The 115,343-nt window shown below is 40.3% G+C and carries 102 protein-coding genes, 3 tRNA genes and 1 rRNA gene (1 of these 106 running past the window's edge); 41 read left to right on the top strand and 65 right to left on the bottom strand.

Annotated elements, in window-relative coordinates; genetic code table 11:
• Both DCO56_RS28105 and DCO56_RS28100 read right to left on the bottom strand, forming a co-directional pair.
• On the bottom strand, window positions 1-636 hold the beginning of the coding sequence (locus DCO56_RS28105; RefSeq protein WP_108636989.1) for a hemolysin family protein. 657 nt of this gene lie to the left of the window's left edge; 636 of the gene's 1,293 nt are visible here — the first part of the coding sequence; the start codon lies at window positions 634-636; its stop codon lies beyond the left edge, outside the window.
• Between the two features lie 149 nt (window positions 637-785).
• A complete protein-coding gene (locus DCO56_RS28100; RefSeq protein WP_108636988.1) occupies window positions 786-2,132 on the bottom strand; it encodes a Gfo/Idh/MocA family protein in 1,347 nt (448 codons plus the stop codon).
• A gap of 231 nt (window positions 2,133-2,363) precedes the next feature.
• Between DCO56_RS28100 and DCO56_RS28095 the strand changes: the two genes are divergently transcribed.
• Together DCO56_RS28095 and DCO56_RS28090 are read left to right on the top strand one after the other, a co-directional pair.
• Window positions 2,364-3,470 (top strand): phosphotransferase enzyme family protein, encoded by a 1,107-nt coding sequence (locus DCO56_RS28095; protein WP_108636987.1) that lies wholly within the window; start codon window positions 2,364-2,366, stop codon window positions 3,468-3,470.
• A 73-nt stretch (window positions 3,471-3,543) separates the two neighbouring features.
• Window positions 3,544-4,191: a carbohydrate-binding family 9-like protein gene (locus DCO56_RS28090; RefSeq protein WP_108636986.1), complete on the top strand. Its 648-nt coding sequence runs from the start codon at window positions 3,544-3,546 to the stop codon at window positions 4,189-4,191.
• 25 nt (window positions 4,192-4,216) lie between these two features.
• On the opposite strand, the gene DCO56_RS28085 is transcribed toward DCO56_RS28090, so the two are convergent.
• Window positions 4,217-4,555 carry a DUF2853 family protein gene (locus DCO56_RS28085; protein ID WP_108636985.1) on the bottom strand — a complete coding sequence of 113 codons (339 nt, stop codon included), beginning with the start codon at window positions 4,553-4,555 and terminating at the stop codon, window positions 4,217-4,219.
• Between the two features lie 228 nt (window positions 4,556-4,783).
• On the opposite strand from DCO56_RS28085, the gene DCO56_RS28080 reads away from it, so the two are divergent.
• The 8 genes from DCO56_RS28080 (at window position 4,784) to DCO56_RS28045 (ending at window position 13,175) form a co-directional block, all read left to right on the top strand.
• Window positions 4,784-5,032 carry a type B 50S ribosomal protein L31 gene (locus tag DCO56_RS28080; RefSeq protein ID WP_077437478.1) on the top strand — a complete coding sequence of 83 codons (249 nt, stop codon included), beginning with the start codon at window positions 4,784-4,786 and terminating at the stop codon, window positions 5,030-5,032.
• 78 nt (window positions 5,033-5,110) lie between these two features.
• Window positions 5,111-6,277 (top strand): putative sugar nucleotidyl transferase, encoded by a 1,167-nt coding sequence (locus tag DCO56_RS28075; protein ID WP_181390701.1) that lies wholly within the window; start codon window positions 5,111-5,113, stop codon window positions 6,275-6,277.
• 12 nt (window positions 6,278-6,289) lie between these two features.
• Complete coding sequence (gene tpiA, locus DCO56_RS28070) at window positions 6,290-7,057, top strand: triose-phosphate isomerase (protein WP_108636983.1); 768 nt, start codon at window positions 6,290-6,292, stop codon at window positions 7,055-7,057.
• Between the two features lie 9 nt (window positions 7,058-7,066).
• Window positions 7,067-7,906 (top strand): 50S ribosomal protein L11 methyltransferase, encoded by an 840-nt coding sequence (gene prmA / locus DCO56_RS28065; RefSeq protein WP_108636982.1) that lies wholly within the window; start codon window positions 7,067-7,069, stop codon window positions 7,904-7,906.
• 7 nt (window positions 7,907-7,913) lie between these two features.
• A complete protein-coding gene (locus tag DCO56_RS28060; RefSeq protein WP_108636981.1) occupies window positions 7,914-9,284 on the top strand; it encodes a Mur ligase domain-containing protein in 1,371 nt (456 codons plus the stop codon).
• Window positions 9,285-9,349: 65 nt separating this feature from the next.
• The gene (locus tag DCO56_RS28055) at window positions 9,350-9,679 is read left to right on the top strand and encodes a helix-turn-helix domain-containing protein (protein ID WP_070566095.1); all 330 of its coding nucleotides are present in this window, start codon (window positions 9,350-9,352) and stop codon (window positions 9,677-9,679) included.
• A gap of 135 nt (window positions 9,680-9,814) precedes the next feature.
• Window positions 9,815-11,590 carry a peptide MFS transporter gene (locus DCO56_RS28050; protein ID WP_108636980.1) on the top strand — a complete coding sequence of 592 codons (1,776 nt, stop codon included), beginning with the start codon at window positions 9,815-9,817 and terminating at the stop codon, window positions 11,588-11,590.
• Window positions 11,591-11,645: 55 nt separating this feature from the next.
• Window positions 11,646-13,175 carry a peptide MFS transporter gene (locus tag DCO56_RS28045; protein ID WP_108636979.1) on the top strand — a complete coding sequence of 510 codons (1,530 nt, stop codon included), beginning with the start codon at window positions 11,646-11,648 and terminating at the stop codon, window positions 13,173-13,175.
• Between the two features lie 462 nt (window positions 13,176-13,637).
• Here the strand turns inward: DCO56_RS28045 and DCO56_RS28040 are convergent, their stop codons facing one another.
• On the bottom strand, window positions 13,638-14,633 hold the full coding sequence (locus DCO56_RS28040; RefSeq protein ID WP_108636978.1) for an acyl-ACP desaturase: 996 nt from the start codon (window positions 14,631-14,633) through the stop codon (window positions 13,638-13,640).
• A 209-nt stretch (window positions 14,634-14,842) separates the two neighbouring features.
• Between DCO56_RS28040 and DCO56_RS28035 the strand changes: the two genes are divergently transcribed.
• Both DCO56_RS28035 and DCO56_RS28030 read left to right on the top strand, forming a co-directional pair.
• Window positions 14,843-16,078: a cysteine desulfurase gene (locus DCO56_RS28035; RefSeq protein ID WP_181390700.1), complete on the top strand. Its 1,236-nt coding sequence runs from the start codon at window positions 14,843-14,845 to the stop codon at window positions 16,076-16,078.
• An 11-nt stretch (window positions 16,079-16,089) separates the two neighbouring features.
• Window positions 16,090-16,509: a SufE family protein gene (locus DCO56_RS28030; protein ID WP_108636977.1), complete on the top strand. Its 420-nt coding sequence runs from the start codon at window positions 16,090-16,092 to the stop codon at window positions 16,507-16,509.
• A gap of 83 nt (window positions 16,510-16,592) precedes the next feature.
• Here DCO56_RS28030 and DCO56_RS28025 read toward each other — a convergent pair whose 3' ends face one another.
• The 5 genes from DCO56_RS28025 to DCO56_RS28000 form a co-directional block, all read right to left on the bottom strand.
• Window positions 16,593-17,414 (bottom strand): VOC family protein, encoded by an 822-nt coding sequence (locus DCO56_RS28025; protein WP_108636976.1) that lies wholly within the window; start codon window positions 17,412-17,414, stop codon window positions 16,593-16,595.
• Window positions 17,415-17,441: 27 nt separating this feature from the next.
• Window positions 17,442-18,371 (bottom strand): DUF1801 domain-containing protein, encoded by a 930-nt coding sequence (locus tag DCO56_RS29670; protein WP_219929469.1) that lies wholly within the window; start codon window positions 18,369-18,371, stop codon window positions 17,442-17,444.
• A gap of 4 nt (window positions 18,372-18,375) precedes the next feature.
• On the bottom strand, window positions 18,376-18,810 hold the full coding sequence (locus DCO56_RS28010; RefSeq protein ID WP_108636975.1) for a DUF1801 domain-containing protein: 435 nt from the start codon (window positions 18,808-18,810) through the stop codon (window positions 18,376-18,378).
• A gap of 14 nt (window positions 18,811-18,824) precedes the next feature.
• Window positions 18,825-19,271: an SRPBCC domain-containing protein gene (locus tag DCO56_RS28005; RefSeq protein WP_108636974.1), complete on the bottom strand. Its 447-nt coding sequence runs from the start codon at window positions 19,269-19,271 to the stop codon at window positions 18,825-18,827.
• A 112-nt stretch (window positions 19,272-19,383) separates the two neighbouring features.
• On the bottom strand, window positions 19,384-19,623 hold the full coding sequence (locus DCO56_RS28000; protein ID WP_108636973.1) for a CDGSH iron-sulfur domain-containing protein: 240 nt from the start codon (window positions 19,621-19,623) through the stop codon (window positions 19,384-19,386).
• A 239-nt stretch (window positions 19,624-19,862) separates the two neighbouring features.
• Between DCO56_RS28000 and DCO56_RS27995 the strand changes: the two genes are divergently transcribed.
• Window positions 19,863-21,764, top strand: coding sequence for an alpha-L-fucosidase (locus DCO56_RS27995; RefSeq protein ID WP_108636972.1), 1,902 nt, complete (start codon window positions 19,863-19,865; stop codon window positions 21,762-21,764).
• A 361-nt stretch (window positions 21,765-22,125) separates the two neighbouring features.
• On the opposite strand, the gene DCO56_RS27990 is transcribed toward DCO56_RS27995, so the two are convergent.
• Window positions 22,126-22,198 (bottom strand) — tRNA-Lys (locus DCO56_RS27990).
• 279 nt (window positions 22,199-22,477) lie between these two features.
• Complete coding sequence (locus DCO56_RS27985; protein ID WP_108636971.1) at window positions 22,478-23,431, bottom strand: acetyl-CoA carboxylase carboxyltransferase subunit alpha; 954 nt, start codon at window positions 23,429-23,431, stop codon at window positions 22,478-22,480.
• Window positions 23,432-23,591: 160 nt separating this feature from the next.
• On the opposite strand from DCO56_RS27985, the gene DCO56_RS27980 reads away from it, so the two are divergent.
• The 3 genes from DCO56_RS27980 (at window position 23,592) to chrA (ending at window position 27,897) form a co-directional block, all read left to right on the top strand.
• A complete protein-coding gene (locus tag DCO56_RS27980) occupies window positions 23,592-25,781 on the top strand; it encodes a glucoamylase family protein (protein WP_108636970.1) in 2,190 nt (729 codons plus the stop codon).
• Between the two features lie 96 nt (window positions 25,782-25,877).
• Window positions 25,878-26,399 (top strand): OmpA family protein, encoded by a 522-nt coding sequence (locus DCO56_RS27975; protein WP_108637006.1) that lies wholly within the window; start codon window positions 25,878-25,880, stop codon window positions 26,397-26,399.
• A gap of 166 nt (window positions 26,400-26,565) precedes the next feature.
• Window positions 26,566-27,897 (top strand): chromate efflux transporter, encoded by a 1,332-nt coding sequence (chrA, locus tag DCO56_RS27970; RefSeq protein ID WP_108636969.1) that lies wholly within the window; start codon window positions 26,566-26,568, stop codon window positions 27,895-27,897.
• Window positions 27,898-27,931: 34 nt separating this feature from the next.
• On the opposite strand, the gene DCO56_RS27965 is transcribed toward chrA, so the two are convergent.
• From DCO56_RS27965 to DCO56_RS27955, 3 genes are all read right to left on the bottom strand, one after another.
• Window positions 27,932-28,016, bottom strand: a tRNA-Leu gene (locus tag DCO56_RS27965).
• 5 nt (window positions 28,017-28,021) lie between these two features.
• Window positions 28,022-28,094: transfer RNA gene (locus tag DCO56_RS27960), tRNA-Gly, on the bottom strand.
• 112 nt (window positions 28,095-28,206) lie between these two features.
• Window positions 28,207-28,695 carry a regulatory protein RecX gene (locus DCO56_RS27955; RefSeq protein ID WP_108636968.1) on the bottom strand — a complete coding sequence of 163 codons (489 nt, stop codon included), beginning with the start codon at window positions 28,693-28,695 and terminating at the stop codon, window positions 28,207-28,209.
• Window positions 28,696-28,769: 74 nt separating this feature from the next.
• Between DCO56_RS27955 and DCO56_RS27950 the strand changes: the two genes are divergently transcribed.
• Both DCO56_RS27950 and DCO56_RS27945 read left to right on the top strand, forming a co-directional pair.
• Window positions 28,770-31,211, top strand: a complete 2,442-nt coding sequence (locus tag DCO56_RS27950) for a bifunctional UDP-N-acetylmuramoyl-tripeptide:D-alanyl-D-alanine ligase/alanine racemase (protein WP_108636967.1) — start codon at window positions 28,770-28,772, stop codon at window positions 31,209-31,211.
• Between the two features lie 48 nt (window positions 31,212-31,259).
• The gene (locus DCO56_RS27945; protein ID WP_108636966.1) at window positions 31,260-31,862 is read left to right on the top strand and encodes a DUF502 domain-containing protein; all 603 of its coding nucleotides are present in this window, start codon (window positions 31,260-31,262) and stop codon (window positions 31,860-31,862) included.
• A gap of 84 nt (window positions 31,863-31,946) precedes the next feature.
• Here DCO56_RS27945 and DCO56_RS27940 read toward each other — a convergent pair whose 3' ends face one another.
• Window positions 31,947-32,846, bottom strand: coding sequence for a pirin family protein (locus DCO56_RS27940; protein ID WP_108636965.1), 900 nt, complete (start codon window positions 32,844-32,846; stop codon window positions 31,947-31,949).
• A gap of 45 nt (window positions 32,847-32,891) precedes the next feature.
• Here DCO56_RS27940 and DCO56_RS27935 point away from each other — a divergent pair, with 45 nt between their 5' ends.
• Entirely contained in the window at window positions 32,892-33,491 is a 600-nt protein-coding gene (locus DCO56_RS27935; RefSeq protein ID WP_108636964.1) for a hypothetical protein, read from the top strand.
• Here the strand turns inward: DCO56_RS27935 and DCO56_RS27930 are convergent.
• Complete coding sequence (locus DCO56_RS27930; RefSeq protein WP_108636963.1) at window positions 33,488-34,270, bottom strand: Cof-type HAD-IIB family hydrolase; 783 nt, start codon at window positions 34,268-34,270, stop codon at window positions 33,488-33,490. The genes DCO56_RS27935 and DCO56_RS27930 overlap by 4 nt on opposite strands.
• A gap of 431 nt (window positions 34,271-34,701) precedes the next feature.
• On the opposite strand from DCO56_RS27930, the gene dnaE reads away from it, so the two are divergent.
• Together dnaE and trxA are read left to right on the top strand one after the other, a co-directional pair.
• A complete protein-coding gene (gene dnaE, locus DCO56_RS27925) occupies window positions 34,702-39,120 on the top strand; it encodes a DNA polymerase III subunit alpha (RefSeq protein ID WP_108636962.1) in 4,419 nt (1,472 codons plus the stop codon).
• Window positions 39,121-39,244: 124 nt separating this feature from the next.
• On the top strand, window positions 39,245-39,565 hold the full coding sequence (gene trxA, locus DCO56_RS27920) for a thioredoxin (RefSeq protein WP_104385830.1): 321 nt from the start codon (window positions 39,245-39,247) through the stop codon (window positions 39,563-39,565).
• A gap of 568 nt (window positions 39,566-40,133) precedes the next feature.
• Here the strand turns inward: trxA and rplI are convergent.
• The 7 genes from rplI to DCO56_RS27885 form a co-directional block, all read right to left on the bottom strand.
• The gene (rplI, locus tag DCO56_RS27915; RefSeq protein WP_104385829.1) at window positions 40,134-40,577 is read right to left on the bottom strand and encodes a 50S ribosomal protein L9; all 444 of its coding nucleotides are present in this window, start codon (window positions 40,575-40,577) and stop codon (window positions 40,134-40,136) included.
• Between the two features lie 15 nt (window positions 40,578-40,592).
• A complete protein-coding gene (gene rpsR, locus DCO56_RS27910) occupies window positions 40,593-40,856 on the bottom strand; it encodes a 30S ribosomal protein S18 (protein ID WP_028071347.1) in 264 nt (87 codons plus the stop codon).
• The gene (gene rpsF, locus DCO56_RS27905; protein WP_104385828.1) at window positions 40,856-41,224 is read right to left on the bottom strand and encodes a 30S ribosomal protein S6; all 369 of its coding nucleotides are present in this window, start codon (window positions 41,222-41,224) and stop codon (window positions 40,856-40,858) included. Before rpsF ends, rpsR begins: the two co-directional genes overlap by 1 nt.
• A 146-nt stretch (window positions 41,225-41,370) precedes the next feature.
• Window positions 41,371-42,249: a 4-hydroxy-tetrahydrodipicolinate synthase gene (gene dapA, locus DCO56_RS27900; protein ID WP_108636961.1), complete on the bottom strand. Its 879-nt coding sequence runs from the start codon at window positions 42,247-42,249 to the stop codon at window positions 41,371-41,373.
• Window positions 42,250-42,286: 37 nt separating this feature from the next.
• On the bottom strand, window positions 42,287-44,311 hold the full coding sequence (gene ligA / locus DCO56_RS27895; protein ID WP_108636960.1) for an NAD-dependent DNA ligase LigA: 2,025 nt from the start codon (window positions 44,309-44,311) through the stop codon (window positions 42,287-42,289).
• Between the two features lie 119 nt (window positions 44,312-44,430).
• Window positions 44,431-45,462: a glycosyltransferase family 2 protein gene (locus tag DCO56_RS27890; protein WP_108636959.1), complete on the bottom strand. Its 1,032-nt coding sequence runs from the start codon at window positions 45,460-45,462 to the stop codon at window positions 44,431-44,433.
• The gene (locus DCO56_RS27885) at window positions 45,459-46,325 is read right to left on the bottom strand and encodes a lysophospholipid acyltransferase family protein (RefSeq protein WP_108636958.1); all 867 of its coding nucleotides are present in this window, start codon (window positions 46,323-46,325) and stop codon (window positions 45,459-45,461) included. The genes DCO56_RS27890 and DCO56_RS27885 overlap by 4 nt, the downstream gene beginning before the upstream one ends.
• 88 nt (window positions 46,326-46,413) lie before the next feature.
• Between DCO56_RS27885 and DCO56_RS27880 the strand changes: the two genes are divergently transcribed.
• Both DCO56_RS27880 and DCO56_RS27875 read left to right on the top strand, forming a co-directional pair.
• Window positions 46,414-47,025, top strand: coding sequence for a WbqC family protein (locus DCO56_RS27880; RefSeq protein WP_108636957.1), 612 nt, complete (start codon window positions 46,414-46,416; stop codon window positions 47,023-47,025).
• A 66-nt stretch (window positions 47,026-47,091) separates the two neighbouring features.
• Window positions 47,092-47,778, top strand: coding sequence for a hypothetical protein (locus DCO56_RS27875; RefSeq protein ID WP_108636956.1), 687 nt, complete (start codon window positions 47,092-47,094; stop codon window positions 47,776-47,778).
• A 5-nt stretch (window positions 47,779-47,783) separates the two neighbouring features.
• Here DCO56_RS27875 and DCO56_RS27870 read toward each other — a convergent pair whose 3' ends face one another.
• The gene (locus tag DCO56_RS27870; RefSeq protein ID WP_108636955.1) at window positions 47,784-48,785 is read right to left on the bottom strand and encodes a YihY/virulence factor BrkB family protein; all 1,002 of its coding nucleotides are present in this window, start codon (window positions 48,783-48,785) and stop codon (window positions 47,784-47,786) included.
• A 35-nt stretch (window positions 48,786-48,820) separates the two neighbouring features.
• Window positions 48,821-50,587 (bottom strand): AMP-dependent synthetase/ligase, encoded by a 1,767-nt coding sequence (locus DCO56_RS27865; protein ID WP_108636954.1) that lies wholly within the window; start codon window positions 50,585-50,587, stop codon window positions 48,821-48,823.
• A gap of 168 nt (window positions 50,588-50,755) precedes the next feature.
• Between DCO56_RS27865 and DCO56_RS27860 the strand changes: the two genes are divergently transcribed.
• Window positions 50,756-51,256 (top strand): hypothetical protein, encoded by a 501-nt coding sequence (locus DCO56_RS27860; protein WP_108636953.1) that lies wholly within the window; start codon window positions 50,756-50,758, stop codon window positions 51,254-51,256.
• Between the two features lie 96 nt (window positions 51,257-51,352).
• Here DCO56_RS27860 and DCO56_RS27855 read toward each other — a convergent pair whose 3' ends face one another.
• Window positions 51,353-53,098 carry a M61 family metallopeptidase gene (locus DCO56_RS27855; protein ID WP_108636952.1) on the bottom strand — a complete coding sequence of 582 codons (1,746 nt, stop codon included), beginning with the start codon at window positions 53,096-53,098 and terminating at the stop codon, window positions 51,353-51,355.
• A gap of 258 nt (window positions 53,099-53,356) precedes the next feature.
• Between DCO56_RS27855 and DCO56_RS27850 the strand changes: the two genes are divergently transcribed.
• Both DCO56_RS27850 and DCO56_RS27845 read left to right on the top strand, forming a co-directional pair.
• The gene (locus tag DCO56_RS27850; RefSeq protein WP_108636951.1) at window positions 53,357-54,223 is read left to right on the top strand and encodes an N-acetylglucosamine kinase; all 867 of its coding nucleotides are present in this window, start codon (window positions 53,357-53,359) and stop codon (window positions 54,221-54,223) included.
• A gap of 12 nt (window positions 54,224-54,235) precedes the next feature.
• The gene (locus tag DCO56_RS27845; protein ID WP_108636950.1) at window positions 54,236-54,760 is read left to right on the top strand and encodes a glutathione peroxidase; all 525 of its coding nucleotides are present in this window, start codon (window positions 54,236-54,238) and stop codon (window positions 54,758-54,760) included.
• Between the two features lie 150 nt (window positions 54,761-54,910).
• On the opposite strand, the gene DCO56_RS27840 is transcribed toward DCO56_RS27845, so the two are convergent.
• Together DCO56_RS27840 and DCO56_RS27835 are read right to left on the bottom strand one after the other, a co-directional pair.
• Window positions 54,911-56,008, bottom strand: coding sequence for a serine hydrolase domain-containing protein (locus DCO56_RS27840; RefSeq protein ID WP_245935930.1), 1,098 nt, complete (start codon window positions 56,006-56,008; stop codon window positions 54,911-54,913).
• A gap of 75 nt (window positions 56,009-56,083) precedes the next feature.
• Entirely contained in the window at window positions 56,084-56,965 is an 882-nt protein-coding gene (locus DCO56_RS27835; RefSeq protein ID WP_108636948.1) for a LysR family transcriptional regulator, read from the bottom strand.
• Window positions 56,966-57,161: 196 nt separating this feature from the next.
• Here DCO56_RS27835 and DCO56_RS27830 point away from each other — a divergent pair, with 196 nt between their 5' ends.
• Window positions 57,162-57,875 (top strand): class I SAM-dependent methyltransferase, encoded by a 714-nt coding sequence (locus tag DCO56_RS27830; RefSeq protein WP_108636947.1) that lies wholly within the window; start codon window positions 57,162-57,164, stop codon window positions 57,873-57,875.
• Between the two features lie 112 nt (window positions 57,876-57,987).
• Here DCO56_RS27830 and DCO56_RS27825 read toward each other — a convergent pair whose 3' ends face one another.
• The 5 genes from DCO56_RS27825 to DCO56_RS27805 form a co-directional block, all read right to left on the bottom strand.
• Complete coding sequence (locus tag DCO56_RS27825) at window positions 57,988-58,971, bottom strand: ISAon1 family transposase (protein WP_245935752.1); 984 nt, start codon at window positions 58,969-58,971, stop codon at window positions 57,988-57,990.
• On the bottom strand, window positions 58,964-59,341 hold the full coding sequence (locus DCO56_RS27820) for an ISAon1 family transposase N-terminal region protein (protein ID WP_245935753.1): 378 nt from the start codon (window positions 59,339-59,341) through the stop codon (window positions 58,964-58,966). Before DCO56_RS27820 ends, DCO56_RS27825 begins: the two co-directional genes overlap by 8 nt.
• Window positions 59,342-59,709: 368 nt before the next feature.
• Entirely contained in the window at window positions 59,710-60,165 is a 456-nt protein-coding gene (locus DCO56_RS27815; RefSeq protein ID WP_108636946.1) for an NUDIX domain-containing protein, read from the bottom strand.
• A gap of 36 nt (window positions 60,166-60,201) precedes the next feature.
• Entirely contained in the window at window positions 60,202-60,948 is a 747-nt protein-coding gene (locus DCO56_RS27810) for a hypothetical protein (RefSeq protein WP_108636945.1), read from the bottom strand.
• Between the two features lie 52 nt (window positions 60,949-61,000).
• Window positions 61,001-62,191, bottom strand: coding sequence for a DEAD/DEAH box helicase (locus tag DCO56_RS27805; protein WP_108636944.1), 1,191 nt, complete (start codon window positions 62,189-62,191; stop codon window positions 61,001-61,003).
• A gap of 194 nt (window positions 62,192-62,385) precedes the next feature.
• Between DCO56_RS27805 and DCO56_RS27800 the strand changes: the two genes are divergently transcribed.
• Window positions 62,386-64,803, top strand: coding sequence for an alpha-ketoacid dehydrogenase subunit alpha/beta (locus tag DCO56_RS27800; RefSeq protein ID WP_108636943.1), 2,418 nt, complete (start codon window positions 62,386-62,388; stop codon window positions 64,801-64,803).
• A 117-nt stretch (window positions 64,804-64,920) separates the two neighbouring features.
• Here DCO56_RS27800 and DCO56_RS27795 read toward each other — a convergent pair whose 3' ends face one another.
• The 5 genes from DCO56_RS27795 to DCO56_RS27775 all read right to left on the bottom strand — a co-directional run bounded on the left by DCO56_RS27795 (window position 64,921) and on the right by DCO56_RS27775 (window position 70,381).
• Window positions 64,921-65,775, bottom strand: a complete 855-nt coding sequence (locus DCO56_RS27795) for an ROK family protein (RefSeq protein ID WP_108636942.1) — start codon at window positions 65,773-65,775, stop codon at window positions 64,921-64,923.
• Window positions 65,762-66,868, bottom strand: coding sequence for a chorismate synthase (gene aroC, locus DCO56_RS27790; RefSeq protein ID WP_108636941.1), 1,107 nt, complete (start codon window positions 66,866-66,868; stop codon window positions 65,762-65,764). The genes DCO56_RS27795 and aroC overlap by 14 nt, the downstream gene beginning before the upstream one ends.
• A 207-nt stretch (window positions 66,869-67,075) precedes the next feature.
• Window positions 67,076-68,326 carry a 3-phosphoshikimate 1-carboxyvinyltransferase gene (gene aroA / locus DCO56_RS27785; protein WP_108636940.1) on the bottom strand — a complete coding sequence of 417 codons (1,251 nt, stop codon included), beginning with the start codon at window positions 68,324-68,326 and terminating at the stop codon, window positions 67,076-67,078.
• Window positions 68,326-69,438, bottom strand: a complete 1,113-nt coding sequence (locus DCO56_RS27780) for a chorismate mutase (protein WP_108636939.1) — start codon at window positions 69,436-69,438, stop codon at window positions 68,326-68,328. The genes aroA and DCO56_RS27780 overlap by 1 nt, the downstream gene beginning before the upstream one ends.
• Before the next feature lie 118 nt (window positions 69,439-69,556).
• The gene (locus DCO56_RS27775) at window positions 69,557-70,381 is read right to left on the bottom strand and encodes a prephenate dehydratase (RefSeq protein WP_108636938.1); all 825 of its coding nucleotides are present in this window, start codon (window positions 70,379-70,381) and stop codon (window positions 69,557-69,559) included.
• A 544-nt stretch (window positions 70,382-70,925) separates the two neighbouring features.
• Here DCO56_RS27775 and DCO56_RS27770 point away from each other — a divergent pair.
• The 4 genes from DCO56_RS27770 to DCO56_RS27755 all read left to right on the top strand — a co-directional run bounded on the left by DCO56_RS27770 (window position 70,926) and on the right by DCO56_RS27755 (window position 73,755).
• On the top strand, window positions 70,926-71,402 hold the full coding sequence (locus tag DCO56_RS27770; protein WP_108637005.1) for a thermonuclease family protein: 477 nt from the start codon (window positions 70,926-70,928) through the stop codon (window positions 71,400-71,402).
• A gap of 90 nt (window positions 71,403-71,492) precedes the next feature.
• Window positions 71,493-72,290 (top strand): EamA family transporter, encoded by a 798-nt coding sequence (locus DCO56_RS27765; RefSeq protein ID WP_483881778.1) that lies wholly within the window; start codon window positions 71,493-71,495, stop codon window positions 72,288-72,290.
• The gene (locus tag DCO56_RS27760) at window positions 72,287-72,904 is read left to right on the top strand and encodes an IMPACT family protein (RefSeq protein WP_108636936.1); all 618 of its coding nucleotides are present in this window, start codon (window positions 72,287-72,289) and stop codon (window positions 72,902-72,904) included. Before DCO56_RS27765 ends, DCO56_RS27760 begins: the two co-directional genes overlap by 4 nt.
• On the top strand, window positions 72,901-73,755 hold the full coding sequence (locus DCO56_RS27755) for a nucleoside phosphorylase (RefSeq protein ID WP_108636935.1): 855 nt from the start codon (window positions 72,901-72,903) through the stop codon (window positions 73,753-73,755). Before DCO56_RS27760 ends, DCO56_RS27755 begins: the two co-directional genes overlap by 4 nt.
• Before the next feature lie 28 nt (window positions 73,756-73,783).
• On the opposite strand, the gene rodA is transcribed toward DCO56_RS27755, so the two are convergent.
• From rodA to DCO56_RS27700, 11 genes are all read right to left on the bottom strand, one after another.
• Window positions 73,784-75,049: a rod shape-determining protein RodA gene (gene rodA, locus DCO56_RS27750; protein ID WP_108636934.1), complete on the bottom strand. Its 1,266-nt coding sequence runs from the start codon at window positions 75,047-75,049 to the stop codon at window positions 73,784-73,786.
• Window positions 75,042-77,024, bottom strand: coding sequence for a penicillin-binding protein 2 (mrdA, locus tag DCO56_RS27745; RefSeq protein ID WP_108636933.1), 1,983 nt, complete (start codon window positions 77,022-77,024; stop codon window positions 75,042-75,044). The genes rodA and mrdA overlap by 8 nt, the downstream gene beginning before the upstream one ends.
• A 27-nt stretch (window positions 77,025-77,051) precedes the next feature.
• Window positions 77,052-77,570 (bottom strand): rod shape-determining protein MreD, encoded by a 519-nt coding sequence (locus DCO56_RS27740; protein ID WP_108636932.1) that lies wholly within the window; start codon window positions 77,568-77,570, stop codon window positions 77,052-77,054.
• Complete coding sequence (mreC, locus tag DCO56_RS27735; RefSeq protein WP_108636931.1) at window positions 77,563-78,405, bottom strand: rod shape-determining protein MreC; 843 nt, start codon at window positions 78,403-78,405, stop codon at window positions 77,563-77,565. Before mreC ends, DCO56_RS27740 begins: the two co-directional genes overlap by 8 nt.
• A gap of 92 nt (window positions 78,406-78,497) precedes the next feature.
• Complete coding sequence (locus tag DCO56_RS27730; protein WP_028071379.1) at window positions 78,498-79,520, bottom strand: rod shape-determining protein; 1,023 nt, start codon at window positions 79,518-79,520, stop codon at window positions 78,498-78,500.
• Between the two features lie 452 nt (window positions 79,521-79,972).
• Window positions 79,973-81,280 (bottom strand): NAD(P)/FAD-dependent oxidoreductase, encoded by a 1,308-nt coding sequence (locus DCO56_RS27725; RefSeq protein WP_108636930.1) that lies wholly within the window; start codon window positions 81,278-81,280, stop codon window positions 79,973-79,975.
• A gap of 252 nt (window positions 81,281-81,532) precedes the next feature.
• Window positions 81,533-81,865 carry a 2Fe-2S iron-sulfur cluster-binding protein gene (locus tag DCO56_RS27720; protein WP_108636929.1) on the bottom strand — a complete coding sequence of 111 codons (333 nt, stop codon included), beginning with the start codon at window positions 81,863-81,865 and terminating at the stop codon, window positions 81,533-81,535.
• Between the two features lie 2 nt (window positions 81,866-81,867).
• Window positions 81,868-82,872 carry an NAD(P)/FAD-dependent oxidoreductase gene (locus DCO56_RS27715; RefSeq protein ID WP_108636928.1) on the bottom strand — a complete coding sequence of 335 codons (1,005 nt, stop codon included), beginning with the start codon at window positions 82,870-82,872 and terminating at the stop codon, window positions 81,868-81,870.
• A 5-nt stretch (window positions 82,873-82,877) separates the two neighbouring features.
• Window positions 82,878-83,312 carry a MarR family winged helix-turn-helix transcriptional regulator gene (locus tag DCO56_RS27710; RefSeq protein WP_108636927.1) on the bottom strand — a complete coding sequence of 145 codons (435 nt, stop codon included), beginning with the start codon at window positions 83,310-83,312 and terminating at the stop codon, window positions 82,878-82,880.
• A 115-nt stretch (window positions 83,313-83,427) separates the two neighbouring features.
• On the bottom strand, window positions 83,428-86,415 hold the full coding sequence (secDF, locus tag DCO56_RS27705; protein ID WP_108636926.1) for a protein translocase subunit SecDF: 2,988 nt from the start codon (window positions 86,413-86,415) through the stop codon (window positions 83,428-83,430).
• Between the two features lie 258 nt (window positions 86,416-86,673).
• Window positions 86,674-87,150, bottom strand: coding sequence for a hypothetical protein (locus DCO56_RS27700; protein WP_108636925.1), 477 nt, complete (start codon window positions 87,148-87,150; stop codon window positions 86,674-86,676).
• 223 nt (window positions 87,151-87,373) lie between these two features.
• On the opposite strand from DCO56_RS27700, the gene guaB reads away from it, so the two are divergent.
• The 4 genes from guaB to murA all read left to right on the top strand — a co-directional run bounded on the left by guaB (window position 87,374) and on the right by murA (window position 93,722).
• A complete protein-coding gene (gene guaB, locus DCO56_RS27695) occupies window positions 87,374-88,849 on the top strand; it encodes an IMP dehydrogenase (protein WP_108636924.1) in 1,476 nt (491 codons plus the stop codon).
• A gap of 141 nt (window positions 88,850-88,990) precedes the next feature.
• Complete coding sequence (locus tag DCO56_RS27690; protein WP_108636923.1) at window positions 88,991-91,270, top strand: ATP-dependent helicase; 2,280 nt, start codon at window positions 88,991-88,993, stop codon at window positions 91,268-91,270.
• Between the two features lie 52 nt (window positions 91,271-91,322).
• Window positions 91,323-92,126 carry a DUF4290 domain-containing protein gene (locus DCO56_RS27685; protein WP_108636922.1) on the top strand — a complete coding sequence of 268 codons (804 nt, stop codon included), beginning with the start codon at window positions 91,323-91,325 and terminating at the stop codon, window positions 92,124-92,126.
• A 270-nt stretch (window positions 92,127-92,396) separates the two neighbouring features.
• A complete protein-coding gene (gene murA / locus DCO56_RS27680; protein WP_108636921.1) occupies window positions 92,397-93,722 on the top strand; it encodes a UDP-N-acetylglucosamine 1-carboxyvinyltransferase in 1,326 nt (441 codons plus the stop codon).
• A gap of 97 nt (window positions 93,723-93,819) precedes the next feature.
• Here the strand turns inward: murA and DCO56_RS27675 are convergent, their stop codons facing one another.
• A complete protein-coding gene (locus DCO56_RS27675; protein WP_104385787.1) occupies window positions 93,820-94,224 on the bottom strand; it encodes a DUF5606 family protein in 405 nt (134 codons plus the stop codon).
• Window positions 94,225-94,250: 26 nt separating this feature from the next.
• Window positions 94,251-94,709 (bottom strand): peptidylprolyl isomerase, encoded by a 459-nt coding sequence (locus tag DCO56_RS27670; protein ID WP_108636920.1) that lies wholly within the window; start codon window positions 94,707-94,709, stop codon window positions 94,251-94,253.
• A gap of 165 nt (window positions 94,710-94,874) precedes the next feature.
• Here DCO56_RS27670 and radC point away from each other — a divergent pair, with 165 nt between their 5' ends.
• Window positions 94,875-95,573 carry a RadC family protein gene (radC, locus tag DCO56_RS27665; RefSeq protein WP_181390698.1) on the top strand — a complete coding sequence of 233 codons (699 nt, stop codon included), beginning with the start codon at window positions 94,875-94,877 and terminating at the stop codon, window positions 95,571-95,573.
• Window positions 95,574-95,589: 16 nt separating this feature from the next.
• Window positions 95,590-96,339 (top strand): class I SAM-dependent methyltransferase, encoded by a 750-nt coding sequence (locus DCO56_RS27660; RefSeq protein ID WP_108636919.1) that lies wholly within the window; start codon window positions 95,590-95,592, stop codon window positions 96,337-96,339.
• Window positions 96,340-96,341: 2 nt separating this feature from the next.
• Here the strand turns inward: DCO56_RS27660 and DCO56_RS27655 are convergent, their stop codons facing one another.
• The 3 genes from DCO56_RS27655 to DCO56_RS27645 all read right to left on the bottom strand — a co-directional run bounded on the left by DCO56_RS27655 (window position 96,342) and on the right by DCO56_RS27645 (window position 99,460).
• A complete protein-coding gene (locus DCO56_RS27655) occupies window positions 96,342-97,886 on the bottom strand; it encodes an MFS transporter (protein ID WP_108636918.1) in 1,545 nt (514 codons plus the stop codon).
• 2 nt (window positions 97,887-97,888) lie between these two features.
• Window positions 97,889-98,950 carry an HlyD family secretion protein gene (locus DCO56_RS27650; RefSeq protein ID WP_108636917.1) on the bottom strand — a complete coding sequence of 354 codons (1,062 nt, stop codon included), beginning with the start codon at window positions 98,948-98,950 and terminating at the stop codon, window positions 97,889-97,891.
• A gap of 63 nt (window positions 98,951-99,013) precedes the next feature.
• Window positions 99,014-99,460, bottom strand: a complete 447-nt coding sequence (locus DCO56_RS27645; RefSeq protein ID WP_108636916.1) for a MarR family winged helix-turn-helix transcriptional regulator — start codon at window positions 99,458-99,460, stop codon at window positions 99,014-99,016.
• A 133-nt stretch (window positions 99,461-99,593) separates the two neighbouring features.
• On the opposite strand from DCO56_RS27645, the gene DCO56_RS27640 reads away from it, so the two are divergent.
• Complete coding sequence (locus tag DCO56_RS27640) at window positions 99,594-100,052, top strand: hypothetical protein (RefSeq protein ID WP_108636915.1); 459 nt, start codon at window positions 99,594-99,596, stop codon at window positions 100,050-100,052.
• A gap of 38 nt (window positions 100,053-100,090) precedes the next feature.
• On the opposite strand, the gene DCO56_RS27635 is transcribed toward DCO56_RS27640, so the two are convergent.
• The 4 genes from DCO56_RS27635 to DCO56_RS27620 form a co-directional block, all read right to left on the bottom strand.
• The gene (locus DCO56_RS27635; protein ID WP_108636914.1) at window positions 100,091-103,405 is read right to left on the bottom strand and encodes a DEAD/DEAH box helicase; all 3,315 of its coding nucleotides are present in this window, start codon (window positions 103,403-103,405) and stop codon (window positions 100,091-100,093) included.
• A gap of 11 nt (window positions 103,406-103,416) precedes the next feature.
• Window positions 103,417-105,486 carry a TonB-dependent receptor gene (locus DCO56_RS27630; RefSeq protein ID WP_108636913.1) on the bottom strand — a complete coding sequence of 690 codons (2,070 nt, stop codon included), beginning with the start codon at window positions 105,484-105,486 and terminating at the stop codon, window positions 103,417-103,419.
• 18 nt (window positions 105,487-105,504) lie between these two features.
• Window positions 105,505-106,314 carry a hypothetical protein gene (locus DCO56_RS27625; protein ID WP_108636912.1) on the bottom strand — a complete coding sequence of 270 codons (810 nt, stop codon included), beginning with the start codon at window positions 106,312-106,314 and terminating at the stop codon, window positions 105,505-105,507.
• 109 nt (window positions 106,315-106,423) lie between these two features.
• Window positions 106,424-107,734, bottom strand: coding sequence for a BamA/TamA family outer membrane protein (locus tag DCO56_RS27620; protein WP_108636911.1), 1,311 nt, complete (start codon window positions 107,732-107,734; stop codon window positions 106,424-106,426).
• Window positions 107,735-107,986: 252 nt separating this feature from the next.
• On the opposite strand from DCO56_RS27620, the gene DCO56_RS27615 reads away from it, so the two are divergent.
• The gene (locus DCO56_RS27615; protein ID WP_181390697.1) at window positions 107,987-109,867 is read left to right on the top strand and encodes a M1 family metallopeptidase; all 1,881 of its coding nucleotides are present in this window, start codon (window positions 107,987-107,989) and stop codon (window positions 109,865-109,867) included.
• 159 nt (window positions 109,868-110,026) lie between these two features.
• On the opposite strand, the gene DCO56_RS27610 is transcribed toward DCO56_RS27615, so the two are convergent.
• The 7 genes from DCO56_RS27610 to DCO56_RS29130 all read right to left on the bottom strand — a co-directional run bounded on the left by DCO56_RS27610 (window position 110,027) and on the right by DCO56_RS29130 (window position 114,600).
• On the bottom strand, window positions 110,027-110,641 hold the full coding sequence (locus DCO56_RS27610; protein ID WP_108636910.1) for an alpha-ketoglutarate-dependent dioxygenase AlkB family protein: 615 nt from the start codon (window positions 110,639-110,641) through the stop codon (window positions 110,027-110,029).
• Window positions 110,642-110,664: 23 nt separating this feature from the next.
• Window positions 110,665-111,501, bottom strand: coding sequence for a methylated-DNA--[protein]-cysteine S-methyltransferase (locus DCO56_RS27605; protein WP_165305773.1), 837 nt, complete (start codon window positions 111,499-111,501; stop codon window positions 110,665-110,667).
• A gap of 78 nt (window positions 111,502-111,579) precedes the next feature.
• Window positions 111,580-111,867, bottom strand: a complete 288-nt coding sequence (locus DCO56_RS27600; protein WP_108636909.1) for an Rdx family protein — start codon at window positions 111,865-111,867, stop codon at window positions 111,580-111,582.
• Between the two features lie 92 nt (window positions 111,868-111,959).
• The gene (gene ygiD, locus DCO56_RS27595; protein WP_206531873.1) at window positions 111,960-112,817 is read right to left on the bottom strand and encodes a 4,5-DOPA-extradiol-dioxygenase; all 858 of its coding nucleotides are present in this window, start codon (window positions 112,815-112,817) and stop codon (window positions 111,960-111,962) included.
• A 115-nt stretch (window positions 112,818-112,932) separates the two neighbouring features.
• Window positions 112,933-113,766 carry a helix-turn-helix transcriptional regulator gene (locus DCO56_RS27590; RefSeq protein ID WP_108636907.1) on the bottom strand — a complete coding sequence of 278 codons (834 nt, stop codon included), beginning with the start codon at window positions 113,764-113,766 and terminating at the stop codon, window positions 112,933-112,935.
• Window positions 113,767-114,158: 392 nt separating this feature from the next.
• Complete coding sequence (locus DCO56_RS29415) at window positions 114,159-114,296, bottom strand: hypothetical protein (RefSeq protein WP_181390696.1); 138 nt, start codon at window positions 114,294-114,296, stop codon at window positions 114,159-114,161.
• A gap of 28 nt (window positions 114,297-114,324) precedes the next feature.
• Window positions 114,325-114,600, bottom strand: a complete 276-nt coding sequence (locus DCO56_RS29130; RefSeq protein ID WP_146191159.1) for a hypothetical protein — start codon at window positions 114,598-114,600, stop codon at window positions 114,325-114,327.
• 513 nt (window positions 114,601-115,113) lie between these two features.
• Between DCO56_RS29130 and DCO56_RS27580 the strand changes: the two genes are divergently transcribed.
• Window positions 115,114-115,343, top strand: a 16S ribosomal RNA gene (locus tag DCO56_RS27580); the annotation flags it as partial.

Raw genomic sequence — 115,343 nt, 5'->3', positions numbered from 1 at the left:
GGCCTTTTTGTCGCCTAAACTTAGGAGACGATCCACAATATCATGCTCGATACCTTCAATCACGCCACTATCGACCCCCTCATCCACCATTGCTTTGATCTCTTCTTCGGTGACACTGTTTCCCGTACTCTTGATATTAAGGATCTTGACAATAAATTCAGTAGAGGCACTCAATAGCCAGACAAAAGGCTTTACAATCTTGCTGAGCAAATTCATGGGGTAGGCAATGAGCATGGCATATTTTTCAGGAATAGCCATCCCGATACGCTTTGGCACCAGTTCACCAAGAACCAATGAAAAATAGGTAATGATCAGCACCACTAGAATAACCGCCAGCTGTTGACTGTAGGGAGCGAGTAGGCTCGATTTATTAAAAACTTCGATCAGGTACGCAGAGATGCTGCCTCCAGAAAAGAAACCTGTTAAGATACCGATCAAGGTGATCCCAATCTGCACTGTTGAAAGGAAACTATTGGGAGATTCCTTGAGATGCAGTGCAATCTTGGCGGCAGGATTATCCTTGTCGCTCTCCGCCTGTAAACGCGCTTTTCTGCTGGATACGATTGAAATCTCAGAGGCAGACAGGATTCCATTTAAGATGATTAGTACTAAGATTATAATTGCTTCGGTGAGCATAATGTTATCGAAAAATTGTTTGTGAAGGCTAATTTAAGAAAAAGGAAGGCTAAATGGTAGAACTATCGGGATTATATTAAATGGTACAACGAAAGAAGCTGTATCTTTTCGGGATACAGCTTCTTTCGTTTATATTATTTTTTTTGATCTTACATACCGCTATCATCAAGCATAAAGGTATTTTTCTTTGTTCTCCATTTTCCTTTTGTGAAATCTGGGAACGCTAACGTTTTATTTCCTTTTTTGATAGATTCTGTAGAAAGTGGGAATACCGCACTCATGGTCACCGAATCATAAACGTCGATCGGCGTTTGAACTTTTTGTTTCACTGCTTGGATAAACGCGTTGAACACAAACCAGTCCATACCCCCATGACCTGAACCAGTTGCTAATTCTTCATATTTTTTCCAGATCGGGTGGTCATATTTTTTAACCCATTCGTCTGCCGGATCCCAAGTATGCGGTTTGGATTTACCTTCGATATGGATACCTTTAGCGACATCCATCCAGATACCGTCTGTACCCTGTACACGGAAGCCGATAGAATAAGGTCTTGGTAAGTGCGTATCGTGTGTCAATAACATCGTTTCCCCATTTGCACATTGCAACATGGTTTGTGTAATATCTCCGTTTTTATAGTTTAGTTTACTATTTGGATGTCCCGGTGATACTTTATTGACATACGCTGCCAGGCCACGCGCTTTGCTTGAGTAAGATGTAATGTGAGTAAATCTATTGCCTTTGTTGATGTCAACAAATTGCATGATCGGGCCTAAACCGTGTGTCGGGTATAGGTCACCATCTTGGTCTATGTTGAATTGCGTACGCCATTGAGCTTCCGAAATTGCCTTCGTTCCGTACTCAACACCGTGTCCGTAATAATTTTTTCCGTCATTGAAAAGAACTTCACGTAAATCATGTTGATATCCCCCTTCAAGGTGTAACAATTCACCGAATAAGCCCTGTCTGTGCATATTTAAAACAGCAAGTACATCGCGACGGAAAGCAACATTTTCTAATGTCATGTAAGGCTTGCCAGTTTCTTCAGATGCTTTTACGACATCCCAGTGGTCTTGTACGGTTAGACCGGCGATAACCTCACAGCCTACATATAAACCAGCTTTCATGGCATCAATAGCCTGGTCTTTGTGAAACTGCCAAGGTGTTGCGATGATTACGGCATCTAATTTTTCACTGCTCAGCATTTTTTTGTAAGCATCTACTCCTCCTGTATACTCTTTTGGAAGTTTGGTGCCTTTGGCATTGAACTGTTTGCGGCATTGTGCAAGAGATTCTTCTTGTGTATCACATACAGCAACAATTTCTAAATCGTCTCTGTTTAAGGCAATCTGAACATGGTTACGGCCGCGTAGGCCGACTCCGATAAAGCCGATTTTTATTTTCCCATTTGTTTGGGCGAATAAGTCTGTGCTTGAAAGAACGCCTATTCCAGCGGTAGTGATGGCAGTTGATTTAATGAAATTTCTTCTATCCATTGTTTTGAGATATGAGGAGTTTGTATATTAGTTATTCCTTCTTGATAAGAACCATCTATGAGACTGGCTCTTATCAACAAATATATTATTTCATTTGCTATAAATGAAAGTGCAAACGATTGTTTAAATTTATTAAATTTCATGCAATCGTTTGATTGAAATAAAAATTCTCATTTATTAATTCAATTTGTGATATTGCAAGCACATTGATGATTTAAAAAACATAGTTTAATGTCTGATTTTAACCAATTAGTAGTAGAGAACGCAGCAAAACAATTCACATTAGAAGGAGATATCATTTCAGTGCAGCCTTTTGGTTCTGGTCATATCAATGATACTTACCGTGTAATTACTTCCATAAATAGTGGGATATCGCATTTATTGCAACGCATTAATCATCACGTTTTCCCAAATGTGGACGGTTTAATGCATAATATAGAAATTGTAACAAAACATCTTAGTAAGAAAGTAAAAGTTGCTGAAGGAAAACGGGTCAGTGATCATGTCCTGACGATTATTCCTACGCTGGAGGGGAAGTTATATACGAAGGACAGTCAGGGGAATTACTGGCGCATGTTTATCCTGATTGAGGATACAAAGAGCTATGATATCGTGGAGACGGAGGTGCAGGCAGCCGAAGGTGGACGTGCCTTTGGACTGTTTCAGAAGCAGCTTTCTGACCTCGATGCTTCCCGTATTGTTGAAGTACTTCCTAATTTTCATAATATAGAATTCCGGCTTGATAACCTCAGGAAAGCTATCGCACTGGACGTTTGCCAACGTGTTGGTCTGGTGAAAGATAAGCTGGATTTTATATTTAGCCGTGAAGATCGTATGAAGACGATTCTGGAATTAGGGAATAAAGGCGCATTGCCCTTACGTATTACCCATAACGATACAAAATTTAATAATGTGCTGCTGGATGTCCATGATAAAATGCAATGTGTGATCGATCTGGATACAGTAATGCCTGGATATGTTGCCTATGATTTTGGAGATGCTATCCGTACCATTATTAACCCTGTTGCCGAAGATGAGAAAGATGTGTCGAAGATTGTGCTGAACCTTTCGTTGTATAAAGCCTATGCAGAGGGCTATTTGGAAGAGGCAAACGAATTTCTCACGACCTTGGAAAAAGAAACCTTGGTCGACGGTGCCTTTTTATTACCCTATATGCAAGGTGTGCGTTTCCTGACCGATTATATCGAAGGTGACCATTATTATAAGACCAAATATGACGATCATAATTTGGTGCGCACAAATACACAGTTGAAATTGGTGGAGGAGATGGAGAAGAATGAGGAATTTATGAGAAAGGTAATTTTTGATTGTATTTAACGATTTTATACCTTTAATATTTTGAGAAGCTTCCATCGGATGATGAAGCTTCTTTTTCTTAACTTTATTGCATATGAAGAAACTAACCATGCTGCCCATCGCATCAAATTTGACAGGCAGTCTCAATTTTAATCAGCTTTCGGACCTTGTCGGCGATTTCGAATGGCATACGTTAGACCATAGTAATTGGAATGAGTCGTATCCTTATAAGCCACAGGTGAAATTTAAGATCGGTTATACAAAAAATGAACTGTTGTTGCGGTTTGATGTCGCAGAGGAGCAATTGCGCGGAAATTACTCGGATGTCAATCAAAATGTTTGGGAGGATAGTTGTGTGGAATTTTTTATTTCGTTTGACGATCGTAAACATTATTATAACATCGAATTTAATTTAATAGGAACCGGTTTGATCGGTTATGGATCTCCTGATAAATCAACGAGAAACAGACTTAGTGCAGCTGAAATAGAGACGGTACAGGCATTTTCCATGATTGAGCGCCATAGCGGCACTGACAAGCGTTGGAGCATGATCCAGGTTATTCCGCTAGCTGTATTTAAATTTGATGATACAAGTGATCTGAAGGGGAAAACAATACACGGAAACTTCTACAAGTGTGGAGACAACCTGAAAAATCCGCATTTTCTGTCATGGAATAAAATAGATAATCCAACTCCTAATTTCCATTTGCCTAAATTCTTTGGAGAATTAGTCTTTGGGTAGAAGTTGGATTATAAAATGTTGTTGCTTATTGGTAAACGGATTCTTTTTTGAATTTTTTTGCCAATAAAGCATATACCAAAACGCGGTATTTATTTTTATTGGATTTACCAATCGTGGTAATGACTTCTTCTAATGCCTTGTCTAAATCAGGACCATCTTTAAGACCTAATTTTTTGATCAGGAAATTTTGCTTGACACGTTTAAGCTCCTCGGGATCTGATGCTGCAATAGTTTCTGAATCTGGATTGTAAATGGAGGGGCCCATTCCTTTGGTCACTTTGGCAATAAATGCATCATCTAGTGACAGACCTAATTTTTTTGATTCTGCAGTATATGCAGCAATTTTTTCATCTAATTTGCTCATAATTACGTAAATGATTTAATTGTAGTAAGTTAAGTTAAGAGAAAAAAGTTGGAATACAAAATAATTCTTGGGAGATAAATAAAGATTGTTACATTTGTAATTGTTTAAGTGCCGGTAACTGAAAGTGTGGAAAAATTCAGAGAATTATTCTCCGTAATTGTTGCAAATTACATTTTTATAAATTATCTTTGCACCTCAATAATTGAATATACGTAATCATATATAATAATGAAAAAAGATTTGCATCCTTCAAATTACAGATTAGTTGTATTTAAAGATATGTCAAACGACTATGCTTTTATTACTAAATCTTGTGTTGACACGAAAGAGACTATTCAGTGGGAAGATGGTAATGAGTATCCAGTTGTAAAATTAGAGATTTCTCATACATCACACCCTTTCTATACAGGTAAAATGAAATTGGTTGATACTGCTGGACGTATCGACAAATTCCGTAGCCGTTACAACAAAAAATAATTGTAGCAGATCTGTATATTACAATATTAAGAACTCGATAAATGTTATTTGTCGGGTTTTTTTTGTTATTTTTATTTTGTGAAAATCTTTTTTGTAGATTGTTTTGATGCTGTCCGACCGTTGGATAAGCTTACTTTCCCGCTGACTTCTTTTGATAAAAAGAGCTTATATCCTTTTACCTTTATTAAATCCTGTCTTGACTTACGTGTCGGTATCCTGACGCTAAGGGAGAAATGGCTTAGGTTGGCCTCAGTATTCGATTTGGAACTTGCTGAAGGCGAAGTGCTGGAGGACGGAGCTGTTTGGGTGACCAAACATGTTGTTCCTTCTGAGGTGCTTTTACGGGCTGTTTTGGCCATGGAGGAAGGAGATGTCTTGCGGTGCGGCGGTAGGATCATTGCCTTGCGGTATAACAGAAGCTGTGCGCTTAAATTGAAGGATATAACCGAAGAAATTGCACTGTTGAAAGGGGTGGAAGATTTATTTTTATTGACAGGGGCTGAAATTGAGCGTGATTTCAAGCTTTTGGCAACTGAGACATCTATTGCCAATGTTTCCCCGACAAATCAGCTGTTAGGGACGGCGTTTTATATTGCGAAAGAGGTCACGATGGAATGCGCCACGCTCAATTCGACCTGCGGACCTATTTACATTGATGAAGGCGCCACCATCATGGAGGGAGCGCATTTACGCGGGCCTTTATACTTAGGAAAAGGGGCTGTCGTAAAAATGGGCGCAACGATTTATGGGAATGTATCGGTTGGCCGGAAGAGTGTCGTAGGCGGCGAGGTCGGCAATGCGGTTATCGGTGATTTTTCGGCAAAAGGTCATCACGGCTATCTGGGCTGCTCGGTTATCGGCGATTGGTGTAACCTCGGTGCAGGAACATCCAATTCGAATCTTAAAAATAATCTGAAAACGGTCTCAATTTATGATTATAAGCTGGAAGGGTTTAGAGATACCGGCTTATTAAAGTGCGGCGTTTTCATGGGAGATTATACACGAACGGGTATTAATTCTTCTTTAAATACCGGAACGGTAATTGGAATTGCAAGTATGCTGGCAGATACAAGTTTTTATGCTAAATTTGTACCGTCGTTTGCCTGGGTGTTTAATGGGGATACGCAACACTATAACTTTGATAAGTTTATGGAGTATCTGGAAACGCTATATATGTCAAAAAATGAAGAACTGCCCGAACGGCACAAGAGGGAATTGAATCAACTTAACAAAAAATATAATTAAATCGTAAAAATCATGCGTAAGAAAATCGTAGCTGGTAATTGGAAAATGAATTTAGACTATCAATCGGGATTAAGTTTATTCTCTGAAATTATCAATATGGCCAAAGATGAGGTAATCGGAAATCAAGAATTGGTTGTTTGTAGCCCTTTTATCCATTTGTCAAGTCTTGGACAACTATCCAAGAATGTGACAAATGTAAATATTGGTGCACAAAATATTCATCAGGCAGAATCTGGAGCATATACAGGTGAGATTTCAGCAGCTCAGGTAAAATCGGTCGGTGCTTCACATGTTATTTTGGGACACTCTGAAAGACGTGCTTATTTTGGTGAAACAGATGCTTTGTTGGCTGCTAAAGTAGATATCGCTTTGAAACATGGCTTGACGCCGATATTTTGTATTGGAGAAACGAAAGAAGAACGTGAGTCCGGTGATTTCTTTGAAATAATTAAAACACAATTGACTGATGGATTGTTCCATCTATCCAATGAAGCTTTTGCAGCTGTGGTATTGGCCTATGAGCCAGTTTGGGCAATTGGTACAGGACTTACCGCCAGTCCGGAACAAGCGCAGGAGGTACATCAATTTATCCGTCAGGTTGTGGCAGAGAAATATGGACAGGAAACAGCCGATAATACAAGTATCCTTTACGGCGGATCCTGTAATCCGGGCAATGCAAAGGATTTATTTGCGCAAGCGGATATCGACGGTGGTTTGATCGGAGGAGCTTCTTTGAAATCGAGAGATTTTATTGATATTGCCAAAGTGTTTAACGGCTAATTTTTAGAAATGAAATACATAGAGGTTATCTTTCAAATGCTATCAGGAGAGGAATGGCAAAAGGATCTATTGGTATCTGATTTGGCAGACATTGGTTTTGATACTTTTGAAGATACCGAATCAGGATTTGCAGCTTATATACCGGCTGCAAATCTTGATTTGCAGGCATTAGAAACATTAATGCTAAATCTGGATGCTGGACTTGAAGTGGACTATAAGGTTCAGGAAATAGAAAACCAGAACTGGAATAAACTTTGGGAAAGTAACTTTAATCCCATAGAAGTCGGTGGACAGTGTTATGTAAGGGCTACATTTCATGAGTCAAAACCTGATTTCCCTTATGAAATCATCATTGATCCTAAAATGTCTTTTGGGACAGGGCACCATCAGACTACATCAATGATGCTTCAATATATCCTGGAAAATGATTTTGAGGGCAAGCGAGTATTGGATATGGGCTGCGGTACAGGTATTCTAGCGATTCTGGCATCAAAAAAAGGAGCTAAGGCCATATTGGCAGTGGACTATGACGAAATCTGCGTGGAAAGTGTCGCTGAAAATAGCGGGCTTAATCATGTTGACAATATCGAGGCTGTATGTGGATCCTTTGAGGTGTTAAAAGATCGTCTTTTCGATACGATATTAGCAAATATTAATCGAAATATCCTGTTGGAGCAGTTGCCGCAATATGCATTAAGTATCAATAAAAATGGAGAGTTGTACTTAAGTGGATTTTATGAACAGGAAGATTTGGCGATGTTGCGTGATGCCGCTGAGTCTTTGGGGTTTGAATTTATCTCCAAAAAAGTTTTAAATAATTGGTGTGCAGCCAAGTTTGTGAAACGGTAATAGAGCGATGCGTATTCATTTTATAGCGATAGGTGGTAGTGTGATGCATAACCTTGCCATTTCATTGGCAAAGCAAGGGCATCAGATTACTGGATCTGATGATCAGATTGTGGAACCTTCCCGTTCCCATCTTATCGAAGCTGGATTATTGCCAGATCAATTGGGATGGTTTTCCGGCAAGGTGACGGATGATATTGATGCTGTTATTTTGGGAGCACATGCGGAAGCAAATAATCCCGAATTAAAAAAAGCACAGGAACTAGGTTTAAAGATCTATTCTTTTCCGGAGTTTATACAAGAACTCTCGCAGGATAAGATCCGTGTAGTTATCGCAGGTAGCTATGGGAAGACAACGATCACGAGCATGGTCATGCATGTGATGCGATTCTTAGGTAAAGATTTTGACTATTTAGTAGGAGCCCAGCTGAGAGGCTTTGATAAGTTGGTAGATATTACAAAAAATAATAAGATTATTATTATCGAGGGAGATGAATATGTTTCGTCCAAAATTGATCCTAAGTCCAAATTTTTGTATTATAAGCCTAATATCGCCTTAATTTCGGGTATTGTATGGAATGAATTTAATTCCAAAATATCCAAAGAGGAATATATTAAACAGTTTGAAGATTTTATTGACTCCATACCCCCTAAAGGTACGCTGATCTATAATAAAGAAGACGCTGTCCTTCAGGGTGTTTTACAGGATACCAAAGACTGTAAGATCAATAGGCATGGTTATAAAATACCTGATTATACCATTAACAAAGGGGTTACTTATCTGAATACAGCAGATGGAGATGTCCCTTTACAAATATTCGGAAAGCATAATCTGTCTAATATTGCCGGCGCTTATACGGTATGTGAATGGCTTGGTATTAAAAAGAAAGAGTTCTTTGATGCGATAAAGAGTTTCAATACCTCTATCCGTTATCTGGAATTTGTAGCAAGTTCTGAGGGGTCTGTCGTTTATCAAGATTACGCCTGTAATGCAGATAAGGTTAAATCAAGTATTCACGCCGTAAAAGAACAATTTCCTAATCAGAAATTGGTCACAATTATCGAAATAAACTCGTATGATAGTTTGGATTCAAGCTTTTTGTTACAATATGCTGACTCCATGCGTGAGTCGGATCTCTCTGTTGTCTACGTGAATATCAACTCCTGTAAGGAAATGAACAAGAATATTGAAAGTGTTCCTGAGAATATCAAGAAGAGTTTTAATAATACTGATTTAGAGGTTGTTGTGAGTTTGGATGGCTTGTATTCTTTTTTAGATGGAGTAAAATCCAGGGGTTACAATTTACTGCTTATGAGTTTAAATAATTATAACGGGGTTAATCTGTCCGTTCTTGCTGATCGTTTTTTTAGGGATTTTTAAAGAAAAAATTATAATTTAATGTAAATTAATTTTTAATTGCTATTTTTGTTTAAAATATCTACCAGATGAATGCATTAGGAAAAAAAATTAGATTACTTAGACACCAAAAAGGGTGGAGTCAAGAGGATGTTGCAAAGCGATTGGATATCTCAATCCCGGCATTTTCGAAAATTGAAACAGGAATTACAGATGTGAATCTGTCTCGCCTGAATCAGATCTCAAAATTATTCAATTTGACAGTTGTCCAGCTATTATCTACTTCTGATTCAGAAGAGGATAAAGAGTATGTTAATGAGGTCAATGCGTTAACGCAAAAGTTGCAACAACGCGATGGCGAAGTTATCGAACTTCAAAAAAAGGTCATTGATCTTTACGAACAATTGCACAAAAGATAGGGCATATTAAAATTGTTACTGAAAAGGTAATCCAAAAGGGTTACCTTTTTTTGTTTATGCAACTTTATTTTGGTCAAAAGTGATTTTGTTTTTGTTTCTTTGTAAGTATTTTATAAAAATAAAGGTTGATTACTTATGGGGAGACTAAACGGGGAAATCACTACAAGCCCGTCGAATGATTTTTTTAAATCAAATGTACTAGGACAGCGCTCAGGGCTGTTTGTACTTTTCTTTACAGAAATGTGGGAACGATTCTCGTTCTATGGAATGCGGGTCCTATTGATGCAATTTTTAACTGCTGCGGTTATCCAGGGGAGTCCATTCTCTGGCTGGGCCTGGACTGCTCAACAGGCAGGTGCATTGTATGGGACTTATGCCATGATGCTTTATTTGACACCAATCCTAGGAGGAATCATTGCTGATAAATATATCGGATCCCGGAAAGCCGTTATTATAGGTTCGGCAATCATGACATTAGGGCATGCGGCAATGGCTTTTGATACCGCCATTATGTTTTTCTTGGGGTTGATCTGCCTGGTTATCGGAACGGGCTTTTTCAAGCCGAATATGCCTTCAATCCTTGGCGAGATGTATAAAGACCTTCCTGAAAAGAAGGATGGCGCATACACCATATTCTATATGGGCGTTAATGCGGGCGCTTTCTTTGGGATGATGCTCTGCGGTTATATCGCTGAAACGTATGGATGGCATTGGGGTTTTGGGTTAGCCGGTATTTTTATGCTCTTAGGTACACTTCAGTTTGTTTTCGCAAAACCGCTCATGGGCAACCTCGGTATTTTGGACAAGTCTGTGACCGGTGAAAAGAAAGAAGTCACGGTTAGCGATACGGATACCAAAAATCCGTTTACATTAAGAGATTATGTGCTGATCGCTATCGTATCCATTATAGGTTTTGTCTATGCTTTTAATGACCCATTGTCGAAAAATGGTATTATTGATGTTTTTGCCGGACTGGATACCTCTTTTCTGAGGGGACAGTATATCATGGTCATCGTCGCATTGATCCTTTTTATTTATTTGATTGTTTCCCGGATTTTGCGTTATGACAAAACTGTTCGGGACAGGATGTTTGCCGTGGTGCTTTTGGCATTTTTCCTTATTTTCTTTTTCATGAGCTTTGAACAGGGAGCAACTTCACTGGTCATTGTCGCAAGAGATAATATCGACCGAGCGCTTACAGGCACTGCATTGACAACATTTAATGTGGTCAATGGTTTGTTAACGATTGTACCGCTGTCAATTATCAGTTGGGTCTTAATTAAATTGGCTAAGGTGACATGGGATAAGATCGCAATATCCAATATCGTTTTATTTGTCTGTTTTGGACTGATCTGGGGTGCGGCGATCTGGATGCTTTATCAGGAGTTTAACAAAGAGGCTTCAGAAATCAAAGTCTCCTGGTTCTCAATTCTTAACTCCTTTTTTATTATTGCATTAGCGTCTACAGTTTCCAAGATCTGGGAATCGAAATATAACCCTTCGGCAGCATTTAAATATGGATTCGGCTTGATCCTTGTTGCAATTGGGTTCTTGATTATCGGATTGGGATCATGGGGGATAGCACCGGGAGTGAAAATCTCAATGGTATTTCTTGTCCTGACTTACCTGTTCCATACTTTGGGTGAATTGTTTATTTCACCAGTAGGTTTGTCTTATGTTTCCAAGCTGGTTCCGGCACGGATGCTGGCTTTTATGTTTGGTATCTGGTATCTTGCTATTGCGATCGCTCAAAAGGTCGCAGCAGTATTGGGGGGACAGGTGGAGACAATTCAACAAGAATACTCATTAAGTCACTTTTTCTTTTTATTTACAGCCATTCCAGCTTTTGCCGGATTGCTAGTGATGTTATTCAATCCTTTGATCAAAAGGTTGATGCACGGAATTAAATAATAACTATATAAGCTTCTTTTACGAAAGAAGCTTTTTTGATTAATATAAATACAGTATGGAGGCTAGTAAACGCGAGTCGTTAGAGGAGATTCAAAATTTTAAGGGCAAGTACCCTCGGCAAATCTGGAGCCTGTTCTTTTCGGAAATGTGGGAGCGGTTTTGCTTTTATGGCATGCGGGGCATGTTGGTGTTCTTTATGATCACCGAGCTAGATTTTGCAAAGAAAGAAGCTAATTTACAGTATGGGGCTACTCAGGCATTTGTCTATGCTTTTACATTTATCGGTGGTCTTTTCGCTGATAAGATTTTAGGTTTTAGAAAATCATTGTTTTGGGGCGGCTTATTGATGATCGCAGGAAGCCTTTTCCTGGCAGCGGATCCACATCAATATTTCTTTTTTGGTCTCTCATTTATTATTATCGGTACCGGCTTTTTTAAGCCGAATATCTCTACGATGGTGGGAGAACTCTATCGTGATGGAGATAGCCGTCGTGATGGTGGCTTCTCGCTTTTCTATGCGGGGATCAATCTAGGTGCATTTTTAGGTGGCTATGTTTGTGTCGCTATTGGTAAAGGGTATATGTTGAGTTCGGTTATCTCCGAACCTCACCGTTGGAATGTTGCTTTTGGTTTAGCTGCAATAGGGATGCTGGCAAGTTTGATTAATTTTCACTTTACCAAAAGACATCTCGGACCTATCGGGCTGCAACCTGGACACCCAGATGCTATTGTAAAGACGAAAGCCTTGCCAAAATGGGTTGAATATGCGGTATATGCCCTGACCTTGATCTTTATACCTGTAATTCAGATCATGGTGTCGAAAACCCAATATACCGATTATTTTATGTATACTATCGGGCCATTGACATTGTTGTATCTGTTCTATGAAATGTCACAAGTAACCAGAGAGGAACGAAAAAAATTAATTGCTGCGCTGGTATTTATTTTGTTTTCCATTATCTTTTGGGGGATATATGAGCAAAGTGGTGGCTCTCTGAGTATTTTCGCTGCAGAGCATCTGAATGACTCTTTACTTGGGGCGGTGACACTTGATCCAAATGGTGTCAATAATTCTGGAGGTGCATTATTTATTATCGCCTTAGCACCATTATTTGGACTGTTCTGGATCTGGTTGGGAAAACGTAAACTTGAACCGAATACCATTATCAAGTTTGGATTGGGCTTTGTTTTCCTAGGGCTAGGATACTACGTGCTTTTTGCTACGCGTCTTTTTGCCCATGATGGGATGACCTCATTGGATATCTTTACACTTGCTCTATTAGTGATTACCGTCGGGGAGCTCTGTCTCTCGCCAATTGGACTGTCCATTATGACGAAACTGTCCCCGGCAAGGTTACAGGGTATTATGATGGGAATGTGGTTTTTGGCGAGTGCTTATGGACAATATGTGGCGGGCTTGATCGGTGCGGGTATGGCTGAAGCAAAAGAGGGAAGTTCGCTGGCGGATAACTTAGTGACGTACACCGAAAGTTATAAGCAATTGGGTTTGTATTCTTTAATTGCGGGTGTGGTGCTCATCGCATTGTCGCCTGTTGTGCGGAAGCTTATGGGAAATGTGAAATAATTTCTGATTATTTAAGGTTCGCCATTCCTACGGTAGTGATTCGTGTCTGCTTCGTATCTGCTTCGGGATATAGTCGTATCAGCTTCGAGGTGAGTCAGTGATGAGAGCGTGGTGAGTCCGTGGTGAGTCCGAGTATAACACGGATTCACCGCACAAATACAGCATTGACAAGTCGCTCTTACCTGCTCTCAGGGGTGGAGGAGGGCCGAACCTGTCCCGAAGTATAATCGAAAGATAGTCGAATCATGCGTGATACTCGGACTCTGTTCAGGAAATTAATTGCAAATAAAAATTTCAAAGTAGTGTGGACATTAGGGAAAGCCTACTGATTCTTGTACTAAGATTTCTAATTTTTTTTAGCGTATATAAGGTCTGAGGTATAGAAGAATAAGGCTGTCGTAGAAATTAAGGAGGGAAGTAGTAAACAGAAAAGCCTGATTATTTCTAATCAAGCTTTTCTGTTTATCCGTATATCCATTTGAATTTATATTCTTTTTCGGGAATCTTCATGCGATCTGCTAATCTTGCCAGACGATCAGGCAATTTTAGGAGATAGTCTCTTGCTTTTTCTCCCTGATCATTTAGTCCTGAAACTTGATCAATCTTCCATTCATTATTAAGTTCTTTCAAGATATCAACATAATCTAAAGCGGTATATACGCCTAATCGCTGTGCAGCATCTGAAAAATGAGCAAAGGCGTCACCCTGAGGTTCGCCTGCTTCTCTTAAAAACTGTGCCGGCATCACGATTTTCTTACGCATCATATCTTCAAAAGCTATCATCACTTCGCTAGGGTCTACAGTCAGGGCTTTTGATATGAAAGACATATAGGCCTTGGCGTGACGTGCTTCATCCGATGCAATGACACCACACATCTTCGCAAGAAGCTTATCACCACTTTTTTTGGAAAGTCCCGATACCCGACGGTGGGATACGTTGGTGGCAAGTTCCTGGAATGAGGTATAGATAAAGTTACGGTAAGGATCAGCACCAGTCCCGATATCAAAACCATCTTGTATCAGGTATTGTGTGGACATCTCAAACTGTCGCATATCTATTCTGCCGGATAAGTAAAGATATTTATTCAATAGATCCCCGTGGCGGTTCTCTTCGGCAGTCCAGGCGCGAACCCATTTCATCCATCCACCTTGTTCATTTTTATCGACATCCTCGACCATAGTCAACCAGGATTCGTAGGTCGGAAGGGCTTCTTCGGTGATTGTATCGCCAATTAATACAGCGACCAAGTCATACGAAAGTTCTTTGGCACTTTCCTGTAAATCTCTTATTTCCTCAAAAAACGTATCCCTTGAAGCGTCTGGAAGGAAATCAGCGGGTTGCCACATTTCTTCTACAGGCTTCAGGTATTCGCTCATTTCATTTAACATGAAAGGCTCCAAGTAGGCCATCACTTCTTTACGTGAGCCTTCTGGTAAATTTAGAGGTAATTCTTGCATATCAATACAAAGGTAAATAAATAGCTCCAATAAATTATAAAAGCAAGATAGAATTGTTTAAAATGGTAAAAGGGGATAAAAGGAGCATCTTCAACCGGATTGAGTCACGTTATACCGCGGTAGACAGACAGCTTGGGTAATTGATAATGACATAAAAAACAGATTGCTCAGCCCGTATTCGATAAAATACTATTAACTTTGTATAAATTATGGAGACGACTTTGGAAACATATAACATAGATAAAATACGGGCAGATTTTCCTATTCTAAAAAGAGAGGTGAATGGCAAACCTTTGGTTTATCTGGATAATGGTGCGACGACACAAAAACCCACGGCAGTAATAAATGCCATTGCACATTATTATACGGATATGAACAGTAATGTACACCGGGGTGTTCACTACCTGAGCCAGATATCAACGGATGCTTTTGAGGTTACCCGTAAAAAGCTTCAATCTTTTATCAATGCCCCCGAAGATAAACAAGTGATCATTACCAAGGGTACGACTGATAGTATCAATCTGGTAGCGACTTGTTATGGAAGGGCATTTATACATGCGGGAGATGAGATCATCATTTCTGCGATGGAACACCATTCCAATATTGTTCCCTGGCAGATGCTCTGCGATGAAAAAGGATGTAAAATCCGTGTTATTCCTATGAATGACAAAGGGGAGCTTGATATGGAAGCTTACCAAAATTTATTCAATGAAAAGACCAAGCTAGTTGCCGTAACCTACGTCTCTAATGCATTGGGAACGATCAATCCGGTGAAGGAGATGATCTCGATCGCACATGACAAAGGAGTGGTTGTCCTGGTTGACGCGGCACAAGCTGTCCAGCATATTCAAGTGGATGTGCAGGATCTTGATGTTGATTTTTTGGCATTTTCTGGACATAAAATGTACGGGCCGACAGGTGTCGGTGTGTTGTATGGTAAGGAAGAGTTATTGAATGCAATGCCTCCTTATCAGGGTGGCGGTGATATGATTAAAGAGGTTACTTTTGAAAAGACAACTTATAATGAATTGCCTTTTAAATTTGAAGCTGGAACACCTAATATCGAAGCTGGAATCTGTTTAAATGAAGCTATTGACTATATCAATTCAATCGGCTTGAAGAATATCGAAGCTTATGAGCACGAGCTGTTGGACTATGCCCTGGAAAAATTGTCCCAGATTCCCGGGATGAAATTTATTGGCACCGCCGACCAAAAATGTTCCGTCATTTCATTCATTATCGAAGGTACGCACCCCTATGATGTAGGTGTAATTTTGGATAAATTGGGAATAGCGGTGCGAACCGGTCACCACTGTGCACAGCCTGTGATGGACCGTTTTGGTATTCCGGGCACAATCCGGGCTTCATTGGCACTTTACAATACAAAAGAAGAAATAGATATCTTGGTAGCGGGCATTCAGCGTGCTGTCAATATGTTGGTGTAATAAAAATGGTTATGACAATTAATGAAATACAAAATGAATTAATTGAGGATTTTGCTTTCTTTACCGATTGGATGGAAAAATACGAATACATCATTCAACTTGGCAAAGAGGTTCCTTTAATTGATGAGCAATATAAAACAGAAGAATATATTATTAAAGGCTGCCAGTCCAAGGTATGGCTGTATCCTGAGGTTAAAGACGGAAAAGTGTATTTCACAGCTGATAGCGATGCAATTATCACCAAAGGTCTGGTTAGTCTGATGGTCAAAGTACTGTCTGGACATACGGCAAAAGAAATTGTTGATGCAGACCTGTATTTCGTTGATGAAATAGGCTTAAAAGAGCATTTGTCGCCGACCCGCGCTAACGGTTTATTGTCGATGATCAAACAAATGAAATTATATGCACTGGCATTGCAGGTCAATGCTTAGCTGATAATGAAAAGGGGATGATCGTTATCCCCTTTTTTTATGCATCTTTTAAGCAATAAGCGCTTGGTTATCGGCTGACAAGCTTATCCTATTAAATCTTTTATAATGATTTTTTTCATCTTCATCAGCGCTTCTCCGGCTCCGGGATTTTGAAGATATGTGGCAATCTTGGCAGGTACAATTTGCCAGCTTACTCCAAATTCGTCCTTACACCAACCACACAAGCCTTCCTGTCCCCGTGCGGTAATGCTATTCCAGTAATTGTCAATTTCTGCCTGATCTTTGCATAAGACGGAAAGAGAAATTCCTTCATTAAAAGTAAAGTTCTGCGTGACACCACTATCCATTGCCATTAGAGTAAATCCATTGACAAGGAATTGTGTATGCTGAACCAAACCTTCGTAGTCACCTGTTGCATAACGCATGATACCGTTGCTATGAAAGTCGTCGAACATATCTTCATAAAACTTTAACGCGGCTTCACATTTACCCTGCTGGGCCCCACAATACATCAGGGTAGGGACAATAGCTTGCTGATTCGTATCACTGAGTTTGCCTTGGTATAATTGCCAGTTTACACCATATTTATCCGCTATCCAACCATAGTATGGGCTCCAGGGATAACTGTCTAAGGGCATTAATGTGTTGCCACCTGCTGAAAATGCACTCCAGATGCGATCAACTTCTTCTTTTGATTCGCAGATCACCATAAATGATATGGATGGGTTGGGTTTAAACGTCGGACCGCCGTTGATGCCGATAAATTTTACGCCATTGAGCTGAGCCTCGACAACGATCGGGGAGTGGCGGGTTACATGGCTGTTTGGAAAGGTCTGAGAGTATAGATCAAAAGCCTCTTTCGCATTTTGATCAAACCAGATCGACGGTATAATTGAATTTTCCATGTGCGTATATTTTTTTGTTGAAATTCATTATTTATATTTATCATTTAATCCTTTGTTGGCGATAATCATCGGTCTGATTTTTTCGAGACGGGATAATTTGGTTTTTTCCTGCTTTGCCTCGTCGATATATTGGATATATTCTTTTTGTTTTCCGGGAGTTAAGGCATTGAAATGATCATGAAATACCTCATCTGAACGAAGAACTTCCAGTAACAGACCCGATGGGGGGATAACTTCTTTTTTAGCTGGTTTAATTTCTTTTCCTTCGTCAACAGTTTGAATAGATTCTTGGATGTATGCTTCAATTTTGGCACTATCCATCTCATTCACGTCCTTAAAACGCCATTGGCGAAGTGCTTTGGTTTTTCCTTCTGAAGCATTGATCAGAAAATTTTCCTTATCTTCTAAAAATACGCCATTGTAAAACCAGAGGGAGAAAAAGTTTTTGAAACCGCCCCATCCGATAACATTCTTTCCCTTGTGTGTATAAACGTAAGTTCCCCATTTGAATTCTTTTTTCAGTGTGGTTTTTAACATGATCTGTTGCATCATTTCTTCAGCTTCCAGCCAATTTCCACGGTTTTTATGCCAGTTGGGACCTTGTTTATCTTTGAGTTTTTCGATGTTGAATGCAACAATATCCAGGATGATTTTTTCGGGTATGGGTTGATCTATCGGGATCTGAATGGCACCTTTTGTTGTTTTGAAAGCCTTGAGCCGAGGAGCGAAATGTTCAATGGCGTCCGGCCCGGGGTATATTCCGAGATGCTGCTTATTCATGGCAAAATGAATCAGATTGCCATTCAATCGGAAGGTAGGCATCTGGTAGGAAATGGTTTCTGTGGTCGCCGTGGGGACCACCCCGGCTATAAGTTTGTAGACTTGGATGAGATATGCTTTCTTATCCCCCTCGAATTGGTTTATATACGCGTCAATTGTTGAAAAGCTGCTTGTCATACGATTATTCCTTATCCTTGATCCGTGTGTATTTTGTTGATAAAAATTGGATAGTCTGCTGCATTAATGTGGTCAGATGATCCGTATTGATGTCACTTAGTTTTTTAATGTAAATACAGGCTTTTCCCTGTTTGAATTTACCCAATTTTTCCACCAATGGCCTATGTTCGTCGAGTCCGGTATACACATAAAGCGAGATCGCCGCTTTTCGTGGGCTGAAGCCTATCAAAGGGGCATAGCCTTCGTGTCCGCTCGCGTATATATAATGATACTGTCCAAAGCCAATGATGGATCCGCCAAACATCTTTGGCGCTTCATCTGAGACGGAATGCATCAGATGGATAAGCCGGATGCTATCTTCTCTTTTTTGCACATCCGATATTTCTTGAATAAAGTCATTGACATTCTTTTCTGTGTAGGAAGTTTTGTTTACCACCATTTCCCTAATTGCTATTAAAACATAAAATCAAACGCACCTTTTCGAAGATTGATATTATATTCGAGATAGGCCTTCATGCAAGCTAGAAAGTTTGCCCATCCTTCCGTTTGTCGCATCATGATCAAAATGCCATCTTGATCGTTGTTCATTTCGTGTTCCGTAATTCTGACGACGGTAGCGTCTTCCCCGAAGGCAGAGAGGTTGATTTCAACCAACTGGTTGGCGACCCCACCGCTCCAGTCAAACGAAATATAACTGTCCGGGTGAATTGTTTTTCCGGTTACGGGAAAACTGTCAGGGAATTCGGGGAAAGTCCATTCTACGGTTTTTCCGGTCTCTAATCGTCCAGTTGCGGACTTAATAAAATAATGATTCATCTTATTCGGGTCAACAATGGCTTCAAAAACTTCACGGATGGGTTTTTGAATCTGAATGCTTGCTTTTGCAGTTAGCTTTTCCATGATCTTAAAATAAATTTTAAACAAATATTATATAAATACCGATAGCTTGTAGCTCCTTGGAATAAAAATAGGCCAAAGAGATGGCATCTTGGGAACAGTAAATGTCAAGATGCTATTTTTGCGCGTACTTACTGAGCCCATCTTGAAATTCCATGGAAGCATGTTTACCATCGCAAAATGGTTTGTTGGCCGATTGCCCACAATGGCAAAGGTTCTGACGGTTTCGCACCCTGACGATCCGGAATGATGTATTGCAAATGAAAGGGTACTTGTCCGTGTAAAATATACGGACCGTCTTTGGTGACTTCGATAAAGATTTCACTGCTGTTGACTTTCGATCCGATTTGAACATGCCAATAATCTGAAGAATTGCTCATGTGTCCTTAAGTTTATAATATAAGATAAACAGTGCAGGGCTGGATAGGTTTTATCTTTTTTGACTTATGTGCTATTACCCTAAAATGAACAAAAATTACACCTTATTCTTTTCGTTTTAAGCTATTTTTGAAAATAGTATACATTATTATAGTTGAACCATATGCGCCTCTGTGCTTGCGTTCGGCTTAAAGAGACAATTATAAATCGAAACTTATGATCAATACTAGGTATTGCCTTGTTTTAATGCTTTCAGCAGCTGCTATGGTGAGCGTAGGGCAGGTTAAAAATGCCAATAGGGGAAATGAAGCCGCAGCGATGTTTAATGATCCTACTGCAAGAGACAGTCTTGCGATATCGGCTGCGGAGACCGGCTGGTGGAAGCAATCTGCAACAGGACAAAAACGGCGTGTTCAAAAATGGAAAAAGGCCACCTTTGGCATGTTTGTCCACTGGGGTGTTTATTCGCAATATGGTAATGTCTGGAAGGGAAAAAAAGGAGGGGGGTATGCCGAACATCTCATGCGTGTCATGCAAATTCCTCGTCAGGAATACTTGGATTCTGCCGCCAGATTTAATCCCGAAAAGTTTAACGCTGAAGAATGGGTAATCTTGGCGAAAAATGCCGGTATGAAGTATTTTATGATCACAGCGAAACATCATGATGGCTTCGCAATGTATCCATCACAATATGCTAGTGTTTATTCGATAAAGAGTACTGCATTAAAAGAGGATCCATTGATGCAACTGGCGCAAGCTTGCCATAAACATGGTTTGTTATTCGGATTTTATTATTCACATGCATTTGACTGGGAGCATCCCGATGCACCGGGAAATGACTGGGATTATAATAACCCAGGTGGGGACAAATTGCTTGGGGGAGTAAATTGGTTTGACAGTCATCCGGAATGGTTGCCTAAAGCAAAACGCTACGTCGATGAAAAGGCGATTCCGCAAATAAAAGAGCTGATCCATAGATATCATCCCGATTTGCTCTGGTTCGATACACCACATAAGCTGCCTTTATCCGAAAATTTAAGAATTCTGCAAGCAATCCGGGATACTGACCCCGCTATCGTTGTTAATGGACGATTAGCGCGTACAGGTGACCGGAATTACGGTGATTATTTGAATACTGCTGACCGACCGGAAGAGTTTTATCCTGTCCCTGCAGGAGCTTATTGGGAGGCTATTCCCACAACGAATGATTCATACGGCTATTCCTCGACGGATAAAAATCACAAACCTACAGCACATTTTATCCAATTGTTGGCCAAAGCGACTGCTATGGGTGGAAATATCCTAATGAATATTGGCCCGAAAGGCGATGGTAGCATTGATGCAGCTGATGCGATTATTTTGGAAGGAATAGCCACATGGATGGCAAAGAATAAGGAAAGTGTCATCGATGTGACGCCTTCGTCCTTACCGCGTCAACAATGGGGAGTGATCACAAAAAGAAACAGCACCTTGTATTTGCATGTCTTTAAAAAGCCGAAAGGAGAGAAATTAACTGTAGGCGGACTTACGATGGCGGTTAAATCCATTTCTCTGCTGTCTTCAAAGAGAAGGATCAAAGGTTATTCTTCAGATACCACCGGCCTCCATATTCCATTGGATCAAATAGGGGATGATTTGGCTGACGAAGTTATTGCTGTTCAGTTAAAGCGGGATAGCATTGCGCCTGAATCCAATGATCTGATTTATGTTGATGCACAGGTCACTGAAAATCGTTTATTGTCTTTCTATGCGAAACAGTATGGAGAACCGATGAAATTCGGGGATGGAAAAAGAGACCGTTACTATGTATCGGGATGGAGAAATAGCAATCAGTATCTTGGATGGGATATCAATGCATTGAAACCTGCGCGGTTTAAAGTCTCGGTACGCTATGTCAAAGATGTGGAAAACACAGGCGGGGAGATGGTTTTAAAAATAGCCGGAAAAGAAATCAGCTTCGCCATTGATCCGGCATCGCCTAAAAGCAGGCTTGGAAACTCCCTTATGCTCGGACAAATAGATCTGCCTGTCGGAAAGCAATCGGTGGAACTCCATGTGAAAAATATTGTAGGAGCAGAGGCCGTTAAGTTTTTGGAGGTTGTTCTGACACATGATTAAAAACCGAACCCGGCCGGCCCTCCGTTCGAATCCTAATTCCTTAAACAAGAAAAGCTAATCTTGCGATTAGCTTTTCCTCTGTGATCCCGCTGGGATTGGCTCAGCCCCACAGTCCCCGTTCACATCCTTGAGCCTCCGACGGATCGAACCCGGCCGACCCTTCGTTCGAATCCTAATTTCTTAAACAAGAAAAGCTAATCTTGCGATTAGCTTTTCCTCTGTGATCCCGCTGGGATTGGCTCAGCCCCACAGTCCCCGTTCACATCCCTGAGCCTCCGACGGATCGAACCCGGCCGGCCCTTCGTTCGAATCCTAATTCCTTAAACAAGAAAAGCTAATCTTGCGATTAGCTTTTTCTCTGTGATCCCGCTGGGATTCGAACCCAGGACCCATACATTAAAAGTGTATTGCTCTACCAGCTGAGCTACGGAATCCTTTCTGTTTTTGAAAGTGATGCAAAGGTATAAAAAGATGTGATTGTGTCCAAATGTTTTTGTTCTTTTTGTTTAAATATTTTGTAACAGTTTATAAATTACGCTTTTATTTTTTTTAGAAGAACGGCTTCTTGTTTGAGAAGGCAGGAATTTGATTGTGAATCGAGCGATTCTGTGTAGGCAGTGTTTACCTTTTTTAAAAATAAGCTGCTGTTAAATAAGAAAAGTCGGCATACCCTGCCGACTTTTCTTATATTTTTGATAAATATGGAGATGACATTATTCTGTCACAACGCCCATATTACTGAATTTGTCAATGCGTTCCTTGATCAATGTATCGCTGTCTTTTGCCGTCAATTCAGCAAGATCTTTCAATAGTTGCTCTTTCAGATTAGCGGCTGCCTGTGCTGGATCCTGATGAGCACCGCCCAATGGCTCAGGAATGATTCCATCTATTAATCCATTGCCTAACATATCACTGGAAGTTAGTTTTAACGCTTCTGCTGCTTTTTCCTTGTGATCCCAGCTTCTCCATAAAATCGAAGAGCAAGATTCTGGCGAAATAACGGAATACCAAGTATGTTCCATCATATATACACGGTTACCTACTCCGATACCCAAGGCCCCGCCCGAAGCACCTTCACCTATGACCACACAGATGATAGGAACTTTAAGTACTGCCATTTCCATTAGGTTGCGTGCGATAGCTTCACCTTGTCCACGCTCCTCAGCTTCTAAACCTGGATAAGCACCCATGGTGTCGATTAATGTAATGACGGGTTTATTGAATTTTTCAGCCATTTTCATCAGACGCAATGCTTTACGGTAACCCTCTGGATTGGCCATGCCAAAATTATGGTATTGACGCTCTTTGGTGTTTTTACCTTTCTGATGACCAATGATCATGACAGGATTGCCATCGATGGAGGCCATGCCGCCTACAATCGCCTTATCATCTTTTACCGTACGATCACCATGCAATTCGATAAACTCATCGCAGATTGCTTCGATATAATCATAGGTCTGTGGACGATCCGGATGACGTGACATTTGAACATTCTGCCATCCTGTTAAATTGCTGTATATTTCTTTTTCCGTAGAAGCAAGTTTTTCCTCAAGTTCACGAACGGTTGCGCTCATATCAACTTGAGTTTTTTCGGCAACTTGTGTTACCTTTTCAATCTGCAACTGCAAATCTGCAATTGGCTTTTCAAAATCAAAAGTGGTTTTCATATATCTATTTTATGAAAATATTCAGGGGGCTAATTTAGCGCATTTTTTCCGAAATTAAAATTTGAGCATACAATATCATTGGAAATCCTTTGTTACATTTGCGTTATAATCATTGTGGTGGCTTAGTTTTTGATTGTAAGCCTGTGAAAAATGTTGACTTATGCTGAAAAAATACTTTTACTTTCTATTTCTGTTGATTTCACCTATACTTGCCAGATCAGAAAGCTATCCGGAGGTACTGTTTGATAATAGTATAATCAATGGAAGTTATGCGAAAAGCATGGCACATTATACAGGTGAGTCCTGGATACAAAATGTGAATCACAGCCTTCCGGTTTCAGATAGCTTGTTTTTTACTCCGGGGAATTCTCTTTCCCTGCGTTACGTTTCCTCTCCAAATGGAAAATGGGAGGCCAGTATATTAAATGATAAACAGAAATTTCAGTATATGATTGCCAAGGATGATCATTTAACCTTTAAATTGTTCATTCAAAGTAATACTGAAAAGGGGCAGCTGCCTAAAGTTGTCCTACAACAAAATGATGTACGCTCCAATGCATTGGATATTAGTTATTACATTGATGACTTTGCATATGATACCTGGCTCAATGTTTCTATTCCCGTGTCAAAATTTGAAGGAATTGTCACAGGAAAGGCTGTGTCTTCGTTGTTACTTGAACAAAATGGTACCGGTACAATTACGCATCAGCTTTTTATAGATCAAATCGAGTTCCTCCCGAAAAACTACCCAAAGGTTAAGCTGTCATCGGCTGCTATTTTGTCTAAAATAGGTGCAGTGGACAAGCAGGTTGAACTTGTATGGCAATTGCCATTGACTCCGAGTATTCGCTACGTGAAAATTTATAGATCGGAAGATAAGCTGAATTATCAGCCAATCGCAGTCTTACCGATTTATGTGCAGAAATGTCTCGATAGGGTGAACGAGTATAACAAGAGTTATTATTATAAAATAGCCTGGGTAGATTACAACTACGTAGAATCCCCATTTTCAGATGTAAAGGAAATACAGACCAAAAAGGGAACCGATGCGGAAATGTTAAGTTTTATTCGGAATGCGCACGTGAATTATTTTATTGATAATTATGATGTGAACAGTGGGATGTACCTTCCTGACCGTGGGAATCGTCAGGCTATAGTTTCAACCAATGAAACTGGCTATGCTATCCTGGGTTTGCTTGTTGCTGCTGAAAACCAACTGATGTCTAGACAAGCTTTGTTGGCACGGATGACACGGATGGTGAAATTTTTGAGCGCGGCGCAAAATCATCAGGGAGTGTTTACTGCCTTCTATGATGGGAGATCGGGAGTACCTCACTATCGTGATTCTGTACCGACCTATGATGTAAGAGGCACTTCACATCTGATGGAGTCATTATTGATCGCCCGTGAATACTTTAGCAAAGATGATCCACAGGAGCAATCGCTACGGAAATCAATTACGGCATTATGGGAACGAATTAATTGGAGGTACTTTACTGATCCAAATAACTCGGATGTCCTTTGGAACAAGTGGTCTCCTATAGATACTACGGCGAGATCCCGTCAATTGGGCGGGTTTAACGAGAGCCTTAGTACTTATGTGCTTGCCATGTCGTCTCCAACACATCCTTTGGCTGCTTCGGCTTATACAAATGGATTTGCAACTAAACATGCGGACGGAATAGATTTTAGTGATGAATTGAGCGCTTTGGTACCGGAGATAAGGACAAAGTTGAATGATTCTCTTGCGCAAACGATAAGTAGCAATCCCCTGATCGGTAACATAGAGAATGTACCCGTTTCGATTTATTCGGACGATAAGGTTATTTTTGCTAAAAGTATCGCTGGAGGTAATCTGACGGAATCGTTGATGTCTGTTTATAGGCCATTTTTGATCATGAATCCGAAAGGGAAAGTGGATAATTTTGTGGACTATAAAAAGTATCTGTCAGACTATATACTTGCCTATAAACGGAGAGATAATGAGTTGAATATCGGAACACGATTTACGGATATCTGGGGTGTTGAACAAGCGGATAATGCTTACCAGGACCAGGGATATCTTGTGAATCCGGCCATTTCAATAGCCTCTTATCCCTTTGAAAAGGAAATCGGTTTGAAAGCTTTGCGTAAATTTTATGAGGAGTATGCAGATGTCCTGTTTACACAATATGGATTTAGAGCTTGGATCGATCTCAAAAATAATGATGTTTCTGAAAGTTACCGGGCGAGAAATCAGGCCACGATAGCTGTAATGATTGAAAATGCCAATTCAGGCATGATCTGGAAGTTGTATGAGCAAATTCCTGAAATTAAAAAGACATTGGATATGGTATATTTGAAGAAATAGATTTGTTACGATCCGATGAACGGAAAGGAGCACCTTTTTTGGTCTTTTTTCCTTATATTTACCCTGTTTAAATCGACATTAAATACGTTAAAAACGATGCTTAGAAAAATTAATTTGGGACTATTGGCCGTATGTGCAGGTTTATCATTATTTTCTTGTAAACAACAGGCTATTGTAGTAAATCCTGGAGCTGTTGTCACAAAAGATGGAACTGATGATGGTTTGAAAAATGTGAAAAAGGACTTTAATGATGCGAAAAGGACTGACGAGGGAATTAAATTCAGTATTTCGTCGGATCTATTGTTCCCAACAAATTCTTCCTATTTATCTGAAAAGGCAAAGACTGAAGTAAGTAAGCTGGCCTTAATCCTGCAAGAGAACAACAATAAAATTAAAGTTGACGGCTATACAGATGCTACCGGTACCGTCGAGTATAACCAATGGCTTTCTGATAAACGTGCTGCGTCCGTAAAAAAATTCCTTGTAGATTCGGGTGTACAAGAGTCTCGTATTACAGCAAAAGGTTTTGGCCAGTCAAATCCTGTTGGTGATAACAAGACACCGGAGGGACGTCAAAAAAATAGAAGAGTAGAAGTAACCATCTTGGATAAAAAATAAAATTATCAGGGTCTTTTTCCTGAATGGAAAGCGAGATATTTTATAAATATATCGCTTTTTTTATGCCTTAAATGGAAGCTGATCGGCTTTTTTAACGGGTTTAATCGGGTAGCTCATACCCTTATCGTTGCAATTATAATCGTCATAATATAAATATAAATCAGATTTGGAAAAACCTGTCGCCATTGAGAGAAATGAATTGTTTAAGCCTAGTTTTCGGGAAGCTATCCGGTTTTGGTTTATCCTGGGCTGGATAAGTTTTGGTGGAACGACGGGGCATATAACGATCATGCATGATTTTCTGGTGGACAAGAAAAAGTGGGTAAGCAGCAAAAAATTTTTTCGGGCGCTGAATGCCTGCATGCTGCTACCGGGACCTGAAGCACATCAATTGACCATCTATCTCGGCTGGAAATTACATGGTCTAAAGGGTGGAGTACTGGCGGGACTGTTTTTTATATTACCTTCTCTGTGTATCATATTGGGACTTAGTCTGGTGTATGTATACTTTGGCAATTCTGCGTTTCTATCTGCACTGTTCTCTGGCTTAAAACCCGCAGTGCTGGCAATTATATTGTTCGCAACTTACAAAGTGGGACAGAAGTCATTATTGGGTACATGGCATTATATCGTCGCTTTGCTTGCTTTTTTGCTTTCTTATTTTGTCAAAGTCCCTATGCCCTGGATTATTTTGGGGGTTATGGTTCTGGGATTTTCACTTTATTTCTTAAAGCCCAAGGAGGAAAAGGGTAAATCTGAACAGGAAGAAGAGGTCGATAAAGAGCGGTTTTATCACGTCAATTCCCTGGAGACAGTACCGTCAATTTCCGTACGTAAGATCAGTGTTCAGTTTCTTGCATTTTTTTTGTTGTGGTTGGGCCCATTTATGGCGCTATACCTGTTTATGCCAGATGCTACATTTTGGAAAGATCTCTCTTTCTTGTTTACAAAATCGGCGTACCTTACAATCGGGGGGTCTTATACTGTTATTCCCTATGTCGCAAATTTGGTGACGGAAAAATTTCTCTGGCTGACAAAGACACAAATGATAGACGGTTTCGCATTGGCCGAAACAACGCCGGGGCCATTGGTTATCGTGTTGGCTTATGTGGGATTTATGGCCGGATTTAATCATTTTGACCACTCCTATGCAATGGCTATGGTGGGTCTGGCGGCTACGGCTTACTTTACTTTTTTGCCCAATTTTGCATTGATCTTTATCGGTGCGCCGCTTATCGAACGCTCTCAAAAAAATAAAGCCATCCAGTATGTACTCTCCTTGGTCACCGCTTCTGTAGTAGGTGTGATTGTTAATTTAGCTTTTTATCTAGGGCAGGGAATTTTGTTTCCAACAACGTCCGGTTTGGCAAATTTGGACTGGAAGGCGTTACTTTGGGTAGCTATTTCAATTTTCCTCTTATTTAGATATCGGATCGGAATGCTGCAGCTTATACTTTTGAGCCTCGTTTACGGATTTTTACTGTACCTGTTGCCATAAACAAGAAAAGCCCATCGACTGATGAGCTTTCTTGTACCTAGGGCGGGAATCGAACCCGCACTCCCTTAACGGGAACAGGATTTTAAGTCCTGCGTGTCTACCAGTTCCACCACCTAGGCAGGTGAGCGAAAAACGAGATTCGAACTCGCGACCCCAACCTTGGCAAGGTTGTGCTCTACCAACTGAGCTATTTTCGCTTGGAATTTTTATTTCAACTTTAAAAAGAACCTCGTGTTCCTTTTTGGTGATGCAAATATAGAGCGAAAAATTAATATTGCAAAATATTTATTTACTTTATTTTGTTGTTTTTTATAACTCCTTTGAATTCAGTATAGAAAAAATTAAATCGCTTTCAAATCCTCTGGACAAAGCAAATTGATAGACTTTGTTCTTGATGATGAACGAATCTTTGTCTTTGATCTCCCGAATTTTCTTGTCAATAATATTTTCCAAGATGTGCTCATATTCATCTGGGTCGATCTGTTTGAAGGCAATTTTTATCAGCTGTTCCGAAACACGCTTTCCTTTTAAAGCTTGTTTGATTTTAATTTTTCCCCAGCCTTTCATGCGTAGTTTACCGTTGCAATAGGCTATCGCAAAGCGTTCTTCGTTCAGAAAGTTTTCTGCGATTAAATTCGCTATACAATTTTCAACGTCTGCCTCGTGTAGCCCCCAGCTGTAGAGTTTGTCCCTTACTTCCTGCTGGGATCTTTCCTGATAAGCACAATAGCTTTCAGCTTTTAGCTTAGCCTGACCGGGGGTCAGTATCTTTTTGTTTTTTCTATCTTCGTCGAACATATTGTCAAAATTTCAAAAATAATATGAAATAACTAAAAAAATGTTCAGTTTTGATCCAATCAAAATACAGGAGAATGTACAAAATATCGGAAATCGTCCAGATTTTACATCCTAATCGCACGTTTATCACGGATCCCAATTCTTTAGTTCAACATTTATTTTATGATAGCCGAAAGATTGTTCAGGCAGATAACGGTGTGTTTTTCGCGCTGCAGAAGAGTAGGGATGGTCATCATTATATCAAAGAGGCCTATGATAAGGGGGTAAGAAACTTTGTTCTACAACTTGACGAAGAACAGGAACAGTTATTTCCGGATGCAAATTTGATATGGGTCACCGACAGCCTCGAATCCATGCAGGTATTGGCGGCTTATCATCGGCAGAAGTTTAGCTTTCCTGTTATTGGGATCACCGGGAGCAATGGTAAGACAATAGTCAAGGAATGGTTATATCAACTGATGTCCCCGGAATATAAGATCTACCGAAGTCCCAAAAGCTATAACTCTCAATTGGGGGTAGCGCTTTCTTTATGGGGCTTATCCGATCAGTATAATCTGGCGATTATCGAAGCGGGCATTTCGGAAAAAGGCGAAATGGTTAAGCTCGAAAATATGATAAAACCAACGATCGGTCTGCTGACAAATGTAGGCGTGGCTCATAAAGCTGGTTTTGAATCAAAGGCGGAAAAGATCTACGAAAAGATAAATCTGTTCAAGGACGTTGAGACAATGATCTTTCCCAACCGTTATGTAGAGGATATTCAACTGCCTTATCGGCCTCGAAAATTTTCGTGGGGATACGATGAGGGGCTTTCATTGGAGGTCTATTCACTCAAACAGGTGGACGATAAATTTACGGTAGCCACACTTTTCTATGGAGGGCGGACATTTGCTGTTGAGGTACCTTTTGTTGACAAAGGAAATATTGAAAATGCCATCAACTGTGTTGCGGTAATGTTGCGTTTTGGTTATGAAAGAGAGGTGATCGCATCAAGAATTAAAGAGCTGCAGCCTGTCGCCATGCGGCTTGAACTGAAGAAAGGTAAAAAAAACAGCTCTATTATTGATGATTCCTATAGTAACGATTTGGATGCCCTCCAAATTGCGCTTGAATTTTTAAATCAACAGGGACAGCATCCCCGAAAAATCCTGATTCTTTCGGATTTACCCGGGGTTAGTTTAACGGATGAGAAAAGCTTGTCAAAACTGAAACGGCTACTTTCGGAGTACCGTTTGGATCGGTTGATCTTAATCGGGGAGATCTTGACGCAAGTTGCTGATCAATTTGCTGTTCCATCGGTTTCGTATGCCAGTACCACAGCATTTTTGGATGATATCAGGTCACTTCAATTTGAAGATTCTACTGTTTTATTAAAGGGGGGACGGGAATTTCATTTTGAACGGATCAGCCGCCTATTGGTGGCAAAATCCCACGATACGGTGCTTGAGATCAACCTCAATGCAATGGAAAATAATCTGAATGTCTATCGTCAACTGTTGCCAAAACATGTGAAATTGATGTCTATGGTCAAAGCTTTTTCCTATGGGAGCGGAAGTTTTGAGATTGCAAACCTGTTACAGTTCAATAGGGTGGATTACCTTACTGTGGCATTTGCAGATGAAGGTGTCGATCTAAGGGGGGCTGGAATCACATTGCCTATTGTTGTGATGAGCCCTGACGAAAATACCTTTGAATCTATCGTTCAGTATAATCTTGAACCTGAAATTTACAGTTTTAGAGTGCTTTCTTCCTTTTTGAATTACCTGAAGGGAAAGGGGATTTCTTCCTTTCCGATACATATCAAAGTGGATACGGGCATGCATCGCCTTGGTTTTATGCCGGATGAAGTGGATAAACTGATTACTGAATTAAACTCTAGTGCTATATTGCAAGTAAAGTCGGCATTTTCCCATTTGGCTTCTGCCGGCAATAAAGAAGACAATACTTTTACTCAACAACAGATCGATCTTCTCGATCAATTTACAAGACGCCTTGAAGAAGGGTTGGGCTATTCTTTTTTACGTCATATTGCTGCAACTTCAGGTATCGAACTATGGCCGCAGGCCTATTTTGATATGGTTCGGCTCGGGATCGGACTGTATGGGATTGACGTCGAACGGCATGATCTTCCGCTTCGGGAGGTCAGTAGTCTAAAGACCAATGTAACTCAAATAAAGCACTTGGCTGCGGGAGAGACCGTTGGTTATAATCGGCATGGGGTATTGCATCGGGATAGCAAAACGGCAACGATAAAAATTGGTTATGCGGATGGATATGACAGGCGTTTTGGGAATGGTGTAGGCAAGATGATGGTTAATGGCCAGCTCGTGCCAACAATAGGAGATATCTGCATGGATATGTGTATGCTTGACGTGACGGATATCGAAGTGGCAGAAGAAGATGAAGTGATTGTTTATCCGGATATTAAGCTCGCGGCAAAAGCTATCGGTACTATCCCTTACGAACTCCTGACGAGTATTTCGCAGCGGGTAAAAAGAGTATATTTTTATGAATAATAAAGGATATTCTGCATTTTTGTATAAATATATTTGATTTTCTAACTCATGCTCGGTAAATTATTCAGGGGATTTATTAATTATTTAATTCGAGGTATTCTCGTTGTTGTGCCATTGGCGGGTGCTGTTTTTTTGATCGTATGGGTTTTTGCATCGATTGACTCAGCGCTGAACCTGACAGAACATTTTCTACAGGACGAAAAGGGACATCCTTTATATATTCCCGGAATCGGAATCTTAACTGTGATTCTTATCCTTGTTCTGGCTGGCGTGATATTTACGAATTTTGTGACCGACCCGATCAAAGTATGGATCAACCATCAGATCAAGAGAATACCACTCTTAAATACCCTGTACACGTCAATAAAGGATTTTACGGAAGCCTTTGTTGGGGATGCTAAGAAATTCAATGAGCCTGTGCTGGTCACCGTTAATGAGTTCGGGCTCAAGAAGATCGGTTTTCTGACACAGCATGATTTAAAAAGTTTAGGTCTTGAAGATGAGGTTATGGTTTATTTCCCATATTCTTACTCTTTTGCCGGTCAGGTTGTTATTATTAGTGCGGATAAGGTCAAAAAATTAGATATGTCGCCCACCGATGCAATGAAACTTGTTGTCTCCGGGGGTGTCAGTGGTATTGAGCATTCGTAGGCTAATGCTAGCAATAAGAAAGGGCTGGAATTTTAAATTTCCAGCCCTTTCTTATTGGTTGTAAAACTGTTGCATTGATTTATATTAGGACTTCCTTTGGCCTAAAGTTGGATTCACAGGTGGAATGGGAATGTAGCCATCATCTCCGGGAACTTTTGGAAATTCGTGTTGTTCCCATTTATTCCTGGCGATTTTTAAGGTTTCGATGTCAGAAGCGACAAAATTCCAGTCGATGTAGCGTTGTTCAGGAAAGGGTTCACCGCCAAAGATATATACGGAGGTGCCTGCTTTCATTTCGAACTCACATAACTTGGCATCCTTTGCAACCAAAATTTGCTTTGGACCAAACTCCTGGCCTTCAGCCTGTACTGAGCCATGAAGAATATACAAACCGCTTTCGCCATAGAGATGTTCGCCTAGTTTAATGCGGGAATCCTTTTCCGCTTTAATTTCAATAAGATATAAAGGGCTGTAAACCGGTACTTCCGAACGATGGCTGTTGATTTCGCCAGCAATCAGACGATAACTTACACCGTCTTCGGTCCAATGCGGAAGTTGTGGTTCTTCGATATGAACGAAGTTGGGTTCCATCTGTTCCAGATCCTTAGGCAAAGCGACCCAGATCTGTAAGCCATGGAGGTCATGTTGCGTAGACCGTAGGTAATCCGGCGTGCGCTCGGAATGGGTTACTCCTTTTCCGGCTGTCATCCAGTTTACCGCTCCGGGTTTTATTTCAACGGCATTGCCTAAACTATCGCGGTGCATGATACTTCCCTCAAAGAGATAAGTTAACGTGGATAATCCGATATGAGGGTGTGGAGCAATATCCATGAAGTGAGGCTCGGAGATGGTGTCAGGCCCCATATGGTCAATAAATATAAACGGACCGACCATACGTTTTTGTCTGAAAGGAAGTAGTCTCCCTACCAAGAAATTGCCTATATCTGCGGCTCTTTCTTCAATCACTATTGCAATATTTGACATAATGTTTCCTTATTTTTGTGTGTTTATTCTAAAGCAATTTAAGAAATGTCAGGTATAATTGATCGTATTCTAGGTAAAAAGTCTGTAAGAAATGAGGTGGCAATGGCGCTATCCAATAGATTGTCATTTGAGAACAGTCAATGCGACCGTTTTCTGCTGACGAAGGCCCTGACGGAGGATGCGGCATCGGAAACGGAATATATGCTGTTTCAAAAAAAGCTATTGCTTTTGGAATTGGATAAACAGCAGGCTATCGAAGCTGAGCTGGACTTGCTATCGCAATATATCGCAATGGTCAATATGTTGATGCCTGCTGGTTTTTTACTCAAATGGGAAAATCGTTTTCAGCCGGAAAAAGAGCTGCTGCTGCCCCCGCTGATCTTATTTCCCATGGTGCAACATGCCGTAACAAACGGATATAATGGTATGTCTTCCCATCCCATCCGGGTTCGTCTCTCAGGATCTTCGAAAGTGCTGCTATTTGAGGTCAGCCATCGTGCAAACCATTATCTGGAGGGCCAATTTAAGCATACCTTGATTGAAGATTTTCAGAATAGACTTGAGTTTCTTTTTCCAGAACGACATAGTTTGCTCTTGAATAGCAATAGCAATACCTGCCGCGCTACACTCACAATTCATTTCTAGATAACCCCAAAGTGCTTTAAGGCATTCCAGATGCCGTTGCTGTCTACATCGTCGGTAATATAGTCCGCGATTTCCTTTACTTCGGGATTCGCATTTCCCATAGCTATACCAATCTGTGTGTGGGCAAGCATGGTAATGTCATTTCCTCCATCACCAAAAGCCATGGTTTCGGAAAGCTCAATACCGAAATGTTTTAGAAAAACATCTATACCTACTTTTTTACTTTGTCCCATCGGGTTAACATCGGCAAAAATGGGCGTCCAACGGGAAGCAACAGAGTTGGGCATAACATTTTCCATAAACTCAGCTTCTTGTTCCGGGTTGATAAATACATTGACCTGCATGACGGATTCCAGATCAAAGTTGTCTTCATAGTTGCGTATCGGCGGGGTTTTTACGTTAACTTGCTGATACATCCTGAGTACTTCGGGCGTAACCTGATTTAAGGAGATCTCTTTGTCTGACATAAATGAAAACGTGAGTTCGGGATGATACTTTGCGTAATCAAGTAATGAACGGATGTCTTCTTGAATAATACTATTTTTATAAATAACCTGTTCATCTTTGGTGACGCAGTATCCGCCATTGAACGTGATAAAACCGTCGAAGTCAAGGTAACGGATATGTCCTAATTGATTAAAGGACCGGCCGGTAGAAACTAAAACTTTTATATTTTTTTCTTTTAATAATTGAAATGCCTGCTGTGTGGAGTCGGGGACTTGATGTGTTTTGAAACTTAACAGTGTCCCATCTATATCAAAAAAAATCGCTTTAATCATAGAAATTGGAGTCAAATTCAAATATAATAAATAACTGGGATAGTGTCGTAGGTACAATATTAAATAGCTGTTATGATTGTGTGGGATTCAATGCTTTTTTGCCTGTTAAGCTTTTTTTGAAGTACTCTGCTTTTTTCCTAAATCTGTGAAGATGCTTAAAAGCAGTCATTCCGAAAGGCTGTCAAAGGGTCTGCTCAAATAGCTGCGGGAGCCAGCGATAAGAGCTGTGGACCATTTGTGTAAATTAATTTTTTGGATTGGCAAATTTGGTGATGCCGGACATCTGAGTTGGTCGATAAAAGCAGATTTTATGCTGTTATTTTTCGCAAAAATCTGACAGAATGTTCCCTAAGAATTTCGTAAATTTCAAGTTCAAATAAATGTAAATTTGATTACATTTAACGTATTGTATTAAAGAGGTTTAGAAATTTATGTATATTATTTTCGATACAGAGACAACGGGTTTGCCAAAGCGTTGGGACGCGCCAATTACGGACACGGATAATTGGCCGCGTTGTATTCAGCTGGCATGGCAGATTCACGATGAGATGGGAAATTTGGTCGAACATCAGGATTTTCTGATTAAACCCGATGGATTTGATATACCCTATGACTCTGAAAAAATACACGGTATATCTACCGCATTGGCTGAAGAACAGGGGGTGCCACTACAGGTTGCTCTTGAAAAATTCAATGCAGCGTTAAATAAAGCGAAATTTGTTGTTGGGCAGAACATTGGTTTTGACCTCAATATCATGGGCTGTGAGTTCTATCGTTATAGTATGGATTCCAAAATGGCGAGTATGCCTGTTTTGGATACCTGTACCGAGGTGACTGCGGATCTGTTGAAAATTCCGGGTGGACGTGGTGGTCGGTATAAACTGCCTAATCTGACCGAATTACACTCCTATTTGTTTGGGGTTCCGTTTGCTGAGGCCCACAATGCAACGGCCGACGTTGAGGCGACAACACGTTGTTTTCTGGAGCTGGTCAGAAGAGAGGTCTTTACGGCCGAGGAACTTCAGGTGGATACGGGGTATTTTGTGGATTTCAAAACGAGTAATCCCGGTCCTGTTCCTACTGCTGGACTTAAACATATCAATCTAAAAGCGGCCTCTGATGAGATCAGAAAACGCGCTACGCCAGACGAATTTAGTGTTGTCGTCGATGCAGATGCCTTATCCGCCCTTAAGGAAGCAAAATTTGCTCACTTACATAACCATTCACAGTTTTCTATTCTACAGTCGACCATGTCGTATGACAAGTTGGTTTCGGCTGCGGTCAAAGACAATATGCCTGCCGTTGCTCTTACCGATCATGGAAATATGATGGGGGCATTTGAATTTGTTTCTAGGGTCATCAGTCATAATAAAGAGGTGGAGGCACAAAATGCCGAAGCAGTCGAAAATGGGCAGGAACCTACCGGTCAGATTCTAAAACCTATTGTAGGTTGTGAATTCTTTGTTTGTGAAGACCATAAAGATAAAACCAGAAAGGATAACGGTTACCAGATTGTGCTGTTGGCAAAGAATAAACGTGGTTATCATAACCTAGCCAAGTTAGCTTCTTTTGCTTATACCGCAGGATTCTATTATGTCCCCCGCATAGACAAAAATCTCATTCTACAATATAAAGAGGATGTGATCGTACTTTCGGGAAACCTCCAGGGAGAGGTGCCTAGTAAGGTGCTAAATATTGGTGAAAATCAGGCGGAGGAAGCTTTGCAATGGTGGAAGGAACATTTTGGAGATGATTTCTATCTTGAGTTAATGCGGCATGGACAAGAAGATGAGGATAGGGTCAACCAAACTCTATTGAAGTTTGCCCGTAAATATGCTATTAAAGTTGTAGCAACCAATAATACCTATTACGAAAAGAAAGGGGATGCACACGCCCACGATATCCTGTTATGCGTGAAGGATGGCGAGAAACTTTCCACACCCAAAGGGAGAGGGCGGGGCTTCCGGTTCGGTTTGCCCAATCAGGAGTATTATTTTAAATCTTCTGAAGAAATGAAAAGCCTGTTCAAAGATTTACCTGAAGCAATTCTCAATATACAGGAGATCGTGGATAAGGTAGAGGTCTTTAAATTGAACAGGGATGTCCTCTTGCCCAAATTTGATATACCCGAGGAATTCCAGGTTGCAGAAGATAATGAGGACGGGGGGAAAAGAGGGGAAAATAAATATCTCGCCCACTTATGTTATGTAGGTGCCGAGAAACGCTACGAGGAAATAACGGATGATATTCGAGAACGTCTGGATTTTGAATTGGCAACGATCGAAAAAACGGGATATCCGGGATACTTTTTGATTGTACAGGATTTTATTGCTGCAGCACGTGATATGGGTGTTTCTGTTGGGCCCGGTCGGGGATCTGCGGCGGGATCTGCCGTTGCGTACTGTCTGGGGATTACAAATATTGACCCCATAAAATACGATTTGCTATTTGAGCGTTTTTTAAATCCCGACCGTGTATCCATGCCTGATATTGATATTGACTTTGATGATGAGGGACGTGGACGGGTGATGCAGTATGTGATCAATAAATATGGCGCAAGTCAGGTGGCCCAGATCATTACTTACGGTACGATGGCCGCGAAGTCTTCGATTAAAGATACCGCACGTGTGCTTGACCTGCCTTTGGGCGATGCGAATGAAATAGCCAAACTGATTCCCAATCTGAAGCTTTCCAAAATCTTTACGCTGGATGAGGCAGGTCTAAAGGAAAAATTGCGAACGGAGGAGATCGAGGCGGTCAACCGGTTAAAGTCAATCGCTGACGGTGCCGGACTTGAAGCTGAGACGATCCGTCAGGCACGTGTATTGGAAGGCTCTGTCCGAAATACGGGTATTCATGCCTGTGGTGTGATCATTACACCGGATGATATTACGAATTTCGTTCCTGTTTCTTTGGCCAAGGATTCCGACCTGTATGTGACACAGTTTGATAACCACGTCGTTGAAAGTGCCGGACTGTTGAAAATGGACTTTTTGGGGTTGAAGACCCTGACGCTTATCAAGGATACTGTTGAGAACGTTAAATTAAGTCATGGTATCGTGTTAGATCCGGATAAATTTCCGATAGATGATGTGTTGACTTACGAGCTTTTCCAGCGTGGAGAAACAATCGGTGTATTCCAATATGAATCTCCGGGGATGCAAAAATATATGCGCGATCTGAAACCAACGGTATTTGCCGATTTGATTGCGATGAATGCTTTATATCGTCCGGGACCAATTGAGTATATCCCGAGTTTTATCAAGCGTAAGCATGGAATAGATCCTATTGTATATGATTTGGATGCCTGTGAGGAATATTTAAAAGAAACCTACGGCATTACGGTATATCAGGAACAGGTAATGCTTTTATCCCAAAAGCTTGCGGGTTTTTCTAAAGGTGATGCCGATGTTTTGCGTAAAGCGATGGGTAAGAAGCAAAAGGCTGTACTTGATAAAATGAAGCCGAAGTTTGTTTCACAGGCTGAAGAGAAAGGACACAACGCGAAAGTACTGGAGAAAATCTGGACTGACTGGGAAGCTTTTGCCAGTTATGCCTTCAATAAATCCCACTCCACCTGTTATGCATGGGTGGCTTATCAGACTGCTTATTTAAAGGCGCATTTTCCGGCGGAATATATGGCAGCGGTACTTTCCAATAATATGAATGATATCAAGCAGGTGACATTCTTTATGGAGGAATGTAAGCGTATGGGCTTGGAGGTATTGGGACCTGATGTAAATGAATCTTACTATAAATTTACGGTCAACGAACGTGGAGCGATTCGCTTTGGTATCGGTGCTGTCAAGGGAGTCGGTGCCGGTGCGGTAGATGCTATTGTGCAAACGAGAAAGTCTGGATTGTATAAATCTGTTTTTGATATGGCTAAGCGCATAGATCTACGTGCGGTCAATAAAAAAGCTTTTGAGAGTTTGGCGTATGCCGGTGGTTTTGATAGTTTCGAAAGTACACATCGTGCGCAGTATTTCCATGTCGAGGATAATTCAACAGGGATGGAAAAGGCGATTCGGTTTGGACAACGCTATAAAGAAAATGAAAACTCGGCACAGGCAAGTTTGTTTGGTGCGGGTGAGGCTGCGGAGCTGCCGGAACCTGTGCTGGCGCCTTGCCCACAATGGGGATTGATCGAAAAGCTTAAATACGAAAAAGATGTTATTGGTATTTACCTGACTAGTCACCCCTTGGATACCTATCGGTTTGAAATTGAACATTTCTGCCATAATCCAGTGTCTGATCTGTCGTTGATCAATAAAGCTAAGGCTGCTGAGGTGGATGAGGAAACTCTGCTGGAGTTTAACCGTATTAAAAATAAAGAATTGGTTATCGGTGGAATTATAGCCTCGGCAAACCACCGGTTGACCAAAAATGGTAAGCCCTTTGCTTCATTTATAATCGAAGATTATAGTGACTCTTATGATATGGCGGTGTTTGGCGAAGAGTATGTGAAATTAAAAGGATATTTACAGGAAGGTTATTTTGTTCAGTTGCGTGGGTTGGTTCAGGAGCGTTTTAGGCAGGTCGGAAATTGGGGCTTTGAGTTGAGAAGTGTGCAGTTGCTTTCAGAGCTTCGTGAAAAAATGGCAAAGAGTTTTACAATTAATATTCCTTTACCAAAGCTGAATGAAGAGTTCTTGGATGGGATTAAAGATATCTTAGCACAGAATGAGATTGAAGGTGTTGTGCCAAATTGTCAATTGAAATTTAAAATCTGGGATCCCCAAGATGAAATCTCTGTCGAAATGCCAGCTAAAAGTCTAAAAATAAACCTTACAAATGAGTTTTTGGACTGTATAGATAAGTTTGAAGGTATTAATTACCGATTGAATTAGTTTGGATTAGATTTTGTGTAATTAAGATTACAATTACATTGACAGTTGTTACTATCTTTGTTTATTGATTTTAGCAATTAAGTAGTATCATAAATATAACTTCGGTTTATAAAATTAAAAGATTATGGCATTAGAAATTACAGATAGCAACTTCGAAGAAGTTGTTTTGAAAGCGGACAAACCCGTATTAATTGATTTTTGGGCAGAATGGTGTGGTCCATGTCGTATGGTAGGTCCTGTTGTTGAAGAGCTGGCTAAAGATTATGAAGGTAAGGCTGTGATAGGAAAAGTAAACGTGGATGAAAATCCAGAAATTTCAGTTCGTTACGGTATCCGTAATATTCCTGCTTTATTGTTCTTCAAAAATGGAGAAATCGTAGATAAACAAATTGGAGCGGTTCCAAAATCGGTTTTAAATGAGAAATTAGAGAAACAATTAGCGTAATAATTCGTTTTTAATAAAAAAGACCTGAAGTATTTTTATTTCAGGTCTTTTTTTTGTTTTTATCACTTTATTTTTGTTTTTGTTTTGATTTTATTAAAGTTTTTTGTGCGTGTTTTGCCTATGTATTCAGTTTTGTTGTGTTATTTGGTGTTTTTAATATGTTTTTTATGGTTTAAAATCTATTTTATCAAAATAAAATAGATTTTATTTTGATAAATGGATATTTTTTACTTCTTTTGAATATGAAAACGGAGGAAAAACGAATATTTGATTGAATTATTTGTTTTATTTTATGTTTTTTGTTGATATTTTGATATAAATAAAGATTTTCCCTTTCAAATACCCTAGATTATGCCTCGCGTTGTTCTCAGCAGCGCGAGTTTTTTGTTTTTAAGGTAAGGTAAGGTAAGGTAAGGTAAGGTAAGGTAAGGTAAGGTAAGGTAAGGTAAGGTAAGGTAAGGTAAGGTAAGGTAAGGTAAGGTAAGGTAAGGTAAGGTAAGGTAAGGTGCAAATAAAAGCGGCTATCCATTGGGATAGCCGCTTCTTTATCTTATACTAAATAATAAACTTATTCAGCTACTACTTCGAAAGGAACTTGAACTTTAACTTCTTTGTGTAAGTTTAAGTTAGCGATATATTCGCCGATTTCTTTAGGTTCAACTTCGAATGTAATACGACGACGATCTACGTCAAAACCTTTTGCTTTCAATGCATCAGCAATCTGGATGCTATTTACTTTACCAAAGATTTTACCAGATTCACCTGCTTTAGCGCCGATTGAAAGTTTTACAGCTTCCAATTTACCAGCTAATTCAGTAGCGTCTTTTTTGATTTTATCTTGTTTGAACTGAGCTTGTTTGATGTTCTCAGCTAAAACTTTCTTTGCAGATTCAGTCGCTTGAATAGCAAATCCTTGGGGGATTAAGTAGTTACGACCGAAACCTGGTTTTACATTAACGATATCGTTTTGCTCACCTAAGCCTTTGATATCTTGTTTTAAAATTACTTCCATTTTCTATCGTCCTCCTTATTTAATTGCATCAGCTAAGTAAGGTAACAAACCGATGTGACGAGCACGTTTAACAGCTTGAGCTACTTTACGTTGAAATTTCAAAGATGTACCAGTTAAACGACGAGGTAAGATTTTACCTTGATCATTTACAAATTTCATCAAGAAGTTAGCATCTTTATAATCGATATATTTGATACCATTCTTTTTGAAACGACAGTATTTTTTACGGTTGTCCTCTACTTTAGGAGCAGTTACGTATTGGATATTTTCGTTAGCCATTAGTTTGCGCCCTCCTCAGTTTTAGTTTCAGCTTTTTTGTTGAATGCACCGCTACGTTTTTTCTCGTTGTAAGCTCTAGCATGTTTGTCTAAACTTACAGTCAAGAAACGCATAATGCGCTCATCACGTTTGTATTCAACCTCTAATTTGTTGATTAATTCACCTGGAGCCTTGAATTCAGTTAAGTGATAAAATCCAGTAGATTTTTTCTGGATTGGATACGCTAATTTTTTCAAACCCCAATTGTCTTCAGCGACAATCTCGGCTCCGCCTTCTGTTAAGATGTTTTTGAATTTTGCGATTACTTCTTTCGCAGCATCTTCAGAAAGCAACGGGGTAAGAACGATTACAGATTCGTACTGTTGCATTTTGTTAATTAATTTTGTTATTTAAAATTCCACATTTGTGGAAGTGCAAAGGTAGGTATTATATTGTTATATTGCAACGCCTTAAAATAAAAAAGTTTAGATCTGCAGGGAGATCTAAACTTTTTCTGTGACGACAAAATAACCGCTTAGTTTAATTTGCTCATTTCTTCTTTTATAGCGGCCTGTGTTTTTTCACTGACACTTACCAATGGTAGGCGTAAAATATCGTTACCGATACCCAATTTTTTGAGGATGTATTTAACACCAGCAGGATTTCCTTCTACAAAACAAAGTTCTGTTATCTGCAGTAAATCGTTATGTATTGTTCTTGCGCTAGCATAATTGCCTTCTGCACATAACTTTGCCAGTGTAGCAACACGCTTTGGAAATGCATTTCCAACAACAGAAATAATACCCGCCGCACCGAGTGCCATCATCGGTAAAGTGACCGGATCGTCGCCGGAGATCAATAGAAAATCTGTCGGTTTGTCCCGTAAGATCTCGCTGAATTGGGCAAAATTGCCGGAAGCTTCTTTTATTGCAACAATATTTGAAAAATCATTGGCCAGGCGCAATGTTGTTTGTGCGGTCATATTACTGCCCGTACGGCCCGGTACATTATATAATATAACAGGCAGTGGAGAAACTTGTGCGATAGCTTTATAATGTTGGTAAATTCCCTCCTGTGTTGGTTTATTATAATAAGGAGATACAGATAAAATAGCACAGAAACCGGTCGGATCAAACGCTTTGATCTGTTCTACAATCTCTGCCGTATTGTTGCCGCCTATACCAGCCACCAAAGGAAGTCTACCGTTCACGCGCTTGACAGTGAAATCCCAGATACGCTTTCGTTCTTCTTTAGTCAATGTGGCAACTTCTCCAGTTGTACCTAAAGAAACCAAATAATCCATACCCTCGTTAATTTGCAAGTCAATGAGTTGACCTAATGCCTCGAAATCAACAGATTCATCTGAGTTGAAAGGAGTGACCAATGCTACTCCTGCGCCGTGAAGCTCGTTCATCTTGTTTTTGTATTTATATAAATTTAATTAAAAAATCCTATTTGGAATGAATAAGGTCTAATAGATCTTGCTCATTAATCATCGGGATGCCCAGTTTCTCTGCCTTCGCTAATTTGGAAGGCCCCATTTTATCTCCTGCCACCAGATAATTCAATTTTGAAGAAATGGAGGAGAGCATTTTCCCCCCATTGCTCTCGATTAATTCCGCTAGCTGTTCTCTGGAATAATCTGCAAATACACCTGAAATCAAAAACGTTTTTCCGCTGAGATTTTCACTGGCTAGAATAATTTCCCTTTCTTCAATTTCCAGCTTTAAGCCATAATGTCTTAAGCTAATGAGCTGTTGCTGATGAATGGGGTTGTCCAGATATTCTTTGACACTTTCAGCGATGCGGCGTCCGATATCCTGAACACCCTCGATTTCTTCTGTAGATGCCTGAGCAAGGGCATCAATATTCTTAAAATGCTGCGCTAGTTTTTTTGCGATTGTTTCGCCGACATGACGTATTCCCAACGAGAATAATACTTTCTCAAAGGGTTTTTCTTTTGATTTTTCTATGCCTGCCAGCATATTGTCGATTGACTTTTGACCAAAGCGTTCCAATTGTTGTAAGTCTTCTTGATGGTCCTTTAGTCCGTAGATGTCAACAATGTTATGCAATAGTCCTTTTCTGAAGAAAGTCTCCACGGTCTCGTCGCCCATACCCTCGATATCCATCATTTTACGTCCGATAAAATGTTGCATTTTACCAACGATCTGTGGTGGACATCCCGTTTCATTGGGACAGTAATGCACGGCTTCGCCCTCTTGTCTAATTAATGTTGTACCACATTCCGGACAGCTGTCCGGGTAGATGAAAGCTGTTGTATCCGGCAATCTTTTTTCAAGGTTGACACCAATGATTTTGGGGATAATTTCGCCTCCTTTTTCTACATAGACGGTATCGCCCTGATGTAAATCTAAACGGGCAATTTCATTGGCGTTATGCAAAGAGGCGCGTTTGACCGTCGTTCCTGCCAACAGGACAGGTTGGAGATTTGCTACAGGTGTGACTGCGCCGGTACGCCCTACTTGGTAGCTAATGGTATTGAGTGTTGTCTCAACACGTTCCGCTTTGAATTTATAGGATATCGCCCATCTTGGGTTCTTCGCTGTAAAACCTAAATCTTCCTGTTGGGCATAATCATTCACTTTGATAACGATACCGTCGATTTCATAGCCGAGATTATGTCGTTCGGTGTCCCAATAGTCAATGAATTCAAAGACATCTGCCAGTGAATTACATTTTTTTGTGTGTTCACAGACATGAAATCCCCAGCTTTTCACATGTTCTAAGCTGTTCCAGTGATCATGAAATAGGTTGGTTCTATTGTCGCAGTATAAAAAGTACAGAAAACAATCTAAAGGTCTTTTGGCTACCTCCGCGGAATCCTGAAGTTTTATTGTGCCCGAAGCAAAATTGCGTGGATTGGCATAAGTCTGTTCCGCGTTCTCTTCGCGTTCTTTATTCAGGCGAAGGAACGCAGATTTATGCATAAATATCTCGCCCCGGATTTCAAACTGGCTAGGATAGTCACCCTCTTTGAGTCTGATCGGAATGGATCGGATCGTTTTGATATTGTTTGTCACCACATCACCTTGAGTTCCATCCCCACGGGTAACTGCTTTTTTGAGTAGTCCATTTTCATATGTTAGGCTTATGGAAAGCCCGTCGAATTTTAATTCACAAACATACTCAAACTGATCGCCAATGATCTTTCGGATCCGTTGATCAAAATCAAAAAGCTCCTCCTGGCTGTAGGTATTGCCCAACGAAAGCATGGGCCAACGATGTTTCTCTGTTTTGAATTTGGAGGTGATGTCACCCCCAACGCGTTGTGTGGGAGAGTTAGGATCAGCGAACGCTGGATATTGACGTTCCAGTGCTTCGAGTTCCTTTAGCTTGAGATCGAAGTCATAATCTGAAATAAGACTATCTGCCAATACATAGTATTGATAGTTATAATGATTGAGTTCTGCTGTTAAGTCTTTTATCTTTTTTTCAATATCCATCACCGACATGTTGCAAAATTACAAATAAAAAGTACGTTTAAATAAAATAAATAAAGAATCTTGTTGATAAGAGTGCCTTATTTTTAAAATGCGTTTTTGTGCATTTTATGTTTAGAGGGCTCAGTACCCTATTTAAAATCTTTCGGATTTAATTGCGAAAATTTATGTTTATTATTCGCGTAAAAATCAATAATGACAGAATTATTATACAGCCCTTTCTGATTTTCTGTCGCCTGATATTTCTTTCGTTTTCTAGCATTTTTGAAAATATTCAGGAAGAAATACTGATGGGCACGGCTGATCGCCCAGGCATCTTTCGGCTTTCGGTCAATGAGAAATTTCATCAATGCGGCAAAATCAAACCAGAGGCGCAGGAAAATTATCCAAATTGCCTTACCCAAAGGTAGATTCTTTTGCAACATAACCAGATTATTCCTAAAATTCAAATAGGTCTTCTTGGGGTTGCTCGCATTTAATGTGCCACCACCGACATGGTAAACGACAGATGTCGGGCAGTAGCCAATAGCATAGCCCATTTTTTTTAACCGCCAGCATAGATCAATTTCCTCCATATGGGCAAAAAAATCCTCATCTAAACCATTTGCTTCTTTCCAGGCTTTTTCCCGAATAAAAAGTGCAGCGCCCGATGCCCAGAAAATTTCAGATTCCTGATCATATTGACCATGATCTTCCTCGACTTCATGCAAAATTCTTCCTCTACAGAATGGAAAGCCAAAGTAGTCCATATAACCTCCGGCGGCACCGGCATGCTCAAATTTCTCTTTACTATGGAAGGAAAGGATCTTGGGCTGTGCGGCCGCAATATTCGGGTTGCTTTCCATATAAGCAACAACCGGTTCTATCCAGTTTTGAGATACTTCCACATCCGAATTCAGCAAGATATAATAATCTGCATCTACACGTTCCAGGACCTTGTTATAACCTCCGGCAAAACCATAATTCTTGTCGTTTTCAAGAATGGTAATGGTGGGATAGTACTGCTTGACGAATAAAATAGAGTCATCATCCGATGCATTGTCTCCAATGACGAACTCAATATTTGGATAAGAACTGTTGTAGACAGAAGGTAAGAATTTCTCCAGGAAGAAACGACCATTCCAGTTCAGTATGACAACAGCTACTTTTGGTAATTTACTCATTTTCTACGTTTCCTTTTCCAGCGATTATGCGACCAAAGCCAATATTCGGGATTTTCACGAATCATTTGCTCGGCAAAGCGATTGTGTAAATCGGTTATTTCATGTTCGGCAAATTCAGAAGGGTCTTCCACCAAAGTCACAAACTTACAGAAATATTGTCCTCTTTTTGCCTTTCGGCCAATATAACAAAATACAACAGGGGCTTTGCTTATTCTTGATAGCCGCTCAGCTCCCGTATAGACCAATGTTTCCTGGTTCAGCCAATTGATAAAATAATCAGAGTCTGAATATAATGGGGTCTGATCAGCGACCAGCATACTAACATTGGGCTGCCCTTTTAATTTGACGATATGTCTAAGAATCTGTTTCATTGGAACCATTTCCGCGCCAAAGCGACCCCGCATGGTATTATATACCGTATCGATATCTTTGTTATTTAGTGGTTTATAAACTATCAGGGTTGGGAAATCAGTAATCAGACTCAAGCGATGAATTCCAAGTTCCCAATTGGCATAATGTGAGGTGACTCCAATTACATTTTTTCCGGAAGCGAGATGACGGACTAATTCTTCCTCATTATCCAAAGTCATTTTTTTTCTGACCTCAGCAGCGGTAATTGTTTTTAATTTGATGGATTCTACAAGTAAGTCCGGAAAAAAGCGATAGAATTTTTTTGCGATTGCTAGTCGTTCGGCATCGCTCTTTTCAGGAAAAGCATTTTCTAAATTTTGAAATACAATAGTCTTTCTATATCCGATAATGTAATAAAGAATATAATATAGCCCATCGGAAATCAAATATAGAAACCAATAGGGGAGAAGAGAGATGATATAGATTAATGCGCTTAACGCTTTTTGTTTCATGCTATAGCTAAAATTCCCAGTAGTATTTTACAAATATCCTTAATTTAAGTTATTTTTGCGTCACTTATAACAAAAATCATCAGTTTTTATGGAATCGCAGTTATTACTTCCAGCATGTTATCTTCCGCCGATATCTTATTTTCATACCATACAGGAGCATAATCTTCCGCTTGTCATCGAAAAATACGAACATTTTCAAAAACAAAGCTATCGCACAAGGGCCCGTATTGCTTCTGCCAATGGGGTGCAGGATCTAATAGTTCCGATCCAACATGGCAACAAAGATCGGGTTCCGATGAAAGATATCCGGATCAGTTATGAATTTGACTGGCAACGTTTACATTGGTTGAGTATTCAGACAGCTTACAGAAGCTCTGCGTATTTTGAATATTATGAAGATGATTTTAGTCGCTTTTATCACGAAAAATTTGATTATCTGTTGGACTTTAATGTGGCGCAACTGGAACTTATACTCAAGTCAATTAAACTACGAAGAACACTTTCCTTTACAGAGGAATATCGCATAAATGATTCGGCAATAGTTGACTATCGCGAAGTGATACATCCAAAAAAGGAAAGCATTTTGGTCGCTCCCAAAGAATATTATCAGGTTTTCCTGGACAAGAACGGTTTTTATCCGGATTTGAGTATTATTGATCTTTTGTTTAACCAGGGGCCTCAATCCAAAAGTTATCTTTAAAATATTTTTTAGAGCTTGAACATTATGCGTTTAATATTGTTCTTATTCAGTATTAAACGCTTTTAAATGAAAAGATTTCTTCTTGCTTTCATTCTTCTTTTGTTGCTGAGCATGGATACCTATGCTCAGGGCGGTGTTGACACGATTCATTACCGAAAAGTTTATTATTGGGGAACAACTGGAATGGGTTTCCCCATTGGCAAGACCAAAGATATACTTTCCCCTAAATTTTCAGGTAGCATTGGTTTGGATATCTCCCTCAAAAACTCGATGTTTTTTGTCTCCCCGACATTGTATACTTTGTCATTCAAATACAAGCAACGTCTGCCTGATCCCGATTTTGCCTATCGTATCGAAGATGCAAATACGAATTTTTATACCTTTGCTTTTTCAGGTGGCGTGCGCAAACAGATGCGCAGGCTGAATGTTTACGGCTTCCTGGGACCGGGGGTTGGATTGACCAGTGAGCCCCGTGCGAATGTGCTGATCGATGAGAAACTCGTTAAGATGGAAAATAAAAATCATTTTAATCTGTCGAGTAAATTAGGTGCTGGAGCTGATTATAAATTTAACGGCTTTTTTCTTGGCTTGGAATTGGGTTACCTGCATAATTTTAGAAAAATACAGCATACACCCGTCAATATTTTTACCGTAATGATTGGCCTGAAATCAGATATCACACAAATTGGTGACAGAGTCATTGACGTGATTGGCATCGATGGCTCCATTAGTGGGAAAAAAGAGAAAAAATAGTGCGGTTACTTTAATACCTGAATCGTATCGCCGATATGGGCCTCGGCATCGGTGCCCATTTTCTTTACTTTTTCTGTTTGTTCAATGGCAACGGCAAATGCCGAGGGGACAATACCTGCACCAAATTTGATCGCATAAAATTTGGTAAATTCTGCTCCAAAGTAAAGTATCGCGGCTGAATAATAGATCCACAATAACATGATGATGATCGAACCAGCTGCACCATAAAAACTTGCCGTGGAAGAAAGGTTGAGATAAAGCGAGATACCGTAACGGCCCAACATAAAAAGAAGCCCGGTGAAAATCGCCCCGCCGAGCATATCACGGAATTTGACCTTAGCATCGGGCAGAAACGAAAAGATAAATCCAAAAAGTATAACAATAACAGAAAATGTGATGCCGGTATTGACCCAAGATATCAGGGCAATCGGGATGATGGGAAAATAAGTCATGACCAAATTGGTCACCGCAACGATAACCCCATTTATCATCAGGGAAGCAATTAACAAAAAGCCTAAAGCGATCACGATGGAAAAGGAAATAAGTCTATTAATGATCAGTTTTAACCATCCTTTCTTGGGTTTGGGCTTTACTTTCCAGATGTTGTTTATTGAATCTTGGATATCTACAAACAAAGTTGTGGAGGAAATGACCAGGGTGACAATACCGATTGTGATCCCCATATTGGATTTATTTTCAAAAGTAATTTTCTGAAGATAGGACTGAATCTGTGTGGTCACATCTTGCCCAAAAAGTACCATGACCTCTTCGAGTACCTGATCCTGTGCGGAAGAACCACTTTCAAGATGTTCTCCATAAAAGAAACCGATACACCAAATGACGATCATCAGCAAGGGACCTATGGAAAAGATTGTATAATAAGCCAGTGATGCACTTTTCTTCATGCATTTGTCATCATTGAATCCATTGAAGGCGTCAATCATGACTTGCCAAATATTTTTCCAGTATCCGAATGTAAATAGATCTTTTAGTGTAACCTGCTTCATAATAAGATTATCCGCTCCAATAATCGTGCAAATTGTTATTCTTGATTCTGCTCTACATACAATTTGTCGATCGCAGCTTCATTCTCTTTTAAAATAACTTTTCGTTTCAAACTCAATTTTGGGGTCAACTGCCCCTCATTTATTGTCCATTCTTTTGGTAGAAGGATGAATTTCTTGACAATCTCCCAATGGCCAAAGTTACTTGATAATCGGTTTATTTCATCTTGATATTTTTGAATAACTTCTGGATTTTTGATGATTTCTTCATTGGAATTACTGGTTATCCCTTTTTGAGCAGCCCATTTTGAAAGGACATCAAAGGCGGGAACGATCAGTGCGCTTGGAAATTTTTTGTTTTCACCGATCACCATGACCTGTCCGATCATGGTGGATTCCATTAATTTATTTTCGATAGACTGGGGGGCAATGTATTTTCCGCCAGCAGTTTTAAACATCTCTTTCTTCCGGTCGGTGATTTTTAGAAAACCATCCGGAGTAATTTCACCGATATCTCCGGTTTTGAAGAACCCATTTTCATCGAAAGCTTCTTTCGTGGCCTCCTCATTTTGATAATATCCGGTAGTAATACTGGGGCCTTTCACAAGAATCTCACCATCTGAAGCGATTTTTACCTCAAGGTTCTTAAGCGGCTTTCCGACTGTTCCAAATTTTAACCCATTGGGTAGATAGGAGTTTACGGCGATAACTGGCGAGGTTTCGGTTAAACCGTAGCCTTCAAGTACTTTCAGGTCGGCTGCCCAAAATATGCGTGCTAAACGCTCTTGAAGCGCTGCTCCACCAGATACGATAATCTTAATATTCCCTCCTAATGCTTCCTGCCATTTCGAAAAAATGAGTTTGCGGGCAATACGCAGTTTCAAACTGTAAAATAATCCATTTTTGCCCGGCTCCTGAAATTTTAGCCCTAAGTCCACGGCCCAAAAGAACAAATTCTTTTTAATTCCGGTGAGCGCCTTCCCTTTTTCAATAATCTTGTCATAGACTTTTTCCAGTACACGCGGTACTGTGGTAAAGACATCTGGTTTGACATCATTGATATCGGCAACGACATTATCCAGGGTTTCTGAGAAGTAAATTTGAATCCCCTTTGAATAGTACATATATACCACCATACGTTCAAAAATATGACATAAGGGAAGAAAGCTGAGTGCCGTTTTGAAATCTTCCCGTATCAAATAATTACAGGCGGTGACATTGCTATAGACATTTTTATGCGAGAGGTACACCCCCTTGGGACGTCCAGTAGTTCCTGAGGTATAAATTAAGGTCAACAGGTCATCCTCCGTGACGCTATCGCGATGGGCGGATAGATCGGTGGTTTCATCTACTGCACTGGCTATTAATTCGTTTAAAGGGGTATGATTTTCAATCTGGTCAAACGTATACACCCGTGGCTGTATACCATGTTCTTTGATTGCTTGCCCAATACGCGCAGTCAATTCTTTATTGCTTACAAATAGTACTTTGACATCCGAATCGTTGACGATGAATGACAGATCCTGTGCCGACAAAGTAGGATAGAGGGGTACTGTTGCAAGTCCTATTTGATTGCAGGCAAAATCAACCAAATTCCATTCAGGCCTATTTCCGGACATTATTCCCACACGATCCCCCTTCTTCAGGTCCAACTTTAGGAGTGCCCTACTCAAGGTGTCGATTGCTGCTGTATATTCTTTGGTAGAATACGTTTTCCAGCTGCCACTGGCATCTCGTCCTGCCACCATAATGTCCTTTGCGTATTTTTCTTTATATAAGGTTATAAAGTCAAAAATTCTGCCCATATCACTTCAGTTTATTTGGTTACCACTACTGACTTAAATATAAAAAAAATATCAGAAATAAAGTTGTTGATATTGGATTAATGTCATAACAAATTAAACATTGTGTCGTTATAGCTGTAATTGTTACTTTTGGAATATATAAAGAAGCATATAACGCGTTCAATTTTTATGAGAAAAATATTTTTGGCTGTCGGTGGAATGCTGATGTTTGGTGCATTGTCCAATAAAGCTGTAGCTCAGTTGGATAATAGAGGCGCTATTGGAGGGCGATTTGGTTCTGCTCAAGGAATTACTTACCGTCATACGCTTAATTCGAATCACGCTTTGGAAGGTATTATGAGTATTCAGAGCAATTCCGATTATCGACGATTTCGTGTCGTTGGATTATACGAGATTTACAAACCTTTGACAGCTGGTCTAAATTGGTACTATGGCTTTGGTGGAAGTATCGGTTCTTACAAAGAAAAGGATAAAATTATAGAGGGGCAGCGCCATTCGTTTGACTCCCATCTTAATTTAAGTATAGACGGTATTGTGGGGATTGAATATAATATCCCTCAGGCTCCCTTTCAGATTTCATTGGATGTAAAACCTTATTTTGATTTTCTGAATGAATCCAGTCTCAAGATATTTGATCCTATCGGATTCTCGGTAAGATATAAGTTCTAAATAAACAGCCCCGGCAAAAATATATTTTTGCCGGGGCTGTTTAAAGATTGCCGGTGGCTAAAGCGTCACGATGTAATTGTCTCCGGAATATTCAGGTCAGGCCATCCAGATTTTTCCCAGTAGCTCCTGTAAGAATGTCTGTTCTTTTAGCTGGCGGATCTCATAGATTTTCTTGTTGTTCTTTCTGATTTGGACCGGTATTTCCCGCACGATCCCATCTCTTGCAATAAGGAAATTCAATAGGTCGCCGTCAGCAGCATGCTGTGTAATGAAATCGATCTCCTTGTCTTTTACATCTAATCTGACATTATTTATTGCAATCAATTCATCTTTTACACTCAATCCTGCATCATAGGCGCCAGTTCCTTTTTCAACGGTCGCGATGCTGATCAATCCATCTATTTTGTTGGTCGTGATGCCCAATGTTAAGGTCTCCTTATCTTTGTTGCTGTCTACAATTTCATAACCCACCAAATTGAAATAAGCATTGTAATCGAGTTCACCGTCCTGGTGGGCTGCCTGGAATATGTCATCCAGTGAAGTGCCCGCAATACGTTCCGCAAGGCTCTGGAATTCATTTTCTTCGAATCCACGGTCGAGGTTTAAGAAAAACTCTTCGTAAGCCGCCCGGATGATATCATCCAATTTTATTTTTCCATCTGTGGCTGCGATGACTTTGATGTCCAGTAATGCGGTAAGCATTGCTCCTTTATTATAATAGGAGATGGACGAATTGATCGCATTTTCATCCGGCCTATAATATTTGATCCAGGTGTCAAAGCTCGAGGCAGCAGCAGATTGTATTTCATGCCCCGGACGGTTCAGGACAATATTGAAGTCATTTGCCAATAATGTCAGGTATTCCTTTTCATCATAGAATCCACAGCGTTTAATGATTAAATTGTCGTAATATGAGGTGAAGCCTTCCATGATCCACAAGCCCGTGGTATAGTTCTCTCCATCATAGTCAAAAGGTCCTAGTGCTTTAGGGCGAAGTCGCTTTACATTCCATAAATGAAAATATTCATGGGCAACGAGGCTCAGGTATGTTTTGTAACTATTTTCATTTCGATAGGCATTTCTCGAAGCACCCAATACCGTGGAGTTGAGGTGTTCAAGTCCTCCGCCACCGGACTGATAATTGTGTGTGATGATGACGTAACGTTTATTGGGATTTGATCCCCAGATACGGGTTTCTTCTTCCACAATACGTGTAATGTCTTTTGTAAGGCGTTCTTTATCATAGGATCCACCGCCGACCATGGCACACTCATGTTCTACTCCCGCAGCCTGAAACTTCCAGATATCCTGATTTCCTACTTCAATCGGACTATCATATAAAACATCAAAATTAGGTGCATGAAAAGTATGTTGAGTCAGGCGTTCCAGTCCGGTTGAAATATTTTTCCAAGTCTCTTTTGGCACGATAACAATTCGCGAAGGAATGTTGATATAACCGTCAATATGTAGAAATGTGGCTGTTGGAACTATAAATGCGTGGTCGCTGTCGAAAAAGTTCGTGCGGACAGAAACTTCAAAGCCATATACGGCATAGCTGATATCCAGCTGATCCAGTGCATCTGTTGTAACACGCCAGGTATTTTTTGAAATTTTGCGGAAAGGAATGGGATTTCCGTCGGTATCAACAGGTTTAAACCGCTCTACATTTTTTGCATATTCACGAATTAAATAGGAGCCTGGCGACCAAACTGGCATTTTGAGATCAACATAAGGCTGATTGAGTTTTTTTATGCTCATTTTTACGTTAATGTAATGAGCCTGTACTTCTGGAAAAGATACCTCAAAGTTTATTATGGGTATATTTAAATGGTCACTATCCATGAAAGATGATTTTAGTATGCGCTACAAAATTAAAAGTATCTTATGCTTAAATCAAACAAAAAAATGTTTTATTGGTTCTTCAATAGTTCATTAAATCCCTTAGACTTTGATTGATTTAAAAAGTTTCATTGGATTGTAAAGATGTCACATAAGAAATCCAAGATACGTATTTTCTTTAAGAATCGTCGTTTCAGTTTGGACGTAATTTTTGTATATTTGATACACTAGTTTATCAGGGGAAAATAATCAAGAATTTGTATGATCTTAGTTGTTGATAGTGGCTCGTCAAAGTCAGATTGGAAATTGGAATTGCCCGACAGTGCACCTATTTCGTTCAGTACAAATGGACTCAATCCTTTTTTCGTTAACGAAAAAGAAATTACACGGGTTATTAAAGAGATACCCGAAATAATACCTTATGCGGATGAGGTTACGGAGCTTTATTTTTTTGGAGCTGGCTGCATTACCCCAGATCGCCGTGAAATGGTTTCAAATGCCTTGACCCCCCTGTTCGAAAATGCTTATATCGCTGTTGAGAATGATCTTTTCGGATGTGCGTTGGCAACCTGTGGCAATAAAAAAGGATATGTTGCCACGCTTGGTACAGGATCAGACCTGAGCTTTTTTGATGGCGAAGAGCTGATGCCTTCGCACAATGGCAACGGTTATGTGTTGGGAGATGAAGGCTCTGGGGCCTATTTTGGGAAAAAGCTTCTTCGTTTATTTCTTTATGGGCGTATGCCGAAAGATCTGAACGAGAAATTTGCGGTCAAATACCGCATAAATAAAGAGATTGTTATAAAAAACGTGTATCAGAAGGAACGGCCAAATGCTTTTTTAGCATCTTTTGCGCCTTTCATGTCTGATAATATTACCCATCCATTTATCATCGACCTGGTAAAAGGTGGTTTTGAAGAGTTCGTTCAGGCATCTATTTTAACTTATGCTGATTATAATCAGTATGAGTGCCACTTTGTGGGGTCAATTGCTTACAGTTTTGATTTATTATTACGTGAAGTGTGTGAAACGCATCAGATTAAGGTCGGAACAATCCTCAAGTCACCTATTAATGAATTGTTCAATGCAGTATTGGAAAGAGAGAGTAACTCATTGTTGAGTCTTTAAACTAAAAAAAATATGATTATAGCAACTATTATGGTGTATATGTCAATGTTATTTGGCAATCCCGAAATTTATAATTTCACTTTTAAGACCCTGGAAGGGCAGGAAGTGAAAATGTCCGATTTCAAAGGCAAGAAGATTTTGATCGTCAATACAGCGTCTAAATGCGGTTTTACGAAACAGTATAAAGACTTGGAAGAACTGCACAAGACCTTTGGCGATAAATTGGTGATCATTGGTTTTCCGGCGAATAACTTTGGACAGCAGGAGCCGGGTTCCAATACCGAGATTCAAGAATTTTGTGAGCGGAATTATGGTGTGGATTTTTTAATGGCAGAAAAGGTAGATGTGAAAGGTGATCAGATTTCGCCATTATTTAAATATTTGATCACACAAAATAATCCTGATTTTACCGGCGATATTAAATGGAACTTCGAAAAATTCCTGATTGATGAAAATGGTCAGCTGGTACACCGCTTTCGATCAGCAACCAATCCATTGGATCCGGCAATTGTAAACTGGGTTGAGAATAAAAAATAAATCAATCCATACGCTCAACGATACGATACCCCCAAAAAGTCGAACACTATTTGGGGGTATTTTTATGGGTTGTTGTGGAAGCTGCTATCCATTTAATTTTTTTCTTTACTGCTTGAAACAGACAGTCAGACTCTGTCTTTAGACTTCAGCCTATTTTATAAAGCTATCATACAGGGCTTGGATGCAATCTTTAAGCAAAGGATTGAAATTTTCGCTATCTGGTAAGTTGCAGCCGTTGGTGATCACTACGAATCCATATTTTTTTGCGGGATTAAAAAATAGCGCACTGTATAAACCATAGGCAGATCCGGTATGTCCTGTTAAAGTGATGCCGGGAATAATGCTGCTTTCGTTCATGATGGCGAGACCATAACCCGATTGCTTGTTGACCGCCGTTTGCATGATCTTTGCATATTTTTTATCCATTATTTTTTTCCCGTTAGCCGTACCATAGTTCATGTGCATGAGCATGTATTTTGCAAGATCGAGTGCTGATATTTTCATACCACCAGTGGGTGAGAGTACAGGGGTCGTATAGCCTGGTTGATAGGCTGCAAGTTCTTCGCGTCTTGGGGCATAGGCGTTTGCTTCTTCGATAAAATTAGCTTTGTCATCGAATGAGTATAAAGGGACTAATCTCGAATGATCCAGCGAGTCAACACAATAGCCACCATAAAGTTGCAATGGCTTGAGAATGTTTTTGGAGATATAGTTATCAAAACGCATCTGCGTCAGTTTCTCCAATACGGCTCCCGCCATATTAAAATTTAGATTACAATACTGATATTGGCTGCCCGGGGCATAACTGTTGTATGAATCTTGCCAGTTCGGATTTTTGGATGGATTGATCACATCCAGATTAAAATAACCGTTTTTATCATTAATACTGGAGGTGTGGGAAAGTACCATCCGCAGGGTAATTTTTACCTCAGGGTAGTTTGGATTTCTAATCGGGAAACCAATTAGATCGCCGAAATCATCATCTAAAGAACAGTGGCCCTGTTTTAAGAGTTGCATAAAAGAGGTGGCTGTAAATGACTTTGATATGGAAGCTATCCGGAAGATGTCGTTGTCCTGTAACGGGGTTTTGTCTTTTATATTTTTGTAACCATAGTTTTTATGAAAGTCAATCTGGTTGTTTTTGACGAGTACGACACTTAATCCTATTGCTTGATAGTGCTGCATAATGGCCTGCAATTTCTGGTCAATTTCTGATGCCTGCTGTCCGAACAATAGTACGGGGAGCAACAGCGTTAATTGTAGCAGGGAAATGATGGTCTTTTTTCATTGTTTGAATCAGGACAAACCAGTCCGGTTTTTTTATTATGCTTTATTAAATTTAAGGTATTCCTTTTGAATACATTGAATGAACTCTCCGAGCGCACTGTTCTTACTTTTTATATTGGAAACCAAAATTACTTCTGTTTTGCTATCTATATCATTTAGTTTCATGATCTTTAATTTCAGATGAGGATACTGTTTTATCGTTGATGCAGGAACAACAGCTAGTCCTAAACCTTGTGACACCAATTCGAGGATGGAAGACATGGAATTACTCTGGTGCACAATCTTGGGCTCAAATCCCATGCGATTACAGGTATTGATTGTTAAGCGATGATATTCAGAAGCATATTTTTGGTTGAAGGAGATGAAATTCTCGTTGAAAAAATTGATATCCTTGAAGTCGACTGCTGTGGACCCGACAATGACCATTGGGTCTTCGAATAGCGGTGTGATCAGGAGCTCGCTAGCGTATATGGGCGCACGCATAATTCCGAGATCCAATTTTCCGTTTTCTAACGCTGCTTTTTGTTTTTGTGTGGATGTCTCAAATAGGCTGACCCGTAGATAGGGGAATTTTTGCTGAATCTGCTTTAATACCGTCGCCAACATTTGTTTGGGAGTGGAACTGATGTAGCCTAATTTAAATTCTCCGGAAATATTGTTATGAATCTGTTTGGTGATTGTTTTGCTATGCTCTAAGTTCTGGAGGAGCTCGCCCACCTCTTCCAAAAAGTATTTACCAGCCTCAGTCAGTTCCACCCTTTTATTTGTTCTGAAGAAGAGTATAACACCAAGCTCATCTTCAAGATCTTTGATCTGTCTACTTAGCGGTGGTTGGGACATAAATAAACGCTCGGCTGCTCTTCCGAAGTGAAGTTCCTCGGCTACTGTTTTGAAATAAATAAGATGTCTGATTTCCATTGATACTTTTTTGGTATGAATCGATGACAAAATAAATATTTTTAATGAATTCGAGTTAACCCTACCTTTAAATAATTAAAATTTATATATCCTATCTTATCGGAAAAAGCCTGACATGCTTTTCAAAACGACCCGGATACGATGTATTCATTGAAAGACAACAGAGCATAGTTAGCTCGTAAATAAATATATTACTATGAATAAAGCAACATTACAGGAGATTGAAACGCGATTTGACAAGGATGTCGAACGGTTTGCTAATTTAGAGACAGGGCAGGCGACGACATTGGATGCCGTATGGAATATGGAACTTATAACGGATGCGATTTCATCCCTTTACCCGGATCTCGAGCGGGTGTTGGATATTGGCTGCGGTGCAGGTAACTATGATGTCAAATTATTGCAAAAAGTCAGTTCCAATCCAGATGTTACCTTAGTTGATCTGAGTTTACCGATGTTAGAACGTGCTAAAGAACGTGTCGGAGCACTTACCAGTGGGCGGGTGCATCAGGTCAAAGGCGATTTTCGGCAGGCCGATCTATCCGAGGGAAAATATGATGTAATAATTGCGACAGCGGTATTACACCATCTGCGGGACGATCAGGATTGGGAGACTGCATTCCGGAAACTATTTAGATTACTCAAAAGTGGTGGTAGCGTATGGATTTTCGATCTTATCGAACAAAATAGTGCGCCTCTCCAAGAGTTGATCTATCGCGAAAAATATGGAGCCTACTTAACGAATTTGCAGAATGAAGCCTATCGCGATCATGTCTTTGCCTATATCGAACATGAGGATACACCGAGACCGTTGGTGTATCAGCTTGAGCTATTGGCAAAAGTCGGATTTAAAGATATCGATGTATTGCATAAAAATTTGTGTTTTGCCTCTTTCGTCGCATTCAAATAGGATCCGCAATTGTTGCTGTCGTTGCCGGGGTTTGAAATGAGAGCGAGTATCTAACCGTGCTCCCGGGATGTATAAAAGAGGATCATACCGAAAGTTTGGGGGTTAAAGATAATTAGGCATACAATTTCATCACCCTATACAAGAAAAAAGTAGTATCTCTTACACCACGGAATACACTGCGAAAAGCCTTTAATTTAGCATTGAAAGACTCAGCTGAAGCATTTGTGCTCCTGTTGTCAAAGTAATGCAGGATTTCAGGGTGGTGTGCTGCAATAGACTTTGCTACACTCTCAAAAGATAGGATGCCCGCATTCTCCACTTGATTATGCCACAGACCCAATTTGGTAAAGGCAAGTGTTTTGTCTTTGCATTTGGTAAAAATAGCACCCAGAGCAATCCCTAAATCATATGCTTGTCTTAGCTTTGGGAAGCGAATAAACAATAACTCTGCACGATGTTTTTGACTTTCTGTCCACCGCCCAGGGTGCTTGAACAACAGATGTCTAGATCTAGCCAATAGTTGCCTGATGGTGTCTCCATTGGATAATACCTCTGGCTCATAAGGAAGACTTTGCTTTCTTGCATCCTTTATTTTTTGGCTTTCTATATCCAATACTTCCCAGCGATACTGGATCCGTAGTTCCTGAACAGCATCGTATGCTAGCTTTTGAACATGAAAACGATCTATTACCCGCCTGGCATTTCTGAAACATCTACGGATAGCCTTAGCCATATTAGGAGCCATATCCATGGTCACCTCTTTAACCTTGTTTCTTGTACCAAGAGGAATTCGCTCTAATACAGCGATAATATCTTCCGCTTTTGTTCCCTTGATTGTCGCTAGAATGGTTCCTTTCCTACCTTTTGCAGATTTACTACTTACAATGGTATAAAGTTCACCATTACTAAAACTGGTCTCATCAATACTTAAGTGTTCAGCTATATTCTGTGGAAATAGTGTCCAATTCTCTGCATGTGATTTTTGATCCCAATCATGGAAATCGCTCAGATGATTCTTATATTGATCTTGTAGCAGCTTGCCATCCATCTGAAAGAACAAACCTACTAACTGGGCACTTACAGGATGGTTATCCAAATATCTTCTTTAAAAAAAGCCCGAATTCTGTTGTCATTCGGGTACCCTCACGTACTAGATTCCAATCTCTTGTGATAATCTCTCCAGTGTCCAAAACAGTCCAACGACGACGACGGATATGCAGGGTAACTTTCTGCCCCCGAATGGGAAAATCGGAAATCTCCGTAGAAGGCATAAAACCTTTTGATTCTAGGTTACTATTTTCATAACCCGCTGGAGTAATATTAAGCTCATCTAAATAGATATGAAGTTGATCTTCTACCTGATCTACTTCTAAAATCTGAAAATATTCTAATAGCCCTTCGGGCATTAACAAGGATAATAATTTACGTTCGGCAGCTTCCAAGTGTTCTCTAGTTTTTAAAAACACTAAACTAAGTATTTTTTCAATTCCCCCCAAGAATTATGCTTGATCCATAAAAGACTCTAAATAAAGGTGTCAGGTGGCAGCGTATAATAAGACAAAAAAATAAGGCGATACGGGGAGTATCGCCATAAAATCACACTAACTATTAAAAAACCTATAGGACTAGGAATTTACAAATTCAATAAACCAATGTCTGTTTGATATCGCTTTTCTCTTCACTCATCTCGTCTTACGAGATATCAAAAAAATAATAAAATGTAATTATTAAGGTCAATACTTTAAAAAAACAAAGTATTTCCATTGGTTTACGTAAAGATATGTGTTTATTTTTTAAATACAAATAAAATTGACGAAAATTAAAAAAAATCTTATCATTTCAGCGTTTTCAAAAATTCTGTCCAGGCAACTTGATCGGTTTTAAATGTTAGATCTGCTATCCTAAGTACATGGACAGGAACCCATCGGAAAGACTGACGTTTATTATCTTCCACTTTCTCGTTCGGATCAAAGTCAAATGCCTTGGAGGTTGTTCTAATCTGAATGGCTGAAGTATTTTTGACCTGATAGTAAATTGATATGATCTGACTATCATTGAAACTTGATTTCTCGTAAAAATCAGTTGTATAGATATGCTTAACGACGTCAATGTCAAATGCACACTCTTCTTGGTATTCTCTGATTAGAGCCTCTAATAGCCCCTCTCCATATTCTAATCCTCCGCCCGGAAATTTGGTAAATGAAACATTTTCCGTCCTCTCGTCACTGATCAGCACTTCCTCTTTCTCGTTGATCAATATTCCGTATACTCTTACGTTAAATGGAAACATTATTTATTCTCTATTTATATAATCAAATTTTTTCTTTTACAATGGCATAAAGCCATTTTCAATCGCAAACTCATCTAATCCGATATAGGAATAATGTCTTGGCAAGAACCAGCCGATTGCTTCCATGATATTCGTGAATTCTTTTTCTGTCCTAAATTGATTGGCAACAATATTAAAGACCAGATCTTGAGACACTTTTTCTTCGTCTTTATAATTACGTGCAATAAGCATAATTTTGGCGTTCTTTACACCATAATAATCCAAAAACTCACGGAGCTGTGTCCGGACATGACGCGGGAGGATTGTTTCCGATGGTTGACCAACTAATATTTCTTCATCTTTACCAATGGTGGTCTGTTCATTTTTTTGTGAAAAAATGCTCTGGTCTGTATAAAACTCGTCGTTCAAGAAATAATTAACCAAATCGCCATAGGTAAAGACCCAATCCGGGTTTGCATTTTGTGTATTGATGGCGATACCAAAACCTTTCGGCAATACAAAATCTTTCAAGCGATTTTTGATGACGAAAGCCTGAAAATTTTGATCCTTGGGCACACTTTCCAACTGAAAATAAGGAAATCCGTCCGGACCGATCACAACTTCAGTTTCAGCAAGCTTTAGGGTGCATTCTGCTATGTTGTTTAAGAAAGTATCGCGCCATAATTCATCCCGCTCGTCAAAAGGAACCTCCATCAGATTGTTGATGATGATGGTTTTTTCGAGATCCCCCAGGCGATTGTCGTTCGCATTATTACTATCGTCAAATAAATGTATTGTACTCATCTTGGACTGTGATTTTGTTAATTGCAGGTAAAAGTAAAAGAATAATTATAATTTAACGACGTTTTCTCGATTTTGATTGGCCTTTTCGGGTATTGCTTTGGCTACTGGACAGCATTTTTTCCCAACTCAATAAAAATGGATGTTGATCGTCAATCTGTATCTGTTTATTTAGTGCTAACTGTAGCTTTATCCATTTCTGATTGTCTTCTGCGTCGCAGAGTGTGATGGCTATGCCGTCAGCCTGAGAACGGCCCGTTCTTCCGATCCGATGTGTATATGTTTCAGGGGAATCTGGTACTTCATAATTAATAATAGCTTCAAGATTTGGGAAATCCATGCCTCTGGCTAATAAATCCGTCGCTATTAATACCCTGTTTTCTTTGTTTCTAAATTTACTGACGATATCCTCCCGTTGCTGTTGCGACTTGTCGCCATATAAGGCGAGAGCCGAAACACCATTTCGCTGAAGGTCTGCTTCAATTCGTTCGACAGCATGCACGGTACGTGTGAAAATAAGCACTTGCGATTTTATCCTGTCTTCAAGCAGATATCGGATGAGATTTTTCTTGTCATTTTTATCAACATACAACACATATTCGTGTATTTTTCCTTTTTTAAGTTGATTTTCTACGACGATTTCGATTGGATTTTTGAGCCTTTTATGAATTATTTTATCCATTTCCGCCGTGCGTGTTGCCGATACGAAAATAGACTGTCTTTCCGTAGGAAGTGCCAGCATAATTTTATTGATTTCTAGTGCGAAACCCAGATCGAGCAGTTGGTCAAATTCATCAATGACTAAGGTGTTTATAGCTTTCAGGTCAATAAGCTGTTGTTCCAGAAAGTCGAGCAGTCTGCCCGGAGTGGCCAGGATCAGCTGAGCTTTGGGATAGGCTGCAAGTTGGCTTTCGTAAGTTCCGCCGCCATAAAAGCAAGCGATATTGAGGCTTGTGCCTTCGATCAGCTTAGCGATTCTATCTTTCGTTTGGATGCAGAGTTCACGTGTTGGAAGCAGAATAAGAACGGAGGCATGTTCCTTTTGATCCTTTTCTAATAAATGTTGAACGAGGGGGATGGCGAAAGCTTCGGTTTTTCCGGTCCCCGTAGGGGCAATCGCCAGACAATCTTTGCCATCCAATAGGGCAGGGATAACCTGTTCCTGTACGGCTGTTAGTACCGAAAGCTTCTGTTTTTCAAGGTTGGAAAAAAGGAACTTATTGAGTTGTAGTGTTGAAAAATTCACAGTAAAAAAATAAAATTAATTCCTATCTATAATAATTAAAAATCTGCAAAAATTAGGAATTTTTCTCAAAAAGTACTAATTTGAGAAATTAGAATATTCTATTTCAAAATCGAACTATTGATTGTCAATTTATTTGACAAACACCAATTATATAGAATAATATTTTTGTTAAATTTGTTGAAACAAAAAAGAATATGCTTGATACTGCATTTGACCAAAACAATGAATCTATTTCCGCTTTGAGCTTTGACGAGTTCAAAAAGATTATTGTGAATGATTATCGAACTGCCTTGGAGAGTCGTTACGTGAGTTTATTGGGGCGTAAAGAAGTGCTTACCGGTAAGGCTAAGTTTGGTATTTTTGGCGATGGAAAAGAATTGGCACAAATTGCGATGGCTAAGGTCTTCAGAAATGGCGATTGGCGGTCGGGATATTACCGTGACCAAACATTTATATTTGCTTCGGGCATCAGTGATGTCTATCGTTTTTTTTCTCAATTGTATGCACATCCTGATGTTGAGGCAGATCCTTCTTCTGCCGGTCGGCAAATGAACTGTCATTTTTCTACACGGGTGTTGGATGATCAAGGGAATTGGCTTGATCAAACCGTGCAGAAGAATTCCTTCTCAGATATATCCACCACAGGTGGGCAGATGGCGCGGGTGCTGGGACTCGGATTGGCCTCTAAATTATATAAACAAAATAGAAATTTGGATTATTTGTCCTATTTCTCGAATAAAGGAAATGAAGTTACCTTCTGTACCATCGGGAATGCCGCAACGTCGGAGGGGGTATTTTTTGAAGTTATCAATGCTGCCGGAGTACATCAGATACCTGCAGTTATTTCTATTTGGGATGATGGTTACGGAATTTCGGTGTCGAATGAGACGCAGACCACAAAAGGTGATATTTCTGAAATACTCAAGGGTTTCCAAAAAGAAGAACTGACCAACGGAATTGAAATTTTCAAGGTCAGAGGTTGGGATTATGCGGGCTTGTGTGAAACATATGAGCAGGCCGCCAGCATTGCAAGAGAAAAACATATCCCTTGTTTGATCCATGTGACCGAACTGACACAGCCACAGGGGCATTCCTCTTCGGGATCCCACGAGCGTTATAAATCTCAGGAACGCTTGCAGTGGGAAACGGACTTCGACTGTATCGCCAAAATGAAGGAGTGGATTCAAAGTTCGGGCATTGCTACGGATGAAGAGTTAGATCAATTGGATCGTGAGGCCAAAGATTTTGTTCGTCAGGAACAAAAAAGGGCTTGGGCTGATTATATCAGAACTTTGACACTTGAAGCAAAAGAAGCCATTGATTTATTGGCTCGAATTCCAAATGAGAAAGCGGACTTTGCGGCAAAAAAACTACAATCGATGGTAGAACCTTCTTTGAAAGAGGTCTATGGACAGGTCCGGAAGGTGCTCCATGAGCTTAAAGGAAGTCAGACTGAAGGCCGTCGGGAATTGTTGGACTGGTATAAGGTTAAACAGGAAAATAATGAAAAACGGTACAATTCCAAACTTTTTACTGATGGAGTTGATTCTCCGTTGAACGTGCCTGTGGTTGCTGCAAATTATACGGAGGATGCCAAGATCGTGGATGGTCGGGAAGTATTGAATCTTTGTTTTGAAGAAAATTTTCAACGCGATGAACGTTTACTGGCATTCGGAGAAGATGTTGGAAAGATCGGGGATGTCAACCAAGGATTTGCGGGCCTACAGGAGAAGCTCGGCGCGCATCGCATATTTGATACCGGAATCCGTGAAAATTCGATTATCGGCAAGGGAATCGGGTTGGCGATTCGCGGCTTAAAACCAATTGCCGAAATTCAATATTTAGATTATTTGATCTATGGAATCACTGTTGCCAGTGATGATCTGGCGAGCTTAAGTTACCGTACTTTCGGAGGGCAAAAAGCACCAGTCATTATCCGTACCCGCGGACACCGTCTGGAAGGTATATGGCATTCCGGATCACCGATGTCCGTAATATTGGGGGCTTTAAGAGGATTGCATGTCTGTGTACCACGTAATATGACACAGGCTGCTGGAATGTATAATACACTTTTCCGCTCTGATGAACCGGCTATTGTCGTTGAATGTCTGAATGGTTATCGCCTCAAAGAGCGTTTGCCGGAGAATGTTGGTGAATTTACGGTGCCGATCGGCTATGCAGAGCGTATTAAAGAGGGAGAGGATATTACGGTTGTCTCCTATGGCTCAACGTTACGCGTTGTCGAAGAAGCTGCGGTAGAATTGGAACGTCTAGGGATATTTATCGAAATTATTGATGCTCAGACTTTGTTGCCGTTTGACAAAGCACAATTATGTGCGGAGTCTCTGAAAAAAACAAATAAGTTGTTGGTGGTGGATGAGGATGTCCCCGGGGGTGCCGCCGCATTTATATTAAAGGAAATACTTGAAAATCAAAATGGTTATTATTTGCTTGATAGCCAGCCTCGGACATTGTCAGCAAAAGCGCATCGACCTCCTTATGGTTCGGATGGTGACTATTTTTCGAAGCCCTCTTCGGATGATGTTGTGGAAACGGTGTATGCAATAATGCATGAGGCTAATCCAGAAAAATATCCATCTATGTTTGAATAGATGGATATCTCTTTGGATCTGTTACGCTAACCATGCTATTCAAAGAGCTCCTTACGAGATGCTTTTTGAATAGCATTTTTTTTGGGGAACGTTATTTTCTGTTTCTAAACCCCTGGATTAACTGAATATACTTGCGGCGCCAATCATGGCAGCCTTTTCTCCCAATATAGCTGTATGGATGGTGAATCTATTGAATTCTTCCCGGTCCGCGATAAAGATAGGAAGTGCTCTCGCAATATTACCACCAATAATAAAGATATTCGTCTGATATTTTTCTTCAAAAAACTGCATAAAATCATATAGATGTGTTGCGTATTCATCTTTGATGGTTGCGAATGCAGCAGTTTCTCTATGATTGTCCAAAATTTCTTTTAAACCAGTGACTTCTTTCCCTGTGATTTCTTTGAACCGTTTGACAAACCATCTTGTTACAAGATATTCTTCAAAGATGCTTTCCTGATAAGGTGTATTCCAGAGGTCTGCATCGAAGGCCTTCTCGCCCTTATTCCATACCGCAGATCCTAAGCCTGTCCCCAAAGTAATCCCGAGTATTCTCGGATTGGTCTGAAGGTTCTGTACAAATATTTCCCCCTGTAAAAAAGCTGCTGCATCATTGATAAAGTGAATGGCGGTAGGCGGTAGACCCAACTCAGCGGACAATAGGTTCTTAATATCTTTGTCGTACAAGTCATCGTACTTGCTTTGTCCTAACATTTTAGAAATCCCATTTTCATAGTCAAATGGTCCCGGCATAGCAATGCCAATGAATTGAATAGCAGTGGGTGAGGTGATAATACTATCCCGTATTGTGGAAGCCCAGGTGTGTAAAATCGTTTTAGCATCTCCTTGAGAAAAAACGTGGTTTCTGACCACGTTCTCTAAATGTATATTCCATTGTTTGGTGTCAATGATACAGGCGGAAATATGAGTGCCTCCAATGTCAACACCTACGACATAATTATCTTGCAGCATGTTTGTAACTTTGATGTTTAAGTAGATGATCCGCAATCACAAGTGCCGCCATGGCTTCTACAATAATTACCGCCCTCGAAACAACACAAGGATCATGTCTTCCCTTGCCACTTGCGATGGCGGGGTTGCCATGGATATCGACTGTTTCTTGATCCCTCATGATGGTGGCAACAGGCTTAAATGCTACTTTAAAAGTAATATCCATACCGTTTGATATACCGCCTTGTATTCCCCCGGAGAAATTGGTATGTGTATGCACTTGATTTAAATCATGGTCATCTGCTACAAATATATCATTATGTTCGGAACCTCGCAACTCCGAACCTGCAAAACCTGATCCATATTCAAATCCGTGTACGGCATTGATGCTCATCATCGCTTTGGCGAGGTCAGCATGAAGTTTGTCAAATACAGGTTCTCCAAGTCCAACGGGGACATGTCTTACCACGGCCGAAATGCGTCCACCTACTGTATCACCTGCTTTTCTTACGGAATCTATAAATTCGACCATTTCATTGGCTGTAGCTGGGTCAGCACAGCGTGCAATATTAGATTCCCGAAGCTCAAGCAGGGCTTTAAGATCTTTCGTGTCCAAATTCGGGGCTTCGATTGTACCTACACCGGAAACATGCGCGAAGATCTCGATGCCAAATTGTTGTAAAAAGCTCTTTGCAACAGCACCTGCAGCAACGCGGGCGGCTGTTTCACGGGCTGAAGAGCGGCCACCGCCACGGTAGTCACGGATACCATATTTCATCTGGTAGGTGAAGTCCGCATGGGAGGGTCTGAAGATATCTTTAATATGGGTATAGTCTTTGGAACGTTGATCTTCATTAGGTATAACAATGGCAATCGGTGTTCCGGTCGACTTCCCTTCGAATACGCCCGATAATATCTGAGCAGTATCGCTTTCTTTTCGTTGTGTGGTAATCCTGGATTGTCCCGGTTTCCGTTTATCTAGTTCCGACTGTATAAACTCTTCGTCTATCGTTATATTTGAGGGGCAACCATCAATAATTACACCGATCGCTTTACCGTGTGATTCGCCAAAAGTGCTGATTCTGAATAAATCGCCAAATGAGTTTCCTGCCATAAAAATTAAATTTCAATAAACTTAGATAAATTTGCCTTTAAATGCAATGAAAACACTACTGTAAAACCTAACTTTATCAATTTTGATTATTTTTAATCATGTCTGGGTCTGTGTGCGGGTAGTACTTCTTTCGTTGCCATTAAAGCTATTAATAGCGTGTATATAGGTTGTAAAAACCGGGAGCATACATCTTCCGGTTTTTAAATATTAGTCAATGATAAAAGATTGGGCCTGCAGATGTTTCCAGAAATCAGGATACGATTTTTCTACAACCATTGGCTCCGCAATCTTGATCTGGTCAAAAACCAATGCAAGGGGCGCAAATGCCATTGCCATACGGTGATCCTCATAAGTGTCAAAGGTCACCTCTTTTGGCTGGAATACCTGGGCTGTTTTAAGATGATAGATTTCGTTATCTGCTATCAATTCAGCGCCAAATTTTGCTATTTCAGTCTGTAAAGCGGCAATTCGGTCCGTTTCTTTGATCTTTAATGTCTCAAGACCTGTAAAAGAAACGTCACGGCCTAAAGCTGCAGCGACAACGACGACAGTCTGCGCGAGATCGGGGCATTCTTTGAAATCAAATAACGTTTTTTTCGAATCTATTGCGGTTTTTTGAAGATGCAAGCCATCGGCTTCAAAACTGGATTGCACGCCAAAATGCGTCATAATATCGACAATTGCAATATCTCCTTGCAGACTGTCTTTTTTAAGCCCCGGTAAGATAATCGATGCACCGTCTTCAGCCAGCGCTACAATAGCGTACCAGTAAGATGCAGCGCTCCAATCTGGCTCCACATAAATCGTGCTTTTTGAAAAAGTCTGTGGGGCGATATGTATTTCATTCGCTGTCCACTCATGCTGTATGCCGACGCTTTTTAGCATATCGAGGCTCATGGATACATAGGGTCTGGAAGTCAGTTCGCCCTCAATTTCCAATGTGAGCCCTTTTTTCAATGCAGGAGCAATTAATAGCAGCGCCGAGATGTATTGGCTACTGATATTTCCTTTTATACGGACACGGTCCTTCCCCTGAAATAAGCCTCCTTCTATTTTTAGGGGCGGATAGCCGGCCTTTTTTTCATAATGAATGTCAGCGCCGATCTCCTTCATGGCATCAACCAATATACCAATTGGCCGTTGTTGCATGCGTTCGGTCCCCGTAAGGATAAAGTTTCCTTGGACAAGGTTCAGATAGGCCGTTAAAAAGCGCATTGCTGTACCTGCCGGACCGATGTCAATCGTGTTGTAGCCGGGTTGGGGATCTGATGCGATCTGCAATACACGGTTTAACGTCACCGTATCAGCAGCCTCGGAAAGATTCGCTATATCAACCTGTCCCTTGCTCAACGAGCGGATAATAAGAGCACGGTTGCTCTCGGATTTTGATCCTGTCAGTTGAACCGTGCCTTTTATTTTTTTTGATGGGTGCGTCAGCTTGATGACTTGTTGATTCATTATGCTTCTGCTGTTGGTTGTTCCTGTGAATTCATTACCGCGTTTTGCTTACGGATAGATTCATTGTGAATTAATTCTAGGAATTTTGTTGCAAACTCACTACCCAAAGAAAGTGCTTCAGCAAGTTTTGTACGTTTTTGAACAATCTCATCCCAACGGTTTACCTGTAAGATCGTCACATTGTTATCGCGTTTGTATTCACCGATTTTCTCTGCAATTTTCATACGCTCGCCGATCTTTTGAATAATCAAATCATCCAATTTATCAATGTTGCTGCGCAATTCGGCTAATTTGTCCTCAAATGATGGGTTGTCAGAATCAGCTTTACGTAATGTCAAATGATTGATCAACTCTGCTAAGGCTGCCGGCGTAACTTGTTGTTTGGCATCTGTCCATGCAACAGAAGGATCAATATGTGATTCGATGATCAAACCTTGCATGTCCATATCCATTGCTTTTTGTGCGATGTACGGTAACAATTCGCGGTTACCACAGATGTGGCTAGGATCATTGATGATAGGCAAATTAGGGCAAGCAGTTTTTAACTGGATGGCTAAATCCCACATCGGCTCGTTGCGGAATGCTGTTTTCTCGTAAGAAGAGAATCCACGGTGGATAGCACCTAATTTTTTGATGCCAGCGCGGTTGATACGCTCCAAAGCACCGATCCACAACGATAAATCTGGATTAACAGGGTTTTTTACGAAAACTGGTACATCTACTCCCTGTAGTGCATCAGCAATTTCTTGTACTGTGAACGGGTTTGCAGTTGAACGCGCGCCTACCCAAAGTACATCAACACCAGCTGCCAAAGCTTCTTCGACGTGTTTTGCTGTCGCAACTTCTGTAGCTGTCAATAAACCGGTCTCTTCTTTTGCTCTCTTCAACCACTCCAAACCGATGGAACCGATACCTTCAAATTCGCCTGGACGAGTACGTGGTTTCCAGATTCCTGCACGTAAAATATTTACTTTTCCAGTATTAGCCAATAGATGTGCCGTCGATACCAACTGTTCTTCTGTTTCAGCACTACAAGGACCTGCGATAATTAAAGGTTTGTCTCCAGTATCCAACCATGATTTCAAAGGAGTGATTTCTAATGTATTTTTCATCGGAATAAATTTTTAAAGGTATTTGAGTCTGTTAAGCTGTTATGCTTGATTTGTAAGCTTTTATCGCTCCAACAGATTCAGTGTAAGTTGATTTTTTTAATAATTATTAAGTTGTTGATTATAGTTTCTCGTTTTTGATGTATTCGCCCATAATATTGAAATTGACACTATGTTTGAGTACTTTTCGGATCGCAGCTTCATAGTCTGATTGTTTCTTCCATTCAACATCAACGAAAAAGTCATATTCGTTGCGTTTTCCGATAACAGGCATAGACTGAATCTTGCTCAGGTTGATGTTTTGCTCAGCAAAACACTGTAAAATAGTCGCTAGTGATCCAACCGTATTTCCCGTTTGGAACGATAAAGATGCTTTATTGGCATTTTTGTGCTCAACCACCTCATTTGAAAGAACTAAAAAACGTGTCGCATTCTTTTTATTGGTTTCGATTCTTTTCTCTAAAATCTCAAGCCCATAAATCTCCGCAGCCAAAGTGCCCGCAATTGCAGCTGTATCGGTCAATTTCCGTTCAGCAATCATTTTTGCTGTAGCTGCGGTGTCCGACCCCTCTGTGATGCGTACACCTTCCAGCTCCGAAAGAAATTCTTCGCATTGACGGATGGCGATCGGATGTGATTCGATATGCTTGATGTCTTTCAATTTGACGCCCGGTAATACCATCAGATTCTGTTGAATGTTGAGATAGACTTCACCTGTGATATGGAATTTATAATCCCGAAGCAGATTGTAGTTTGGTAATAGGCTACCCGCTATCGAATTCTCGATCGCCATAACAATGTAATCTACTTTTCTTTGCTTAAGCAATTCACAGGTTTTTTTGAATGAATCACATTCAACGATCTCGACTTCACGTCCAAAGTATTTAAATGCTGCTTCCTCGTGAAATGAAGCTTTTGCTCCTTGTATCGCAATTTTTAAACTCATTTTCTTGTTGCTATTTTGCCCTTAAACAAGAAAGAGTCCCGATGTTCTAAACCGGGACTCTTTCTTGTTATATTTTTAATGTATACACAATCTAATCCCGGCTCTTATTTTTAAAATAAAAGAAGTTAAAATAGAAATATGTATATGATCTGTTCATCCTTGTGTTGTTTGACATTTCAAATGTACGAATGTTTTTGAAATATCAAAGAAAAAATAAATTTTTTCATAATAAATATATCATTTATAGCTGTGTTTTTGTCGCTTTTTTTTGCTATTTTTTTTATGTTAAAAATAAATGTTTTTTATAGTTTTTTGAAGTGTTTTGTTTTTATATCTATATTATATTTAATATTTTATGATTTTTATTGTCTTTTTTAAACCTGTTTTTTAATGATTTTTTAACATAAAAAAATAGGTGAAAAATAGAGTATTTTTAAGTGTTTTTTTTATTTAAAAATAATAGTTTTTTTGTTGAAATATGTTGTGTTTTATCCGTTGTTTGCTGAAAAAGTATTTTACTACCTTTGCGCAAAATGTGATTTTTATGCTAAAGCGATTTAATTTTTTGGTGAGCGCAACGATCATCTGTTTCTTATTTTTAGGTTTTTCCTATAAAGGGGAGGAGCGGTATGCAACAGTACGACGGGTAATAGACGGGGATACCTTTGTCATTGATAATGGTCGTAAAAAAGGTGAGCGGGTCCGGTTGATCGGGATTGATGCTCCCGAAACAAGGAGAACAGCACGAAAGGAGGTTGGTTACTATGGCCCGGAAGCAAAAGAATATCTACAGGCTATGTTGACTGGAAAAAATGTAAAACTTGTATTTGATGTCGGTAAAAAGGATCGGTATGGAAGACTTCTTGCTTATGTGTATCTTAGGGAGAAATTTGTTAACGCGGAGTTGGTAGCGCAAGGGTACGCCGTGACATACACCTTGGCGCCGAACGTTCAGTATGCTGATTTTTTTGTAAAATTAGAACGGCAGGCCCGTCAGGCCAAGCGTGGGCTTTGGAAATAATTTAGTAACAGAACAATGATTTTTGTCCTTATAAGTGTTATCTGTAGCGTCACTGTAGCCGTATTATTAAAATTGGCAAAACAGTATGGCGTGGAAACAAAACAAGTGATTGTCTGGAATTATCCAATGGCGGTTGCTTTGACCTACTTTATATTACGGCCCGAAATAGAACAAATTAGCTGGACAGCTTTACCATTCCCGTTGTATACGGCGCTGGCGGTACTGTTACCGGGGATGTTTGTCTTTATTGCGTTATCCATCCGCTATAGTGGATTGGTAAAAACGGAGGTGGCGCAGCGACTGTCTTTATTTATCCCTCTACTGGCCGCGTTTTTTTTATTCAACGAAAAGCTACAGGGAAATAAACTGTTGGGGATAGGAATAGGGCTATTGGCTATTATATGTTCCATCGGCTGGCGAAAATCCCATCTTAAAATAGCCCGGTCAAATACAGGATATCGAAACAGTCTCTATCCGTTGCTTGTTTTTATTGGTATGGGGGTTATTGATATCCTTTTTAAGCAGGTGGCATTGCATGTGACAATACCTTATGTCAGTTCGATGTTTATTATATTTGTTATGGCCATGCTGATCGCATTTGGTTTATTAGGCTATTTTATCTTCGTTGACAAGCAGACCTTTTCACCTAAAGCAGTCGTCTATGGCCTGATTTTAGGTGCTTTCAATTTTTGTAATATATTATTTTATATGAAAGCCCATCGGGCATTGCCTGAAAACCCTTCCATCGTATTTACCGGGATGAATATTGGTGTTATCTCGCTGGGTGCTTTGGTCGGTGTATTATTTTTTAAAGAAAGACTATCATGGTTGAATTACCTCGGGATAGTACTTTCCATTGTTTCAGTTTTAATTATCGCATATCAGTGAGTTTATTTAAAGATACTTATCGAACGATCGATGCAAACTATGAGGGAATTTTTAGAGATAAGGGAAGCAAATTTATTGCCTATGCATTTCCTTTTAAATCTGAGGAGAAATTAAAAGATGTTTTACAGGAAGTGAAATCCCTTCATCCGAAGGCAAGACACCATTGTTGGGCTTATCGGCTGACTCCGGATCGGAATGTATTTCGAATAAACGATGACGGTGAGCCCTCTGGTACCGCGGGACGTCCTATTTTAAATGCTTTGCTCTCGGCGGATATTACCAATATATTCGTTGTTGTCGTCCGTTATTTCGGAGGAACACTGTTGGGCGTACCAGGCTTGATTAATGCCTATAAATCGGCAACTCAGGATGCCTTGGATCAAGCTCAAATAATCGAACGTACTGTTAACGATAGTTATGGGCTGACCTTTGATTATCTAAATATGAATGATGTCATGCGTATTATTAAGGAGGAAGGGCTGGAAATCGAGAAGCAGGAATTTGACAATAATTGCTACCTGGAATTTGAGGTACGGAAAATGCAGGTGAACCGTGTCGTGGAGCGTTTTTCCAAAATTGAAGGTTGTCAATTGAATTATTTAAGAACGATATGATAAACAATTCAGAACTCATTTTAAATTCAGATGGGAGTATTTACCATTTGAATTTATTGCCAGAGGATTTAGCCCATACAATCATTACGGTAGGAGATCCGGACCGTGTGACCAAGGTGTCGAAATATTTTGACCGTATTGAACTCAAAAAGGGAAAGCGTGAGTTTATCACCCATACAGGATATATTGGGACTAAACGGCTGAGCGTGATCTCTACAGGAATAGGTACAGACAATATTGATATCGTATTGAATGAACTGGATGCTTTGGTGAACATCGATTTTCAGCATAAGGAGGTAAAAAGCGAGCTGACCTCTTTGGATATCGTGCGTATCGGTACTTCGGGTTCAGTACAGACAGGTATCGAAATGGGCAGTATACTGGCTTCAGAATATGGGATTGGCTTTGATGCATTGATGCAATTCTACCAAAAACCTTACGATGAGACTGAATTGAATCTCCAGCAGGCTCTGATCCGGTATTTTCCGCAATTGAGTTTAAAACCTTATGTAGCACAGGCAGGCAAGCGTTTATTAGACCGAATTGCGTTTGATCTACCTAAAGGGATGACATTGACGGCACCGGGGTTTTACGCGCCACAGGGGCGTTGTCTACGATCAGACAATACGATCCCGGACCTGATTTCTTTGGTAAATTCATTTCGGCATAATGATTCCCGTTTGACCAATCTGGAAATGGAAACTGCCGGTATCTATGCGCTGGCGAACATGTTTGGTCATCAGGCTTTATCCATTAATGCCATTTTAGCAAGTAGGGTAGCGGGAGAATTTTCCGCGAATCCTGAAGCGGTAGTGGAAAAAGCTATTCAACTGGTACTGGAAAGGATTTAGAAAAACCTCTCCCAGTACCGACTGCAAACTATACGACTCCTTTTCTATTGGAGTCAAATTTGAGCATGATAAAGAGCAGTATGGTGAAACTCCAGAGTGAGGAGCCTCCATAGCTGACAAAAGGCAATGGAATTCCGATGACAGGGATGATTCCTATGGTCATTCCGATATTGATAAACAAGTGAAAAAATAGGATGGAGGCCACGCCGTAAGCGTAGATTCGGGCAAATGCCGAACGCTGTCGCTCCGCGATATGAATGATACGCAAGAGCAGGGTGAGATAGATTGTAATCAGTGTTACTGAACCGACAAATCCCCATTCTTCCCCTACGGTACAGAAGATAAAATCTGTACTCTGTTCGGGAACAAAATTATACTTGGTTTGTGTACCCTGTAAATATCCCTTGCCCCAAAATTGACCTGATCCAATGGCAATTTTAGACTGGTTCAAATTATAGCCCTTTCCTCTGAGGTCTTCCGTTTTGCCTAAAATAATGTCGATCCGATCGCGCTGGTGTGGTTGCAATACATGGTCATAAACCAAGTCGACGCATAGTATAAACGCTGTACAGGCTGCGAAAAGAATGCTTAGGTTAATAATGTATTTCCTCTTTTTTCGGAAGCTCCACATAAAAAATCCAATGATAGCCGCCAAGACTAAAATAAGAATCCATGGATTGAATAACAACGCCAAAACGAAAAGCAAGATGCACAGGCCACCAAAGATCAGTAATTCATTGTTCACATAACCTTCGCGGTAAAAAACGAAAATTAAGGAAAAGAAAGCCAATGCAGATCCCGTGTCGGGCTGTAGCATAACGAGGAATACAGGGAATAGTACAATGCCTGCACCCATGGCCAAGGTTTGCATAGTGGGGGCTTTATTGCTCTGGGCACTTAAAAAATTGGCGAGCAACAGACAGGTGGAGAGTTTGGCAAATTCCGATGGTTGCAACCGGAAGAACCCCAGATCAATCCAAGCTTGATTTCCACCTACATTTCGGCCGACAACCAAAACAATGACAAGTAAGATCGCCGTTATTCCGTAGAATATCGGTGAAGCTGAACTGAAAAACTTGGCATCTATGATCAAAATGGATATACCTAGTATAATCGCCGAAACAAGATACAAAGACTGTTTTCCATAGTTGGTCCCCAAGCTGAAAAAACCGGGCATATCTGGATTAAAAACAGCTGCACGGATATTGAAAAGACCGATCAGACACAACGAAAGCCAAAGAACGATTGTCAGCCAGTCAATTTTTCCAAAGAAACTATTTTTTTGATTATTCATATCTTCTCTTTACCTCGCTATGGTGAACAATTGTTTCCTTTGGTTTGACCAGGGCCGCCACTTGACGTTTTGATTTGACAGTATCTGTTTTTGATTTGATCGAATCCGCTTTCTTGACATCTTTACTTTTTGGGTCTATTACTTTCTTCGGTGCAGGGAGAAAGTTTGCATTATAGATGCGGTCCTGAATATATTTTGGTGCCGTAATGGTATCTTTTAAGTATTTCTCCACCATCATACTGGCGATCGGACCTGCCCAAGTACCGCCATAACCTGCATTTTCAACAAATACCGCTATGGCAATTTTGGGATTTTCCCGCGGGGCAAATGCGAAAAATACGGCGTGATTTTCACCGTGTGGATTTTGTGCCGTACCTGTTTTTCCGCACATTTCAATCCCGGGAATTCGATTTGACCAAGCTGTCCCTTCAGGTGTGTTTACGGCATCACTCATTCCCTGGATCACGACAGGATAATATCGTTCATCTACACCAGCGCTTATCTTTTCCGTAAATTCCTTTTTGGCGATTTTTTGCGCACCGATACCTTTAATAAGGTGGGGTCTATAATAAAAACCTCTATTCGCGACAATAGCCATGATATTGGCCATTTGTAATGGCGTGATACCCATTTCACCTTGTCCAATGGATAAAGAGATATTAAAGCTTGAACGCCACTTGTCATTGCCGTAACGTTTTGTATAAAATTCCGATGTAGGCAATAAACCTGCTTTCTCCCCGGGTAGATCTATCCCTAATTTGTGTCCGATTCCAAACTGTGTGACTGCATTTCGCCAGAGGTCGTAAGCTTTCGGGCCGGAAAGACCACGGCCATCGATCATCTTTGCATAAGTAAACCCGTAGTAGGTGTTACAGGAAACTGCGACAGAACGTTGTAAGGTCGTTGATCCATGATAGTGGGTACAGCCCATCCAACCTCGTCCGCCACCATAACTATAACCGTGTGGACAGAAAAATACCGTATTACGGTCGATGACGCCAGCTTGTTGCGCCGTTAAGGCCGAAACAACCTTAAAAACAGAACCTGGAGGATAAGATGCTTGAATGGGGCGGTTAAAAAGGGGTTTTGTTTGGTCATTTAATAAATGCATGTAACTATTTCCAAATTGTCTTCCCACCATCATGTTAGGGTTGTAACTTGGGCTACTTACATAAGCCAGGATTTCGCCTGTTGCCGGTTCAATGGCAACAATGGAACCTAACTTATTTTTCATGAGGTTTTCACCTAATATTTGTAGATCCTTGTCTAGAGATGAGATAAGTCCTTCGCCGGCAACGGCCAGGGTATCGTATTTTCCCTCCATAAATATGCCCTTGGGACGATTTAGTGCATCCACCATTAAATTTTTAACCCCTCTTTTACCACGGATCAGATCTTCGTAGGAACGTTCAACACCACTTTTGCCTATATAGTCGCCACTACGGTAAAACCCATTGGATCTGTTGATGTCATTGGTGTCAACCTCTCTTACATAACCTAGAAAATGTGCAGCTATACTATCGGGGTAACTCCGGATTGTTCTATTCACAGCATAGAATCCACGGAATTGGTATTGATATTCTTGATATTTTGCATAGGTCCGGGCGGATAACTGCTTTTCAAAAATTGATGCCCTGTACGGGGAGTGTGCCCTAGCTTTATCCATCCGTTTAATAAAGCCTTCTTTGTCGATCTCGATTAATTTGCAAAACAGAGCTGTATCAATTTCTTTCACCTCGCGCGGCGTTACCATCAAATCGTAGACAGGCTCATTTTGTACCAATACCTTACCCTTGCGGTCCAAAATTACACCCCTTGCAGGGTAAACAATGACCTTGCGCATGACATTGCTATTGGCCGAATGTATATAGGAATCGTCGATGATCTGTAAATAAAATAGGCGGGCGACCAAAGTCAGCGCAATGGCAACAAAGATTCCGGAAATGACGTACTTGCGAGCAAAAAAACTATTCATAGAAATAAATTTCTATCCATCGATCTACTACAACCGATCTTTCTTTTTGTAGAATAATATGCTAAATAATAGCATGATAATTACTGTAAATATACAACTTAAAACAATACTGAGCAGTGTGTATTGAATATGTTGAAAGGAGAAAGATTCCAGTAGATACAGGAAAGTATGGTGAATCAATGTACCGAAAAAGATATAGGAAAAAAACCATCTCACATTCATCAATCCCAACATTGGAGTAAGAAAGGAATCCCTTTCCTCCACCTCAAGCGTGATTTTCATAAAGAAAATGCGGAAGGCAGCCAAGGCTACACATGCGGCAGTATTGACCCCCAGCGTATCGTAGAAAGAATCTACCGTTAGTCCCGTTAGAAATGCGATCAGATACACCAGAAAATTAGGTGTTCCCGTTGGTAGCAAGAAGATGAATAAAATATAAGGAAACGCTGCAACCAAGTTGTAATAACCGATATTTTGGAATAAAAATACCTGCATTCCAATCAAGACGATAAATCGAATAATGTTAAATATTAAAATCCTAGCCATTGTCCTTAGTCGATTCCTCCAATGTTTTTAATTCATTACTTAATAAATCCTTTACGACATATACATGCTGTAGATTGGAGAAATTGGTGCTTAAAAGAATGCGAAGATCCAAGAATGCATCTCCGGATGAAATGCCTGTTTGAATAACTGTCCCTACAAAAATACCCTTGGGGAAGTGTCCTGAATATCCTGAGGTATAGACTTTATCGCCTTTGTTTACTTTGATATGATTAGGAATTTCCTTCACTGTTGCGGCCCGATAATCTATATTGTTACCCCAAACTAAAGATCCAAAGACCTCACTGTGGCCCAAGGTTACCGATATGCGGGTATCGGGGTGTAGGAGGGACTGTACTGTAGAAAAATTCGGCGAAACGTTTAATACGATACCAACAACACCATTGGGTGCGATGACCCCCATTCCTTTTTCTATCCCATCTTTACTGCCCTTATCCAAGGTAATTGTATTCGCTTTTTGATGGATACTATTGTTGATTACATTTGCAATAACAAATTGGTAACGGCCAAATTCGCTGCTATCCATAACCGGCACAGGACCAATTTTGATACTGTCGGTCGATTTATATGCCTGTAGGTCTTTCCGTAATTGAGCGTTTTCTTTTGCTAATGCATCATTTGTCTCCCCCAGATGTAAATAGCTTTTCCAGGAGTTTATTTTTGCATAAAGACTGCCGATTACATGGTTGGAAGAGTTTAACACAGAATTGCGTTGAAACGAATTGTTGGTAATAATCATAAATAATGAGAATCCAAAAAATAGGATAAACCAAAAGAATGCATTATATCGTCTCAGGAATAACCAAAGGTTTCTCATTTTTTATTGTGGGTATTTAATAAGCAAGCGATATAATAGTTTTGCATATTATATCGCTCTTTAATAAAATCTTGTTAATTATCGAACGTTAATTATTGCATCAAGAATTTGAATCGACCAATATTTTTAAGCGCAATACCGGTGCCTCTGACAACAGCACGAAGAGGATCTTCGGCAATGTGTACTGGAAGTTTTGTTTTCGCTTGAATACGACGATCTAAACCACGTAATAACGCACCACCACCAGTCAGGTAGATACCTGTTTGATAAATATCGGCAGATAGCTCCGGTGGCGTAATTTCAAGTGCTTTTAAGATGGCTTCTTCGATTTTAGAAATTGATTTATCCAAGCAATGGGCAATTTCTGTATAAGAAACCGTAATTTGTTTCGGGACACCAGTCATCAGGTCACGACCTTGTACCGCAAAATCTGCAGGTGGCTCCTGTAACTCAGGAAGTGCAGCCCCAACTTCAATCTTAATCTTCTCAGCAGTACGTTCACCGATCATGATATTGTGCTGTCTACGGATGTATTGAACAATGTCAGAGTCAAAGTTGTCACCCGCTACACGGATGGATTGATCACAGACGATACCGGATAGTGCGATGACAGCAATTTCTGTCGTACCGCCACCAATATCAATGATCATATTACCCATTGGTTCTTCCACGTCGATGCCAATACCTACAGCAGCAGCCATTGGTTCGTGGATTAGATAAACTTCTTTGGCTCCGGCGATCTCCGCAGAATCACGTACAGCCCTTTTCTCCACCTCAGTGATACCTGATGGAATACAGACCACCATGCGTAAAGATGGGAAAAACCAACTTTTACCATTGTTGACCAATTTCACCATCCCTCTGATCAAATGTTCAGCAGCCGTAAAATCAGCAATTACGCCATCACGTAAAGGTCGTACCGTTTTTATATTGTCGTGTGTTTTACCTTCCATTTGCATGGCCTGTCGACCAATGGCAATCACTTTGTTTGTGGTGCGGTCAAATGCAACAATAGAAGGCTCATCCACTACTACTTTGTCATTATGAATTATTAGGGTGTTCGCAGTACCCAAGTCAATCGCAACTTCTTGCGTAAACCAATTAAATAAGCCCATTTGCTAATCCTTAAGCTATTTTAAAATAATATGCAAACCTACACAAAAAAAATTAATCTTTTTGAGGTTATACATCAAAAAAAACTATATTCTGCAAGTAAATTCTATCTGGAAAAAACCGTTTCTAAATTTAACGAATATAATCTACAATTGTTACTTCTTGTGCTAACTTATTTTTTATTGGATGCAATACGAAATGTGAATTAAAAATGTGTTTTTGAAATATTTGCCACCTAAATAAGTGCTGTTGTTCTCTAGATAGTGGCTTTGACAACTATATGAAAATTGGCCGTCAATTTTAATAGGGAATAATTTTTTTTGATCAGCTTTCGATCATTTTTGGGGGAGGGGAGAAAAGAAGAATGCCATTATTCTTATTGAAAATAATGGCATTCTTTTTTGACTGAAAAACAAGGCGATGCTGTTTTTTTATAATGATTTCGTGATCGACTTTATTGTATCGTTTTGGCTTGTTCTTCCGGTTTAGGCTCATCATACTTATGGAAGATTAAGCGGACACCACTGTTTTTCGTGAAAAACTTCACCGACCAGTTTACAAATGTGATCAACTTATTTCTAAATCCATAAATGGACATCAAGTGGACAAACATCCAGGTCATCCATCCGAAGAAGCCGCTGAAGTGAATTTTGCCCATGTCAACCACAGCTTTGTTACGCCCTACTGTGGCCATTGAGCCCTTGTCAAAATAGCTGAATTTTTCCGTGGGTTGATTGGACATTGTCTGAAGGATGTGTTTGGCCACATATCCTCCCTGCTGTTGTGCTACTGGAGCAACACCCGGTAAACCACGAGGTAGATCATCTGTAATAAATGCTGATACGTCACCAATGGCATAAACCCCCGGCATGTCAATAACACGACATTGATCGTCTGTCTGTATACGGTTACCACGTTGGATAACTTCCTTTTTGAATCCATCCGGATATTGACCTGCAACACCCGCACCCCAGATTACTGTTTTTGTTTCGATGCTTCTGCCATCTGCGAAAGTAATGGAGTTACCGTCGTATCCGGTTACCTGTACGTTCAACAGTACTTCAACACCAAGATCTTTTAAATATTTCTCCGAATTTTTTGATGCTTTCTCCGAGAGATTGGCCAAAACTTTTGGTAGACCTTCCACCAGGTAAACAGACATTTCCGATTTCTTCAATTCAGGATAGTCTTTTTCCAGTACATTATTCTTAATTTCCGCAATAGCACCAGAAAGCTCTACTCCGGTAGGGCCACCACCCACGATCACAAAGTTCAGATTAGGCTTGCGATCTTCAGGATTAGGGATCATTACCGCTTCTTCAAGATTCTGAAGTACGTAGCTCCGAATATTAAGGGCCTCCTGAATATTTTTCATCGGCAAAGCATATTTGGTGATCTGCTGATTGCCGAAAAAATTTGTCGTTGCACCAGTAGCAACAACCAGATAATCGTAGTCAAAATCTCCAATATCAGTCTTAACAACTTTAGCCTCGTTATCGATGCTTTTGACATCGGCAAGTCTAAAATGGAAGTTATCCTGATTTTTGAACATTTTACGGACAGGGAAGGAGATAGAGTCCGCCGATAGAGTACCCGTAGCAACTTGGTACATTAATGGTTGAAAAGTGTGAAAGTTGTTTCTATCTAATAAGAGAACTTCAACCTCCTTATTTTTAAGCTTTTTAGCAACTTCAATTCCTCCAAATCCAGCACCAATAATGATTACTCTTGGGAATTTTCTATTTGAACTATTGCTTGGCATATTTTTAATAGTTTGTTGTAAAAATTCGTACAATCGAATTAAGCTGCAAATATCTTAAATTTTGAACCAAAAAGCTAAAAAATATTTATTTATTATGGCAATACGTTGTGAAATTTATCGTTACGAGGTCAATTCTTTTAATAAAATATTTTGTAGTGTTTTGGTTTTAAGTCTTTTATACCCTAGAACGACTCCTAAAAAAAACTTGCACAGATAACAAAGTCATTGTGTATTTTATACACAATGACTTTGTTATTGCAACGAACCTTTCAGCTTGATTTTCATACCGTTGTTATTCGGATGGAGATGCAACTGACAGGCAAGCCGGCTTTGTTCGTCGGCATCAGGTAAGGTGTCAAGCATATCCAATTCCTGATCGCTGGCTTCCGGAAGATTATCCAGCCCCTCAAGGACTTCGACATGGCATGTGGCACATAGGGCCATGCCGCCGCAGGTGGCCAGTATATCGTATTCAGATGCTTTCAGAATTTCCATTAAGGAAAGGTTGACATCGGTCGGAATGTCTATTGTATTTTCTGTACCGTCACGATCGATAACAGTTACTTGAATCAAATTATCTTCCATGGTTAAAATGTATTTATACCATTAACGGTTGTGTATTTAAAGGTCAATTTTTGATCGGGATAAACAAATTTAAAAGCACTTTGGCACATTAAGGCCGCCTCATGGTATCCGCATAGGATGAGTTTGAGCTTGCCCGGATAAGTGTTAATGTCACCAATGGCATAGATCCGTTCGACATTGGTCGAGTAATCAAAAGTATTGACTTCAATCGCATTTTTATCAATATTTAGTCCCCAGTCAGCAATTGGGCCAAGCTTGGGTGTCAGGCCATATAACGGAATAAAATAATCGGCTTCGACCGCAATTGTTTCTTTTTCCTTACTTACGGTTTCAATAGCCGTAAGGTTTCCGTTACCCTGTAGATTACTTAAATTATGGGACAAAAGTAAATTGATTTTACCTTCTTGTGCCAATTTAAAAACTTTTTCCGCAGAATCGGGGGCGCCGCGGAATGAGTCGCTCCGGTGAATAAGTGTAACTTGTTGGGCAATATCAGCCAAATGATAAGTCCAATCCAGTGCAGAATCGCCCCCGCCGGCAATAACGATCCGTTTGTCCTTGTATTTTGCAGGATCTTTTACCATATAATCCACACCATTACCTTCATAGAGATGCAGGTTTTGAATTTCAGGCTTACGAGGTTCGAAGCAGCCCAATCCACCTGCAATGACAATCACTTGCGCATGAACTTTTGTTTGATCGCTCGTGGAGAGGATAAAGGAACCATCATCCTGCCGTTCGACATGTTCGACACGTTCGCCTAATGTAAAACTGGGGGCAAAAGGTTTTATTTGCTCAAGTTGATTATTGATAAGTTCCTGTGCGGTGATGCTCGGGTAGCCAGGGATATCATAAATCGGTTTATGTGGATATATTTCGGATAATTGACCGCCAACCTGAGGTAAAACATCAATCAGGTGGCATCTCATTTTTAGAAGTCCAGCTTCGAATACAGCAAACAACCCTACTGGTCCAGCACCGATGATACAGATGTCAGTATTTATCATAGCTATTATACATTTAAATTGTTATAGATCGTGTTTAATATTCTTGTAAAATCCTCGAAATCTTTTTCCGTCAGTTTCTCCCATGCTTTCATCCGGATTTCTGCAACGATGGGGGATAGGGATGCAACCTTAAGTTTTCCCTCTTCCGTCAAATGAAGATAGAGACTCCGACGGTCTGTTTCATCAATGACACGCTCGGCCAAACCTTTCTTCAGTAGAATATCCACGATACGCGTCAATGTAGGCTGGTCTTTGCCACATCGTCTGGCTAAGTCTTTCTGCGATAGCTGTTCGGTTTCGTAGAGTGCCTTTAAGACAGCCCATTGATCCACTGTAATATCAAATCCCTTTTCCGTAAAAGAAGATTGTGCGAATTGTTTTACCTTCTTGGCGGTTTGATCCAGTATGAAGGAATAACGGTCGAATTTTTCGTTTAGCATACAAATATTTAGTATGACAAATATATTTAAAATATTTAGTGCAACAAGTAATCTGAATGCAATAAAAAAGGCGTTCAAAAACTTGAACGCCTCTCCCTGATATTTTTTAATCTTATTATGGTCTTACTACTTCAGCTTTTTTTGCAGCATTACCTTCAGCTAAATGCTTTCCTTTACGTAAGTCGTATACAGAAGGCGCAGCCAGGATAATGGAAGAATAGGTACCTACAATAACACCGATTAAGATCGCGAATGAGAATCCACGGATAACCTCACCACCAAAGATGAACAACACCGCAAGAACGAAAATAATCGTCAATGAAGTAATGATTGTTCTACTCAATGTTGAGTTGATTGCGTGATTGACAACCTCGCCAAGATCTTCGTTATGCGCATTAGGTTTTGATACGAACTCTCTTAAGCGGTCAAATACAACCACGGTATCATTCACCGAGTATGCGATTACTGTTAAGATGGCCGCCACAAAGTGTTGGTCGATATCCAAAGAGAATGGTACAATACCATCTAATATGGAGAATAAACCCAATAGAATAATGGCATCGTGGATGGTTGCAATTGCTGCACCAACAGAGTATTCCCATTTGCGGAAACGGATTAAGATATATGCCGCTACGATGATAATGGAGAAGATTGCTGAACTAGTCGCTCTTGACTTGATGTCTGATGCGATACTTGGTCCTACTTTTTGTGAAGACAGGATTTCATGCTTATTGGAAGCATCTACTTTAGACAATCCTTGATTCAACTTATCCAATACTTCTTTATCGGCAGCATCGGAAGTTTCTTCGATATGATATGTTGTTGTCACACGAAGTTGGTTGGATGCACCAAATACTTTTACTTCAGTTGTTTTTTGGAAGATATCATCCAAACTGGTACGAACAGCTTCTGGATCAACTGGTTTATCGTAACGAACCGTATAGGTACGTCCTCCTTGGAAATCTACACCTAAACTGAAACCTTTTGTGAAAATTGAAGCTGCGGAAATTAATACTGCTACAACAGAGATTGCATAGAATACTTTACGTTTTTGAACGAATTTGAAGTTTGCATTATGCAAGGTATTTGCAGACCAAGGGAAAGATACTTTAATTTTAATATCTTTTTCCAGCATCCATTCAAAAATAACACGTGTTACAAGTATTGCTGTAAACAATGATGTAATTATACCAACCATCAATGTTGTTGCGAAACCTAAAATTGGACCACTACCGAATAAGAATAAGATGATACCGATTAAGAATGTGGTAATCTGTGAATCTAAGATAGATGGTAAAGCGTGTTTATAACCATCAGCAACTGCCTGACGAATTGATTTTCCTAAGCCCAATTCCTCACGGATACGTTCATAGATCAGTACGTTAGCATCAACGGCGGTACCCATTGTCAATACGATACCAGCGATACCAGGTAATGTCAGTACGGCATTGAGTGAGGCTAATACCCCCATGATAATGAATACGTTCAACAATACAGCAATGTTAGCCACGATACCTGCCGTGTTGTAGTAAGCAATCATGAAGATCATCACCACGATAATACCGATTACTGCTGAATTGATACCTGCATCAATTGCCGCCTGTCCCAATGTAGGACCGACAACTGCTTCTTCAACGATTTTAGCTGTAGTCGGAAGACGACCAGCTTTTAATACGTTTGCTAAATCTTTTGTATCCTCTACAGTAAACGAACCTGAGATCGATGAGCTTCCGTTTGGTATTTCACCATTAACAGATGGTGCGGAATACACTACGTTATCTAATACAATCGCAATGGCATCTCTATTTTGAGCCGCTTTTGCTGTGATTTTCTTCCATGCATGTGCACCTTCGGTATTCATTTGCATACCAACAACAGGTTGGTTTTTCTCATCAAAGTTTGCATTTGCATCAGTGATGACGTCACCTGTCAATACAGCGCCATTATCTGCCCCTACGGCTTTGATTGCATATAAGGAAAGTTGCTCTGGTGTTTTTTGCTCTGGTTTTACAGCCCATAAAAGCTTTAAGTTACCTGGAAGAATTGATTTTACTTCTGGGCGTTGCAAATAAGCATTTACTTTGGCCGTATCTTTCAATGAAGCAATACCAACCATTGCACCAGGCATAAGTGCCATTTGCTGGTTTTCGCCCATATAAACAGCGGGGCGTAAAACTTCAAACAATGGGTTTTTCTGACCTAGATTAAGTGCTGCACTATCTTTCTTAGCTTTCGTGTCCTTCTGTCCACCGGTTAAGTTGGACAATAAATCGTCTGACTTTTTCGTTGTGTCAGCAGCAGTTTTGTTTGTCGCAGTTGTCGCAGCTTTTAAAGTAGTTGCTAACGTTCTGTCAATATTTTCTAATACAGGATAAACTTCTTGATTGGTATAGGTCTCATAGAACTCCAATTTCGCCGAACCTTGAAGTAGATTACGAACACGGCTTTCGTCTTTTACACCCGGGAGCTCAACTAAGATACGGTTTGTACCCTGTTGAATCTGAATGTTTGGCGAAGCAACACCAAATTTATCAATACGTGTACGTAGTACTTTGTAAGAATTTTGAATGGCGTTGTCGGCTTCTTTTTGAAGGAATGATTCAACTTTTGAATCGGAATCACCCGGTTTAATTAAAGAAGCGTTGTCTTTTGTCGAAAAGAATGTTGAAAGTGGGGTAGAAGCTCCAATGGATTTGTACTCTTCCATGAATAAAGCAACGACCGTTTTTTGACTGGTTTTGCTTTTTGCTACCGCTTGTTCCAACGCTTTGTTGAATTTCTCATCTTTTGGATTGTTAGCCAGATTACGGATCAACTCATCCAATGAGATCTCCATGGTGACATTCATACCACCTTTTAAATCCAAGCCTAAAGCCAGTTCATTTGCTTTTGCTTCCCTATAGGTGTATTTCGCAAAACCCAAATTATACACCACCTCACCTGCCATGGAGTCTAGATAGCTCTTCTCTTTTGCCAAATCTCCTTTGGCAAATTTCTCAGCATCCTGCTCCACCTTGCGGGTCACCCAAGTAAATGATAGGGAGTATAGACACGCTAATGACACCACTATCACTAAAAGTTTAATCAGCCCTTTACCTTGCATCGTCTGTTATTAATTGTATTAATTTTAATGTTAAATACTGTTTATGTAATTGATAATTAGTTCTTGTTTAATCACACTTTACCAAGAATGGCAAAGGTATAAAATTTTTGTAGAATGAAAAGCTTTATTTATGCCATTTAGGTCAAAGGCATAAAATTAGAAGAATTGCTGAAAAAAAGAAATTATTTAAGGAATTTATTTTACAAAAAAAAGGCTCTGTTCAAACTTGAACAGAGCCTTTTTTATCTTTTCTTTCTACTATCTTAATGTATATTTAATACCGAAAGTGAAAGTTGAAGCGTCGAAATCATTACCGTGATTTAATCTCCAGTCTGGTTTCCAGTCTGCGTGAAATCCGATAGGAGCAGCAGGGATTTTAAATTCCAAACCCAATTGTGGTCTCAAACCAACAAGCGTCATATCGTCATTTCCAGCGTCAAGAAATGTCAACTGCGCACCAATACCTGCATACCATCCTAGTCCATTTACACCACGGAATGGTCTAGCGTATTGATAGTCAGCTCCTACAGCAACAATGTTATCATCAAACATCACTTGTGCTTGACCATTATTTGTTCCGCCAAAAGATTGCTTGTATTGAACACCCCAAAGATCACCACCTGTTCCGTCAAAAACAACACCGATAGCGGCACGTTGTGGAGATTGAGCTTTCGCTTCTTGTGCTCCAAATGCTAATGCTGCAACAGCAGCTAATGAGAGTAATGTCTTTTTCATAATTATCTTTACTTTATATTTTCATTAATTAAAATTACTTTTCGTGTAACCAAAAGCAAATAGCTTGCCAAAAAAAAAGAGGCAATCCGTTGGAAGGCTTAATTGCGTCAATTCATAATCGTTCTAATTTGTCTTAGGATTGTAATTTGTATATTATATTTTTTAATATTGCTTATTTTTCTTAGATTTGCCTGGCAAATAGAAAACCCAATACATATTTGCCATGCAATTAGATCCACAAAAATTCGTAGCAGAAGGTCTCACTTACGATGACGTCTTATTAATTCCAGCTTATTCTGAAATTTTACCACGTGACGTCGATACGAGTACCTCGCTGACAAAAAAAATCAAATTAAATATTCCATTGGTTTCTGCAGCAATGGATACGGTAACTGGTGCTGATTTAGCAATTGCTATAGCACAAGCGGGCGGTATTGGTATGTTACATAAGAACATGACTATTGCAGAACAAGCCGCTGAGGTGCGCAAAGTAAAGCGTTCTGAGAGTGGTATGATCCAAGATCCCGTAACACTATTAGCGACTGCTAATGTTGGAGATGCCTTTAATATTATGAAGGAACATAAGATCGGGGGGATTCCAGTAGTGAATGAAAAAGGCCAATTGGTGGGTATCGTAACCAATCGTGACCTTCGTTTCCAAAAAGATATGACTCGTCCGATCAGTGAGCTGATGACAAAAGATAATCTTGTCGTTGCTCCCGAAGGGACGGATTTGGTCAAAGCAGAGGAAATCCTTCAGAACGAAAAAATCGAGAAACTTCCAGTTGTCAACAACGAAGGCATCTTGAAGGGGTTGATCACCTTTAAGGATATACAAAAATATAAGCATTATCCCAATGCTGCCAAAGATAGCCACGGCCGTTTGTTAGTAGGTGCTGCAGTAGGTGTTACTCCAGATACCTTGGACAGGGTGGAAGCTTTGGTAAAAGCCGGTGTGGATGTGGTGACCATTGATACTGCACATGGGCATTCTAAAGGTGTAATCGATAAGTTAAAATTGGTAAAATCCAAGTTTCCAGAACTACAGGTGATCGTCGGGAATATCGCGACAGGCGCAGCTGCAACAGCATTGGCTGAAGCTGGTGCTGATGCCGTAAAAGTAGGTATCGGACCTGGCTCGATCTGTACAACCCGTATTATTGCAGGTGTGGGTGTCCCTCAGCTGTATGCGGTGTATGAAGTAGCTAAAGCACTTAAAGGAACAGGAGTACCATTGATCGCCGATGGTGGTATCAAACAAACAGGTGATATCGCAAAGGCTATTGCTGCTGGAGCAAGCACGATTATGGCGGGTTCTTTATTTGCCGGAGTAGAAGAGGCTCCGGGCGAGACAATCATTTACGAAGGTCGTAAATTTAAATCGTACCGTGGTATGGGATCTATCGAAGCGATGGAAAAAGGTTCTAAAGACCGCTATTTCCAGGATGTGGAGGATGATATCAAAAAGTTGGTTCCGGAAGGTATCGTCGGACGCGTTCCTTACAAAGGCACGTTGGCTGAAGTTGTCTATCAGTATATCGGTGGCTTGCGTGCTTCAATGGGCTATTGTGGTGCTGCAACGATCGAGAAGCTACAGCAGGCGCAATTTGTTCGCATTACAGGTGCTGGCTTGAGAGAGTCTCATCCACATAATATCTCTATTACAAAAGAGGCGCCAAACTATAATAGCAGAGGCTAAACAAATGACACGATAAAAATCCGACGATTTTAAATTGTCGGATTTTTTTGTGCAAAAATATTGGCTTGATTGCCTTAGTGATCGATAGGAAATTTGTACTTTTATACCCTATTCTCAGGTTTTAAAATTTAAGGAGTTAATTTGGATTATTTAGCGGGTTTAAACCCTTCACAACGAGGAGCCGTAGAGCAAACAGAAGGCCCTGTCATGATTGTTGCAGGAGCTGGTTCAGGAAAAACACGGGTAATTACGTACCGTGTAGCACACTTGATTCAAAAAGGCGTTGATCCATTCAATATTTTGGTATTGACATTTACGAATAAAGCGGCCAAAGAGATGCGCGCGCGTATTGTATCTGTCGTAGGAAGCGAAGCGAAAAATATTTGGATGGGAACATTCCACTCCGTATTCGCAAAAATACTTCGGGTAGAAGCTGAACTGATCGGATACCCCCGAAATTTTACCATCTACGATACGGACGATACCAAAAGCTTGCTGCGTGCCATTCTCAAGGAGATGAACCTGGATGACAAATTATACAATGTCAATCATGTCTATGGCCGCATATCACAAGCCAAGAATAATTTGATCTCTCCACAGGAATACAATAAAAATGAGGCCATATTGGCCGAAGATATTTCGAATGGGCGCGGGCAATTGGGGCAGATTTACATGACCTATGCACAGCGCTGTTATCGCGCGGGTGCCATGGATTTTGATGATCTCCTGTTCAAAACAAATGTTTTATTGAATAAACACCCGGAGGTATTGCATAAATACCAGCATCAATTTCGTTACCTGATGGTTGATGAGTATCAGGATACCAACTTCTCGCAGTACCTAATCGTCAAAAGACTGGCCGCCGTCAATGAAAATATATGTGTCGTTGGTGATGATGCGCAGTCAATATATGCCTTCCGGGGGGCCAATATTCAGAATATCCTGAACTTCCAGAAAGATTATCCAGATGTCAAGATCTTTAAATTGGAGCAGAATTACAGATCCACCAAAATGATTGTCAATGCGGCAAATTCGGTGATCGCCAATAATCAGAACCAGCTGGAAAAGAATGTTTTTTCGGATAATGAAGAAGGTGAAAAAATTAAGGTTTCACGTGCTTTTTCCGATAATGAAGAGGGGAAAATCGTTGCAGATCAGATTATTGAAGAGAAATCTCTGAAAGGACTCAATTACAAAGATTTTGCTATTCTTTATCGGACCAATGCGCAATCACGGGCGATGGAAGAAGCCCTGCGCAAGATCAATATACCCTATAAGATCTATGGTGGTACCTCTTTCTACCAACGGAAGGAAATTAAAGACCTGATCGCGTATTTCCGTCTTACCTTCAATCCCAATGATGAGGAAGCATTGAAACGCGTTATTAACTACCCACGTCGGGGAATCGGAGATACAACGATTGAAAAGATCATGATTGCTGCCGATCAGAACCAATATCGCATTTGGGATGTGGTGGCCAATGCGGCACATTTCCTGGACGGTCGCAGTGCGACTTCCGTGGGAGGTTTCGCACAGATGGTACAAAGTTTTCAGGCCCTGGCTAAAAATAGCAATGCGTTTGACACGGCGATGCATATTGCGCAGCACTGTGGTATATTGAAAGAACTTTATGAAGATAAGTCGGTAGAGGGACTGGCACGTTATGAAAACATTCAGGAGCTACTCAATGGTATCAAAGAGTTTTCGGAACGGGAAGATATTGAAGACCGTGGCCTTGACATATACATGCAGGATATCGCTTTATTGACCAATGATGACAACGATAAAGATCCGAATGCAGACACCGTTTCTTTGATGACCATACACTCTTCTAAAGGACTTGAATTTCCGGTTGTTTTTATTGTAGGCTTGGAAGAAAATCTGTTTCCATCTCAGTTGTCATTGAATTCCAGGACAGAATTGGAGGAAGAACGAAGACTTTTTTACGTTGCTGTTACCAGAGCTGAAAAAAAATTACTACTTTCGTATGCTACTTCGCGATATCGTTGGGGGACGTTGAATAACTGCGAACCCAGTCGTTTCTTGGATGAACTGAATCCTGCTTGTCTTGCATTGGATTTTAAACCCCGACAAACTTCCGCTTCAGCCGGAAGTTTTCAAGGCGAACGAGTCGCGTGGCAACAAAAGGACAGTGATGATGTGTTTTCGAAACCTAAGCCTAAGCCAATGGTTAAAACAACGTCTATACTGCCCAAAGCCCACAAACCTACTGCGGGTTTTGCTCCTTCTGATACATCAAATCTTCAGGTCGGCATGGAAGTTGAACATGAACGCTTCGGATTTGGTAAAGTTGTCAACCTAGAAGGAAATAAAGGAGATATAAAAGCAACTATTTTCTTTAAGGAGTTGGGACAGAAACAATTGTTGCTTAAATTTGCAAAACTTAGAATAATTCAATAATAAAATACCAAAACGAGATCTTAACCGTTTAATAGGTACTTATATTAGCTATATGAACTTTGACTACAACAGCACCAGGCCAAAATTGATCCTTGCAGAATATGGCCGCAACGTGCAAAATATGGTAGATTACATTTGTACTTTACCCACAAAGGAAGAAAGAAATAAACATGCCCAAATCGTGATCGACATGATGGGGGTGTTGAATCCACACTTAAGAGACGTTTCAGATTTTAAGCATAAACTTTGGGATCACCTCCAGATTATCTCGGATTTTAAGCTTGATATTGACTCACCATATCCAATCGCTACCGCAAAAAGTGTGAAGCATGAAGTGGAACACTTGGGCTATCCGCAACATTCCATCAAATTCAAACACTATGGATTTACGGTGGAAAAAATGATTGATAAGGCCTTAAAAGTGACCGATGAGCCTAAACGCGAGCAGATGGTGATTGGTATCGCCAATTTTATGAAAATGGCCTATGTTACCTGGAACAAAGATTCCGTATCTGATGAATTGATAATCCAGGATTTGAAGGAATTGTCCGGCTACCAATTGACTTTACCCGAAGGTACGGTATTGACTAAACTTGATTTTAAAACTCCGCCTCCTGGAAACCGTGTTAAAGGTCCTACAACAGGCAATTCAAGCGGAAACAATAATAATAGCAGCAGCAACAATAATAACTCTTCAGGTTATCAGTCGAAAGGCAGCGGTGGTAGTGGCAAGCCTCGTATGTCAAACAACAATAACAACATGAAGCGGAACAATTTTGGTGGCAGCAATAACAATAACAACAACAATAGAAACAGAAAACCTCAGAATAATTACAATAATAATAAAAGAGGCTAGTTCTTTAAGTTTTTAATTTATAAGAAGCGGGCAATTGCGAAGTGATTCATATATTTCTTTACAATTGCCTTCTTTATTTATGGAATGGATTTGTTTATCAGTTCCGGTCAATAGGATCTGACTGAACGGAATCTGTGCATTGGAAAATTCCATAAACTTTTTTCAATACAATTTTGTTGATTTTAAGAAGTCCGGATTTTCATTTAGTGACATCAGGAAACTAAATTATACCTCGGGTTTTGTTGTAATAAGAAGATATCAGTTATATAAATGAATGCATTTGAAATAATCGGTGGAAAACCGTTAAAGGGAGAGATTATTCCACAAGGAGCAAAAAATGAAGCTTTACAGATTCTGTCAGCAGTTTTACTGACTGAAGAACCCATGACCATCAGTAATATTCCGGATATTAAAGATGTCAATAAGTTAATTGATCTGTTGGCTGCATTGGGCGTTAAAATTGATCGTATAGATAAAGATACTTACGTTTTTGAAGCCAAAGACATTAATATAGATTATTTCCAATCGCCTGAGTTTAAGGAAAAGGGCGGAGGCTTACGTGGTTCGATCATGATTGTAGGGCCATTATTGGCTCGCTTTGGCAAAGCTGCCATTCCAAAACCGGGAGGTGATAAAATCGGGCGTAGACGTCTCGATACACACTTTCTGGGTTTTGAAAAACTAGGTGCCAAATTTGTCTACGACGCATCCACACACTTCTTTAATGTAGATGCTACCGAACTGAAAGGTAATTATATTTTATTGGATGAAGCGTCCGTAACCGGTACGGCAAATATTGTTATGGCTGCGGTATTGGCCAAAGGAACGACAACTATTTATAATGCGGCCTGTGAACCTTATCTGCAACAACTCTGTAAAATGTTGAATCGTATGGGGGCTAAGATATCGGGCATCGGATCTAATTTGCTGACCATAGAAGGGGTGCAACGTCTTGGCGGAACATCGCATCGTATGTTACCTGATATGATTGAGATCGGTTCTTTTATAGGTTTGGCGGCAATGACCGGTTCAGAAATTACTATTAAAGATGTCTGTTTTCAGGAATTGGGTGTAATACCTTCGGTATTTTCCCGTTTGGGTATTCAATTTGAATTGAGAGGAGACGATATCTTTATTCCGGCACAGGATTCTTACGAAATTGATACTTTTATAGATGGTTCCATTCTGACCATCTCGGATGCACCATGGCCCGGATTTACACCGGATCTTTTGAGTATTATTCTTGTGGTCGCTACACAGGCGAAAGGGAATGTATTGATTCACCAAAAGATGTTTGAAAGCAGATTGTTCTTTGTCGATAAATTAATAGATATGGGTGCACAGATCATTTTGTGTGATCCGCACCGCGCGACCGTAATCGGAATGAATAAATCCCATTCTTTGAGAGGTATCGAAATGACATCTCCTGATATTCGTGCAGGAGTATCCTTATTGATCGCGGCTTTATCTGCAAAAGGAAAGTCCGTGATCCACAATATCGAACAGATCGAACGTGGATATCAAGATATCGAGGAACGCTTACGCAAACTAGGTGCAGATATCAAACGTGTGGACGTCGAACCAAAAGGTCACTAGTCAAGTATTTGCATAGTACGCAAAAAAGATTATTGCGGAAAACTAAAAAAGCCCCGGAAAACTCGTTTCCGGGGCTTTTTTTATCCGGCTATCTGGATTATACCAAAGGAGCTGGTGCTTCTTCTTCAAATAAAGGGAATTCCTTGATAATGTTGTACCAAGTGATCACCTTCTTGATATCTGATGTGTATACACGAGATTCATCATGGCCTGGAGCAACTTCACGGAAGAAATCCCGCAATGTAGCGCCGTCTGATTTCGTGTCAGGTAATGTCAAACCTTTTTCTTTAATGGTTTCGAAGATATCCAAAAGACGGATTTCCTCTTCGTCACCATAAATGGTAATATCTTCCAATGTTGCCATTTTTGTCGAAGACAAACTTACCACAGTTTTAATTTTTGCTTGATCAAGGGTTTCTAAAATAAAACCGCCTTTGTTTTGTCCAACCAATTTGAACAATCCTGGTTTACCAGTTACAGATACTAATGCTCTTAAATTCATCTTAATTTTTTTTAAATCTCCAAGAATTAATCTTCGATTACTTCAATTGATAAAATACGGTCTCCTTGTCTGATATCGTCTACCACATCAACATTCTCGATTACTTTTCCGAAGCAGGTATGGTTACGGTCTAAGTGAGCTGTATTATTGCGGCTGTGGCAAACGAAAAATTGAGAACCCCCTGTATTGCGACCAGCGTGAGCCATTGACAATACACCTCTGTCATGGTATTGATTTTCACCAGTTAATTCACAATCGATTTTATAACCGGGGCCACCTGTTCCGGGGATACCTGCAGCACCTTCACGTGAATTTGGGCAACCACCTTGAATAACAAAATCAGGAATAACACGGTGGAAAGCCAATCCGTCGTAATAACCTGATTTAGCAAGTTTAATAAAATTTGCTACTGTATTTGGAGCATCGGCTGTGTAGAATTGCACAGTCATGTCGCCTTTTTCTGTTTTAATAATCGCTTTACTCATGTTCAAAAATTTTTATGAAATACAAAGATAATGTTTCAGAGTGAAATGCGAAGTAAATCCCAATCTCCATTTTTTTTTAATCACGTTATTTGTAGGAATTTGATCTCAAAAATAATGCGAAATATTTTATATATTTATGTTAGCTAGCCGGTTATAGTTTAAACAATGTCAAATCTGCATAAATTAGTTATCAGGGAATGGTCCGAGGCCGACCGTCCCCGCGAGAAATTATTGAACCAGGGACGAAGGGCCCTTTCCGATGCGGAGCTGTTGGCTATTCTGATCGGATCTGGTTCAATGGACGAAAGTGCCGTAGGACTTTGCCGACGTATTTTAGCGGATGCCAACAATAGCCTGGATACACTTTCCAAGATGGAAGTCAATGAATTGAGTCGATATAAAGGTATTGGTGAGGCCAAGGCCATATCGATTATTGCAGCCTTGGAGCTGGCGCGGCGCAAGAAAGAATCTCCGGCAGAAGAAAAGAAGATTTTAAATAGCAGCAAGCGTGTGTATGATTTTATGAAACCAATCCTACAGGATTTACCCCATGAGGAATTTTGGACACTTTATCTGAACACGGGATGCAAATTGTTGGATCAACAGCTTATTGGCCGCGGTGGAAATGATTTTACACCAGTCGATGTCCGAATTATTCTGAGACATGCCCTTGCAATAAAAGCGCATTCTATTGTACTGATTCACAACCATCCTTCAGGGACTTTGCAGCCGAGTAATGCTGACAGAATTCTGACGCAAAAAATTGTCGAAGCATCAAAAATTATGGATATTAGGGTGAACGATCACCTGATCTTTACGGACAATGGATATTATAGCTTCAGAGATGAAGATATAATCGATTAGCTATAGCAAATCTGATATGAGCAAAAATAGTATTGAGCGATTCACCGACAGGGTTGTGGATTATGAAAAATTCAGACCCAATTATCCCAAAGAAATTATTCAGATTCTTCAGGAAAAGATAGGTCTGAATAAAAGCTGGCTGGTAGCGGATATCGGCAGCGGTACCGGCTTATCCACTCAGTTATTTTTAGAAAATGGAAATGATGTCTTTGCTCTGGAGCCCAACAGGGAGATGCGTGAATCTTTGGTGCACCATTTTAAAACATACCGGAACTTAATTGCATTGAACGCCACGGCTGAAGATACCGCTATCGAGTCCGGTTGTGTAGATTTAATTTTCGCCGGGCAATCTTTTCATTGGTTCGATCGGACCGCCTGTTTTAACGAATTTAATCGCATTCTTACAAAAAACGGTCATATTGTGCTGGCCTGGAATCAACGTGATCCGGAAGATGCTTTCCAAAGGGAATATGAACAATTTTTACACAATCATATTCCCAGCTATCAATCTGTCAGTCATAAAAATATAACCGATGAGGACCTTCGTAGTTTTTTTGCCGATAGACCAATGACGAAGGTATCCTTGCCTAACCAACAAGTATTTGACTTGAAATCCTTTTTGGGAAGGGTAAGATCATCCTCTTATTTTCCTAAAGAGGGGACTGAGAGTAAAAATTTATACGATGACCTTCGCTCGTTGTTTGAAAAATATGCGATCTCCCAACGTATCGTGTTTCGGTATATTACAGAGATTTATATCAGTTAAGATTAAGCGACCGGAATCTGTAGGGCTTCTTTTGTTGTATTTTTTCTTTTCCAGTTGAAAATGCGTCTGGCAGGGGAAGAATGATAAGGAAACACCAAAATGAGGAATACGAGGATCAATCCCACAATAAACAATCCGTTATAACTGTCCCGAATGGCAAGCAAAGAGGCTTGTACTTGTACCGATTTGCCGATATTGGCTGATTGTAAAACCAGGCTATTCGTGTTATCTATGATGTTAGCCAAATTGCCTGTTTTAATGACCTGTTGACGATAATACCAATTGGCAATAGTATTGCTCCACACAACGGGTACCAAGAAGGAACGGGTCAGGATCAGAAAAACCAATCCAGATAAGTAATATTTATTTGGAATATTACCCGCCATATATACGCCTATGCCAATGTACGATGTAATCACAGCGATCCCTCTTAAAATCATAGGAAGGTAAAATAGGGTGGTATGTACCTGTAGACCGGCAATCTGTGCAAAGAAAAAAGAAGATAATGCATAGCAGATAGCGGAAAAAGCCAAGATGAATTTACATTTTTTGGTAAACTTAAAGTATGCATACGAAATCAGCGCACCGATAAGGTATCCGGGAATGACGTAAGTGTTTACCTTTGCGATCTCCAATGGGTTTGTACCAAGTGTAATTCCCAATAGTGAGCTATATAAGGATGTGGAACTGTAAAAAATTCCGAATAGAAAGATCGTTCCGACGGATATGGGCAAAGTCCGCGTTGAAAAGGCATCAAAATTCATCAGCGATTTTCGGATGATAACACTTCTATTTATAAAGAGAGCAAGGAATAAAATTGCCGCAGCTCCTGTCAGTATAATCAATTTGGAGTGAAACCAGTTTTGTGTTAATCCATAAGTACTAAAATACGCCATATTCAGCAGGGAAATGCAAAACAATATGCTCCCAAACCAGTCATACTGGTAAAGAGGTACTTTTTTGAAACTAGACGATTTCATAAAAATAATGCATAGCAATAAACCGATAGCCAATAATATATTCTGGAATAGAAATACAGTTTCCCAGTAGAATGTTGTTGCGAAAATAGTGGCTATATAATTTGCTATTGCCGGGAAGATCATTGTCATCGGGTAATAAACTGCATAAAGCTGGTAACGTTCTCCACGTGGCATCAGAAAAGGAATCATTTCCCCGATAATGGCCATGGTGACGATAATTTTGGCACTTCCAATAAAAAACGTAGCCATACAGATATTGATGCCATTGTTGGCATGTTCCAAAATCGCATTTGAAAAAAGAATAACAATGGTGGAAACAATCAGTATCGTTTTTTTGGGAAGAAGCTTAATCAACCGAAACACTAATGGAATTGCACAGACCATACCGGCATAATAGCAATATGTTGCCATATTGAGATCTGCACTTATGCCGGCGTAACCGTTCATGACATACGTATTGACCGACGATGGGATTCCGTTATTGAAGGAAAATATAATGTTGAGCAAGAACAAAAAGAATAGTTCCCATGTTGGGCTCAGCCAATCTCTGAAAATACGATCTTTCATGATTACTTTATACGTATAATAGCATTCATGCCCACGCGGAGAAGATCCATATCCCGTCTGGAGTTGGATGCCGTGAAATTGATACGGACGGGTATCCGTTGCTGTACTTTTACAAAGTTTCCCGTAGCGTTGTCGACAGGAACAGCCGAATACTTGGATCCAGTTGCCTCAGATATTGCGACTACTTTACCTTCAAAGGTTTTTCCCGGCAACGCATCAATTTCTATGTTGACTTTTTTATCCATTGTAATGTTTTTCATTTGGCTTTCGGTGTAGTTTGCCGTTACCCATTTCTGTTCATCACGGACGATGTTGACTAGTGGTGTGCCATTTTGCACCAACTGTCCCTCTTCGATATTCCGTCTGCCCAATACCCCATCATAAGGAGCAGTTATTACGGTATAGGATAAATTCAGTTTGGCTAAGTCTATCGCAGATTCGGCCTTAAGCAATGAAGCATTGTTGACGGATACTTTTTGTACGGATTCATGGCTGTTGAGTTTGGACGTTTGTTGCTGTGCAAGCAATGCTTTGTATTTGGCCGACATGGCTTCATACTCCGATTTTACCTGGTCAAATTGGTAACGGGTCACTGCCTCGTCTTTTACCAGACTCGCGTACCTGTTGTAATTGGCTTCCATATTGTCCAGCCTGGCCTTCATTTCCTCAATATTGGCATTGGCGATGGCCGTACCAGTATTGGCAATGGCGATTCCCGATTGTGCTATGGTCTTGTTGGCTTTTGCATCCGCTAAGCTGGCTTCGGCATTCTGTAGTAAGATGCGATATTCTGAATCGTCTATAATCACAAGTGTGTCGCCTTTATGTACTTTTTGGTGTTCATCAAAACGTATATCCTTAATATAGCCGCTGATTCTTGAATTGATCGGTGTAATATGGGCATCTACTTGTGCGTCATCCGTATAAACAGATTCATTGATGTGAAAGAAAACCATAATCCCCCATACAATCGTTACGACAATAACTAACGCTGATACACTATTGATCGCCCATATTCTTCTTCTTCGTTTAACTTCTTTCTCACTTAATGTTGAACTATTCATGGCTCGTTTTTACTATTCGTCCTGTACGGAAAAGTATTACTTTTCGTACATCATATTTATTTTTTACTGTTTATCAATGATCAGATTCAATTTTTCCAAAAGCTCAGTGATCTCCGATACTTTTTGCGGCGTGATTTCCTTTAGGATCACCTGATAAAGATCTTGTTGTACAGGATTCAATAATTCCCTGTACGCATCGCCTTTTGAGGTGAGTTCAATTAAGTTGTTCCTACGGTCATTAGGATCACTCACACGCTTTACAAGGTCACGTTTGCAAAGATTGTCTATCAGCGGAGTGACACTCGCTTTGTTTTTCTGTATCGCAACAGCGATATCCTGTTGATTCATGCGTTCCTTTTTCCAAAGGGTCGCCAATACCTGCAACATCTCATAGGTGATATCCAATTGTTGCTCCTTGATTTTCTGGATATAATATTGTTTTAAGCTCGTTCTTAACGAGATGATAGCATCCACTAGGGGTTTTACCGGATTGGGCGATTCATTTTTCATGAAACAAAGTTAAATATAAAACAGTTAAATATCAAACTAATATACGCTGATCGTTAAAAATATGTTAAAGATATGACGGGAATAGGTGTGTGGCATTTTATTTGGAAGTGTTTTAGGCATAAGTAAAAAAGATATGCTGAGAGTTGAATTGATATTCTTTAGACGCTGCTTATTTTTACTGCCAATTTTTGTATTCGCAAGTAGAGTAAATGGTCAGCAGCTTACTTCCTTAAATAATTGGGATGAAAATTTCCCTATTGTAAATCGTTGGATAGATCCTTTTTTTCCTGTAAACATGCAATCTAATGTCGTTAGTTTGGAACGAACGGCTGATAAAGGTAAAAAGGCTGTCGCAAAGGAGCAAACGATGGATAAAGTAGATGCGGCGTCTGTTGATCTTTCTAATGTGGTTGTTGCCCGTAGTAGACATCAAGGAGATATCAGGTATTCTTCTTCGCGTTCAGGTGCATTATACCGCGTTGCTTTGGACAAACAGACCGATGAACGATATGAGGGTAAGCCTGTTTTTATAGATGCTAAAGGAGTAAAATATATAATTGACTCGAAATATAGAAAGCAAATTATCAGATAACTGAATAACTAAATTAAAAAGCTGTAAGGCAATAAATCCTACCGTAAAATCTTAAGTAAATAATCCTTATCAAGGTAAAAAGCATCTAAGCTTCCTCCATCTTCAAGAATAGTGCTACTGATTTCCTTTTTATGCTGCTGAAGTGCCTGAATTTTATCCTCAACGGTATTTGGACTGATCAGACGCACTGCGGTGACATTCTTTTGTTGGCCAATACGGTAGATACGATCAATCGCCTGTTGTTCCACAGCCGGATTCCACCAGGGATCAACGAGATAAACCACATCTGCGGCAGTGAGATTAAGTCCTGTTCCTCCGGCCTTCAGGCTAATCAGAAAAACCCGGCTATCTTCATTCGATTGGAAATCACTGACAAGCTGTCCCCGGTTTCGCGATTGACCGGTGAGGGTGAGCGACGGTATGCCATTTTTATCCAACGCTTCTTTAATCAGATGCAACATGCTGACAAACTGCGAGAACACGATGATTTTGTGCTGATCTTTTTTATGCTGGATTTGCTCGATCAGCATTTCAATCTTTGCTGAATCTTCGGCAGACGTTAAATCTTCGCTCTCGAGCAATTTACTGGAATTGCAGATCTGTCGTAATTTGGTCAGACCTTTCAGGACGTGCATCGGACTTTTCTTGATTTCATCCCCATCTTTAGCAGAGATAAACTCCCGAAATTCTTTTTCATAGAGATCATATATCCGTCGCTGTGCGGTTTTCATTTCACAATAGAGTACCAATTCATTTTTTGCGGGAAGATCATCCAATACATCCCGTTTTGTTCTTCGAAGGATAAAGGGTTTTATTTTTTCCTTTAGCATCTTCTTTCTTTTGCGGTCGTGAAAAGCATCAATTGGCGTCGTATAGACGTCTTTAAAGTACTTTTTATTTCCCAATAAACCCGGAATGGCAAAAGAAAGCTGCGCAAACAAATCCATGGTATTATTCTCAATAGGTGTTCCTGTTAGTATGATACGATTTCGAGCGCGCAGTAAATTTACTGCTTTGTACCGCTGTGAATCCGGATTTTTTATATATTGAGACTCATCGAGTATAACATAATTGAAGGTCAGTTTCTTTAACCTATTGATGTCGGTCAGTAGATTATGGTAAGAAATAAGCACGATATCCAGTTCTTCAAACTGCTCGCTTATGTCGCGTCGGTTTGGCCCCTCTAGGACGAGTGTATTAAAAGAAGGTAAGAATTGCTCAATTTCGCGCTTCCAGTTAAAAATCAGCGTCGTAGGGAGAACCAGCAATGTTGGTGTCGTTATGCCTTTTGCTTTTTGAGAGGCTAGAAAGGCCAGGATTTGAACTGTCTTTCCCAGCCCCATGTCATCCGCCAGGCAGGCACCAAAATTTAATTTGTCCAAGAAGTTGAGCCATTGTACCCCTTGCTGCTGATAGTGACGCAAATCGCCGACAAAAATGTCGGGTAATTGCACCGGCGGGTAGCTTGCTAATGTGGAGAGCTGATTTCTTAAATAGTCGATCTCGACGGATACGGCATGATCGATCTCTTCGTTGGAAAAGAGCTGGTCGATTTCATTAAACTTGAATTTGGGAATCTGAAGAAGTTCGTCTTCTATGACTTCCGCAGCATTAAAATAGGCCTCAAATTTTTCCAGCCATTCCTGAGGTAAGACACCAAGTGTGCCATCGTCCAGGGGAATAAATTGGGAACGGTTGCGGACTGCTTTTTCCAGTTTCTTAAGCGAGACACTTTTGGGACCAAATTTGACTTGAATATTGGCATTAAACCAATTTTGTCCACTTAATACCTCGATCTGTATTTTGCCTTTGAACCTGCTCAGTTTATTGCCTCGTATGGTATTGAATCCAATGATTTGGACTCCGTGTTGGTGCCACTCTTCAAATGCATTTAAAAACCAGTTTTTATCGAGAAAATATTTACGGTGTAAATAAAGGTGTTGAAAACTATCATCTTCCAATTGCTCCTGAAAATAAGTATGCTGCTTGAGCAGCAGTGAGATGACTTTTGTTTCAGCCTCTTTTTTCCGCTCTACCAAAAATTGGGATCCTTTCGCATCTGTTCCAAATATATTTCTTTTACTCAGGATCGGAACCTCAACATCACCGTAACGCATGACAGGAATGATATTTACAAAATCTTCCGATTCCTCCAGGAAGATAAGTGCTTGCATATCCTGATAGTAGAGGTTTTCTTTCAGTTGCGGTTTATTCGCCTTGGGGATATCCTTAAAATTTAACGCAACCGAATTGGCCAGAGGGGCCAGGAATAATTCGTTAAATTCTTTAAACTTATTCCGGTGTATACGCAGCTCATTTCCTTTGTTTCCGAACAAACGAATCAGTTTGAGATGAAGCTTATTCTCAACAAGATATAGGTACTTTTTTATGGCGATAAAATGATCAAAAAGAATAGTCAGATCCTGTAGTTCGTAGGTAATGCCATGAATGGATAATTCTCCTTTAATGCAATAAAAGGAACCGCGCTGTTCGATCAGCAGTTTGATTTCGCCTTTGCTGAGACCGATTTGAATCGGAGATAAGGAAGTGGCCGTTATATTTTCTGCTTTTTCATAATCATGAAGGAAAAAATCCAGGGCCAAAGGATTCTTGGCAATGGCCCGCAGACTTCGGCCAATGGGTGTATCTGTCTGTTGTAGGGGTTGAGCCAATTGGCTGATCGCCGCAAAAAACTGGGTTTCGTCAATGGAGTCTGTTTGCCAGATCCGTGATTGGCTCTCCACTGTGGAAATGGGGTTTTTCGGCGTGCCCGATTTTGACAGGGGTGCCTGACATAACAGGACCTGTAATTGTTTATAATAGCGATTACGTGTCAGTACAATGAAGCTATGCAGTTGTTCACCGTGAATTTTAGTGGGTCTTGTTTGTGGTTCCAGGAGATCAAAATCGTCTATGGATGTCAGGTGTTTATCTTTGAGAACAAATTGCAGCGCTGCATCTTTAATATGTGCTGAAAAATAGTTTTCCAATAAGGGCTCATGTTCTAAACCATATTGTACAGCAATCTTTTTTAAAAGATTTCGATACCGGTTAAAGTCAAAAAAAGACAACCAGTTTTCTTGTCCGAATAGCCTTGTCAATGTCGCTTTCTGGTGACTACAGAAACCTGTCTCCCCACAATTGCAGAAAAGCGAAGTTACAGGTGATCTGTAGATAACCATCACCCGGAAATCCCTGTAATTTTCGAGGACCTGAAAGGTCGCCTGATTGAATTCCATCTCCACGACATTGATTTGAATATTTGCCAGGGCACTATCCATCCAAGAAAAATAAGAATAACGGCTTACTGAACCGAAATCTATTGTTGTCAACGTATATTGATGGAACTCCATATATCAGGGGATTAAAAATGAAAACTCATACCGCCATAATAATTTCGCAGGGGAGCAGGATTGAAATATCGGCCACCAAAAGCATTGATGTCATTGCCGAGACTATATTTTTGGTTCAACAAATTGTCGGCACCGACGAAGAGATTGAGCTGATATCCTTGACCTATCGCTTTACTCCACGATATTTTGCCCTGTAAAAGATGATAGCGGTTGGCATAGACTGTATTGGCATCATCCAATGGTATTGCGGCGGTTAAATTCGAAAGAAGATCCAATCGAATTTGGTAGGGAAAAAGGGCATTTAAGGTATTGACCCAAACTGTTTTCGGTACCGCTGTTAGTTTGTTGCCACTATAATCTTTGTCTCCTACCTTATAATTTTTGAAAGCATAATGATTTAGCGAGAAATTGCTCCCCACCTGTAAACTACGGATAATCCCCGAAGATTTTGGAGTCATCAAGTAGGTCAATATAGAGGCTTCGATTCCCTTTTGGTCTATCTTTCCTGCATTCTGAAAATATTCTGCTCCCGTTTCACGTACTTGTCGAATAATGGCATCATTCATTTGATAGCTGTACACTGAGGCATCAAAAATAACTCGACGGTTCCACAAATGCCATCGAACACCAAATTCATGGTTGGTGCCGGTCTCCGGCTTGAGTTCGTTATTAATTATATTGTCGGATGAGCGTACTTCAGCAATTGTCGGCGCAGAAAATCCTTTTGAGATCGAGGCCCGAAGGGCGAAAGTTGCTGTAGCCTGGTAGGAAACAGCTGCCCGTGGCATCCAGGTATTCCCGAAATCGATGTGTGCTTTATCCGCCTGGGCTACAGGATAGCGCTGTTGATAAGCGATTTTGTTCTCATTGAGTCCGACAGATAATTCGACCTGAAGGCGTTCCAGCCAAGATAACTGTGTGCGTGCAAAATATGATTGCTGGCTGTTTTCCAATTTATCTTTCGCTTGCGGATTACCTATATTCCCCTGGTTATTATCATAATTGTCAATATCGTACCAGCCTTTTTGTGCTTCTAAACCAAATTGCAGTTCATACTTTAAGTTTTTGCTGACCCGGTCGACATAGGATAGATATAGTCGCGTCCCCAGATTTTTCTCATCCCTTTTTTCATAATTTGTGATAAAAGGATTTTTAATTTGGTTGGATGAACCGAAAACACTGGCAAATAAGGTTAAATTGGAACTGATATTCGTTTGGTTGCTCAGACCTCCGAAAAATGTTTTATCGTAGATTGCTGCTTTTTGTTCAGCCGCACTTGGGTTGGGCCCAGCTTTGGGGCGGGACTGCCGTCGATCGTCATCCATTTGTGCAATAGTCAGGCCGCCGGGAGTCTGATAGCCCAGATCAGTGTAAAACCCTGTAAATTTTAGTTCAGCATGTTTGGCATATTGCCAATTGTAGTTTAGCTGGATGTTCTTCTTATTCAAAGATGAATGCTGTCGATACCCGTCACTACGCGTCCAACTTTGATTGATGGCCAGCTGTTGTTTCTGCTTTATGGGCAGCATGGCATTGAGCTGCTGTTGAAATAACCCATACGAACCTCCTGTTAGCTGTAGGTTGACTTCGGGCTCGGTCAGGGTATTATAACCTTTGCTGTAAAGTGAAATTACACCACCGGAGTTTGCACCATAAATGGAACCATCAGGACCTTTCAAAACATTGATCTGGTCTATCGTGTAAGGGTCGACCAGGTTTAAATAAGTGTTTCCACCTGCATCTGTGAGCGGAAAGTCATCCAGATAGATCTTTACATTACGTACACCGAACGGAGAACGCAGCATGCTGCCACGCAGTGCCAGTCGGTAACTCCCCGGAGAACGCTCTTCCATACGTAATCCGGGCACCGTATTCATAACGGAGACAAGCGCCGGCGATTGCTGTGATTGTAACCGTTGTTGGCTTAACACAGCCGCCGATGAGGTAAGTTTTAATAAAGGCTGTTTAGTAAAATAAGCTTTAATCTCCACTTGTTCAAGCCTATTGTTGGTGCTGTCAGTAGTCTGTGCATATAATTTGCCACATAGACAAAGGGCGGCGAGTACGTAATTTCTTTTCATGGCTAATGGTTCGATCGGCTAGTCCGCAAATTCTTGGCTAAAGTAAATTTCAAAAATCTCTTTGGTCTTATTGTATTTTAGGCATTGATAATTCGCATATACTGAACTTGTCGGTATACACAAGGTATTAGCCATGCTATTTTTCGAAAAATCTTTGCTTAGGCATCCCCTTTTCAGATCGATGTTGTTATTTTTTGAGATATCATCAATGGAGAATGCCTTGTCATCGATCAAGTAATTTGATTGACTCGAACGGATATAGTCTTCCTGATAGATCAGTTCGGCGGCAATGCTATAATCTATTGTGCCATTGGTATAGTAACAATCGGATTGTTGCAATAAATTGGATACATGTACATCTCGATACAATGTTTTAAACCGTTTGCTCTGCTGGTCAAAAAGAATGATTTCAATTTGATGTTTTTCTTTATCATAAACGACATAAGCAACATCATTTTCCTTGTTGCCAAAGATATCCCCATTTGTGTGAGCCAGCAAATCGAGGTTTGTATGGCTTTCGAAATAATTTTTTTGGTTTTCGGCAAGGTCCTTAAGCAACTTTAGATGTAATTTTTCAAAGAGCCCCTCATCAGCCAATTTGACGAGCTGTTGTCGTTGCTGATTAGCCGTCTCTTCGGTTCGCGGATTGGCATAGGTGGATGTATCAAGTAGAGGTTTCACTATACGGGGGCTTTCAGCCACCTGCCGATTTTGGTTGTTGACCGCACTATCTTTTGTCGGGATATTTTGAGAATTAGATTGAATTGTCTGCTGACAGGAAGCGAATCCAAAAAGCAAAAAGTATAGAAAAATCGTCTGTAAATTCATGCGTATTTATCTTCAATGGGAGACTCCGCCTATTGGATTTTAGGCGAAGCTACAATATCGGCTAATTTAATGATTTTATAGAAAAGAAGTCTTGCTGCTTTCCATTAAATTAAAACGCTTCATTCAATCCGAGGAAGAATCCACGGGATCCATATTTTCCTATGGCGTAGTCCAAACAGAGATTTGTCCGGGTGGCTTTGTTAAACAGGACGCGTAATCCTGCGCCGCCTCCCGGTTGCCATCTTTCAAAAAGTTTTGTCCCTAATTCATCGCTTGCACTTTGGAGATTAAAAAATGCTGCACCACTCAAAAAACGGTTTTTTAAAATTGGAAAGCGATATTCCGTTTCTGCGTAGGCAAAAGATATCCCCTTAAAATAACCAATTGTATAGCCACGGCCTGTTCTTACAGCGGCATCCCTTCCTGTCCCCGGCAGATCAAAGTAAGGGAGGACACCCCCCAGCTTATAGGAACCCCAATACCAGAATGCAAGCACATGTGCGGGATCGGATTGCGATACACTAAAGTATTTACGAAAGTCAGTCGTGAGTTGGACGGCACTTTTGCTACTGCCCAGTAAGGTTGTATTCCATCGCAGACCTATATCCGAATAGATTCCCTTATAAGGTCTGTTGGGATTATCTCGGGTGGTGTATTGCATATTTAGCAACAGTCCGTTTGAATTATAGCTATCTGGGGCAAAACCATGTTTTTCCGTGTAAATGGTATTTGGTGTAATATTCCCGTTAGGACCACTGCTTGTTATCTTTCGACGAAGGTCGAATGCTAATCCAGCTCCTAGAAACAAATCATCGGCAACCTTTTTGTAGACCTTCTCATTAAACGTAAAGGCATTGTATTTGGCACCATATTTTTTATGTTCGGGATTCGCAAGTATTTCCTCTTCTTCATTGTTCCATTTGCCGTAAGGAGTCATACCCAAACCCGCATCCAATGCAACCATTTTGACCAAAGCGAAAGCTCCTTGAAAATTCAGTTTATTGTTTGGGGTAAACACATTATGGCTGATGTAGAAGACCATAATGTTTTTGGTCGTGATGGACGCTGATGTTGCCGCAATTGACATAGTTGTCGTCTTTGGGTCCCCCAATATTTTCCCCGCAACGGCTTTGACACCGATCTGTCCACCGATCGTAGGGTTATAGGCGATATTAGGCATTAGCGTAATCGGAGAACGTTTGCTCGATCGTTCCTTTTTGCGTTTAGGGTGAATAATGCGACCGATTAAGTCCGATATATCATATTGGCTTGCCAAAATCGAATCGCGTTGTTTTTTATAGAATGAAGCAGAATCTATTTCGCTTTCAGATTGAGCTACAAGCGTATTGGATATCAGCAGTAGGCACGATAGTAAAAAACAGAAAGTGAATAAATAGTGATTACGTAATAGTCGCTGCATACCTTCGGGTTTATCTTAGATTTAAACGTCAAAAATATTAAAATGTTTTCTAATCGGGCAAAGCCAATTCCGTAAAACATTGATATTGGCATAAACGGATAAGCGTGTAAAGGCTATCGGTCCGGATGAATGATCCGGGGTTACGGCTCAACGGTGCGGGGCGGAATATTTTTGGCAGTAAGGGAGAATCCCGTAATTAAACTTGGAAATAAGCGCAAATTTATCTTAGTTTTGATTATTTAATTCGGAGATATGATCAGACAAAACATATATCGCTGCGGTTTGGCTTTACTATTGATGACAGGCTTGACACACGCGCAGGAGCTCTATACACCAAGAAATATTAAACAAGCCATTGAAAAAGGTACACGAACCACTACCGGAGAGCCCGGTAAAAATTACTGGCAAAACTTTGGAAAATACGATGTCAAGGTACAATTGGATCCTGCGACGAGGACTGTTCGTGGAAATGAGACAATTTTATATACCAACAACAGCCCTGATACACTGAAGCAATTGGCTATCCGATTTGTGAATAATGTGCACAAGCCCAATGCCGTGCGTGCTAACTATGCCTCGGATGATTATTTGACCTCGGGGCTGAAAATAAAATCATTCACGCTCAACGGACAGGTTTATGAGGTAAATAGTGCGGATTGGGGCACAGTGAAACTTGGTGATTTTGGACAGAAAATACTCCCCGGTACCGTGGCGACCCTAGCGATCAGCTGGGAGTATCCTTTATCGGTTGAGAGCGACCGCGATGGCATGCTTAACGCATCTACTTTCTATTGTGCTTATTCCTATCCACGTGTTTCTGTCTATGATGATTACAATGGCTGGGATGTTTTGGAGCATAACGGTAGACAGGAGTTCTATAATGGTTTTAATGATTATCAGTTTGAAATTGCTGTTCCTAAGAACTTTGTTGTATGGGCCACAGGGGAGCTTCAGAATGCTGCGGAAGTATTGCAGAAGCCTATTTTAGAACGCTTTGAGCAATCGAAACAGAGCGATGAGCCTATCCATGTTGCTACAGCATCTGAAATGAAGGAGGGCAGGGTAACGACACAACAAGAATGGAATAAGTGGAAATTTAAAGCAACTTATGTTCCTGATTTTTGTTTCAGTGTGAGCGACAATTATATATGGGATGCTGGTAGTGTGGATCTAGGGACCAAACGCGTCAGTGTACAATCCAGTTATGTTGCTGGCACGCCCGATTTTGAACAGTACATTGGCTGGCAGCAATACTGTATTGAATGGTTTTCGAAAAACTGGCCCGGAGTGACCTATCCCTACCCCACGATGACAGCAGTACAGGGATTTGCGGATATGGAATACCCGATGATGATCAATGATTCGAGTGTGCCCGATAATTTTGTTGATGCCCGACAAACAGCGGATCATGAGATCGCCCATACCTATTTTCCTTTCTATATGGGGATCAACGAGACCCGATATGGGTATATGGATGAAGGCTGGGCTACGGCTCTGGAATTTTGGATCGGTAATGCAGAGATTGGCGCCGAAAAGAATAAGGAGCTGTTTAAAGATTCGCGTGTGAAACGATATATCTTCGATCCATCGACCGAGGAGGACCAGCCATTGATTACGATGACTTCACAACTGAATGGTCTGGGGTATGGAAATAATGCCTATATCAAAGCCGCCTTATCGTATATCGCGCTGCGGGATTATCTTGGCGATATACAGTTCAAAAAAGCGTTACATCATTATATGGATCTATGGCATGGTAAGCACCCGACACCATGGGATTTCTTTTACAGCATCAATGCTGGAGCGGGTCAGAATTTAAATTGGTTTTGGAAAAACTGGTATTTTACCAATAATTATATTGATTTAAAGGTGGATAGCCTAAAACAAGCTGATAATAAAAATACCCTGTCGATCGCTAATGTTGGCGGATTTGCAGTTCCTTTTGATGTCTTGATCACCTATGCGGACGGGACTTTGGAAACAAAGCATCAGACGCCTTCGATTTGGCAGCCCAATGAAAAACAGGCAACAATTACCTGGTCATCACCTAAGAAGATAAAAAAGATTACGCTGGATGGGGGTGTTTTCATGGATTACACAGCCAAAGATAACGTTTGGGAAGCAGTAAACTAATGTATCAATTCAATTGGATCAATCGCTGCGTCAGGAGAGATTGATCCAATTACTCACCCGATAAAGTTTATGCTTGCTCAAGTCATAAATGTTGTGCTGATATTCCTCACGACGTATATAATTCGGTTTAAATGAACTGCATTTATGATTCAGATGTTTTTAAAGGAAATTGTCGATGGTTCGGAAAGTAAGATTGACACGTGGTTTAAAAACTTTTTTTGTAGGGGGGAGCCGATGCAACCAATAGGTCTGTGTGAAGCCTTTCATGACCAAGAGACTACCATTTCCCAAAATAAGATCTATCTTTTCTTTTGTGGTTTTATGTTTGAACGCAAATTTTCTTTCGGCTCCAAAACTTAAAGAAGCAATTGCCCCATTTTTTTTCAGGTCTTTTTCTCCGTCACTATGCCAGGCCATGCCTTCGTCACCATTGTGATATAGATTTAATAAGCAGGAATTATAGGTTTCCTGTGTTTTCAATTCAGCAAGTGCTTTTAGCTCGAGAAGTTCTTTTGTCCAAGGGAGAGCCCTTTTTGTGGTGTTGGAATAACTATATTCAAAGGCCTGCTCGCCGTACCAGGCAACTTTGCGTTTGGTGAAAATTTCGTTTCCAAAAATAATAGCGCGATCATTTACCCATTCGATGGAATCCATTAACCGGTCGAAATAGTGATTTGCTTGGGCCTGATCTAGTATTTTGCCGTAATAATTGACTGTCCCATCATAGGGTAGTATATTTTTGTTTCCATCAAAAAGATTGTCGAAGAGTTCCATGATATCCTTGCCGTTTTGTTTTTTTATATTGCGGCATGGAGGCTTTCCCAACCAATCATCGCTGTTTTCCGCATCGGATCCCAACGATAACCGCCAAATATACCACTGTTTTGAATAACCCGATGACAGGGAATCAGATACGCAATCGGATTGCTGCCAACAGCAGTGCCCACTGCGCGTGAAGCCTTGGGATTGCCAATTTGAGAAGCAATTGAACCATAAGTGCTTAAATTACCCATCGGAATTTTTAATAGTGCTTCCCATACTTTCAATTGAAATTCCGTCCCCTTGAGGTGCAATTTCACCTGACCGATGTCATTATCCTGTGGATTTAGTGCTTTTAATGCATTTTCGTGCATGATATCTCCTTGTTGTATAAATTTGGCGTTTCGAAAACGCTTTTGGAGTGTCTTGAGCGCAGCGTCTTTATCTTCTTCGTAGGCAATATGGCAAATGCCCTTTGAGGTAGAAGCGATAATGATAGGACCAAAAAGCGTTTCATAGTAATGATAAGAAATGAGTAAGTTGGCGCCTTCATTCTTGTATTCAGCGGGTGTCATCCCTTCGATATTGATAAAGAGTTCGTGCAGCCTGCTACTACTTGAAAGACCCAGCTGAAAGGTGGTTTCTGCAATATTGTTTTCTTTCAATAATGATTTTGCGTGATTTAAACTGATATATTGCAGGAATTTCTTTGGGCTTGTTCCTGCCCAAGAGGTAAACATCCGTTGAAAATGAGCTTCACTCATGTAGACATGGGAAGCGATCTGCCCTAATGTGGGCTGAGTTCTAAAATTTTCCTGCAAGAAATGTATTGCCTTGGCGATACGTTGAAAATCTACTTCTTGTTGAATAGTCATGATTGTCCATTTAGTGTACACAAAGGTGCTAAGAAGAAGAAGTTTATAAAATCCGATTTATGCTATATTGAAAGAATGCTAGGAAGTTTTGTCCGAGTGTCCCAATGATTTTTCAGGAGCGACAATATCCCGGATCAGTTGTTTTAGCTCCTTTATTTCCGGGAATCGGCCGGCTCTCTTTCTATCGAAGATTTCTTTGCCGTCTATGCGTATGGTATAGCGGCCTGAAATTTCACTTGGAATAAGCAGGACCCCATGGATATCTTCTGTGAACGAGCTCAGGATTTCTTGGGACATATAGGCCGCACGCAACATCCAATTGCATTTTGGACAGTACTCGATTTCGATAACAGGTTTCGTTGCCATGATTTAAATTAAGCGATTATGCATTCTATAAGACAAATGTACCGATCTCTGTGCTACCGTCAAAACATCCATAAGAAATCCCGTCGTTTTCATTATCCGATTTTTAATGAGGTCATGGTGAGGGAGCCTGCTACAGAATTGTCATTGAACAAAAATAAATCTTCATTTTTTTCCTGTAAAGCCAGGCTATAGATTAAAGGAAGATAGTGCTCCGGTGTAGGGATGGCTAGATCAAACTCTTTTCCCTGCTGCCTGAAATCAATTAAAGCCTGATGATTGCCATCCAGAATAAACTTTTTCATCTTATCATTGGCAAGGGTAGCCCACTCGTAAGCATATCCTGTTGTATTGAGTTTGTCCCAGGCAACCATCCTGAGGTTGTGGACCATATTTCCACTTCCAATAATCAAGACGCCTTTTTTCCGTAGTTCCGCCAGTTGTTGCGCAATTTCATAATGATAGGAAGCAGGCTGGGTATAGTCAATACTCATCTGAATAACGGGGACATCAGCATTGGGGTACAGGTGTTTGACAACAGACCAGGAGCCATGGTCCAAGCCCCATTTATCGTCTAGATGAACCGCTGTTTTTGTGACGATGCGCTTTGTCTCCTGGGCTAATGAGGGGCTTCCGGGAGCGGGGTATTGCACGTCAAACAAAGCTTGCGGGAAACCGCCAAAGTCATGGATTGTAGCCGGATGCTCCATGGCCGTAACAAATGTTCCACGTGTCTCCCAGTGTGCTGAGATCACTAAGATTGCTTTCGGTTTTTCGAATGTCTGTCCTATTTTTCTGAACCCTTGGACAAACTCATTGTCTTCAATGGCATTCATGGGGCTTCCGTGTCCTAAAAAAAGAACCGGAAATTTGTCTGTAGCAGCAAGGTCAGTAGAAAATTTACGTAATGAACTTGCGGGGCCTGCTATGCCTGATAGGGGGAGTGTTGCCATAATTTTGATAAAATCCTTTCTACGCATTTGAATGATACGAATAGCGTTAATTATTCGTACAAAATTAGGTGGTCTGGAACGGTATCAGGTATTGTTTTTTAGCCAAATTGTTGTATTATTCGGAAATCAGCTTCTGAATCTCATGTCTAAATTCAGATGGGGTCATCCCAGCTTTCTTCTTAAAAACATTGGTGAAATAAGCTTTTTCCTGATAGCCCAATTCGAAACCTATTTCTGAAATGGTCTTATTTGTTGTTAGCAGCAGGTTTTTGGCCTCTATCAGTTTTCTTGTTTCGATGATCTCCGATACACTTTGTTGCAATATACTTTGGCAGATCAGATTTAAATTGCGGGCAGACATAAAAAGTTTTTCCGCGTAATAGTTAACGCCCTCCGGTCGTCGATAATTTTCTTCCAGTATAGATAGAAAACTGGTGAATGTTGTACTTTGGTTTTTTAATTGTTGTTGTGTGGCAGGAAACTGTTTTTTTCGCTCAGACTCTATCATAATAAATATTGTGCTTAACAACTGCTTAATTACCGCATAGTCAGCTACGGCTTGTTGCGTTTCCTGTTGCATCATTTGGCACAAAATCACCAACCTGGAAAAACAGGAGGGCTGAAAAAAGGTTAATGTCGCATTTTCGTGAAAATGCGCATAGAGCTGGAAGGTCGTTTCGGGAATGAATTCGCTTTTAAATCTGATTACCCAAAAGTCAATCTCTTGGTCCAATAGGAGAGGTGTTACCCGATGATTTTTACCTTGCGCGACAAAACTGATGAACGGAGCTGTATAGGTTTCCGCTTTAAAATCGATAAAATGTTTTAATTGTCCTTTGACACCAATAATCAGTTCTTCGAAATCATGTTGATGTATTTCGTTTTTCGATTCTTGGATGCGTAGTGCTTCATTCGCATCAAGCTGGTAAATTTTGAAAAGTTCGTTCAAAATCGGGGATGGTGATTAAATATTTCTTTTATCCGAATATACGGCTTAATTCATGATTTTTGACTTTTCAACTTCAAAAAACTGCGTTTCCACTGAATTTTACGCGTTGTTAGCTTATATCAATTTCTTTTGGCTGCGGTTCGGGCACTGTTCGCCTGCGAATCGGGTTTGATCGCGACCGAAATGGTTGGTTGGTCCAAGTGAATTTAGAGAGGTCGGATTTGGGATCGTTCATGTCGCACCTCCGCTTTTAGTCATGTTATGATCTGTTCAAGTATTGATTTTATAATAGTTTAGAAGTAAGCTAGATTTAAGTTAGGAATTAGTTAGGTATTCATTAGCTTTTACCTAAAGAATACCTAAACTAAACCTAAACAAAACCTAAGTAAACCCTAACTAAACATTGGATCTGTATCGGCATTGTTGTTGCTGCTTCTGCCTTGTTTTTCTATGGCCCAAGCGGACTGCCCGGCTACGGCTTTTATGCCTGCCCAGGATTCGGTCTCCCTGACCGGGGTGATCCGGCTCATTGGGAGTTTTCCGATTCTGGTCTTTTGCCTATCCGGCCGGGGTGCGCTCTAGTTCCCCTGGAGGTCTACTGTTATCTGATCCCAGACCTTGCATCGCTGACCTTTCCGATCCACCGTCTCCACGCCTGTGCTCGATTCCCTTTTCTTTTCCACGGCATCCGCCGCGCCTGAGTTCCGATTTCCGTTCCGGAAAGGACCCGAAATCCTCCATCCGGGCATCAGGATACTGTAAATAACGGTAAACCCATGCCCATATGGTTGTTTTTGCATTGCCATGTCCTTTCTGCGGTACACGATTCTCCATTTTTAGGCTTCCTGTACCCTGTTCTGCAAAAACAATCAGCCACCTGTCCAGCGAGTTAGGGGTAAAATGAAATAAATAAGAACAAAAGGCTTGGAAGTTTGTTAATAAACTCCCTATCTTTGCACCACTCCGCAAGGGAGGGACGGTTGCTTCGAAAGAGGGAGCCAATGAAAAAAGAAGGGTTTAACGGGAGTTAGGCGCAGAAATTGGAAAAGAAAAAGAAAAAAAACTTCAAAAGTTTTTTGGAAGTTCGGAAAAGATTTCTACCTTTGCAGTCCCAACGGAAACGGAGGGAAGCAGAAAAAGATAAAGACGGCGCAATGCCATCGGAATATAGCGGATACGGAAGTTGAAGCGAGAAAAGTTCTTTAAGAAAACACAATCATGTAAGCGTGACGAGTAGGAGACGAAAGTCATGAACAAATTCAAGAATTGGTTCAATTCGGTCCAAGATCAGAGATATAAAAAAAGAATTCTGATTATGTAAATAGTTGGAATCAAAAACTTCATTTTACAATGGAGAGTTTGATCCTGGCTCAGGATGAACGCTAGCGGCAGGCCTAATACATGCAAGTCGGACGGGATCCATCGGAGAGCTTGCTCAAAGATGGTGAGAGTGGCGCACGGGTGCGTAACGCGTGAGCAACCTACCTCTATCAGGGGGATAGCCTCTCGAAAGAGAGATTAACACCGCATAATATAACTATTCGGCATCGTCTGGTTATTAAATATTTATAGGATAG

It is taken from the genome of Sphingobacterium athyrii, assembly GCF_003071065.1.
GTDB classification, from domain to species: Bacteria; Bacteroidota; Bacteroidia; order Sphingobacteriales; family Sphingobacteriaceae; genus Sphingobacterium; species Sphingobacterium athyrii.
Note: the sequence above shows the minus strand (reverse complement) of the source record. Positions and strands in the feature narration are given on the sequence as shown.

Excerpts from the sequence above, each read along its gene's own strand:
- DCO56_RS27700 (WP_108636925.1), bottom strand. The coding sequence starts at position 87,150 with ATGAAAAAGACATTACTCTCATTAGCTGCTGTTGCAGCATTAGCATTT.
- DCO56_RS27775 (WP_108636938.1), bottom strand. The coding sequence starts at position 70,381 with ATGAGTTTAAAAATTGCGATACAAGGAGCAAAAGCTTCATTTCACGAG.
- DCO56_RS27860 (WP_108636953.1), top strand. The coding sequence starts at position 50,756 with ATGAGAAAAATATTTTTGGCTGTCGGTGGAATGCTGATGTTTGGTGCA.
- DCO56_RS27730 (WP_028071379.1), bottom strand. The coding sequence starts at position 79,520 with ATGGGCTTATTTAATTGGTTTACGCAAGAAGTTGCGATTGACTTGGGT.
- rodA (WP_108636934.1), bottom strand. The coding sequence starts at position 75,049 with ATGAATAATCAAAAAAATAGTTTCTTTGGAAAAATTGACTGGCTGACA.
- DCO56_RS27800 (WP_108636943.1), top strand. The coding sequence starts at position 62,386 with ATGCTTGATACTGCATTTGACCAAAACAATGAATCTATTTCCGCTTTG.
- DCO56_RS27875 (WP_108636956.1), top strand. The coding sequence starts at position 47,092 with ATGAAAAGATTTCTTCTTGCTTTCATTCTTCTTTTGTTGCTGAGCATG.
- DCO56_RS27850 (WP_108636951.1), top strand. The coding sequence starts at position 53,357 with ATGATCTTAGTTGTTGATAGTGGCTCGTCAAAGTCAGATTGGAAATTG.
- DCO56_RS28100 (WP_108636988.1), bottom strand. The coding sequence starts at position 2,132 with ATGGATAGAAGAAATTTCATTAAATCAACTGCCATCACTACCGCTGGA.
- DCO56_RS28035 (WP_181390700.1), top strand. The coding sequence starts at position 14,843 with ATGGAGACGACTTTGGAAACATATAACATAGATAAAATACGGGCAGAT.
- DCO56_RS28000 (WP_108636973.1), bottom strand. The coding sequence starts at position 19,623 with ATGTTCAAATCGGATCGAAAGTCAACAGCAGTGAAATCTTTATCGAAG.
- DCO56_RS27935 (WP_108636964.1), top strand. The coding sequence starts at position 32,892 with ATGTCAGGTATAATTGATCGTATTCTAGGTAAAAAGTCTGTAAGAAAT.
- DCO56_RS28090 (WP_108636986.1), top strand. The coding sequence starts at position 3,544 with ATGAAGAAACTAACCATGCTGCCCATCGCATCAAATTTGACAGGCAGT.
- DCO56_RS27830 (WP_108636947.1), top strand. The coding sequence starts at position 57,162 with ATGAATAAAGCAACATTACAGGAGATTGAAACGCGATTTGACAAGGAT.
- ygiD (WP_206531873.1), bottom strand. The coding sequence starts at position 112,817 with ATGGCAACACTCCCCCTATCAGGCATAGCAGGCCCCGCAAGTTCATTA.
- DCO56_RS27740 (WP_108636932.1), bottom strand. The coding sequence starts at position 77,570 with ATGGCTAGGATTTTAATATTTAACATTATTCGATTTATCGTCTTGATT.
- tpiA (WP_108636983.1), top strand. The coding sequence starts at position 6,290 with ATGCGTAAGAAAATCGTAGCTGGTAATTGGAAAATGAATTTAGACTAT.
- DCO56_RS28050 (WP_108636980.1), top strand. The coding sequence starts at position 9,815 with ATGGGGAGACTAAACGGGGAAATCACTACAAGCCCGTCGAATGATTTT.
- DCO56_RS27685 (WP_108636922.1), top strand. The coding sequence starts at position 91,323 with ATGAACTTTGACTACAACAGCACCAGGCCAAAATTGATCCTTGCAGAA.
- DCO56_RS27660 (WP_108636919.1), top strand. The coding sequence starts at position 95,590 with ATGAGCAAAAATAGTATTGAGCGATTCACCGACAGGGTTGTGGATTAT.
- DCO56_RS27975 (WP_108637006.1), top strand. The coding sequence starts at position 25,878 with ATGCTTAGAAAAATTAATTTGGGACTATTGGCCGTATGTGCAGGTTTA.
- DCO56_RS27980 (WP_108636970.1), top strand. The coding sequence starts at position 23,592 with ATGCTGAAAAAATACTTTTACTTTCTATTTCTGTTGATTTCACCTATA.
- aroA (WP_108636940.1), bottom strand. The coding sequence starts at position 68,326 with ATGAATCAACAAGTCATCAAGCTGACGCACCCATCAAAAAAAATAAAA.
- prmA (WP_108636982.1), top strand. The coding sequence starts at position 7,067 with ATGAAATACATAGAGGTTATCTTTCAAATGCTATCAGGAGAGGAATGG.
- DCO56_RS28045 (WP_108636979.1), top strand. The coding sequence starts at position 11,646 with ATGGAGGCTAGTAAACGCGAGTCGTTAGAGGAGATTCAAAATTTTAAG.
- DCO56_RS29670 (WP_219929469.1), bottom strand. The coding sequence starts at position 18,371 with ATGACAAGCAGCTTTTCAACAATTGACGCGTATATAAACCAATTCGAG.
- guaB (WP_108636924.1), top strand. The coding sequence starts at position 87,374 with ATGCAATTAGATCCACAAAAATTCGTAGCAGAAGGTCTCACTTACGAT.
- DCO56_RS27845 (WP_108636950.1), top strand. The coding sequence starts at position 54,236 with ATGATTATAGCAACTATTATGGTGTATATGTCAATGTTATTTGGCAAT.
- aroC (WP_108636941.1), bottom strand. The coding sequence starts at position 66,868 with ATGGCAGGAAACTCATTTGGCGATTTATTCAGAATCAGCACTTTTGGC.
- DCO56_RS27810 (WP_108636945.1), bottom strand. The coding sequence starts at position 60,948 with ATGAGTACAATACATTTATTTGACGATAGTAATAATGCGAACGACAAT.
- DCO56_RS28030 (WP_108636977.1), top strand. The coding sequence starts at position 16,090 with ATGACAATTAATGAAATACAAAATGAATTAATTGAGGATTTTGCTTTC.
- DCO56_RS27755 (WP_108636935.1), top strand. The coding sequence starts at position 72,901 with ATGATAAACAATTCAGAACTCATTTTAAATTCAGATGGGAGTATTTAC.
- DCO56_RS27655 (WP_108636918.1), bottom strand. The coding sequence starts at position 97,886 with ATGAAAGATCGTATTTTCAGAGATTGGCTGAGCCCAACATGGGAACTA.
- rpsF (WP_104385828.1), bottom strand. The coding sequence starts at position 41,224 with ATGCAACAGTACGAATCTGTAATCGTTCTTACCCCGTTGCTTTCTGAA.
- DCO56_RS27870 (WP_108636955.1), bottom strand. The coding sequence starts at position 48,785 with ATGAAGCAGGTTACACTAAAAGATCTATTTACATTCGGATACTGGAAA.
- DCO56_RS27715 (WP_108636928.1), bottom strand. The coding sequence starts at position 82,872 with ATGATAAATACTGACATCTGTATCATCGGTGCTGGACCAGTAGGGTTG.
- DCO56_RS27950 (WP_108636967.1), top strand. The coding sequence starts at position 28,770 with ATGTACAAAATATCGGAAATCGTCCAGATTTTACATCCTAATCGCACG.
- DCO56_RS27650 (WP_108636917.1), bottom strand. The coding sequence starts at position 98,950 with ATGAATAGTTCAACATTAAGTGAGAAAGAAGTTAAACGAAGAAGAAGA.
- DCO56_RS27930 (WP_108636963.1), bottom strand. The coding sequence starts at position 34,270 with ATGATTAAAGCGATTTTTTTTGATATAGATGGGACACTGTTAAGTTTC.
- DCO56_RS28040 (WP_108636978.1), bottom strand. The coding sequence starts at position 14,633 with ATGCAAGAATTACCTCTAAATTTACCAGAAGGCTCACGTAAAGAAGTG.
- DCO56_RS27610 (WP_108636910.1), bottom strand. The coding sequence starts at position 110,641 with ATGGAACTCTTCGACAATCTTTTTGATGGAAACAAAAATATACTACCC.
- rpsR (WP_028071347.1), bottom strand. The coding sequence starts at position 40,856 with ATGGCTAACGAAAATATCCAATACGTAACTGCTCCTAAAGTAGAGGAC.
- radC (WP_181390698.1), top strand. The coding sequence starts at position 94,875 with ATGTCAAATCTGCATAAATTAGTTATCAGGGAATGGTCCGAGGCCGAC.
- DCO56_RS27855 (WP_108636952.1), bottom strand. The coding sequence starts at position 53,098 with ATGGATAGTGACCATTTAAATATACCCATAATAAACTTTGAGGTATCT.
- DCO56_RS28085 (WP_108636985.1), bottom strand. The coding sequence starts at position 4,555 with ATGAGCAAATTAGATGAAAAAATTGCTGCATATACTGCAGAATCAAAA.
- DCO56_RS27885 (WP_108636958.1), bottom strand. The coding sequence starts at position 46,325 with ATGAAACAAAAAGCGTTAAGCGCATTAATCTATATCATCTCTCTTCTC.
- DCO56_RS27955 (WP_108636968.1), bottom strand. The coding sequence starts at position 28,695 with ATGTTCGACGAAGATAGAAAAAACAAAAAGATACTGACCCCCGGTCAG.
- DCO56_RS27635 (WP_108636914.1), bottom strand. The coding sequence starts at position 103,405 with ATGGAGTTCCATCAATATACGTTGACAACAATAGATTTCGGTTCAGTA.
- DCO56_RS27985 (WP_108636971.1), bottom strand. The coding sequence starts at position 23,431 with ATGAAAACCACTTTTGATTTTGAAAAGCCAATTGCAGATTTGCAGTTG.
- DCO56_RS27890 (WP_108636959.1), bottom strand. The coding sequence starts at position 45,462 with ATGAGTAAATTACCAAAAGTAGCTGTTGTCATACTGAACTGGAATGGT.
- DCO56_RS27945 (WP_108636966.1), top strand. The coding sequence starts at position 31,260 with ATGCTCGGTAAATTATTCAGGGGATTTATTAATTATTTAATTCGAGGT.
- DCO56_RS28005 (WP_108636974.1), bottom strand. The coding sequence starts at position 19,271 with ATGGAAAAGCTAACTGCAAAAGCAAGCATTCAGATTCAAAAACCCATC.
- DCO56_RS29415 (WP_181390696.1), bottom strand. The coding sequence starts at position 114,296 with ATGAGCCGGATCACCCCGGTCAGGGAGACCGAATCCTGGGCAGGCATA.
- DCO56_RS28095 (WP_108636987.1), top strand. The coding sequence starts at position 2,364 with ATGTCTGATTTTAACCAATTAGTAGTAGAGAACGCAGCAAAACAATTC.
- DCO56_RS28025 (WP_108636976.1), bottom strand. The coding sequence starts at position 17,414 with ATGGAAAATTCAATTATACCGTCGATCTGGTTTGATCAAAATGCGAAA.
- secDF (WP_108636926.1), bottom strand. The coding sequence starts at position 86,415 with ATGCAAGGTAAAGGGCTGATTAAACTTTTAGTGATAGTGGTGTCATTA.
- DCO56_RS29130 (WP_146191159.1), bottom strand. The coding sequence starts at position 114,600 with ATGGAGAATCGTGTACCGCAGAAAGGACATGGCAATGCAAAAACAACC.
- DCO56_RS27995 (WP_108636972.1), top strand. The coding sequence starts at position 19,863 with ATGATCAATACTAGGTATTGCCTTGTTTTAATGCTTTCAGCAGCTGCT.
- DCO56_RS27940 (WP_108636965.1), bottom strand. The coding sequence starts at position 32,846 with ATGTCAAATATTGCAATAGTGATTGAAGAAAGAGCCGCAGATATAGGC.
- dapA (WP_108636961.1), bottom strand. The coding sequence starts at position 42,249 with ATGAACGAGCTTCACGGCGCAGGAGTAGCATTGGTCACTCCTTTCAAC.
- DCO56_RS27770 (WP_108637005.1), top strand. The coding sequence starts at position 70,926 with ATGCTAAAGCGATTTAATTTTTTGGTGAGCGCAACGATCATCTGTTTC.
- DCO56_RS27835 (WP_108636948.1), bottom strand. The coding sequence starts at position 56,965 with ATGGAAATCAGACATCTTATTTATTTCAAAACAGTAGCCGAGGAACTT.
- DCO56_RS27630 (WP_108636913.1), bottom strand. The coding sequence starts at position 105,486 with ATGAAAAGAAATTACGTACTCGCCGCCCTTTGTCTATGTGGCAAATTA.
- DCO56_RS27620 (WP_108636911.1), bottom strand. The coding sequence starts at position 107,734 with ATGCAGCGACTATTACGTAATCACTATTTATTCACTTTCTGTTTTTTA.
- DCO56_RS27640 (WP_108636915.1), top strand. The coding sequence starts at position 99,594 with ATGCTGAGAGTTGAATTGATATTCTTTAGACGCTGCTTATTTTTACTG.
- DCO56_RS27615 (WP_181390697.1), top strand. The coding sequence starts at position 107,987 with ATGATCAGACAAAACATATATCGCTGCGGTTTGGCTTTACTATTGATG.
- mreC (WP_108636931.1), bottom strand. The coding sequence starts at position 78,405 with ATGAGAAACCTTTGGTTATTCCTGAGACGATATAATGCATTCTTTTGG.
- DCO56_RS27865 (WP_108636954.1), bottom strand. The coding sequence starts at position 50,587 with ATGGGCAGAATTTTTGACTTTATAACCTTATATAAAGAAAAATACGCA.
- DCO56_RS28055 (WP_070566095.1), top strand. The coding sequence starts at position 9,350 with ATGAATGCATTAGGAAAAAAAATTAGATTACTTAGACACCAAAAAGGG.
- rplI (WP_104385829.1), bottom strand. The coding sequence starts at position 40,577 with ATGGAAGTAATTTTAAAACAAGATATCAAAGGCTTAGGTGAGCAAAAC.
- mrdA (WP_108636933.1), bottom strand. The coding sequence starts at position 77,024 with ATGAATAGTTTTTTTGCTCGCAAGTACGTCATTTCCGGAATCTTTGTT.
- DCO56_RS27625 (WP_108636912.1), bottom strand. The coding sequence starts at position 106,314 with ATGAATTTACAGACGATTTTTCTATACTTTTTGCTTTTTGGATTCGCT.
- DCO56_RS28060 (WP_108636981.1), top strand. The coding sequence starts at position 7,914 with ATGCGTATTCATTTTATAGCGATAGGTGGTAGTGTGATGCATAACCTT.
- DCO56_RS28080 (WP_077437478.1), top strand. The coding sequence starts at position 4,784 with ATGAAAAAAGATTTGCATCCTTCAAATTACAGATTAGTTGTATTTAAA.
- DCO56_RS27720 (WP_108636929.1), bottom strand. The coding sequence starts at position 81,865 with ATGGAAGATAATTTGATTCAAGTAACTGTTATCGATCGTGACGGTACA.
- DCO56_RS27600 (WP_108636909.1), bottom strand. The coding sequence starts at position 111,867 with ATGGCAACGAAACCTGTTATCGAAATCGAGTACTGTCCAAAATGCAAT.
- DCO56_RS27795 (WP_108636942.1), bottom strand. The coding sequence starts at position 65,775 with ATGCTGCAAGATAATTATGTCGTAGGTGTTGACATTGGAGGCACTCAT.
- DCO56_RS27815 (WP_108636946.1), bottom strand. The coding sequence starts at position 60,165 with ATGTTTCCATTTAACGTAAGAGTATACGGAATATTGATCAACGAGAAA.
- DCO56_RS27605 (WP_165305773.1), bottom strand. The coding sequence starts at position 111,501 with ATGACTATTCAACAAGAAGTAGATTTTCAACGTATCGCCAAGGCAATA.
- murA (WP_108636921.1), top strand. The coding sequence starts at position 92,397 with ATGAATGCATTTGAAATAATCGGTGGAAAACCGTTAAAGGGAGAGATT.
- DCO56_RS27670 (WP_108636920.1), bottom strand. The coding sequence starts at position 94,709 with ATGAGTAAAGCGATTATTAAAACAGAAAAAGGCGACATGACTGTGCAA.
- DCO56_RS27675 (WP_104385787.1), bottom strand. The coding sequence starts at position 94,224 with ATGAATTTAAGAGCATTAGTATCTGTAACTGGTAAACCAGGATTGTTC.
- DCO56_RS27710 (WP_108636927.1), bottom strand. The coding sequence starts at position 83,312 with ATGCTAAACGAAAAATTCGACCGTTATTCCTTCATACTGGATCAAACC.
- DCO56_RS27725 (WP_108636930.1), bottom strand. The coding sequence starts at position 81,280 with ATGCCAAGCAATAGTTCAAATAGAAAATTCCCAAGAGTAATCATTATT.
- ligA (WP_108636960.1), bottom strand. The coding sequence starts at position 44,311 with ATGTCGGTGATGGATATTGAAAAAAAGATAAAAGACTTAACAGCAGAA.
- DCO56_RS27645 (WP_108636916.1), bottom strand. The coding sequence starts at position 99,460 with ATGAAAAATGAATCGCCCAATCCGGTAAAACCCCTAGTGGATGCTATC.
- DCO56_RS27880 (WP_108636957.1), top strand. The coding sequence starts at position 46,414 with ATGGAATCGCAGTTATTACTTCCAGCATGTTATCTTCCGCCGATATCT.
- DCO56_RS27780 (WP_108636939.1), bottom strand. The coding sequence starts at position 69,438 with ATGAAAAATACATTAGAAATCACTCCTTTGAAATCATGGTTGGATACT.
- dnaE (WP_108636962.1), top strand. The coding sequence starts at position 34,702 with ATGTATATTATTTTCGATACAGAGACAACGGGTTTGCCAAAGCGTTGG.
- trxA (WP_104385830.1), top strand. The coding sequence starts at position 39,245 with ATGGCATTAGAAATTACAGATAGCAACTTCGAAGAAGTTGTTTTGAAA.
- DCO56_RS28010 (WP_108636975.1), bottom strand. The coding sequence starts at position 18,810 with ATGGTGGTAAACAAAACTTCCTACACAGAAAAGAATGTCAATGACTTT.